Source organism: Pedobacter caeni (genome assembly GCF_900129215.1).
Taxonomy (GTDB): Bacteria; Bacteroidota; Bacteroidia; order Sphingobacteriales; family Sphingobacteriaceae; genus Pedobacter; species Pedobacter caeni.
This window is the reverse complement of the sequence record NZ_FQUQ01000003.1, coordinates 885,716-1,001,058: the sequence shown is the minus strand read 5'-3', so window position 1 is coordinate 1,001,058 and position 115,343 is coordinate 885,716. Positions and strand designations below refer to the sequence as shown.

Annotated in this window: 104 protein-coding genes and 5 tRNA genes (2 of these 109 running past the window's edge); 45 read left to right on the top strand and 64 right to left on the bottom strand. The window is 40.6% G+C overall.

All coding sequences use genetic code 11. The features are described 5' to 3' along the window. The 3 genes in view from BUC20_RS18895 to BUC20_RS18885 are tightly spaced (at most 52 nt apart) and all read left to right on the top strand, a layout consistent with a single transcriptional unit that may run on beyond the window. Window positions 1-134, top strand: partial view of a hypothetical protein gene (locus tag BUC20_RS18895; protein ID WP_073232582.1) — the 3' portion only. It extends 499 nt beyond the left edge of the window; 134 of the gene's 633 nt are visible here — the last part of the coding sequence; its start codon lies off the left edge, out of view; it ends in the stop codon at window positions 132-134. Window positions 135-186: 52 nt separating this feature from the next. Beyond that, entirely contained in the window at window positions 187-822 is a 636-nt protein-coding gene (locus BUC20_RS18890) for an ABC transporter ATP-binding protein (protein ID WP_073232581.1), read from the top strand. Next, entirely contained in the window at window positions 822-1,934 is a 1,113-nt protein-coding gene (locus BUC20_RS18885; RefSeq protein ID WP_073232580.1) for a hypothetical protein, read from the top strand. Before BUC20_RS18890 ends, BUC20_RS18885 begins: the two co-directional genes overlap by 1 nt. Window positions 1,935-1,955: 21 nt before the next feature. Here the strand turns inward: BUC20_RS18885 and BUC20_RS18880 are convergent, their stop codons facing one another. Then, the gene (locus tag BUC20_RS18880; RefSeq protein ID WP_073232579.1) at window positions 1,956-2,465 is read right to left on the bottom strand and encodes a DUF3828 domain-containing protein; all 510 of its coding nucleotides are present in this window, start codon (window positions 2,463-2,465) and stop codon (window positions 1,956-1,958) included. A gap of 150 nt (window positions 2,466-2,615) precedes the next feature. Between BUC20_RS18880 and BUC20_RS18875 the strand changes: the two genes are divergently transcribed. Beyond that, on the top strand, window positions 2,616-3,236 hold the full coding sequence (locus BUC20_RS18875; protein ID WP_073232578.1) for a hypothetical protein: 621 nt from the start codon (window positions 2,616-2,618) through the stop codon (window positions 3,234-3,236). Here the strand turns inward: BUC20_RS18875 and BUC20_RS18870 are convergent. From BUC20_RS18870 to BUC20_RS18860, 3 genes are read right to left on the bottom strand one after another with little or no spacing between them, the layout of a single operon-like run. Continuing rightward, window positions 3,184-3,657 (bottom strand): hypothetical protein, encoded by a 474-nt coding sequence (locus BUC20_RS18870; protein WP_073232577.1) that lies wholly within the window; start codon window positions 3,655-3,657, stop codon window positions 3,184-3,186. The genes BUC20_RS18875 and BUC20_RS18870 overlap by 53 nt on opposite strands. Before the next feature lie 51 nt (window positions 3,658-3,708). Then, window positions 3,709-5,022 carry a gluconate:H+ symporter gene (locus BUC20_RS18865; protein ID WP_073232576.1) on the bottom strand — a complete coding sequence of 438 codons (1,314 nt, stop codon included), beginning with the start codon at window positions 5,020-5,022 and terminating at the stop codon, window positions 3,709-3,711. Window positions 5,023-5,028: 6 nt separating this feature from the next. Next, the gene (locus tag BUC20_RS18860) at window positions 5,029-7,311 is read right to left on the bottom strand and encodes a glycoside hydrolase family 20 protein (protein ID WP_234994551.1); all 2,283 of its coding nucleotides are present in this window, start codon (window positions 7,309-7,311) and stop codon (window positions 5,029-5,031) included. Between the two features lie 181 nt (window positions 7,312-7,492). On the opposite strand from BUC20_RS18860, the gene BUC20_RS18855 reads away from it, so the two are divergent. Both BUC20_RS18855 and BUC20_RS18850 read left to right on the top strand, forming a co-directional pair. After that, the gene (locus BUC20_RS18855; RefSeq protein WP_073232575.1) at window positions 7,493-10,090 is read left to right on the top strand and encodes a family 20 glycosylhydrolase; all 2,598 of its coding nucleotides are present in this window, start codon (window positions 7,493-7,495) and stop codon (window positions 10,088-10,090) included. A gap of 59 nt (window positions 10,091-10,149) precedes the next feature. Next, window positions 10,150-10,926, top strand: coding sequence for a DeoR/GlpR family DNA-binding transcription regulator (locus BUC20_RS18850; protein WP_073232574.1), 777 nt, complete (start codon window positions 10,150-10,152; stop codon window positions 10,924-10,926). Window positions 10,927-10,931: 5 nt separating this feature from the next. Here BUC20_RS18850 and BUC20_RS18845 read toward each other — a convergent pair whose 3' ends face one another. The 3 genes from BUC20_RS18845 to BUC20_RS18835 all read right to left on the bottom strand — a co-directional run bounded on the left by BUC20_RS18845 (window position 10,932) and on the right by BUC20_RS18835 (window position 14,105). Continuing rightward, window positions 10,932-12,044 (bottom strand): D-TA family PLP-dependent enzyme, encoded by a 1,113-nt coding sequence (locus BUC20_RS18845; protein ID WP_073232573.1) that lies wholly within the window; start codon window positions 12,042-12,044, stop codon window positions 10,932-10,934. A 32-nt stretch (window positions 12,045-12,076) separates the two neighbouring features. Continuing rightward, entirely contained in the window at window positions 12,077-13,099 is a 1,023-nt protein-coding gene (locus BUC20_RS18840) for a sugar kinase (protein ID WP_073232572.1), read from the bottom strand. Window positions 13,100-13,283: 184 nt separating this feature from the next. Further along, the gene (locus tag BUC20_RS18835) at window positions 13,284-14,105 is read right to left on the bottom strand and encodes a universal stress protein (protein ID WP_073232745.1); all 822 of its coding nucleotides are present in this window, start codon (window positions 14,103-14,105) and stop codon (window positions 13,284-13,286) included. A 182-nt stretch (window positions 14,106-14,287) separates the two neighbouring features. On the opposite strand from BUC20_RS18835, the gene BUC20_RS18830 reads away from it, so the two are divergent. From BUC20_RS18830 to BUC20_RS18820, 3 genes are read left to right on the top strand one after another with little or no spacing between them, the layout of a single operon-like run. After that, window positions 14,288-14,914, top strand: a complete 627-nt coding sequence (locus BUC20_RS18830; protein ID WP_073232571.1) for a chloramphenicol acetyltransferase — start codon at window positions 14,288-14,290, stop codon at window positions 14,912-14,914. Window positions 14,915-14,918: 4 nt separating this feature from the next. Then, a complete protein-coding gene (locus tag BUC20_RS18825; protein WP_073232570.1) occupies window positions 14,919-15,488 on the top strand; it encodes a Crp/Fnr family transcriptional regulator in 570 nt (189 codons plus the stop codon). Window positions 15,489-15,544: 56 nt separating this feature from the next. Then, complete coding sequence (locus BUC20_RS18820) at window positions 15,545-16,444, top strand: DMT family transporter (protein WP_073232569.1); 900 nt, start codon at window positions 15,545-15,547, stop codon at window positions 16,442-16,444. Window positions 16,445-16,452: 8 nt separating this feature from the next. On the opposite strand, the gene BUC20_RS18815 is transcribed toward BUC20_RS18820, so the two are convergent. Then, window positions 16,453-17,217 (bottom strand): DUF1269 domain-containing protein, encoded by a 765-nt coding sequence (locus BUC20_RS18815; protein WP_073232568.1) that lies wholly within the window; start codon window positions 17,215-17,217, stop codon window positions 16,453-16,455. A 164-nt stretch (window positions 17,218-17,381) separates the two neighbouring features. On the opposite strand from BUC20_RS18815, the gene BUC20_RS33935 reads away from it, so the two are divergent. The 3 genes from BUC20_RS33935 to BUC20_RS18805 all read left to right on the top strand — a co-directional run bounded on the left by BUC20_RS33935 (window position 17,382) and on the right by BUC20_RS18805 (window position 18,329). Then, window positions 17,382-17,522 carry a hypothetical protein gene (locus tag BUC20_RS33935; RefSeq protein ID WP_159441128.1) on the top strand — a complete coding sequence of 47 codons (141 nt, stop codon included), beginning with the start codon at window positions 17,382-17,384 and terminating at the stop codon, window positions 17,520-17,522. A gap of 134 nt (window positions 17,523-17,656) precedes the next feature. Further along, window positions 17,657-17,854: a DUF5808 domain-containing protein gene (locus BUC20_RS18810; protein WP_073232567.1), complete on the top strand. Its 198-nt coding sequence runs from the start codon at window positions 17,657-17,659 to the stop codon at window positions 17,852-17,854. A gap of 4 nt (window positions 17,855-17,858) precedes the next feature. Then, complete coding sequence (locus tag BUC20_RS18805; RefSeq protein WP_073232566.1) at window positions 17,859-18,329, top strand: GNAT family N-acetyltransferase; 471 nt, start codon at window positions 17,859-17,861, stop codon at window positions 18,327-18,329. A 1-nt stretch (window position 18,330) separates the two neighbouring features. Here BUC20_RS18805 and BUC20_RS18800 read toward each other — a convergent pair whose 3' ends face one another. Together BUC20_RS18800 and BUC20_RS18795 are read right to left on the bottom strand one after the other, a co-directional pair. Next, a complete protein-coding gene (locus BUC20_RS18800) occupies window positions 18,331-18,912 on the bottom strand; it encodes a helix-turn-helix domain-containing protein (protein ID WP_073232565.1) in 582 nt (193 codons plus the stop codon). Between the two features lie 58 nt (window positions 18,913-18,970). Next, a complete protein-coding gene (locus tag BUC20_RS18795) occupies window positions 18,971-20,434 on the bottom strand; it encodes an APC family permease (protein ID WP_073232564.1) in 1,464 nt (487 codons plus the stop codon). A gap of 401 nt (window positions 20,435-20,835) precedes the next feature. On the opposite strand from BUC20_RS18795, the gene BUC20_RS18790 reads away from it, so the two are divergent. The 3 genes from BUC20_RS18790 (at window position 20,836) to BUC20_RS18780 (ending at window position 25,730) form a co-directional block, all read left to right on the top strand. Further along, a complete protein-coding gene (locus BUC20_RS18790) occupies window positions 20,836-23,130 on the top strand; it encodes a sodium-translocating pyrophosphatase (RefSeq protein WP_073232563.1) in 2,295 nt (764 codons plus the stop codon). Window positions 23,131-23,260: 130 nt separating this feature from the next. After that, on the top strand, window positions 23,261-24,964 hold the full coding sequence (locus BUC20_RS18785) for an amino acid permease (RefSeq protein ID WP_073232562.1): 1,704 nt from the start codon (window positions 23,261-23,263) through the stop codon (window positions 24,962-24,964). A gap of 199 nt (window positions 24,965-25,163) precedes the next feature. Then, on the top strand, window positions 25,164-25,730 hold the full coding sequence (locus BUC20_RS18780) for a MarC family protein (protein ID WP_073232561.1): 567 nt from the start codon (window positions 25,164-25,166) through the stop codon (window positions 25,728-25,730). 157 nt (window positions 25,731-25,887) lie between these two features. On the opposite strand, the gene BUC20_RS18775 is transcribed toward BUC20_RS18780, so the two are convergent. The 5 genes from BUC20_RS18775 to BUC20_RS18755 all read right to left on the bottom strand — a co-directional run bounded on the left by BUC20_RS18775 (window position 25,888) and on the right by BUC20_RS18755 (window position 31,768). Next, window positions 25,888-27,051, bottom strand: coding sequence for an RsmB/NOP family class I SAM-dependent RNA methyltransferase (locus BUC20_RS18775; protein WP_073232560.1), 1,164 nt, complete (start codon window positions 27,049-27,051; stop codon window positions 25,888-25,890). Next, window positions 27,048-28,277, bottom strand: coding sequence for an ABC transporter substrate-binding protein (locus BUC20_RS18770; RefSeq protein WP_073232559.1), 1,230 nt, complete (start codon window positions 28,275-28,277; stop codon window positions 27,048-27,050). The genes BUC20_RS18775 and BUC20_RS18770 overlap by 4 nt, the downstream gene beginning before the upstream one ends. Next, window positions 28,234-29,763 (bottom strand): glutamine-hydrolyzing GMP synthase, encoded by a 1,530-nt coding sequence (gene guaA / locus BUC20_RS18765; protein WP_073232558.1) that lies wholly within the window; start codon window positions 29,761-29,763, stop codon window positions 28,234-28,236. Before guaA ends, BUC20_RS18770 begins: the two co-directional genes overlap by 44 nt. Before the next feature lie 43 nt (window positions 29,764-29,806). Then, entirely contained in the window at window positions 29,807-30,271 is a 465-nt protein-coding gene (locus BUC20_RS18760; RefSeq protein WP_073232557.1) for a deoxycytidylate deaminase, read from the bottom strand. Between the two features lie 66 nt (window positions 30,272-30,337). Next, window positions 30,338-31,768, bottom strand: a complete 1,431-nt coding sequence (locus BUC20_RS18755; protein ID WP_073232556.1) for an MFS transporter — start codon at window positions 31,766-31,768, stop codon at window positions 30,338-30,340. A 250-nt stretch (window positions 31,769-32,018) separates the two neighbouring features. Here BUC20_RS18755 and BUC20_RS18750 point away from each other — a divergent pair, with 250 nt between their 5' ends. Then, window positions 32,019-32,645, top strand: a complete 627-nt coding sequence (locus BUC20_RS18750; protein ID WP_073232555.1) for a LysE family translocator — start codon at window positions 32,019-32,021, stop codon at window positions 32,643-32,645. 88 nt (window positions 32,646-32,733) lie between these two features. Here the strand turns inward: BUC20_RS18750 and BUC20_RS18745 are convergent, their stop codons facing one another. The 15 genes from BUC20_RS18745 to ubiE form a co-directional block, all read right to left on the bottom strand. Continuing rightward, window positions 32,734-34,635, bottom strand: coding sequence for an amidophosphoribosyltransferase (locus tag BUC20_RS18745; RefSeq protein ID WP_073232554.1), 1,902 nt, complete (start codon window positions 34,633-34,635; stop codon window positions 32,734-32,736). Between the two features lie 212 nt (window positions 34,636-34,847). Continuing rightward, window positions 34,848-35,390, bottom strand: coding sequence for a GIN domain-containing protein (locus BUC20_RS18740; RefSeq protein ID WP_073232553.1), 543 nt, complete (start codon window positions 35,388-35,390; stop codon window positions 34,848-34,850). A 192-nt stretch (window positions 35,391-35,582) separates the two neighbouring features. Continuing rightward, window positions 35,583-36,416: a glutamate racemase gene (gene murI / locus BUC20_RS18735; protein ID WP_073232552.1), complete on the bottom strand. Its 834-nt coding sequence runs from the start codon at window positions 36,414-36,416 to the stop codon at window positions 35,583-35,585. Window positions 36,417-36,475: 59 nt separating this feature from the next. Next, window positions 36,476-37,030, bottom strand: coding sequence for an OmpH/Skp family outer membrane protein (locus BUC20_RS18730; RefSeq protein WP_073232551.1), 555 nt, complete (start codon window positions 37,028-37,030; stop codon window positions 36,476-36,478). Between the two features lie 43 nt (window positions 37,031-37,073). Beyond that, window positions 37,074-37,604: an OmpH/Skp family outer membrane protein gene (locus tag BUC20_RS18725; protein WP_073232550.1), complete on the bottom strand. Its 531-nt coding sequence runs from the start codon at window positions 37,602-37,604 to the stop codon at window positions 37,074-37,076. A 12-nt stretch (window positions 37,605-37,616) separates the two neighbouring features. Further along, a complete protein-coding gene (bamA, locus tag BUC20_RS18720; protein ID WP_073232549.1) occupies window positions 37,617-40,166 on the bottom strand; it encodes an outer membrane protein assembly factor BamA in 2,550 nt (849 codons plus the stop codon). A 61-nt stretch (window positions 40,167-40,227) separates the two neighbouring features. Continuing rightward, window positions 40,228-40,968: an isoprenyl transferase gene (locus BUC20_RS18715; protein WP_073232548.1), complete on the bottom strand. Its 741-nt coding sequence runs from the start codon at window positions 40,966-40,968 to the stop codon at window positions 40,228-40,230. Window positions 40,969-40,986: 18 nt separating this feature from the next. Then, entirely contained in the window at window positions 40,987-41,820 is an 834-nt protein-coding gene (gene porG / locus BUC20_RS18710; RefSeq protein WP_073232547.1) for a type IX secretion system protein PorG, read from the bottom strand. A 1-nt stretch (window position 41,821) separates the two neighbouring features. After that, window positions 41,822-42,703, bottom strand: coding sequence for an NAD kinase (locus tag BUC20_RS18705; protein ID WP_073232546.1), 882 nt, complete (start codon window positions 42,701-42,703; stop codon window positions 41,822-41,824). Window positions 42,704-42,712: 9 nt separating this feature from the next. Next, the gene (locus BUC20_RS18700; RefSeq protein WP_073232545.1) at window positions 42,713-43,375 is read right to left on the bottom strand and encodes a CBS domain-containing protein; all 663 of its coding nucleotides are present in this window, start codon (window positions 43,373-43,375) and stop codon (window positions 42,713-42,715) included. Between the two features lie 3 nt (window positions 43,376-43,378). Beyond that, window positions 43,379-44,143, bottom strand: coding sequence for an alpha/beta fold hydrolase (locus BUC20_RS18695; protein WP_073232544.1), 765 nt, complete (start codon window positions 44,141-44,143; stop codon window positions 43,379-43,381). Window positions 44,144-44,258: 115 nt separating this feature from the next. After that, on the bottom strand, window positions 44,259-44,705 hold the full coding sequence (locus BUC20_RS18690; RefSeq protein WP_073232543.1) for a GatB/YqeY domain-containing protein: 447 nt from the start codon (window positions 44,703-44,705) through the stop codon (window positions 44,259-44,261). Between the two features lie 19 nt (window positions 44,706-44,724). Then, window positions 44,725-45,480, bottom strand: a complete 756-nt coding sequence (locus BUC20_RS18685; protein ID WP_073232542.1) for an SDR family NAD(P)-dependent oxidoreductase — start codon at window positions 45,478-45,480, stop codon at window positions 44,725-44,727. 102 nt (window positions 45,481-45,582) lie between these two features. Further along, window positions 45,583-46,338, bottom strand: a complete 756-nt coding sequence (gene porT / locus BUC20_RS18680; protein ID WP_073232541.1) for a type IX secretion/gliding motility protein PorT/SprT — start codon at window positions 46,336-46,338, stop codon at window positions 45,583-45,585. A gap of 25 nt (window positions 46,339-46,363) precedes the next feature. Beyond that, a complete protein-coding gene (gene ubiE / locus BUC20_RS18675; RefSeq protein WP_073232540.1) occupies window positions 46,364-47,095 on the bottom strand; it encodes a bifunctional demethylmenaquinone methyltransferase/2-methoxy-6-polyprenyl-1,4-benzoquinol methylase UbiE in 732 nt (243 codons plus the stop codon). A 52-nt stretch (window positions 47,096-47,147) separates the two neighbouring features. On the opposite strand from ubiE, the gene yihA reads away from it, so the two are divergent. The 4 genes from yihA to BUC20_RS18655 all read left to right on the top strand — a co-directional run bounded on the left by yihA (window position 47,148) and on the right by BUC20_RS18655 (window position 52,528). Then, on the top strand, window positions 47,148-47,777 hold the full coding sequence (yihA, locus tag BUC20_RS18670; RefSeq protein ID WP_073232539.1) for a ribosome biogenesis GTP-binding protein YihA/YsxC: 630 nt from the start codon (window positions 47,148-47,150) through the stop codon (window positions 47,775-47,777). 11 nt (window positions 47,778-47,788) lie between these two features. Further along, entirely contained in the window at window positions 47,789-48,658 is an 870-nt protein-coding gene (locus tag BUC20_RS18665) for a UbiA-like polyprenyltransferase (protein ID WP_073232538.1), read from the top strand. Window positions 48,659-48,799: 141 nt separating this feature from the next. Continuing rightward, window positions 48,800-50,515, top strand: a complete 1,716-nt coding sequence (locus tag BUC20_RS18660) for a M3 family oligoendopeptidase (protein WP_073232537.1) — start codon at window positions 48,800-48,802, stop codon at window positions 50,513-50,515. 57 nt (window positions 50,516-50,572) lie between these two features. Next, a complete protein-coding gene (locus BUC20_RS18655) occupies window positions 50,573-52,528 on the top strand; it encodes an amino acid permease (RefSeq protein ID WP_073232536.1) in 1,956 nt (651 codons plus the stop codon). Between the two features lie 652 nt (window positions 52,529-53,180). Here the strand turns inward: BUC20_RS18655 and BUC20_RS18650 are convergent. Then, entirely contained in the window at window positions 53,181-53,927 is a 747-nt protein-coding gene (locus BUC20_RS18650) for a DUF1223 domain-containing protein (protein ID WP_073232535.1), read from the bottom strand. Between the two features lie 10 nt (window positions 53,928-53,937). Then, window positions 53,938-54,444 carry a hypothetical protein gene (locus BUC20_RS18645; protein ID WP_084529029.1) on the bottom strand — a complete coding sequence of 169 codons (507 nt, stop codon included), beginning with the start codon at window positions 54,442-54,444 and terminating at the stop codon, window positions 53,938-53,940. A 242-nt stretch (window positions 54,445-54,686) separates the two neighbouring features. Here BUC20_RS18645 and BUC20_RS18640 point away from each other — a divergent pair, with 242 nt between their 5' ends. After that, window positions 54,687-55,754 carry a sensor histidine kinase gene (locus tag BUC20_RS18640; protein WP_143166843.1) on the top strand — a complete coding sequence of 356 codons (1,068 nt, stop codon included), beginning with the start codon at window positions 54,687-54,689 and terminating at the stop codon, window positions 55,752-55,754. Beyond that, window positions 55,741-56,451 carry a LytR/AlgR family response regulator transcription factor gene (locus tag BUC20_RS18635; RefSeq protein WP_073232533.1) on the top strand — a complete coding sequence of 237 codons (711 nt, stop codon included), beginning with the start codon at window positions 55,741-55,743 and terminating at the stop codon, window positions 56,449-56,451. The genes BUC20_RS18640 and BUC20_RS18635 overlap by 14 nt, the downstream gene beginning before the upstream one ends. Window positions 56,452-56,486: 35 nt before the next feature. Here BUC20_RS18635 and BUC20_RS18630 read toward each other — a convergent pair whose 3' ends face one another. The 3 genes from BUC20_RS18630 to BUC20_RS18620 form a co-directional block, all read right to left on the bottom strand. Further along, on the bottom strand, window positions 56,487-57,662 hold the full coding sequence (locus tag BUC20_RS18630) for a hypothetical protein (protein WP_073232532.1): 1,176 nt from the start codon (window positions 57,660-57,662) through the stop codon (window positions 56,487-56,489). A 30-nt stretch (window positions 57,663-57,692) separates the two neighbouring features. Further along, a complete protein-coding gene (gene bamA, locus BUC20_RS18625; RefSeq protein ID WP_073232531.1) occupies window positions 57,693-60,242 on the bottom strand; it encodes an outer membrane protein assembly factor BamA in 2,550 nt (849 codons plus the stop codon). A 266-nt stretch (window positions 60,243-60,508) separates the two neighbouring features. Continuing rightward, entirely contained in the window at window positions 60,509-62,461 is a 1,953-nt protein-coding gene (locus tag BUC20_RS18620; protein ID WP_073232530.1) for a KUP/HAK/KT family potassium transporter, read from the bottom strand. A gap of 198 nt (window positions 62,462-62,659) precedes the next feature. Between BUC20_RS18620 and BUC20_RS18615 the strand changes: the two genes are divergently transcribed. The 4 genes from BUC20_RS18615 (at window position 62,660) to bcp (ending at window position 66,065) form a co-directional block, all read left to right on the top strand. After that, window positions 62,660-63,172 carry a T9SS type A sorting domain-containing protein gene (locus tag BUC20_RS18615; RefSeq protein WP_234994550.1) on the top strand — a complete coding sequence of 171 codons (513 nt, stop codon included), beginning with the start codon at window positions 62,660-62,662 and terminating at the stop codon, window positions 63,170-63,172. Between the two features lie 88 nt (window positions 63,173-63,260). Next, window positions 63,261-63,872, top strand: a complete 612-nt coding sequence (locus BUC20_RS18610; protein ID WP_073232528.1) for a fumarylacetoacetate hydrolase family protein — start codon at window positions 63,261-63,263, stop codon at window positions 63,870-63,872. A 5-nt stretch (window positions 63,873-63,877) separates the two neighbouring features. Further along, entirely contained in the window at window positions 63,878-65,599 is a 1,722-nt protein-coding gene (locus BUC20_RS18605) for a M23 family metallopeptidase (RefSeq protein WP_084529027.1), read from the top strand. A 4-nt stretch (window positions 65,600-65,603) separates the two neighbouring features. Beyond that, the gene (bcp, locus tag BUC20_RS18600) at window positions 65,604-66,065 is read left to right on the top strand and encodes a thioredoxin-dependent thiol peroxidase (protein ID WP_073232527.1); all 462 of its coding nucleotides are present in this window, start codon (window positions 65,604-65,606) and stop codon (window positions 66,063-66,065) included. A gap of 64 nt (window positions 66,066-66,129) precedes the next feature. Here the strand turns inward: bcp and BUC20_RS18595 are convergent, their stop codons facing one another. After that, window positions 66,130-67,620, bottom strand: coding sequence for a response regulator (locus BUC20_RS18595; protein WP_073232526.1), 1,491 nt, complete (start codon window positions 67,618-67,620; stop codon window positions 66,130-66,132). Between the two features lie 192 nt (window positions 67,621-67,812). Beyond that, complete coding sequence (locus BUC20_RS18590; RefSeq protein WP_073232525.1) at window positions 67,813-69,096, bottom strand: sugar MFS transporter; 1,284 nt, start codon at window positions 69,094-69,096, stop codon at window positions 67,813-67,815. Window positions 69,097-69,338: 242 nt separating this feature from the next. Here BUC20_RS18590 and BUC20_RS18585 point away from each other — a divergent pair, with 242 nt between their 5' ends. Genes BUC20_RS18585 through BUC20_RS18560 form a run of 6 tightly spaced genes read left to right on the top strand, consistent with a single transcriptional unit; the run spans window position 69,339 to window position 74,114 of the window. Further along, complete coding sequence (locus BUC20_RS18585) at window positions 69,339-70,184, top strand: transketolase (protein WP_073232524.1); 846 nt, start codon at window positions 69,339-69,341, stop codon at window positions 70,182-70,184. Between the two features lie 4 nt (window positions 70,185-70,188). Continuing rightward, complete coding sequence (locus BUC20_RS18580) at window positions 70,189-71,148, top strand: transketolase family protein (RefSeq protein ID WP_073232523.1); 960 nt, start codon at window positions 70,189-70,191, stop codon at window positions 71,146-71,148. Between the two features lie 56 nt (window positions 71,149-71,204). Further along, window positions 71,205-71,765, top strand: a complete 561-nt coding sequence (locus BUC20_RS18575) for an RNA polymerase sigma factor (RefSeq protein WP_073232522.1) — start codon at window positions 71,205-71,207, stop codon at window positions 71,763-71,765. A 34-nt stretch (window positions 71,766-71,799) separates the two neighbouring features. Next, entirely contained in the window at window positions 71,800-72,441 is a 642-nt protein-coding gene (locus tag BUC20_RS18570) for a hypothetical protein (RefSeq protein ID WP_143166842.1), read from the top strand. An 11-nt stretch (window positions 72,442-72,452) separates the two neighbouring features. Continuing rightward, the gene (locus BUC20_RS18565; protein ID WP_073232520.1) at window positions 72,453-72,905 is read left to right on the top strand and encodes a hypothetical protein; all 453 of its coding nucleotides are present in this window, start codon (window positions 72,453-72,455) and stop codon (window positions 72,903-72,905) included. Window positions 72,906-72,920: 15 nt separating this feature from the next. Further along, complete coding sequence (locus tag BUC20_RS18560; protein ID WP_073232519.1) at window positions 72,921-74,114, top strand: aspartate aminotransferase family protein; 1,194 nt, start codon at window positions 72,921-72,923, stop codon at window positions 74,112-74,114. A gap of 1 nt (window position 74,115) precedes the next feature. Here the strand turns inward: BUC20_RS18560 and BUC20_RS18555 are convergent, their stop codons facing one another. The 4 genes from BUC20_RS18555 to BUC20_RS18540 form a co-directional block, all read right to left on the bottom strand. Continuing rightward, complete coding sequence (locus BUC20_RS18555) at window positions 74,116-75,036, bottom strand: DUF58 domain-containing protein (protein ID WP_073232518.1); 921 nt, start codon at window positions 75,034-75,036, stop codon at window positions 74,116-74,118. Window positions 75,037-75,102: 66 nt separating this feature from the next. After that, complete coding sequence (gene trxA, locus BUC20_RS18550) at window positions 75,103-75,423, bottom strand: thioredoxin (protein ID WP_073232517.1); 321 nt, start codon at window positions 75,421-75,423, stop codon at window positions 75,103-75,105. Window positions 75,424-75,557: 134 nt separating this feature from the next. Continuing rightward, window positions 75,558-79,988 (bottom strand): DNA polymerase III subunit alpha, encoded by a 4,431-nt coding sequence (gene dnaE / locus BUC20_RS18545; protein ID WP_073232516.1) that lies wholly within the window; start codon window positions 79,986-79,988, stop codon window positions 75,558-75,560. A gap of 102 nt (window positions 79,989-80,090) precedes the next feature. Next, on the bottom strand, window positions 80,091-80,585 hold the full coding sequence (locus BUC20_RS18540) for a lipocalin family protein (RefSeq protein WP_234994549.1): 495 nt from the start codon (window positions 80,583-80,585) through the stop codon (window positions 80,091-80,093). Window positions 80,586-80,818: 233 nt separating this feature from the next. Between BUC20_RS18540 and mdh the strand changes: the two genes are divergently transcribed. After that, window positions 80,819-81,757 carry a malate dehydrogenase gene (mdh, locus tag BUC20_RS18535; protein WP_073232515.1) on the top strand — a complete coding sequence of 313 codons (939 nt, stop codon included), beginning with the start codon at window positions 80,819-80,821 and terminating at the stop codon, window positions 81,755-81,757. 32 nt (window positions 81,758-81,789) lie between these two features. Next, complete coding sequence (locus tag BUC20_RS18530) at window positions 81,790-82,188, top strand: aspartyl protease family protein (RefSeq protein ID WP_234994548.1); 399 nt, start codon at window positions 81,790-81,792, stop codon at window positions 82,186-82,188. A 105-nt stretch (window positions 82,189-82,293) separates the two neighbouring features. Here the strand turns inward: BUC20_RS18530 and BUC20_RS18525 are convergent, their stop codons facing one another. The 3 genes from BUC20_RS18525 to gyrB all read right to left on the bottom strand — a co-directional run bounded on the left by BUC20_RS18525 (window position 82,294) and on the right by gyrB (window position 89,411). Continuing rightward, on the bottom strand, window positions 82,294-83,628 hold the full coding sequence (locus tag BUC20_RS18525) for a SusD/RagB family nutrient-binding outer membrane lipoprotein (protein WP_159441126.1): 1,335 nt from the start codon (window positions 83,626-83,628) through the stop codon (window positions 82,294-82,296). A gap of 58 nt (window positions 83,629-83,686) precedes the next feature. Continuing rightward, window positions 83,687-86,956, bottom strand: coding sequence for a SusC/RagA family TonB-linked outer membrane protein (locus tag BUC20_RS18520; RefSeq protein WP_073232512.1), 3,270 nt, complete (start codon window positions 86,954-86,956; stop codon window positions 83,687-83,689). A 496-nt stretch (window positions 86,957-87,452) separates the two neighbouring features. Beyond that, window positions 87,453-89,411 (bottom strand): DNA topoisomerase (ATP-hydrolyzing) subunit B, encoded by a 1,959-nt coding sequence (gene gyrB / locus BUC20_RS18515; protein WP_073232511.1) that lies wholly within the window; start codon window positions 89,409-89,411, stop codon window positions 87,453-87,455. Between the two features lie 257 nt (window positions 89,412-89,668). On the opposite strand from gyrB, the gene BUC20_RS18510 reads away from it, so the two are divergent. From BUC20_RS18510 to BUC20_RS18500, 3 genes are all read left to right on the top strand, one after another. Beyond that, a complete protein-coding gene (locus BUC20_RS18510; protein ID WP_073232510.1) occupies window positions 89,669-90,268 on the top strand; it encodes an OmpH/Skp family outer membrane protein in 600 nt (199 codons plus the stop codon). Window positions 90,269-90,398: 130 nt separating this feature from the next. Beyond that, window positions 90,399-90,887 (top strand): nucleoside deaminase, encoded by a 489-nt coding sequence (locus BUC20_RS18505; RefSeq protein WP_073232509.1) that lies wholly within the window; start codon window positions 90,399-90,401, stop codon window positions 90,885-90,887. Window positions 90,888-90,889: 2 nt separating this feature from the next. Continuing rightward, on the top strand, window positions 90,890-91,615 hold the full coding sequence (locus BUC20_RS18500) for an EcsC family protein (protein ID WP_073232508.1): 726 nt from the start codon (window positions 90,890-90,892) through the stop codon (window positions 91,613-91,615). A 1-nt stretch (window position 91,616) separates the two neighbouring features. On the opposite strand, the gene BUC20_RS18495 is transcribed toward BUC20_RS18500, so the two are convergent. Beyond that, window positions 91,617-92,018 (bottom strand): RNA-binding S4 domain-containing protein, encoded by a 402-nt coding sequence (locus BUC20_RS18495; protein ID WP_073232507.1) that lies wholly within the window; start codon window positions 92,016-92,018, stop codon window positions 91,617-91,619. Between the two features lie 78 nt (window positions 92,019-92,096). On the opposite strand from BUC20_RS18495, the gene BUC20_RS18490 reads away from it, so the two are divergent. From BUC20_RS18490 to miaA, 6 genes are all read left to right on the top strand, one after another. Then, complete coding sequence (locus tag BUC20_RS18490; protein ID WP_073232506.1) at window positions 92,097-92,915, top strand: 2,3,4,5-tetrahydropyridine-2,6-dicarboxylate N-succinyltransferase; 819 nt, start codon at window positions 92,097-92,099, stop codon at window positions 92,913-92,915. 4 nt (window positions 92,916-92,919) lie between these two features. After that, entirely contained in the window at window positions 92,920-94,047 is a 1,128-nt protein-coding gene (locus BUC20_RS18485) for a glycosyltransferase family 4 protein (protein WP_073232505.1), read from the top strand. Window positions 94,048-94,054: 7 nt separating this feature from the next. After that, a complete protein-coding gene (locus BUC20_RS18480; protein WP_073232504.1) occupies window positions 94,055-94,621 on the top strand; it encodes an L-threonylcarbamoyladenylate synthase in 567 nt (188 codons plus the stop codon). Between the two features lie 25 nt (window positions 94,622-94,646). Continuing rightward, window positions 94,647-96,053: a CCA tRNA nucleotidyltransferase gene (locus BUC20_RS18475; protein WP_073232503.1), complete on the top strand. Its 1,407-nt coding sequence runs from the start codon at window positions 94,647-94,649 to the stop codon at window positions 96,051-96,053. Window positions 96,054-96,123: 70 nt separating this feature from the next. Beyond that, window positions 96,124-96,780: an IS1096 element passenger TnpR family protein gene (locus BUC20_RS18470; protein ID WP_073232502.1), complete on the top strand. Its 657-nt coding sequence runs from the start codon at window positions 96,124-96,126 to the stop codon at window positions 96,778-96,780. Between the two features lie 9 nt (window positions 96,781-96,789). After that, a complete protein-coding gene (gene miaA, locus BUC20_RS18465) occupies window positions 96,790-97,701 on the top strand; it encodes a tRNA (adenosine(37)-N6)-dimethylallyltransferase MiaA (RefSeq protein ID WP_073232501.1) in 912 nt (303 codons plus the stop codon). Here miaA and BUC20_RS18460 read toward each other — a convergent pair. The 18 genes from BUC20_RS18460 to rpsU form a co-directional block, all read right to left on the bottom strand. Next, window positions 97,698-98,012 (bottom strand): DUF3467 domain-containing protein, encoded by a 315-nt coding sequence (locus BUC20_RS18460; RefSeq protein WP_073232500.1) that lies wholly within the window; start codon window positions 98,010-98,012, stop codon window positions 97,698-97,700. The genes miaA and BUC20_RS18460 overlap by 4 nt on opposite strands. Window positions 98,013-98,114: 102 nt before the next feature. After that, window positions 98,115-102,401, bottom strand: coding sequence for a DNA-directed RNA polymerase subunit beta' (rpoC, locus tag BUC20_RS18455; RefSeq protein WP_073232499.1), 4,287 nt, complete (start codon window positions 102,399-102,401; stop codon window positions 98,115-98,117). Between the two features lie 91 nt (window positions 102,402-102,492). Next, window positions 102,493-106,296 carry a DNA-directed RNA polymerase subunit beta gene (gene rpoB / locus BUC20_RS18450; protein WP_069379806.1) on the bottom strand — a complete coding sequence of 1,268 codons (3,804 nt, stop codon included), beginning with the start codon at window positions 106,294-106,296 and terminating at the stop codon, window positions 102,493-102,495. 154 nt (window positions 106,297-106,450) lie between these two features. Then, window positions 106,451-106,825, bottom strand: coding sequence for a 50S ribosomal protein L7/L12 (rplL, locus tag BUC20_RS18445; protein ID WP_073232498.1), 375 nt, complete (start codon window positions 106,823-106,825; stop codon window positions 106,451-106,453). A 63-nt stretch (window positions 106,826-106,888) separates the two neighbouring features. Next, the gene (gene rplJ, locus BUC20_RS18440; protein ID WP_073232497.1) at window positions 106,889-107,410 is read right to left on the bottom strand and encodes a 50S ribosomal protein L10; all 522 of its coding nucleotides are present in this window, start codon (window positions 107,408-107,410) and stop codon (window positions 106,889-106,891) included. Window positions 107,411-107,412: 2 nt separating this feature from the next. Then, on the bottom strand, window positions 107,413-108,111 hold the full coding sequence (gene rplA / locus BUC20_RS18435; protein ID WP_069382436.1) for a 50S ribosomal protein L1: 699 nt from the start codon (window positions 108,109-108,111) through the stop codon (window positions 107,413-107,415). 23 nt (window positions 108,112-108,134) lie between these two features. Then, window positions 108,135-108,578, bottom strand: a complete 444-nt coding sequence (gene rplK / locus BUC20_RS18430; RefSeq protein ID WP_073232496.1) for a 50S ribosomal protein L11 — start codon at window positions 108,576-108,578, stop codon at window positions 108,135-108,137. A gap of 79 nt (window positions 108,579-108,657) precedes the next feature. Beyond that, the gene (gene nusG / locus BUC20_RS18425) at window positions 108,658-109,200 is read right to left on the bottom strand and encodes a transcription termination/antitermination protein NusG (protein WP_073232495.1); all 543 of its coding nucleotides are present in this window, start codon (window positions 109,198-109,200) and stop codon (window positions 108,658-108,660) included. Window positions 109,201-109,209: 9 nt separating this feature from the next. Further along, window positions 109,210-109,407, bottom strand: a complete 198-nt coding sequence (gene secE, locus BUC20_RS18420) for a preprotein translocase subunit SecE (protein WP_062550292.1) — start codon at window positions 109,405-109,407, stop codon at window positions 109,210-109,212. A gap of 13 nt (window positions 109,408-109,420) precedes the next feature. Continuing rightward, window positions 109,421-109,491: transfer RNA gene (locus BUC20_RS18415), tRNA-Trp, on the bottom strand. Window positions 109,492-109,607: 116 nt separating this feature from the next. After that, window positions 109,608-110,795 carry an elongation factor Tu gene (tuf, locus tag BUC20_RS18410; RefSeq protein ID WP_073232494.1) on the bottom strand — a complete coding sequence of 396 codons (1,188 nt, stop codon included), beginning with the start codon at window positions 110,793-110,795 and terminating at the stop codon, window positions 109,608-109,610. A 122-nt stretch (window positions 110,796-110,917) separates the two neighbouring features. Continuing rightward, window positions 110,918-110,989, bottom strand: a tRNA-Thr gene (locus BUC20_RS18405). Window positions 110,990-111,086: 97 nt separating this feature from the next. Beyond that, a tRNA-Gly gene (locus tag BUC20_RS18400) sits at window positions 111,087-111,159 on the bottom strand. 10 nt (window positions 111,160-111,169) lie between these two features. Continuing rightward, window positions 111,170-111,252, bottom strand: a tRNA-Tyr gene (locus BUC20_RS18395). 41 nt (window positions 111,253-111,293) lie between these two features. Then, window positions 111,294-111,366, bottom strand: a tRNA-Thr gene (locus BUC20_RS18390). 207 nt (window positions 111,367-111,573) lie between these two features. Next, window positions 111,574-111,921 carry a ribosome hibernation-promoting factor, HPF/YfiA family gene (gene hpf, locus BUC20_RS18385; RefSeq protein ID WP_073232493.1) on the bottom strand — a complete coding sequence of 116 codons (348 nt, stop codon included), beginning with the start codon at window positions 111,919-111,921 and terminating at the stop codon, window positions 111,574-111,576. 14 nt (window positions 111,922-111,935) lie between these two features. Next, window positions 111,936-112,820, bottom strand: a complete 885-nt coding sequence (locus BUC20_RS18380; protein WP_073232492.1) for a tyrosine-type recombinase/integrase — start codon at window positions 112,818-112,820, stop codon at window positions 111,936-111,938. A 138-nt stretch (window positions 112,821-112,958) separates the two neighbouring features. Beyond that, window positions 112,959-113,153 (bottom strand): 30S ribosomal protein S21, encoded by a 195-nt coding sequence (gene rpsU / locus BUC20_RS18375; protein WP_062551169.1) that lies wholly within the window; start codon window positions 113,151-113,153, stop codon window positions 112,959-112,961. A gap of 139 nt (window positions 113,154-113,292) precedes the next feature. Here rpsU and BUC20_RS18370 point away from each other — a divergent pair, with 139 nt between their 5' ends. Next, window positions 113,293-113,664 (top strand): hypothetical protein, encoded by a 372-nt coding sequence (locus tag BUC20_RS18370; RefSeq protein ID WP_073232491.1) that lies wholly within the window; start codon window positions 113,293-113,295, stop codon window positions 113,662-113,664. A gap of 94 nt (window positions 113,665-113,758) precedes the next feature. Here BUC20_RS18370 and BUC20_RS18365 read toward each other — a convergent pair whose 3' ends face one another. After that, complete coding sequence (locus BUC20_RS18365; RefSeq protein WP_084529025.1) at window positions 113,759-114,931, bottom strand: acyl-CoA dehydrogenase; 1,173 nt, start codon at window positions 114,929-114,931, stop codon at window positions 113,759-113,761. A gap of 199 nt (window positions 114,932-115,130) precedes the next feature. Between BUC20_RS18365 and BUC20_RS18360 the strand changes: the two genes are divergently transcribed. Next, a protein-coding gene (locus tag BUC20_RS18360; protein ID WP_073232490.1) for an ATP-binding protein crosses the window boundary here: on the top strand, window positions 115,131-115,343 show its start. Its footprint extends 834 nt past the window's final position; 213 of the gene's 1,047 nt are visible here — the first part of the coding sequence; its start codon is at window positions 115,131-115,133; the stop codon falls past the right edge of the window.

Below are 115,343 nucleotides of genomic sequence, written 5' to 3'. Positions count from 1 at the left end.
TAGGGATGCTGACATTAACGGTGTTCTGGGGCTATCTGAATGCGATCATCTTTGTGATTGTAGCGATCGTGGTAGTAAAGTATATTTTGAAGAAAAGAAAGGCTCAACAGCTCAGTAATCAGCCTGCCGTGTAACAAGATGACCTAAATTTCATCCAAACAAAGTATTACCACAACCAAAGCCTTCATGTTAGCATTCCATCAGTTCCAAAAGCGATACGGAGGCCACCTGGCCCTTGAAATTCCTGAGATGACCATTGACTCAGGCATTTATTGGTTGAAAGGCGCAAACGGATCAGGAAAAAGCACACTCCTGAAAGCCATAGCCGGCCTCCTTTCTTTTGAAGGACAAATCAGGCTCAGTCCTGATATTTACCTAAAGAAACAACCTGTAGCCTATCGGAAAATCGTAAATTTTGCAGAGGCGGAACCTCTTTTTCCTGAATTTCTGACGGGGCAGGAAATGATCCGAATGTTCGTAACCGCCAAGTCGGCAAGCCCCGGGCAGGAGCAATACTATCTGGAAAGCATGCAAATGCAGCATTACATCAACCAGCCTGTGAGTACCTATTCCAGCGGAATGTTAAAAAAACTCTCCCTGGTTCTTGCATTTATTGGTCAGCCTAAATTGATCTTACTTGATGAACCCTTAATTACCATAGACAGTGATTCTCTTCAGGTTCTTTACCGCTGGATTGTAGAAAAGCACCAAAAGGATGGAACAGGCTTTCTATTGGCTTCCCACCAGGCACTGGAACATGACACGCTTAGCAAAGCACAGGTATTACTGGTGGAGAACCTGACATTAAACACGAGTTGCTGATGACAGCCCCCTTAACACATCTGCTGATTAAAACATTTTCCAGAGGATTCTTCCGGCTGCATTCAGGGATGTTGCTGTTCTTATTTGTTGCCGTTTTCAGTTACTGTTTCTTTATCCTGACCGCAGGCACAATTACACCAGAAAACGCATTGGTGTTCAATATCATTTTCCTGCTCAGCTTTGCGAGTGCTCCTGTAATGATGATTCTGGTCTTTATCGTCTGGCTGATCTATACCATAAAAAGCTGGCAATATGTTGCGGCACAATTACAGATGGATCAATACCAGTTTCTGTATTACAGCAGTACGGCTCTGAGTAAAGCGAAGCAATTTAAAAGCTGGTTTGTTGCCCAGTTATTTATTTCGATTCCGCTGATCGTTTACGGGTTATTTAGTGTAATTGCCGGAGCCATTTATGGACACTACGTCATCCCTGTTCTGATCGTCATTTACCTGCTGCTATTAAATGGCATCAGTGCATTCCTCTACCTCCACCTGATGAACCGCATCATGCGCAACGAGGAATCCACCTTGCTCAACAAACTCACAAACAGCTGGAAAAAGCCTTACCAGATCTTATTCCTTTACCACATCATTCATCGGAAAAAGCTGGCTTACCTGATCACCAAGACCCTTTGCTGGGGAATTCTATCCGGAGTCTTATTACTCTTTTCGGATGTAAAAAACGACCTCCGGATTGCCGGAATGGCCATATTAGGGGTCGCGATCGCACACACATTCCTGATCTATCAGGGACAGCGTTTTGAAGTTCAGTATTTAAGTTTTTCTAAAAACTTCCCTTATTCCAGAAACCAACTGTATGGACAACTCCTCCTGTTTTATGTGCTGCTTTTATTGCCTGAAGGGTTCTGGTTATTGATCCGTTTTGATCCGGGAACAGCATCAGGTTTATTCCTGTTGATGCTAAGCGTTACTTTATTGTTTCGCAGCTTACTGTATCGGATAGGGCTTCATATGAACAGCTACCTGCCCTGGGTCTTTGGACTATTTTTCCTGTTCTTCTGGATGATCATGTTCCAATGGATCTGGTTCCTTATCCCGATCAACCTTCTTTTATCATATTTGTTATTTTACAGGAATTATTACCGGTAGAATAGCATTCAGGCTAAATGCTTAATGATCACTTATAAATTTCTGCAATACTTTTTTAGCATCAGTTCCGACCGGATTCTTTCCTTTATAATGAACATTATCAATTTTCCAGGTCCCTTCCTCTTTCACTAAATTCACCTCGTCATTCCAGGTCATTTGATCATAGCTATGTGTTAATCTGATCATCACATTCGCTTTGTTATCCTTTACGGTGATCTTTCCTATCTTAAAAGAGGTTGCTCCTCCATCAAAATTACTGGTAAAGATATCACCGTCAATACTTTCCGGCTTATCGGTCGAATTCTTAGCTTTGAGCTCTGCTGCAGACACTTTCTCCAGAGAATCCCTGCTTTTCAATAGCGAGCGTAACTCATTTGACAAAAGCTCATCGTTCAGGTGGTGTCCATTCTCGTCCACCTGACTTTTGTAAAAGGATTTCAGCACTTTAGTGATCTGGTTTGTATCAGGCGGTATAAAGCTAAAAAGGATGGTCGCTATAATTAACGCGGGTAATAAAATCTTAAATTTCATAGGTAATATTTAATAGATACCCTCCCCTTACAATAACTTTGCCATATCGAAAACCTACCTCATAAAAACCATGCAACTTATTGATTTGGATTACGTTGCAATTAATGTAATTTTGCAGAAGCTTAAGGGGAACTAAAAAACAACACATCCATGGGGAGTAGGAAAGAGAAAATGCCTGTATTCATACAGGCGATGTATGGTACTGTGATTGGTTTAAGCTTTTTTCAACTGGTGATTAAAACTCCTGCACATCCGGACCTGATCAACTCCGGCAATACCTTAACCGGCTTTTTAACGGGCGCTTCTTTCTTCCGTTTGTTGTTTTTAATACTGACATTGCTCATGATTGCACAGGAATGGGTGAGTCAGGAGCAAACAAAAAAACTAAAACGCCCAATTTACTGGCATTACCTTCCACAGTTTCTCGCCTTGTTTTGCCTCACGCAAATGTTTGCTTCCCTGGAAACACTTGATCTGAAATACTGGTATGCGAATGCCCTTGGCTATACCTTATGCAATGTCTTTGGCTTCTTTCTCAGCAACAAAGAGCCACATAAAACAACCAACCTGCTTCAATACCTAAGGTACCTTATACAGGTGTTCCTCCTGGAAATTTTCTTTTTTATTATCCCAACCAGCTTCATCTGGCCTTTTTACCTCATTGCCTTATTGCTAACGGGCTATGTGCTGATTTTCATCTGGTGGTTATGCAAAATCCTTACTTTGCATTTTCGGCTAAAGGATAGCCCTTATCAATCCAATCCGTCTTAACATTTACCGGTAGGTCAAGTAGTTTTGCATTTTTAAATTTCAGGTCATTCAGGAGCTGAAAAGCAGGTCTGATATTCGGACATTTATCCATTGGGCAACAACCGCAATAAACCACCAATGCAGTATTTGCAGGGATTCCCTTTAATGCTTTTGCAAACCTCTTCAGGTTTTCCTTTTCGCTGGCAGCCCCCATATTAACGGCTCCTTTGATGTCCTGAACTACTCCTATGTTATATATTTTTACTTTCTGACCAGCACGGATCATCTTAGCCAGGGCTTCTGGTTTCATCAGCTGACTGGCCGTCCAGGTATTTTTCTGTAAAGTAGCCCCACTGGAAGGAAGTACCTGAGCTTGAGAAAAACCAAATAGGATAACCATTAGGAAGGTCATTATCGTTGCGCGAAAGGTGGTATTGTTCATATTTGCAATATAATTATAAGCGGGAATATTTCAGAAAAACCGACATATTCTTTACACAAACTGGTTTAAGATCAGTACCCCTATCAGCCCGACAACTGCCACCAGCGTTTCCATGATGGACCAGGACCTGATCGTGTCTTTGATCCCCAGGTTAAAATATTCTTTAAACATCCAGAAACCAGGATCATTGACATGGGAAAACATCAGGCTACCCGCTCCTATAGAAAGAACCATTAGTTCCGGGTTTACATTAGAATTGATCATCAGCGGTGCAATAATCCCTGCAGCAGTTAAGCCTGCAACAGTAGCAGACCCCAGACACACACGGATCACCGCAGCAATCAGCCATCCCAGGAACAAAGGTTCAATGGACAAACCTGCCAGCACATCCCCGATCTCCTTACTTACCCCGCTATCAGAAAGCACCTGCTTTAAAGCGCCGGATCCGCCAATAATCAACAGGATCATCGCAATGTCTTTCACCGCATCGCCATAAATTGACATCACTTCTTTCATACTCTTTCCCATTTTTATTCCCAGGGTGAAAGTCGTTAAGCATAAAGTCAGAAACATCACGATAGAAGGCTCAGCCAGAAACCCGGCAAAGCCGGTTACGGAAGGATTGTCCTTAAACAACAATACACAGATGGTGGTCAATGCCATCACAATCACAGGCAATAGCGCAGAGACGAAACTGTTTAGGGTACCAGGGAGTTGTTCCTCAGGAAGGTCGTCCGATTGAAAAGTTTTAAGCGGCACTGCAACAATGCCTTTTAAAGTTTTAGAATAAACAGGCCCGGCAATAATGATTGCAGGAATGGCCAGCATGATGCCATAAAACATGGTTAATCCCATATTCGCATGGAACTGCAATACCAAAGCGGCAGGAGAAGGGTGTGGCGGCAAAAAGCCATGAGTAACAGATAAAGCGGCAAGCATCGGAAGCCCGAGATATACAGCCGGCAATTTATACTTATAAACCACAGAAAAGATGAGGGGCACCATCAATACAAACCCGACATTATAAAATAAAGGAATCCCAATGATAAAGCCTGTCGTCATTAAGCCCCACTGTATGTATTTACGTCCAAAAATCTTCATCATTACCGAGGCAATTTTCTGCGCCGCTCCACTGGCAGCAACGAGCTTACCCAGCATCGCTCCAAATACGATGACAATGATCAAAGAACCCAGAATATCCCCCACCCCTTTTTGTACGGATTTGGTGATGCCCGTTAAAGGAACTCCTAGCAATAAACCCGCAAGGATAGAAACAAAAAGAAATGCAATAAAGGCATTGATCTTGCCCCAGGTGGTCAGCAAGACAAGCAGTAAAATACAGCCAACAACGATAAGTAAAGTCATGGATTTTTAGTTTATAATGATTTCATCTGCCATCAGCCAGGCCTTTTCTCCTTCTCCATATCCTCCGACAGGAACTCTGCCGATGTTTTCTCCAAGTATTTTGATATAACGGACTTTTTCTACAGGAAACTTTGCACGCACTTTATTGATGCCATTAATATGGAAATTTCTTCCGGTATACACTTGTTTAAAGTCCTTCCCATCTGTCGAAACCATAAAACTGAGTTTCTTTGGAGTCCACATTCTTTGCCATGGGTAGTTCAGCACATTTATGCCAATCCTGGAAACAGGTTTCAATGTACCCAGGTCTATCACAGCGTCCAGGTTGTCCCCGCTAAAACCCAACCATTGCGAGTCGTTGAAACGATGATGCCCTTCAATGCCATTCAAGAGCAGGCCAGCTTCAAGATTGTATTTACCCGCAGGCGCATAAGCCAGTGTGATCTTTTTCCCTAATCCGGTGTGATGCTGAAAACTCTGGGTAAAAATGCGCCCTGAAAGCTGATGCCCCACAAAGAGTCCCGCCTTTAGTACCGATGAACGACTCATTAAAACAGGTTCCTGATACTGCCTGCTCTTCGCATTTGGGAGAGAACCATCCAGGGTATACCTGATCTGGGCTTCCGGCAATGTCGTTTTCAAGGTCAAAGAAAGATTTCCATTGGCCTGTGATTTCATTTCAGCAGTAATTTCATCAAAATAAGGATAATAGTTCAGCTTCATCTGGTTCATGAAATAACGGTGATGCCTCAACTTCTCCAAAAACCAGGTGTAGTCTTTCTTTCCTTTCTCAGACCAGGCAATTTCTGATAATGCTAAAGCACGGGGAAAAACCATATATTCCAGGTGTTTTTCGTTTTTCATATACTCGGTCCAGATACCACCCTGAACGCCTTTGATATAACCAACCTGCTCCGGGGTTAAAGAATCCGGGATAGGTTCGTAACTATAGACCTTAGATAAAGGGGTATAACTTGCCGCAGCTATTGGTTCATTTTTGTCCAGCGACTGATAATAGTCGAAATAAAGCATATTCTCTGGCATCATGATAACCTCATACTTTTCTTTGGCTGCCGCAATGCCACTCTGTTCTCCTCTCCAGTTCATGATGGTTGTATTTTTAGAAACCCCGCCCTCCAATACTTCATCCCAGCCTACGGCTTTTCTGTTTTTAGTAATCAGGTATTTTTCAATACGTTTCATAAAATAGCCCTGAAGTTCATGCTCATCTTTAAGCCCGTTTTCCCTGATCTTTTGCTGGCATTTCGGACATTTCTTCCATTTCAGTTTAGGACATTCATCTCCGCCAATATGGACGTATCCATAAGGGAACAGGCTAACCACTTCATCCAGAACATCCTCCATAAATTGATAAACCTCTTCGTTGCCGGCACAGAAGACATCATCAAATACGCCCCAGAACTGAGCGGTCTGGTATGGTCCTCCGGTACATCCCAATTGTGGATAAGCGGCAAGGGCAGCCAATGCATGACCAGGCATTTCGATTTCAGGAAGAATGTTGACATATTTTGAAGCAGCATAACGCACTACTTCCCTGATCTCATCCTGGGTATAATATCCGCCATATTTTATCCCGTCAAAAGTATGTGGTGCTTCCTTTTTATGACCGATGATGGTCCCCTCTCTCCATGCCGATACAGATTGCAATTTAGGATATTTCTTGATTTCAATCCGCCAGCCCTGATCTTCAGTAAGGTGCCAGTGAAAGATGTTAAACTTGTAAGCAGCCAGCAAATCGATAAACTTTTTAAGGAAAGCAACGGAATACATATGCCTGCCTACATCCAGGTGCATGCCCCGATAGTTAAAACGTGGATAATCCCTGATTTCGCCCTTTTCCACACTTAAGGACTCCTTGGAGTAGGGACTCCACAACTGCATCAATGATTGTACGCCGTGAAATACGCCTGCCTGATCCTGTCCGGTGATCAGGATCTGATCCTCTTCAATCAACAGATGATAACCTTCCTTTTCTTTAACTGCAACTGAATCCAGTTTCAATACAATTTCATTCGCTTTAGATTTCGTATTTACATCAAGCAGAACCCTGGTATAAGAGCGGATGGCTTCATTGAGCAGTTCTCCCGTTGCTTTCAGTTCTTCAGGATAGCGAATGGTGGTAACCCGATCTATCGATACTACCCCAGGACTTCCCTTTTTAACATAAACAGGTTCCGGAATTACAGAGAAGGATGCCTTTTGTGCCCGGGCGATATTCCCCCCAAACAGGAAGCAAATCAACAAAAGTAATCGGACAGTCTTATTCATCAGGTTCCGGGAAATCATACAGTTTGGTTTTGGTTGCATATTTTTTGCAATAAATTGCATATTTCAAACATAAGGATTAAAATATTAATTTTCATTGCATGATTTAAATTATTAACAAGAAGTTATTCCAGTTGCAAATTAATTATAATAAAACTACCTTGGGCTACTTTAATATGTAAACATGAGACGATTACTCTTACAATTACCAATGCTCTTATTGGGATTAATTTCGACTGCGCAAGTAAATAAAGAAGCAGGAAATGCAAAAAACATTGCAATTAATTGGCAAATAATAGAAAATAGTCATGCCGGAGGTGGACAATTTCTGTCCAGCCTGAATATTCAAAACAACGCCCCAGTCCCGCTTCAGAACAAAAACTGGAAGTTATATTTCAATTTTGCCAGAAGAATTGCTTTAGAAACAGTTACAGGGGACGTAAACATTGTACACGTTAACGGAGATTTATTTTACATCCGTCCCACAGAAAAATTCAGGCCCATCAGCAATGGAACATCTGTTACGATTGAATTTGCTTCCAAAGACTGGGCGGTCAATTTTACGGATGCACCTGAAGGCTTTTATCTGATTTACGATGATGCCCCTAACCGGCCAATCCCGATTAATAATGTGAAGGCCATCCCTTCCACACGTCCGGCACAGTTTGCCCGGAACCAGCAAGACCGGGTTCCTTCCATTACACCACAAATCATCTACGAACAGAATAAAAACAGCATAGACCTTCCTGAAAAGGATTTACAAAAAATCTTTCCAACTCCGGTAAAGTACGAATCTAAAGCCGGAGAATTTATTCTTGATCAGGGCGTCAAAATTGCTGCAAATACTGCTTTTGGAGTAGAAAGCAAACTTTTGCAGGATAAGCTGAACCATTTCCTTAGCCCGGCAAAAGGAGCTAAGAACGGTAAATCTATTCGTCTGGACCTGGATAAAACAATGGAAAAAGATGCTTATCAACTGGAAATCAACAGCAAAGGGATCAGCATTACCGCTGGCACACATGCCGGGATTTTCTACGGTATCCAATCTTTACTGAGTACTTTTCCTTTGCAAAAAAAAGGGCTGAAGGTGCCTTCCATTAAATTACAGAATGCCCTGGTATATGACAAGCCGCGCTTTGATTTCAGAGGATTAATGATTGATGTTGCAAGGAATTTTCAGACCAAAGAAGAGATCCTAAAAGTACTTGACCTGATGTCTATGTACAAACTAAATGTCCTGCATTTTCATTTGAATGACGATGAGGGCTGGAGACTGGAAATCCAGGACCTTCCGGAATTAACTACTGTAGGTTCTAAAAGAGGACATTTTTCTGATAGCAGCCTTACTCACCTGCCTCCATCTTTCGGTTCAGGTCCTTTCTTAAACGATCATCATGGAACGGGCCATTACAGCAAGGCTGATTTCATTGAAATCTTAAAGTATGCTAACGCAAGGCATATCAGGGTGATTCCGGAGATAGAGGCACCAGGACATGCAAGAGCTGCAATCCGCTCTATGCATGCCCGTTACAACAGGCTGATGAAGGAAGGCAGGAAAGAAGAAGCGGAGCGCTACCTCCTACACGACCTGAATGACCGTTCCAGCTACCGTTCCGTACAAAACTGGAACGATAACGTGATGGATGTGTCCCGTCCTTCTACTTATGCTTTTATCGAAAAGATCAGTGATGAAATTATTGCCATGTACAAAGCTGCAGGTGCACCTTTACAAACGATCCATTATGGTGGAGACGAAGTACCGGATGGCGCATGGGAAGGTTCTCCAAACAGCTTAAAATTTGTAAAAGAGCATCCGGAACTCAAAGACATCAATGGGCTTTGGGCATACTTTTACACCAATATCGACCGCATTTTAAAAAGCAGGAACTTATACCTTTCCGGTTGGGAAGAGGTAGGTATGCAACCGGTTCTCGCTGACGGAAAAAAATCTTATGTGATCAATCCTGCACTGGGAGACAAGAATATCCACCTCAATGTCTGGAACAATATTATCGGCTGGGGGGCAGAAGATCTGGCCTACAAACTGGCCAATACAGGCTACAAAGTGATCCTGGGGGGCGTAAGTAATTTCTACTTCGACATGGCTTACCAGAAGTCATTCGATGAACCTGGTTATTACTGGGGTGAATATGCCGATATCGACAAAGCTTTTAACTTCATCCCTTTCAACTCCTTCCTCAACTCCAATACAGACAAATTTGGAAACACCTTAAAACCTGGGTTTTACGACAGCAAGGAGCGTCTGACAGAAAAGGGAAAGGCCAATATTGTAGGACTACAAGGCTTACTGTGGAGCGAAACAATTAAAGGAGGTAAAAACCTGGAATATATGATCATGCCTAAGCTGCTCGGCCTTGCAGAAAGGGCTTGGGCAGCAGATCCGGAATGGGCCAATGAACCAGACTCCCTTAAACGGAAAGTGATGTACAATCAGGCATGGGCAAGGTTTGCCAATACGCTTGGAAAGAAAGAACTCCCGAGAATTGATGCCGCATTCGGAGAACTGAATTACAGGCTTCCTCCTTCCGGAGCAATCGTAAAAGATGGACAGGTACATTTAAACAATCAGTTCCCTGGCATCACAGTCCGCTATACAACCGATCAGTCTGAACCTACGGCCAAAAGTCCGTTATACACTAAACCGATCCCTAACAAGGGGCTCATCAGGTTCCGGACCTTCGACAGCCAGGGCCGCGGCGGGAAGTCCAGTTCTATTGTTAACGAAGTGGCATGGAACGTGACTCCTAAGGAGTTACCATAAATACAAAATTGTATAGAGTTTTATAATTAAGCCGTATTATTGTAATTATATACTAATTAATGACTACCGATCAACAACCAGCTACCCTAACAAAAGCGCAACGCAAGCAGCTCATTGTTAAAGAGATTAACATCCATACCCGTGCTACATTTGAGCACTTAGCATTGATTGTCAACGTTTCCGAAGACACAATCAGGAGGGACATCAATGAACTGGAAAAGGAAAACCTGGTGATCAAGGTCAAAGGAGGTGCGATGGCGAGTGCTTACCATCACACCTCTGAACAAAAAGCATATTCACAGGACGACAAGATCACCATCGCGCAAAAACTGCTTCCTTTATTGAGGAAAGACATGTTGCTTTTGCTGGGTGGAGGTACCACCATCAGGGAGTTCATCAAACTCATTCCCGGCAACTTAAGGATCACTATCGTGACCGCAAGTGTGTTATCAGCGGTGGAGTTATTGGATAAGCCCCATATCAGGACCATTATGCTTGGAGGCCAGATTTCTACGTACAGTCAGATGAGCTTTAGTGGTGATGTTTTCAATCAGCTATCACACCTCAAAACTGACCTTTGTATCCTGGGCACCAATGCATTGGACATAGAAGGTGGTTTCTCTGATTCAGACTGGGATACGGTACAGGTAAAAAAAGCGATGCTGGCTGCCTCAGAGAAGGTGGCTATTGTTTCTATCTCTGAGAAGTTAAACTCAACGATGAAAATCAAGATTGCCAACTTATCCGAAGTAGATTATATCGTAACAGAGCTTCCTCCGGATGCTGCGCTACTGAGCCCGTACAAAGCAGCCAACCCAAAGCTTACCTTCCTTTAAATAATTTAGATAGAGATTTTTTTATCCCTGGCTTTGATCTTCCAGCTCGTTTCAATCTGCCGTCCCCTCACCACCTGAGCTTCTTCATAAAGTGCACAGGTTGGACAAACATGGTAAGGCAGTCCATAAATACGATCCCCGATTTTGTATTTTCCTGATGTAGTATGTTTTAAGGTGAGGTGTTCTTCGGAATGACCATAAGGTGTTAAATCCTCATTCCAGGGAAACAACACTCTTTTTTCCAGGGGATTTTCTGAAGACACAGACTTATAGCCCAGGTCTACACAAATCAGGTCGGGAGCAGGAAGAGAAATTACGGTACAAATCAATAATGCAGCAGGCTGAAATTCCAATTCAGGCAGATGTCTGGTATAGTTATCATCCCAGAAAACGAAAGTTCCCGGACTGCATTCTACGCCTTCCCGGCTGGCATAAAAAGAGAAAGTATTCGACCCTCCGGCAACGATTTTCAGATCAGAAATCCCCAGCTTAGCCAGTTCACCGGCATCTGCAAGTATTTTTTCCAGCGCAGGTCTTGCTTTTTCCGCACGGACAGCAGGATCCTGATCATGGAGATGGCCATCATAAGCATGCAGTCCTTTTAATTTCAGGCCTTTGATACCGCTTAAAGCCAGACAAAACCCAATCACATTCCCATCTACCGGAAAACCTGTCCGGTTCATTCCGGTATTCAGATCTACATATACCGCTACTTCCAGCTGATGTTCCAAAGCGACCATTGCAATCTGATCTGCAGTATCCGGATTATCGACCAGACAGGAGAACTGACATTCCGGAAAAGCCAGCATCAGTTCCATCAACCTGTTGATTTTAAATCCCACCGGCTGATAAGCAATCAGGATATCGTTCATTCCATTTGCAGCAGCCAGTTCCGCTTCCGCAATTGTGGCGCATTTAATTTTGCGGATCTGATATTCGGAAAACAACTGAATGACCTCCCCTATCTTATGGGTTTTAATATGTGGCCTGAACCGGTCCACGTTTCCTGAAAGCATAACCAGAGCCATTTCAATATTAGATTTAAGACGTGCTTCATATACCACAAATAAGGGGGTATCAAATGCATTCAGGTTTGAAATTTCCTGCCAGTTTTTCATGCTTAATATAGTTGTCAAAGGTTTTTTCCTTGTTATCTGTTTATTTTTGTAGAGATGCCGCTTTGCATAAAGGCTTCGATCTCCTCTTTATTGGTCAGAGCCCAGTCGCCATGAATACTTTGTTTCAGCACTCCACAAGCAGTCGCCCAGTTGATCATCTTTTGAGGATCAAAATCAGAGGAAATGCCATAAAGTAATCCAGCGGTAAAGGCATCACCTGTTCCAATCTGATCTGTAACCATTGGAAGGTTGTGTACTGTGGAATAATAAAACTTCCCTTCATGCGCCAATCCGGCAAAATATTCATGATTTAGTCCTTCGACCATCCTGAAACTCATGGCAAAAGTTTTAAGAAGGGGCATTTTTGTTTTCAGAAAAGAGAAACAGTATTCAAACCGATCCCGGAGAGACATCCCTTCCCTGGTTTTAATGCCAAAATAGACGGCAGCACTATCCAAATCGGCCACAGCTACCTGACAATAGCGCAATAAGCCAGGCATGATTTCCTGTGCTTCTTTCCCATACTTCCATAGTTTCTTACGGTAGTTAAAATCAGCAGAAATCATGATCCCTTTTTGGTGGGCAATTTCAATCGCTTCTTTGCACACTTCCGCTGCGCTCTCTGAAAGTGCCGCTGCTACGCCAGACCAATGGAATAAAGAAGATGATTTCAGCAACTGCTGCCAGTCGGCCATCCCGGGTTTAAGCTGGGAAAAAGAAGAACCTGAACGGTCATAAATGACTTGTGTAGGACGGATATGGTTTCCGTTTTCTACATAGTAAGTTCCCAGCCGATCTCCTCCTTTAAAAATTCCTGTGGTATCTACTCCATATTTTCTGAGTGCTGAAATGGCCATCTCTGCCAGGTCATTGTCCGGAACTCTTGTTACCATTCTGCTGTTTAACCCCAACCGGGCTAACAGTACTGCCACATTTGCTTCCGCACCTGCAACATGAACATTAAAAGCATCAGACTGCATAAGGCGCAGGCCTGACTGCGTATTAAAACGCAACAAGAGTTCACCAAAACAGGTGATATTAGGAGTAGGATTCATAGGCAATAACCTGTGATATTTGGTTTGATAGGCTAATTTATCAAATATATAACTGTTAAGCTAATATGCATAAAATTTGCACAAATAGAATGCAAAATATTTGCAAACAGGGGAATCAATTACTCCTGGGCTGGAGTAATTGATTCCCCTGTTTTTTACTGGTCTGCAATCGCAGTTGAGCGAATTAAATAGGAATAGAGAACAAAGGAATATCTAATCCCGAAGCCATTACCCGTGTTTTACTACGGTGCACCAAAGAGGCCCAGAACCCGTATTTATTAGGAATCATGATCAAAAGATCAGCTTTGAATTCCTTGATCTCTTTCTCTATCTCTTTGATGACCTGGTTGGATTTTACATTTTTGTAATAATAGCTTACGCCAGACAGGCCGCTGCCAATCCCATCTTTTGATGACATTGCCGGATGATCAGCTTTCATTTCTTCGATCGCATTGTTGACATGAAATACCTCCACCTCTGCATTCAGACTGGTGGCAAGTTCCTTAATTCGTTTCAGGATCTTTTTAGGCACTCCCCTCAATACATCACATGCAAAAAGGATTTTTTTAATTTCCCCGAATTTCGCTCCAATAGGCACTGCAAGTACAGGGAATTTTAGTTTTTTTATAGCAGCAGTCGTGGTATTTCCCATTAAATCCTGCTCCAGCGTTCTGGCTTTCATCCCCAACACCAACAATTCTGCTTTATGTCTTTCGATCAGGTCGGTCAACTCATCTTCTACAAACGAAAAACGGGCTTCAAAACCTACTTTGATCCCATAAGTTTTAGATAGGAAAAGTGCACGTTCCTGCAATCGGTTTTCATTTTCGTCCATTAGTTTTTGAATACTCGAAGCGGGTAAGATCGTGTTGGCAGCATGAATAGGAAGGACATACGAGTTGAATAAAACAAGCCTTGCATTACCATGTTTGGCAGCGGCTGCGGCGTATTCTACTGCATTTTCAGCTACATCGGAAAAATCTGTTGCGACAATTATAGTTACCATAAGAATTGTATATTGGTTATGCGTAAATTTAACCAATAGTTTCCCCAAACTTCCGTTTTCAATCGTCTCAGAAAATAATTTTACACTAAACAAACTGAAAAGTCAATCTATTATGACAAACCAGATGGCCGAAAAAAAAGCGATCTTTGGGCCAGACATAAGGATGAACACAATTACGATCAATGAAACAAATTTTAGACTTAAACACCTGGGCAAGAAAGGAGCACTTTCAATTTTTCAATCAATTTGACGAACCTTTTTTCGGACTGACCATAAATATAGATTGTACCATCGCTTATACAGCAGCAAAAACAAGCGGAACCTCCTTTTTCTTATATTATCTGCACAAATCATTGACCGCAGCAAACCGCATTCCTGCGTTCCGTTACCGGATTTCAGAGGATCAGGTTTGGGTTTATGATCAGGTCAGTGCTTCTCCTACAGTGGATCGTCCTGATGGAACTTTTGGATTCTCTTATATTCCCTTTCAGGAAAATTACGCCGAATTTAAAGCAGGAGCAGACCAGGAAATAGCACAGGTCCGGAGTAGTAAAAGTCTTTTTCCGGAAATTCTGGGAGAATGCGTGATTCACTATTCTGCACTTCCATGGATCAATTTCAGTTCCATGTCGCATGCAAGAAGTTTTTCATTTCCAGATAGCAGTCCGAAAATATCTTTTGGAAAGATGACAGAACTGGACGGAAAGAAAACCATGCCGGTCTCCATTCACGTACACCATGCCCTGATGGATGGTTATCATGTGGGGCAATTTATAGATTCTTTTCAATCCCTCATGAACGAAGCATAAAGATATGGAGGCATTCTGGCAATACATCAAAACCTATACTGCCATTTCCGATGCAGCACAAAGGGCATGGCAGCAGTTATTGCAGGAAAAAACGATCGCTAAAAATGAATACTTCCTGATGGAGGGGAGTATTCCTAAAAGGATTGCTTATGTAAAAAAGGGCCTTTTTTCCTATTACTACACGGACAAAGATGGTGCAACCGTGATTAAAAAATTCTTTCCTGAACAGACTTTAGTTGCCTCAACCAGCGCAATGCTGCTTCAGCAAGCCAGCCTGTTTACCATACAGGCATTAGAGGAAACAGAAATCATCAGCTACAGCTTTGAGGGGTTCAGGGAATTAACACTTCAATACCCCGATATTGCCAGGTTTTATATCCATTATATGGAACAGCACTGGATCATAGAGAAGGAAATTGGTGAAATCACCTTAAAATACCAAACTGCCAAACAACGTTATCTGGATTTCAGGGAAAATAACCTGAAATTGTTTAACCGGCTAAAGCAACACCATATGGCTTCCTATCTGGGCGTTACCCCCACACAATTGAGCCGCATCAGAGCGGAGTTATAAATATATCAACATAGGTAAAGAGGAAGCTCATAAATATGACCTTTCTTTGCAGGCGAATGAAAAACAATATTATAAAAGGAAGCATTCTGGTTGCTTTAGGATCTTCCAGTTACGGAATGCTGGCCACCTTTGTAAAAATGGCGTATAAAGAGCATTACACCACCGCTGAGGTCACTATTTCTCAATTCACATTAGGTGTAATCGGGCTGCTGCTTTTAAGTCTGTTTACCAGAAATAAGCCGCAGGCAGCTGATACCAGCCCTAAATGGAAGAGCATCACCAAATTACTCGTTGCAGGAACCTCCATGGGCTTAACGAGTGTTTGCTATTATTTGTCTGTACAATACATCCCTGTAAGTGTTGGGATTGTTTTGTTGATGCAAACGGTTTGGATGGGCGTGATCCTGGAGATGATCATGCATAAAAAACTTCCGGGAAGCCGGAAGATCGTTGCCGTACTGATCATCCTTGCCGGAACAGTCCTGGCCACCAATCTCTGGGCAGCAGAAATCATTATAGACTGGCGTGGAATTGGTTGGGGAATGCTGGCAGCAATGGCTTATACCGTTGCGGTATATGCGTCCAATGGGATTGCCCTGCACCTACCTTCCATAAAGAGAAGCCTATACCTGGTACTGGGAGGATTGATCATCATTTTATGCATTTTTCATGCTTCCTTAAATGCAGATTTCGGGTTCAGCATCTTTTGGAGATGGGCCATTGTGCTTTCTTTGTTTGGAACGATCTTGCCGCCCTTACTGTTTACCATGGGGATGCCGCTTACCGGAGTTGGCCTCGGGGCGATCATCGCTGCAGTGGAGATCCCGGTCTCGGTTATGATGGCACACCTCCTGCTGAAAGAACCTGTTAACGGATTCCAATGGCTGGGAATTACACTGATCCTTGCTGCAGTGGTCCTGATGAATATCGAAAAACCAAAGCCGGAATTAAAATAGCGATTGATTTATCTGTTTTTCTTTAACTGGTCCAGACGGGCTTTTTGCTCCTTAATTCTATTTTCAAGGTACTCACGTCTTTCCGTATCATGGGCTTCATGATCGGAAGGATGTTCATCTACCCAAACCTGATATTGCTGTTCCTGATGTTCTGTATGGATTTTCAGTTTACCTTCTAATGTTTCTCTTCTTGCCTTCAGGTCTTTGACCGTAGCCTCCCATTCTGGTTTTAACTGTTCATCGACCTCCGCCAATCTGATTTCGGCTGCTTTCAGATCAGCATTTAATTTGTCGAGTTCAGTTTGTGCAGGAGCAAAGACCTGTTCATCTAAACTAAACCGCTTAAGGTCTGTACTAAGTGGCAACAGCGCGGTATCAACAGGTATCTCCCAATTTTCCCAAACATGAGCAATGAGCACGGACTTTCCATTTGGAATATTAGCGGAAACCCGATCCAGGTAATCTGATACACCTTCGGCCTTTAAAGTTTCACCCGCAGAACCGGCAATCATACCTCCGGCCAAACCAACGATAAAACCAAGAGGACCGGCTAAAAGTCCGACGAGACCACCAATCAATCCTCCGCTGATTACCCCTGATCCTTCTGATTCACTTTTGGCCGAACGAATGTTTACATGACCATCAAGATCTCTTGTCAGCACATAAGTTTCACCTACAGAGACGTCTTTATTTAAGTTGAGTTGTTGCAAGGCCTGTAAGCCTTTGAATGCCTCTACTTCAGAATTAAACAAGGCCTGAATCATTTTTTCCATGGTTATATTTTTTTGGTATGGTCCATATACTACAATTCAGTCCATGTTTTGTTTGCGAGACGCCACAACGTGACTCCTGGTAAACAGAATTGATAAACCTATTTGTTTTTTAGTTGTTATACTACTCCAATCGTTATGTTAATCATTACAATAATTCTAAAGCCATGAAAAGTCCAAGAAACAAAACAGAGCAGAAAGAGGTCTCGGGAGCAACGGGAAAAGCGAAAGGTGCTGAGCCGGAAAATGCAACCTCCGCCAAGGATGCAAAGAAAGTTGCGGTCAGTAAAAAGAAAAACGCAAAGTAATTGGGATTAAATGGAAGATATCTTCAAGAAAGATCCATTAAATTGAAATATTTGGCATTGTTTTCAACTTTTCTTTCTTTATATAGCTGAAAATCATATATTCATATCAGTGATAGGAAATTAATTCTTAAAAGATGGATATGGACCCTGTAGACAATATTGTCAATTACAAAATTGGAATCATTTACTGGAATTCTGAGGATTCTAGATTGTTTGTCCCTAAGAGAGAAAGATCAATGGGGTATACTATAAACTTTGCACATAAGCTGAACATTCTGATACTGATCAGCATTACCGCGCTTGTTGTTTACACAGCGGTCTACCTTCAATAAGGTGATGAAAATCATTCAGTCAGTTACTATTGATCCGGTTCAGAAAAAGGCCATACATGACCTATGGAATAAGGAGTATCCTGCTAAACTCAAACATGGGGAGGTAAAGGACCTGGACAATTATCTGAGTAATCTTGCTGATCTTGAATACCATCTGTTAACTGATCCTTCTGAGGAGGTGGTGGGATGGGCATTGCGTTTCACCAGAAATAACCAGCCCTGGTTTGCGGTTGTTATCGATAGCAACTTACATGGTCAGGGGCATGGCCGCCGTTTGCTGGAGGAAATGAAAAAGACCACAGATGAACTGAACGGATGGGTGATAGACCATAACAAAGACCTGAAAGAAAACGGGGAATATTACCATTCTCCTCTGGGTTTTTACCTGAAAAATGAGTTCATTATTCTACCGGACACCAGGCTTGAACTGGAACAAATGTCGGCGGTAGCCATCCGCTGGATCAACAAAAAATAGCTTAAGTTCTCGCCTCTTCGAAGAAATAAATGATCAGCATTATTGCCTTATCTTTCCCTGTGTTTCTTGGGGTATGGGATAAGCGTCCGTCAAACAAAAGGGAATCTCCGGCAGATAGTTCGATCTCCTGATCTTCGAAAATATACTTGACATTTCCCGCCAGGATATACTTATACTCAAAAGCTTCAGTAGTGACCATCGGACGTGTTGCATCAGGCTCCAGTTCCAATAATACAATATCAACCGTAGAATTCTTTATCGATTTGGTCAGGATACGCTGGTATAGAAATCCCAGGGCCTGCTCTTTTTCAAAAGATTCATATTCTGTCTTTCTTTTTACCACTACCGGTGCTTTATTCGAGCTGGCAGAGATGTCTTTAAAAAACTGGTTTAAATCTACATCCAACGACTTAATGATGTCAATCAAAACCATTAAAGAAGGTACGGTACGGTTGTTTTCAATCTGGGAAATCAATCCCTTACTTACCCCCGCCCGATCCGCTAATTCCTGAATGGTGATGCCTCTTTCTTTTCTGATTTCTTTTATCCGGTAACTGATTTTCAGGATTACATCCTCTTCCATAGTTTTTTTTCTTGTCCAAAATTAATCAATTTATAGCCGCATCACCATTCTATTTATACTAATTTCCTTTATCGGGTTCCAGTTCTTTTTGTTTTGTCAGATAATAAACAGGGATTCCGGCCAGCATGATCACCACGCCCCATCCGCAGGTACTGATCCTGGTAATCAACAGAGACACACAGAAGACCGTAGCGAAAATGATATACAACATTGGCAATACCGGGTATCCGAAAGCTTTATAAGGACGTTCCGCATTTGGCATTTTTCTTCTCAGAATGAAAATCCCAAAAATGGTCAGGATATAAAATATCATTACAATGATCATCACAAAATCCAGTAAAGCGCCATATTTACCGGTCAGACATAAAGCTGAAGCCCAGAAACACTGAATCCATAGCGCCCAGGCAGGTACACTGGCTTTGTTTAAGCTGGCTGCTTTTTTGAAGAAAAGACCATCTTTAGCCATCGTGTAATAGACCCTTGCCCCTGCCATAATCAATCCGTTGTTACAGGCGAAGGTAGAGATCATGATCATTACCGCAATGATGATCGTCCCTGCGTTTCCGAAGATATGCTGGGCAGCAACCACCGCAACCCGATCCGACTTTGCTGTAGCAATATCATTCAAAGGGATTACCGCAACGTACATTAAGTTGGCCAGGATATAGATGACACTCACAATAAAAGTTCCGAGGAAAAGGCTTAGTCCAACATTCCGCTCCGGTTTTTTGATCTCTCCGGCGATAAAAGTTACCCCGTTCCAGGCATCACTTGAGAATAAGGAGCCAACAAGAGAAGCGGAAATGGCTGCAAAAAGCACAGAACCACCGATAGTCATCCAGGAACCACTTTCTACATTAAAAGATCTCGTGCTCCAGGCATCGGTCCAGTTGGCATTCCAGATCTCTGCTTTGGCACCCAGGGTAAAACCAAATACAATCAGTCCGAAAAGCGATAATATTTTGATGATCGTAAGGAAAGTTTGCAAAGTTTTGCTGTCTTTCACCCCACGACTATTGATATAAGTTAAAAGAATAATGGTCAGAATAGATACAATTTGTGCCGCACTTAAGGAAAAGAACTCTGGTGCCCCTGCCGCATCTGTTCCGATTTTTATCTGCCAGAGAATGTTAGTTTCACTCAATGGTTCATAAAGGTAAGCGGCAAACTTAGAGAAAGCCACTCCTACGGCAGCAATTGTCCCGGTCTGGATGACCGCAAAAAAGCTCCATCCATATAAAAAGGCAATCAGTTTGTTATAAGATTCTTTCAGGTATACATATTGTCCGCCTGCCTTAGGAAACATGGCACTCAGCTCACCATAACTTACTGCAGCAATCACAGTTACCAGTCCGGTGATGACCCAGATTAAGATCAGCCATCCTGCCGAGCCCACCTGCCGGGCAATATCAGCACTGACAATAAAGATCCCGGAACCGATCATAGAACCTACGACCAGCATTGTACCATCTAATAATCCAAGTTCTCTCTTGAAAGAGCCATCTTGACTTTCTTTTTCCATTTAGTTTGTTTTTGGTTTTAATCATGAGTACTTCAACTGCATTTGTGGTTCCTGCGATGATGAAATATTCATGAGGTTGGTTTTTCAAAATGAAACAATCCCCACTGATGTGCACAATTAATTGTGGTTCAATTTGATGGTTTCATTTTGTTTGGTTAGTTTGTGCTAATATATTTAAAAAAATTAAAATCAGATTGTCCGGAGAGGCATTCGGAATATTAAATTATTATTTCTCAAAAAAAGCTTAACAATCAGTTCATTAAAAATTTGCTTTTTAAAAGAACACACTTATTTTTACGTTGCTCTACCTTAAGAATCAGCTCTCTAACCGCTCATGATTATGAAGGGGCCGCAATTAACTGCGTAAACCAAATAAAGAACCAAATAAACAGAAATTAAGTATGGAGTTTTTACAAAACAATCTTATCTATTTTATTCCCCTACTGGGTCTAATCGGCATTATCGTAATGGCCATCAAAAGCGCATGGGTAAACAAGCAGGATCCTGGTGATGCAAACATGCAGGAACTGGCTGGTTATATTGCCGACGGAGCGATGGCTTTTTTGAAAGCAGAGTGGAAAGTATTGAGCATTTTCGTGGTATTTACCGCAGCTTTACTTGCTTATTCAGGAACCGTTCACGAAGTAAATGGAGTCGCTTTGCATTCCAGCTGGATCATTGCCGTAGCTTTTGTGATTGGTGCTGTATTTTCGGCTACCGCAGGATATATCGGAATGAAAGCCGCAACAAAAGCCAATGTCCGTACCACTCAGGCCGCAAGAACCAGTTTATCCAAAGCATTAAAGGTTTCCTTTACCGGAGGAACAGTAATGGGATTAGGCGTTGCCGGACTGGCCATATTGGGATTAGGAGGATTGTTTATCGTATTCTTACAGATTTTTAACGTCGTAAGTACCAACAGCACCGAGATGAAAACAGCGATAGAGGTATTAACCGGTTTCTCTTTAGGAGCAGAATCCATTGCTTTATTTGCACGTGTTGGTGGCGGTATTTATACCAAAGCAGCAGACGTTGGTGCCGATCTGGTAGGTAAAGTAGAAGCGGGAATTCCTGAAGATGATGTAAGAAATCCGGCAACAATTGCCGACAACGTAGGTGATAATGTTGGAGATGTGGCCGGAATGGGTGCCGATTTATTCGGTTCTTATGTAGCCACCATCCTGGCCACCATGGTTTTGGGACAGGAAATTGTAGTCGATAAATTAAATGGAGTTGCTGTAGATCACCTGAATGGTTTCTCTCCTGTATTGTTACCAATGGTGATCTGTGGATTAGGCATCTTATTTTCTATTGTAGGCACCTGGTTTGTCCGCATTAAAGGAGAAGATTCTAATGTGCAGACTGCCCTGAACTTAGGGAACTGGAGCTCCATCCTGCTGACTGCCGTTGCTTGTTATTTCATTGTAATGTTCATGCTTCCTCCTCACCTGCATTTACGTGGGGTTAGCTTTACCAGTCTGGATGTCTATTTTGCCATCATCGTGGGCTTGGTAGTGGGTACGTTAATGAGTATCATTACTGAATACTATACTGCCATGGGTAAAGGCCCTGTGAATTCGATCATTCAGCAATCAGGCACAGGCCATGCGACAAATATTATTGGTGGTTTATCTGTAGGAATGAAATCTACAGTTGCCCCTATCCTTGTACTGGCAGGAGGAATTATCTTCTCTTATTCCTTTGCCGGTTTATATGGGGTGGCCATCGCTGCTGCCGGAATGATGGCAACGACAGCTATGCAGCTCGCCATTGATGCTTTTGGTCCTATTGCAGACAATGCAGGTGGAATTGCAGAAATGAGCCAGCTTCCACCGGAAGTCCGTGAGCGTACAGACAATTTAGATGCGGTAGGGAACACTACCGCCGCAACAGGTAAGGGATTTGCCATTGCTTCTGCTGCTTTAACCTCACTGGCTTTATTTGCCGCTTTTGTGGGAGTTGCCGGAATTGATGCCATCGACATCTATAAAGCCCCTGTTCTGGCAGGTTTATTTGTGGGTGCCATGATTCCATTTATCTTCTCGGCCCTTTGTATTGCAGCGGTCGGTAAGGCAGCAATGGATATGGTTCAGGAAGTTCGCCGTCAGTTCCGTGAAATCCCGGGAATTATGGAGTATAAGGCTAAACCTGAATATGAAAAATGTGTGGCCATCTCCACCAAGGCATCTATCCGCGAGATGATGTTACCCGGAGCGATTGCTTTACTGGTACCGATTATAGTTGGTTTTGGACTTAAAGGGGTATTCCCTTCCGTAAGTTCAGCAGAGATATTAGGCGGTCTGCTTGCCGGGGTTACTGTTTCCGGCGTATTGATGGGTATTTTCCAAAGCAATGCCGGTGGTGCATGGGACAATGCGAAAAAATCATTTGAAAAGGGAGTAGAAATTAACGGGGAAATGTTCTATAAAAAATCTGAGCCACATAAAGCCTCAGTTACCGGTGATACTGTGGGTGATCCGTTCAAAGATACCTCTGGCCCTTCTATGAATATCCTGATTAAACTGATGTCTATCGTTTCTCTGGTGATCGCTCCTTACATTGCTGTAGGGGTGATGACAGAAACAAAACAGGAGATCAGGAAGGAGATCCGGGTGCTTAAATCGGTCGATTCTCTGGGCAAAGAGACGATGGATACGGTAAAAAATACCATTGACACCTTGACCATCAAGCCTTAATATTACAATTGTTACCGCTAAAAGGGATTTTGAATAAGAATCCCTTTTATTTTTAAACATATTTTATTTAGGTTTGACAATCAGATTACAAACCAAAAGACTATAGAAAACTATTACTAAACCTTGAACTATGAATTTTAGAAAGTCAATCGACTTACTTACAAAAGAAGCAGCTGAGAGCGGAGAGGGCACCCTGAAGAGGACCCTTGGCCCCGTTAACCTGGTCGCTTTGGGTATTGGAGCCATCATTGGTGCTGGACTATTTTCCATCACCGGTTCGGCGGCAGCCAATAATGCCGGCCCGGCAATTACCATTTCCTTTATTATTGCAGCAATCGGTTGCGGATTTGCAGGCTTGTGTTATGCAGAGTTTGCCTCCATGATTCCTGTTGCAGGAAGTGCATACACCTATTCTTATGCCACCATGGGCGAATTAGTTGCCTGGATCATCGGTTGGGATTTAGTTTTGGAATATGCATTAGGTGCAGCCACCGTTTCCATTAGCTGGAGCCGGTACCTGGTCAAGTTCCTTGCTTACTATGACCTCCATCTCCCTGCCGAGATGACCATGTCGCCATTTGAAACGGCACAATTACTTGATGGAACTACTGTTCACGGACTGTTTAACCTTCCTGCGGTATTCATCATCTGTCTGATGTCTTTGGTACTGATGAGAGGTACACAGGAATCTGCGTTTATCAACGGCTTAATTGTAGCCATTAAAGTAGTGATCGTATTCATATTTATTTTCTTAGGTTGGAAATACATCAACGCAGACAATTATTCACCATATTTTATCCCTGCGGATAAACCAGGTCATGAAAGTTTCTTCACTAATGGATGGGGAGGTGTCATCAGGGCCGCTGGTATTGTATTCTTTGCTTACATTGGTTTTGATGCGGTTTCTACTGCAGCTCAGGAAGCTAAAAATCCAAAGAAAGATATGCCTATCGGTATCCTTGTTTCCCTGTTTATATGTACTGTTCTTTATATTTTATTTGCCCATGTAATGACAGGTGTTGCCAATTACGACTTATTTAAAGGTCAGGATGGTATTGCTCCGGTTGCGGTAGCGATTGACAATATGGGTGTTAAAAATGCGGCTGGTGTAGTTACGCCTGCATTCCCATGGTTAAACAAATTGATCATCCTAGCGATTTTAGGTGGTTATGCTTCTGTAATCCTGGTGATGTTACTGGGACAATCAAGGGTATTCTTCTCGATGAGTAAAGATGGTTTATTGCCTAAAGTATTCTCCAGTGTTCACCCTAAATTCAGTACTCCTGTGAAAAGCAATTTACTTTTCATGGTGTTTGTGAGTTTGTTTGCAGCATTTGTTCCTGCCGGAGTAGTTGGTGAGATGACCAGTATTGGTACCTTACTTGCATTTATCCTGGTATGTATCGGAATCGTGATTCTCAGAAAACGTATGCCGGATCTTCCAAGAGCATTCAAAGTACCATTGGTGCCGCTTATTCCGATCTTAGGAGTAGTGGTATGTCTGGGAATGATGGTGTTTCTTCCTTTAGATACCTGGGTTCGTTTATTGGTATGGATGATCCTTGGTATGGACGTTTACCTGTTCTATGGTATTAAAAACAGTTTATTATCTGACAACAATCAGGTAACACTGGCAAGAAGTAATAAGGTGGTTTCCTTAATCGGATTGGCTTTAGCAGCATTACTGGTAGCTGTAGCCTTTATTCACCACAGCATTACAGATGGAAAAGATACAGGCTTGTATTATTTCTCTCTTGTTTATGCTGCACTACATTTAATCTTATACGCTTATCGCCTTTCAACGTCTAAAAACGTGACAGCCAAGATCAAATAATTGCTGACATAGGATTTTGATCCTCTGTGAGCTTGCAAGGCCTGATGCTAATCTATAGCATCAGGCCTTGCTGTTTAAGGTGATTTGTACACATTTCTGCCTGTAAAAGAGTATTCTTACACCTTTAATCAGTATTCAGTGGCAAATTGTCTCATTTTTATTACAATTTAATTTACCTTTGCAGCATAAATTAACTGCTATGGAATTCAATTTCAGTCAAATCCTGTCCTGCTCGATGGTCATCTTTGCCATCATTGATATCCTGGGTTCCATTCCTGTAGTGATCGAACTGAGAAAAAAGGCTGGCCATATTCAATCTGAGAAAGCGACCATAGTAGCCACCGTACTGATGATTATTTTCCTTTTTGCCGGAGAAACCTTACTAAAGGTGATTGGTCTGGATGTAGAATCGTTTGCCATTGCAGGTTCCTTTGTGATCTTCTTTATTGCCATGGAAATGGTACTTGGCTTAACCATCTTTAAAGAAGACGTTCCTGAAACCGTATCCATCGTTCCTTTGGCCTTCCCTTTAATTGCCGGTGCGGGAACAATGACCACCCTTCTATCCTTAAAAACAGAATATGCAACACAAAACATCATTGTGGGCATACTCATCAATATGAGCTTTGTTTACTTTGTATTGAAGAATACTGACCGCCTGGAAAGGCTTTTTGGAAAGTCAGGACTGAATGTATTGAGAAAAGCATTTGGAATTATCCTGCTTGCGATCGCGATCAAGTTATTCAGAAACAATACCGGATTGTAACATAACCGGCTTGCCGGCGTCTTATATTAAGAAACCAATATAAGAAGATGAACAGCTTCGAACAATTTACCCTCATCATTGGCGCTTTGGCCATTTTCTTTGAAGCCCTAAGGCATGCGAAGGAGAAGTTCAGACATTGGTTTAGTACGCATAAGCACTAAACCTTCATCAAACGGGCCACAAACATAGTATCCGCTTTGTCTTTATACCCTTTGATCACTTCCATCTTTTCCAACTTTAAGGAAAGGTTTTCTTCCAGGTAGCTAACTACTTCTTCATTCTCCTGTTTAAAGACAGAGCAGGTAATGTAGATCAATGGTTTCCCCGGTTTAAGGTATTTCACCACATTCGATGCAATTGCTTTTTGTAACTTAGTATAGTTGCTGATTTTATGTTCATCAAAGAAATACAGCATCTCTGGTGTACGCCCCCAGGTTCCCGAACCTGAACAAGGTGCGTCCAGGATGATGCCGTCAAATTCATAATGATGGAGCTCCTGCTCATTATTTTGCAGCAGATCCAGTACTTTCTTTTGATATTTCTTAATTCCCGCTTCGTGAAAACGGTCATCGAGGTTGTTTAAGCTGTTTTCTCTTACATCGCTAACCAGAAGCTGAACGCTTGGCTCAAGATCGTGCAGCAGCAGGGATTTGCCACCTGAGGCCGCACAGCAATCCCACCAGTAGTCCCAGGTTTTGGGTTCGAAGAACATTCCTGTCTTTTGAGAAGAAAGGTCCTGAACCTGATAGAACTTTTGGTTAGGAAATACATTTTCCAGCTTTGTACCATTCGGTAAGGCCAGTGTAGTTTCGGACAATTCCTGAACCGGGACTTCATGAGCTTTCAACGCTTCCAGCAATTGCTTCAGGTGTCCGGTAGTAATCCTTAAAAACAGATCAGGTTGCCTAAAGAAAGACTCAAAGAAGTCTTCCTTTTCCACAGCTGCGGACAGGTTTTGATGAAAAGAAAAAACATCAGCAAGTTTAAAATCAGCAAATGTCTGCTGAATCAAAGCCAGTTTTTCCTTTACCGGAAGCTCCATCTGTGCCATTAAAGCAGGCAGGTGTGTTTCCACCACCAGGCTTGGTGTGCTGTTACACAGAAAATCGGCTACCGCCAGACGAACCACCTGTTCTTCTTTAATCAGGGCTTTTCCCAGCCTAAAAAAGCTATAAATATAGCGACTGGACCATCTTCTGTCTGAAGAGCCCATTTTTTTATTCTGCTTGAAATAGATAAATAAAAACCGGTGTAAAGGCAACAAGCCATCATAGTTTTTAAAGATCTGTTCAAATGCCCTGATTTGGTGTTCTATTCTCATTCTATAATGTTTAGCTCATAATTCCTGTAACGCAAAAGCATTAAACTGGTATTGATATATCCCAGTTTCTCATTGTGATAAAACTTGAACGAATTGTGTAGCCCTCTGTAATTTTCTTTAGTCAGGTACTTCAGGTAATTAGCCCCATGTTCTGCAAACAATTTACCGAAATAGAAACCAATATCAAAGCCCTTGAAGGAATATTCTCCGGGTTCAAAATTGAATTTTGACCTGTATTTTTTAATGAAGGTAATCGTTTCTGCACTGTGGTAATCCACTTTGTAGGAAGAGGTAATGCTCGTATTTAAAGCCTGAAGCCTATCGATATTGTAATTCTGTTTTACCCAGTCCGGATGACCAAACAGGTTCACATTAAATCCTTTATTCTTGATCTTCACCAGTCTATCCAGTGTAGGTACGACAAACTTACGGTCGGAAGAAGTGACAATCACTACGTATTGTTTGTTCTTCGCCATTTTCGTTTCGAAACTGAATACCGAAGGATACTCCTGCATCAGATACACCTTCTTGTTATAATGGAAATACTGACGCAAAGGCGCAGCCATGATTTCATCACTGGCAGTCTTTGGATTGATCAGCACGATCACGGTATTTTCCGGGTTATAATTCTTAGTGATATAATTACCTATCTTTTCTGCATGAAGATCAATATTATTGACAATCGAGATCAGATTAGGGTTAGCAAATTCTTCAGGATGAGAGGCAGCCAATGGTGATACCACAGGAATATTTTTAGCAATAGAATATTCAGTGATATACTTTACACCCTGTGGAAATACCGGACCAACAATCAGGTTACTGGAGAGCAAACCACCATTATTAATCAGTCCTTCCAATTGTGAATTGTTATCACGGGTATCGTAAACATTTACCTTAAAGTTCAGACCTAAAGATGCAGCAGAGTCTATCCCAAGCTTAAAGCCCTGATAAAAATCTATCGCCATAGCAGATCTCTCTACTTCGGCTTTTGTTGCTGTCTTTAATTTGATTTCGTTTAAACGAAAAGGGATAAGTAAGGAAATGCTGGCTTCGCTAAAGCGTTCTGCCGGTTTTTCTACTTCTTTTTCTTTCTGGGGAGTATCAGTTTTTTTGTTCGTATTGGGCCGTGTTTTCGGCGAACACGCCGAAAACAACAAGCCAATACAAAGGATCAGCCAATATTTATTCCCACTCAATTGTAGCTGGGGGTTTTGAGCTGATATCATATACAACGCGGTTTATTCCTTTTACTTTGTTAATAATTTCATTAGAAATTTTGGCGAGTACAGGATATGGTAAATGACACCAATCTGCCGTCATTCCATCTACGGACTCTACTGCACGAAGGCAAATCGCATTCTCGTAAGTACGCTCATCACCCATTACACCTACAGATTGTACCGGAAGGAAGATTGCTCCGGCCTGCCATACTTTATCGTATAAACCTGCTTCTTTTAAATTGTTGATATAAATGGCATCTGCTTCCTGTAAAATAGCTACTTTCTCAGGAGTCACTTCACCAAGGATTCTGATCGCTAAACCTGGTCCAGGGAAAGGGTGACGGCCAATGATGAAATGCTCCAATCCCAATGAGGTACCTACTCTTCTTACTTCATCTTTAAATAAAGTATTTAGTGGCTCTACCACCTGTAACTTCATGAAGTCAGGCAATCCGCCTACATTATGGTGTGATTTAATCGTTGCCGATGGTCCGTTTACAGAGATGGATTCGATTACATCAGGGTAAATTGTTCCCTGTGCAAGCCATTTCACATCTTGTACCTGGTGCGCTTCATCATCAAACACTTCGATAAATACACGACCAATCGCTTTACGCTTCAATTCAGGATCGGTAACTCCGGCAAGCTGACTTAAGAAACGTTCCTTAGCATCTACTCCTTTGATGTTTAAACCCAGGTGTTTGTATTGCTCCAATACACCTTCATATTCGTCTTTACGAAGTAAACCGTTGTCTACAAATATACAATGAAGATTTTTACCGATAGCTTTGTGTAAAAGAATAGCAGCAACGCTGGAATCTACTCCTCCGGAAAGGGCAAGAACAACTTTATCATCACCTAATTTGGCTTGTAAGTCTGCAATTGTCGTTTCTACAAAAGCTTCAGAAGTCCATTCCTGATTACATCCGCAAATGTCTACCAGGAAGTTTTCCAAAAGCTGTTTTCCATCAGTACTGTGTGTAACTTCAGGATGGAACTGGATCGCATAGGTCTCCGTATCTTTAATCTGATAAGCTGCAACTTTTACGCTGTCAGTACTTGCAATCAGTTCAAAGTTCTCCGGGATTTTAGTGATGGTATCTCCATGAGACATCCATACCTGAGAATCCAGGTTAATGTTTTTAAATAATTTATTTCCGCTAGCAACGAAATTCAGGTTAGCTCTACCGTACTCACGTGTGGAAGAAGCCTGAACTTCACCTCCTAATTGTTGAGCCATGTATTGCGCACCATAGCAAACACCCAGAACAGGGTATTTCAGGTGGAATTTGGTCAGGTCTATCTGAGGAGCATCTTCCTGACGAACAGAATATGGACTTCCTGAAAAGATGATACCTTTAACATCAGATGAGATCTCAGGAATGTTGTTGAATGGATGAATTTCGCAATACACATTTAATTCGCGTACCCTGCGGGCAATTAGCTGTGTGTATTGGGAACCAAAATCGAGAATAATGATTTTTTCTAGCATGGCCAAAGTTAAGAAAACTTACCTGCTGCTACAAGACAGATTATCAATTAACCTCGATTTGATACTTATTCACTTCCACACCGAATCTGCGCAGAAAATCAACCCCTTCATCACTTGGCAATCCTTTGTATTCTGCATAGGAATCCATATACAATACTTTCTTTATTCCGGACGACAAGATCAGCCTTGCACAGGCAATACAAGGGGAAAGTGTGGTATATAAAGTAGATCCCTCGATCTTAGATCCGTTTTTTGAAGCATACAGGATCGCATTTTCTTCGGCATGAAGGGCAAGGGAACAGCTTCCCCTGGAATCTCTGTCGCAACCTGTTTCAGGCCATTCTTCATCACAATTGTGTGTTCCCGGCGGCGGCCCGTTATAGCCTATGGAAATAATCCTGGTGTCTTTTGTCAGAACCGCACCTACCTGTGCCCTGACACAATGTGAACGCGCAGCCAGATCAGCGGCCAGGTGCATATAAATATGATCGAAACTTTTCTTACTCATGATGGATATAAATTAAAAAGCTTCTCATTAAATAAATGAGAAGCTTTTTCTGTTTTTTTAAAAGGATTAATGACCTCCGGAAATCTTCTTATCAAAAGAGATGCCCTGTGCCCTAAGGATTCCACTCACTTTCCAGGCATAAAATACCAGGTAGGCAAAACAAAGAATTCCTATAATATAACTATTCTGAATGCCGATAAATTCTGATACATATCCCTGAACCCAGCTCATGATACCACCACCCATAATCATCATGATTAAGAAGCTGCTACCCTGACTGGTATTTTTACCCAGTCCGCTCACGGCAAGGGTAAAGATACAAGGCCATAATGTACTGCAGAATAAACCTACACTGGTGATGGCATATACACTCACCATACCTGTTGTAAACATACCGATCAGTAATGCAACAATACCAATAGTAGCAAAGATCAGCAACATGCGTGCAGGATTCCCTTTACTCAGCATATCAGCAACAATTAACACAAGAATGATCCAGCCATATACATAAAAAGGCGCTAAATCATGTTTTGCAATTGCATTCACACCTAAGAAAATACCAAAAGCCAAATAAGGAGCAACAAATCTCAGGACCTTCTGAACCTGTACATTATCAGTAAATGCTTCTACTGCACCTGTCCACCGACCAATCATCATACTGGCCCAGTACAGAGAAATATATGGGGCTACATCTTTCAATGCAAAGCCCAGTTCTTTTTCCATATAAGCAGGCAGGTTACTTGCAGTAGATACTTCAACACCTACATAAACAAAGATGGCAATCATCCCTAAAACAAGCTGAGGGTATTTAAGTGCGGAACTTCTGGAAGCTCCGGCTTCGTCTTTAGATTCTTCTACTAAGGCAGGTCTGTCCGGAAGCGGAGATAACTTTAAGAATATCGCAACCGCCAGGAAGGCCCCTCCCAGGATCAGGTAAGGAATTTTAACACTTTCAATACTGATGTCACTGCTGCCCGCAGATCCGAAAATGGCAAAACTTACAATAAGAGGTCCAATAGTTGTTCCGAAGTTATTGATCCCTCCGGCCAGTGTTAAACGCTGAGAACCTGTTGAAATCGGCCCTAATGCAATGGCCAATGGATTCGCTACGGTTTGTTGTAAGGAGAATCCCAATGCCACAATAAATAAACCTGACAACATTAAAGGAAATGAACCATAATTTGCTGCCGGATAAAATAACAAAGTTCCAACTGCAGAAATACATAAGCCCAGAGCAAGACCATTTTTATATCCGATTTTATTGACAAGGTCTTTTTTAATTAAAATAGAGACCCCCATATAGATCAGTGAACCCACGGTATAAGCGATATAAAAAGCTAAGGATACCCACTGACTCTGACTTTGTGTTAAATGGAAAGCTTTTTGAAATACTGGAATGAGGATATCATTACTCGCCGCTACAAAGCCCCAAAAAAAGAACACGGTAACTAAAGGAATGAACTGTCCCCACTTGGTTTGAGAATTTTCTGCAGTCATATTTATAATTGGTTTATACTGGGGTTAAACATAAATAAAAAAAACTGTTTTGTAAAGTGTATAATTTACACAATGATGTTCCGGGATTTTCAAATTGGCATGGCCAAAGAAGACACAAATTTGAGAATCAGCGATAAACAAAATTAAAGCTGGCCTTGTAATTGAAGTAACCTGTAAAATAAACTAATTATAATAGGGTCAATTTTATTCATAAAATTGCATATTAGCGTAATTTTATATGTTTAGGTGAATGTTTGAAGCAATATTACAAGGAATAGGTGCAGGTATTTTATTCTCCTTTTTAACGGGACCTGTTTTCTTTTCCATGATAAAAACCAGCATTGAGAAAGGTTTTAAGGCGGGGTTTTCGCTTGCAGTGGGGGTGATTTTTAGTGACATTATATTTATTACGCTGACCATCTTCAGTGCGCAGTTTGTAGACTATAAATCCGAGTATTTTCAATATATAGGCATCGTTGGAGGCCTCTTTTTATTTGGAATAGGTGTATACTACCTTTTCAATAAGGTAAAAGTGAGTTACGACATCTCTGAGATCGCGAAAGTCAGAAAGCGCGGTTATATCCTGAAAGGTTTTTTAATGTGTCTCCTATCTCCTACCACCCTTATGTTTTGGGTAATGGTTGGAGGGATCATATCCGTCCAACTTCATTATACAATGGCAGAAAAGATTGTATTCTTTATTATTGCCATGGCGACTCAGCTTTCAGTGGATGGGATCAAGACCTATTATGCGGCGAAACTGAGGTATAGAATCAAAGAAAAGACCATTCAGAACCTGAACCGGATTGCCGGGGCAGTCATCATTATCTTTGCGATCAGGTTGTTTGTAGAGGTGATATTGAAACATTATAAGTAACCCGTACATCTTCCGGTTAAAAAATCCATAAAAAAATCCCCGCTACAGACAAGCTATAGCGGGGATCATATTTTAGGACCAGCCTGTTTTAGTAAGCTCTCTGGTTGTTTCCTTCTTTCCAGTTCACAAAAGCCTTGATGACTACTTTGTTTCCTCCTGGGGTTGGATAGTTACCTGAGAAGTACCAATCTCCGGTATGGTTTGGACAAGCCACATGTAAATTATCCAAGGTCTGGTAGATCACCTCTACTTCCGCGTTGATGTTTGCAGGGGTAATGATTTTAGTAATCTGAGCAGAGATCTCTTCCTGTGTAAATGGTCTGTAGATGTCTTTCACATGATTTACAATCTGTTCTTTTGGCAGCAACAGGGAAGCTTTACATTTCTGATAAACTTCTTCGATGATGTGTTCCATCCCACGCTCCTTTAACAATTGAATTGCAGCTTCAAAAGCAACAAATTGTCCCATTTTAGACATGTCTATACCATAACAATCCGGGTAACGGATCTGAGGCGCAGAAGAAACAATAATGATCTTCTTAGGATGTAACCTGTCAATGATCTTAATGATGCTTTGTTTCAGGGTTGTTCCCCTTACAATAGAATCATCGATGGCCACTAAAGTATCTGTATTGTTTTTGATGATGCCATAAGTAGTGTCGTAAACATGCGCTACCATATCCTGCCTGTCGGCATCCTGGGTAATGAATGTTCTCAGTTTCACATCCTTAATGGCCAGCTTCTCTACCCTTGGATTCATGGACAACAATTCATCCAGTTCCTGATCGTTCAGCTGTTCTTTACGGTTTAATAAAGTGTCTTTTTGTACTCCTCTGATATAGCTGTGCAATCCTTCTACCATTCCGTAAAAAGATACTTCAGCAGTATTCGGGATAAAAGAGAATACAGTATTTTTAAGGTCTGCACTTACTGCTTTCAGTATCTGATCGCACAACAATGCACCCAGTTGTTTTCTTTCTTTATAGATATCCGCATCACTTCCTCTGGAGAAATAAATGCGTTCAAATGAGCAAGCTCTTTTTTCCTGAGGATCTCTGAATACTTCCTGAGTAACCTTACCGCTTTTTTTCACAATTAAAGCATGTCCGGGTTCAATTTCCTTTACATCTTTGAATGGGATATTGAAAGCAGTCTGAATTGCTGGTCTTTCAGAAGCAGCAACTACGATTTCATCATCAGCATAGTAAAATGCCGGACGGATTCCTGAAGGATCACGAAGTACAAAAGCATCTCCATTACCAACAATTCCTGAAATCGCATATCCGCCATCCCAGTTTTTTGCAGAGCGACGCAGGATTTTAGCGATGTCTAAACCTTCAGAGATTTTATGGGTAATTTCTACGTTATCCAATCCTTCTTTCTTGTAAGCATCAAAAAGTTCCTGATTTTCATCGTCAAGGAAGTGACCAATTTTTTCAAGGACGGTAACCGTATCTGCTTTTTCTTTTGGATGTTGTCCAAGCTCATACAATTGTTCCAGTAACTCTTCTACATTCGTCATGTTGAAGTTACCTGCAATCACAAGGTTACGGGTCATCCAGTTGTTCTGACGCAAGAATGGATGGCAGTTTTCAATGCTGTTCTGACCATGGGTACCATATCTGAGGTGACCAAGTAAAACTTCCCCGATAAAGCTGACATTTTGTTTTAACCATTCGGCATCCTGCATCAATTCAGGCGTTTCATTCTGGATGTCTACAAATTTACTTTGTACATATCCAAAAATATCTGCTACTGCATTTTGTGCCATAGACCGGTACCTGCTGATGTAGCGGTGTCCTGGTTTAACATCAAGTTTAATGGTGGCAATACCGGCTCCATCCTGTCCGCGGTTGTGTTGCTTTTCCATCAAAAGATAAAGCTTATTCAGTCCCCAGAGTGCTGTACCGTATTTTTCCTGGTAGTATGAGAGAGGTTTTAAAAGGCGGATAAAGGCAATTCCGCATTCATGCTTGATCGAGTCGCTCATTCGTGTGTGGTTTGAGCCGCAAATTTACCGTTAATAATAATTAGAACCTAGAAAGAAATAGAATCTTTCATTAAGATTATATTCAAATGTTCAAACATCATTTAAACCGTTTAGCAGCATAAAAATCACCAGTTAGCACACAAAAAAACCGCACATAGGGATGAGCGGTTTCTTGCAGAAATGATTTCATTTCTCTCTTCTGGATCGGTCTTTTATAGTTTGGCAATCACAAAATCATTCAGGTTCAATTTAGATACGTCATTTCTTACCAGGTTGTGTTCTGCTGAGGAACCACTTAATTTCAAGTCCGACTGGTCTTTCATGTCAGTGTAAAGGCTACCTACTTTTGCATTTACATTTGCTTTTGCACCATCTTTCAGGAAGATCTGAAGCACAGCCAGGTCAAAGTTACCGCGGGTTTTTACCTCAGCAGTATTGGAGGCATCAATTCTTTGCAGGTCTTTTACCGATACATAAATAGTTGCAGGGCTTTGCTCAGTAGAGTTGATATACAGGGTATATCCTTTTTGTTGAACAGTGGTATTAGCGGTCAGCTCGTCATTGGTCGTAATGTTTTCTGAATTTGATTGTACCAATACGACTTTGGCATTTCCTGTTACCACTACTTTGTTGAATTTTACGTTAGCTGCTGCACTTACAGGTGTGGTGTCTTTAGCGAAAGTGGTGAAGGCTGAAGAAGTTAAAACGATAGCAGTTAAAGCTGAGGCGAATAAGGTTTTGATCGAGGTTTTCATATCTTTTATATTTTATTTTTTTTAATTATTTAATTGTTGTTTTGTAGATAAGACGCCATCTGCTGAGAAACGTTTCAGCGTTTTTTGGCGCATTAGACCATGCCCCGGTAACAGTCGACCAACTGCCCTAACTATTCGACCAACAGACAAAAAAATATAGAAAAAAATAGCCCCGGATTGGAGCTATATGTATCAGATTTGAAGATGCATCTGTTCAGATGCAGTTTCCTCACCAAAGAAGATGGTAGCATGTTTATCAAACACCTCCCGATCACCCGAGGTATAGAAATGCTTTTCTCCACCTTGGGCAAGCTTGATCGCGATCTCCGGATGTCTTCTCAAATAGGTATCCAGACTGTCGGCAACAATATCGGCCTGTCCCAGCAACTGAATACCCCCGGGAAGAATCTCCATCAACTTAGGGATCAGCAAAGGATAATGTGTACAGGCTAATAGGATGCAATCAATATCAGGATCCCTTTCCAACAATTCTTTCAGGTACTTATCTACAAAATAATCTGCTCCCGGATTCAGGTGTTCATTATTTTCTATCAAAGGCACCCACATCGGGCAGCTTTGTTGCAAGACTCTTAGTTCAGGAAAAAATTTGGCGATCTCCATCGGGTAAGACAAAGAGTTCACGGTTCCTCTTGTGCCCATTACGCCAATTGTTTTGCTCCTGCTAAAATCTCCGACCACTTCTGCAGTAGGTCTGATGACCCCCAATACCCGATGGTCCGGATACTTTAGCGGAAGCACTTTTTGCTGGATACTCCGCAGTGCTTTTGCCGAAGCGGTATTGCAGGCAAGAATGACCAGAGGACAACCCTGGGCAAAGAGCCATTCCACACATTCCAGTGTATACTGATAAATGGTTTCGTAGGAATGATCTCCATAAGGAGAACGGGCATTGTCGCCCAGGTAGATATAGTTGTATTGAGGTAACTTTTCAGCAATAGATTTAAATACGGTTAAGCCACCATACCCGGAATCAAAAACCCCTATAGATTGTCCAATTTTGATCATAAAAAAAGCGGGATTGAGTTTTATCACTCAATCCCGCAATTTAAATATTTTAATTCTAATTATTTCTTAGGAGCTGCAGTTGCTGCGATACCCAATTTAGCTTTAACAGCTGCAGTGATATCATCACCACCATCCCAATAAACTAAAGCCTGGTTTGCAGTATCAAATACATAAGCAAAACCTTTTTCTTTAGAAACAGCTTTGATTGCTGCGTCAGCTTTCACCTGAATAGGATTAAACAATTCCGCATTTTTAGCTTCCATTTCCTGTTGTGCTTTAGCCCTTGCATCTTCGATACGTTTTTGAAGATCCTGCAAATCTGCACCCATAGCTTGTAATTCTTTACCTACAGTTTCTTTGTTGGCTTCGCTCAATGATTTTTGTTTGTCTTCTGCTGCTTTCAGTTTAACCTGATACTCAGAAATCATTTTCTCAACATCAGCTTGTTTGGTTTTTCCAAATGCTTCTAATGTTGTTCTTGCTGCTTTAACTTCCGGCATCGCTTCAATGATGATTGCGGAATTTAAGTGTGCGAATTTTTGTTGTGCATTTGCAATGTTGGCAGTAAACAATAACCCCGCTGCTACAAAAAATGCGTTAATTGACTTTCTCATTTCTATTTATCTTAATAATTGTTTTTACTTGTTTATCTGTGTGTTATTTTAAGATCGATCCTGGCTTAAATCCAAGCAACCTGATGACATCATTGCTGACATCGTAATTGCTGCTGGCATAAATCATCATCGTCGATTCACTGCTTTTATCAAAGATGAAATCGAAAAGTTTAGCTTTAGCTACCTCACCGATGGTCTTTGTTACTTTATCCTGAATCGGGTTCAGAAGCTTAGTACGAGACTGGAAAAGTTCTCCGTCAGGACCAAAGATTTTGCGTTGAAAATCTTTCGCTTCTTTTTCTTTTTCGATGATGTCGTTTTCTCTTCTTTTACGCATATCTGCAGTTAACAAAACCTGATCAGCCTGATACGCTTTGTACATCTTATCGATCTCCACAAAGTTCTGATCTACCTGTCCCTGCCATTGCTGAGATAAGACATTCAACTGGCTTAAAGCCGACTTATATTCCGGAAGATGTTTTAAGATATATTCTGTGTCTACATACGCGAACTTCTGAGCAAAAGCGCCCATGCACGTAAAAGTTAAGAAGCATATTAAAAGGTATTTTTTCATGTTCTGTTTTTGTTAGTTAAATCCACCCAGTTGTTGTGCAATACTGAAAGTAAAGTTTTGCTTTCCACCATTTTCAATTCCTGGAATCTTATCAAATGGAATTGCATAATCAATTCCCAATAATCCAAATATCGGTAAAAATATCTTCGCACCAAAACCTGCGGAGCGTCTTACGTTAAAAGGATTGTATTCTGAGAAGTTGTTCCAGGTATTTCCACCCTCTGCAAAAGCAACAAGGAAGGCTGTAGCGGATTGACTCGCAATTACAGGGTATCTTAACTCCAGCATGTACTTGGTGAAGATCGGACTTCCTGACTGTTGTGCGATCCTTACATTTGATCCATTAGGAATAACGGCACTGTTAGAGTAACCACGCATAGCGATCAGCTCTGAGCCCTGAAGGAAATCAAATCCCTGCATACCATCACCACCCAGTTTGAAACGCTCGAAGGCCGGATCTCCAACTGCTTTGTTATACGATCCAAGGAAACCAAACTGTGCCTGTGCTTTCACTACAAACTTACCAGCTAGTCTATGGAACCATTGTGATTCAAATTTCCATTTGTGGTATTCTGTGAATTTATAGAATTCTTTATCCGAAGCAGTCGCATAGTTCAGCTTGTTAATCAAGGAATATGGAGGTGTTGCCTGAATGGTAAATTTAAAGTAAGAACCACCGGTAGGGAAGATTGGGGAATCTCTTGAATCCCTGCTCAACTCTTGTGCTAAACTGATGTTATAAGAAGTACCGGTGCTGAATTTATATCCGGAATAGTTATTCAGAACATATTGCTGGAAACTCAAGGCATGGCTCAACTGGAAATAGTTGTCCGGGAAGTTTAACTTTCTACCCAAACTTACCGTTACCCCATTTAACCGGATTCTTTGTTGTTGTCCACGGGCATCATTTTCTTTCAATCCGTTTGATTGTAATGAAGTAAATGCGCTCACCCCAAAACTAACTGGTTTTTTACCACCTAACCATGGCTCAGAGAAAGAGAAACTATAAGACTGGTAGTATTTACCGTTGGTCTGTCCACGTAAGCTCAGCTTTTGTCCGTCACCTTTTGGCAATGGTTTATAAGCGCTTCCGTTAAACAGGTTCTTCAAAGAGAAGTTATTGAAAGTAAGACCTAAGGTACCGATGATGTTACCACCACCAAAACCACCCGACAATTCAATCTGATCTGAAGGTTTCTCTTCTACAGCATACTCGATATCGACCGTTCCATCTGCCGGATTCGGCTTAGGCGTAGGTACCGTTTTAGATTCATCAAAGTTACCCATCTGTCCGATCTCACGAACCGTACGGATCAACTGGTCCTTAGAGAATTTATCGCCTGGTTTGGTACGTACATCACGCAGCACCACCCTGTCGTTGGTAATCGTATTTCCTTTTACCGTAATCCTGTTATTGGTATACTGAGGACCTTCATAGATGCGGATCTCCACATCAACTGTATCGCCATAGATCTTCGTCTGAACAGGATCCACATTGAAAGTTAAATAACCATCATTCAGGTACAAACTCGATACGTCATCGCTATTTGGGCTACCTCTTAATTTTTTCTCCAGTTTCTCTTCGCTGAAAACCTCTCCTTTTTCAAGGCCAAGAATGCGCAACAGGTCTTTACCTGCATATTTGGCATTACCTGCAAAGGTTAGATTTCCGAAATAATATTTAGGACCTTCAAATAAGTCGATCTTGATCCCTACTGCTTTATCGCTGTATTGATATACGCTGTCTTTCAAAATTACCGCATCACGGTAACCTTTATCCTGCATTTTTGCAATCAGCGTTTTCTTATCTTCTTCGTATTTCTCTTTGTTGAATTTACCCGAACCAAAGATTTTATAGAAAGCCTGTTGTTTGGTCTTCTTTAAAAACTTACGCAGTTTAGCTGAGCTAAAATCCTTGTTGCCGGTAAAGTTAATTTCATGAACCTTCACCTTGCGGCCTTTCTCCACATTAACCTCCAGGATCACATGGTTTTCCTGGTTGGGATCAACTTTGGTTTTGTAGGTTACGGCTGTAAAGAAATACCCTTTTTCCAGCAAATACTTTTTAATCGTACTGGTGGTGGTATTGTACAGGTTATCATTGATGATCGTCTTGGTAGACTTCGCATTCAGTTTTTCAAGAATATCCGTTTTCTGGGATTTACTTACCCCCTGGATATCAAAAGTACTCAATCGCGGACGTTCTACAACTTCAATATCGAAGTACACAGAATCCCCCTCAATTTTAACAATATCCAATTGAACATCATCAAACAGGCCTTGTTCCCAAAGGATTTTAATGGCATTGGCTGTCGCCTCTCCGGGAAGCACAATACGCTCTCCTTTGATCAGTTTGGAAAGTGTGATGATCACATCTTTATCCAGAAACTTTGCTCCGGTAAGTGTGACATCAGCGATGGTATACTCTTTGGGATTAAAATAATCCAGATCCAGGCCATTAACTTTTAAGGTTGGAGTTGCAGGATTGGACTGGGGACGGATCTGTGCTATTGATGGTAAACCAATCAATAACAACAATATAAGTTGATATATTCTTTTCATTTAAATCTAAAATCGTTGCTAAGTTAATTTAAACACATGTTAAAAAGTGTTAAAACTCAAATTAGTTCAACTGTTCACTAATTTTACCGAAGCGGCGTTCGCGCTTTTGGTAGTCTACTATTGCTTCAAAAAGGTCTTCTCTTCTAAAGTCAGGCCACAAGGTGTCGGTAAAATAGAGTTCGGTATAAGCCATCTGCCACAATAAAAAATTGCTGACCCTATGTTCACCACTTGTCCTGATCATCAGTTCCGGATCAGGAATATTGGTGGTCGTTAGCTGAGCAGAAAAAGTATCTTCATTAATTTCTTCAATACTCATCTTTTCGTCTTTAACTTTCTGAGCCAGTTTCTTAGCAGCCTCCATGATTTCCCATTTCGCGCTATAACTCAAAGCAAGTGTCAGGGTACAACGCGTATTCTTTGCGGTATTATCCATGGCACTTTTCAAGTCGTCAATACATTTTTGTGGAAGAGAGGAAATATCTCCAATAGCATTAAGTCTGATGTTATTCTTATTAAGCGTTGCAGTTTCCTGATTAATGGTAGAAATCAACAGCTCCATTAAAGCATTTACTTCTTCAATAGGCCTGTTCCAGTTTTCGGTAGAAAAAGCATATACAGTCAGGTATTTGATACCTATATCAGCACAGCCTTCTACAATATCTTTTACGGATAACACCCCGCTTTCATGGCCAAAATGCCTGAATTTGCCTTGATTTTTTGCCCATCTCCCATTTCCATCCATGATGATTGCGATGTGCTCAGGCAGGCGTGTAACGTCAATTTGTTCTTTAAATCCCATTTATAATTGCAAATATGCTTAAAATGTATAACATTTTTGGGACACAAAGGTATAAGATATGCCAATACCTACAAACATATAAGTATCTCTTTTTCTAAAATCGCCTCTTTGGGTCCCTGGAGCCCCAACCGGAATCGCAGCACCTGATAATGAGCGGAATCTGCTGGGATCTGAAAGATTTAATCCGGTATTTCCATCAGCAGGAGGATTATCCATACCAGGATAATTTCCGCTTACATCATCCAGATAATCTGTAAACGCTGTTCGATATCCAATCTGAGAAAATAAACCCCAGTTTTCTTTCAGTCTGACTTTGAATCCTACTCCATAAGGAACAGTAAGTGCATAATTTCTGTAAGGTTCTTTTTGTCCTTCAGTCCTGTAAAACCTGAGTTTATATTCCTGAGCATCCGCGCCTGGACTAAATGCATATTTCCCGATCGGGCTAAAAAACACCCCTCCTATTCCTGTAAATATATAAGGCGTGAACCTTTTGGTTCCCCCACCTGCAAAATACTCAAAGAAATTAAAGTCTACCTGCAGGCTGATTTCATTCAGCGAAGTTTTAAAATTAAGCCCCCGGTCTCTGAACTGCTCATTCTCAGAATGCAGGTCATTTGCTTTGATCATGCCAAACTGATAGTGTGCGCCAAGGCTCCAGTAAGGATCAAAATTCATTTTCACATAGGCTCCGGCAGAAATACCGCTGATTTTCAAAGGTTTTGTTTGGTTCAGGTCTCCCATATACCCTGCACCTCCAGCGACAACACCAAGCTCCATCGTCTGGGCATTGGCATTAAATCCGATGAAAGAGATCGCAAGAAAACAGAAAAGCCGTGTTCCGTATTGCATCTTAATAGTTGCGGGTATCAATACCCCAAAGTAGTTTATTTCTTAACGTGGTCAGGTAACTTTCATTGTTCAGCCTGATCAGATTTACATGAAAGGCTGCTTTATTCAGGGTAAGCTTCACAGAACGGTCTACTGTTTCCGTTCTCGAATCACAGGAAACCAAAAACTTGGCACTTCTGGCTTCTACCTCAAAAGTAAGGGAAACATCATCAGGGATAATGACCGGTCTTACATTCAGGTTATGTGGAGCAATTGGGGTGATCACAAAATTTTGTGAACTCGGATAAATGATCGGGCCACCGCAGCTTAAAGAATAAGCGGTAGAACCTGTTGGTGTAGCGATAATTAAACCATCTGCCCAATATGAATTCACAAATTCATTATTCATATAAGCATGAATGATCATCATCGCTGACTTATCCCTTCTATGAATGGTGATGTCGTTTAAAGCGAAATTTTCCTCACCAAAAAGGTCAAATTTGGACTCCAGACTCAGTAAAGTTCTTTTATCCAGAGAATATTCTTTATTGCGAAGTGCCTCAATAGCTATTCTGATCTCATCTTTATTGATGCTCGCCAGGAATCCAAGGCGACCGAAGTTGATCCCTATTACCGGGATTCCGGAGTCACGGATCAGCGACAAAGTATCCAGTAAAGTACCATCTCCACCTAAGCTGATCAGGACATCTGCCTGGCCAACCAGTTCGGTATGGTTACTAAAAACAACAATGCCCTCAGGCAGTTTTATTTTATCTTTTATAAAATCAAGGTAATCTTTGGAAACAAGAATGGGCGCTTTTGATTCGCCCAGAACATTGAATACTTCCTGTACATATGGTAAAACGCTATTATTGAACTCTCTACCGTAAATTGCAGTTCTCATTTATGGGTTTTATACGTTTAAATAATTCATAAATGAATTATATCTGTCTTCGGTACCATTATCTGAAATGGTGCTGTTAAACACAGCTTTTACCTGGTAATTGTATCGCTCAAAAGAGGCGATAATTCCCGACAACTCAGTTTTATTAATTTTTAGGGTAACTTCCAATTTTGTGGAATCGGGAAAAGACTGCACATAAGAAGAAAGGATCTGCGCATTATCGGCTTCCACAATCTGTGCCATGTGAGAAAGAGAATTATTCCGGTTGCTGATTTCCAGCACAATAATCCCTCCGGGTTCTTTTACCGCATAAATATCAGCAGTATAATCTAAAAGGTTATTTATAGAAATTAATCCTAAATAGTTTTTTTTATAATCCAGGACCGGAACTACCGATAAATGCAGTTGATGAAAGAGCCTGATGATGTCATAGATGTGTGCATCTTCGTAAACAAAAGGGTTTAAAATAGACAAAGGCAAACTACCGATTGCCTGTTCTGTATCCCTTACCTCAATCAGCTCTTCTTCTGCCAGCAGCCCCAAAAACTGGGTTTCATTTACGATGGGTAAATGGTATAGCTTGAACTCAGTCATCCTCTCCAAAGCCTTCTGAACAGAGTCGGAAGTCTTTAGCGGGGGAATTGAATTTGATATGAGTTCAGATGCAAACATTATTTATTTTAGTAAAATTCTATTTAAAAATTTCTCCAGGTACACATTAAAGTCTTCCGGACGTTCCATCATCGGAGCATGCCCGCATTTATCTACCCAATTCAACTCTGAATTAGGCAGCAATTCGTGAAACTCTTCCGCAACTTCCGGTGGAGTTACCTTATCCTGTTTTCCCCAAATTAAAGAAACAGGGATGGTAATCCTGGACAGATCTTTCGACATGTTATGGCGGATAGCCGATTTGGCCAAGGCCAGAATCCGGATTACACGGGAACGGTCATTCACACTTTTATATACGTCATCCACTAACTCCTTAGTGGCTACTGCCGGGTCGTAAAAGGTAAATTCTACCTTTTCCCTAATATAATCATAACTTTCTCTTCTTGGAAATGAGCCACCAAATGCATTTTCATATAAGCCGGAACTTCCTGTCAATACAAGGGCTTTAACATTTTCCTGGTGGGAAGTGGTAAATACAAGACCTACATGTCCTCCCAATGAATTTCCAATTAAAACTACCTGATTGAGTTTCTTAAACTTTAAAAATCTGTTTATATATTTTGATAAACTCTTTACACCTAAAGTAAGTATAGGGAGTTCATAAATTGGCAAAATAGGGACCATAACATGATAATTGGCTTTAAAGTGATCAATCACTCTTTCCCAATTGCTCAACTCTCCCATTAAACCATGAAGTAATACCAGGGGTTCTCCTTTTCCAGCCTCAATATATTTAAACCCGTCTTCTTCTATTACTTCGTATTTCATATTTTGTGTTAAGTAAGGTAATGCTACTAAGTTAGTGGAGTAAATTAAATTTAATGTAATTTAAAACATTAATTTTTCGAAAAAAGGTTTAAACACATAAATTTTCAAGCATATTTTATGCCAATTGCGCTTTTACGATTTCGGCAATCAGTTTTCCATCTGCTTTACCTGCAAGTTCTTTGTTTGCAAGGCCCATTACTTTCCCCATTTCTTTCACTGAAGCAGCACCTGAATCCCTGATGATCTGAGCGATGATGCTTTCAACTTCTGCCTGCTCCAATTGCTTTGGCATAAAGCTGCTGATCACTTCGATTTCTTCTTCTTCAATAATGCTCAAGTCTTCGCGTCCTTGTTGTTTATAGATATCAGCTGATTCACGACGTTGTTTCACCAGCTTTTGTAAAATCTTGGATTCTGTTTCTTCTGTAATCTCTTCGCTTGATCCTTTCTCTGTTTTCGCTAATAATAAAGCAGCTTTAATTGCTCTTAAACCTCTTAATTGCGCCTGATCTTTAGCCAGCATCGCTTTTTTAATCTCCTGGTCTATTGTAGTTGATATCATATCTGTTTCGATTAATATTTTAGTTTCTTTTGATGATGGCACCTGTAGCCTGGGCCGTAGGCATGATGAGCATATCGTTAATGTTCACATGTGCAGGTCGGCTCACGACAAACCAAATTGCTTCGGCAATATCATTCGCAACCAGGGGTTCCAATCCATCATATACTTTCTTTGCACGTCCTTCATCTCCTTTAAAACGGACCTTAGAAAACTCTGTTTCTACCATTCCGGGATTAATGGCCGTCACCTTTATGCCATGAGGCAATAAATCTATGCGCATACCTTTATTCAGGGCATCTACTGCATGTTTTGTAGCACAATATACGTTTCCATTGGGATAAACTTCCTGTCCTGCAATCGATCCGATATTAATGATATGACCGGATTTCCGGCTGATCATCCAGTTCGAAACAATCTTTGTGACATACAGCAATCCTTTAACGTTGGTATCAATCATGGTATCCCAATCCGTAACATTACCCTTATCTATAGGATCTAAGCCCTGACTTAAGCCCGCATTATTGATCAATACGTCCACCTGTTTCCATTGGGCAGGTAAAGTTTCCAATCCATAAGAAAGATCATCATGAATTCTCACATCTGCAACAACGGTCTTTGTTTCTATCGCATATTTCTCTTCCAGACGTTTGGCAACATCCTTTAATAAATGTTCTCTTCTTGCAACTAAAATTAAGTGATAACCTTGTGCAGCAAACAGATCTGCGCAGGCTTCTCCAATTCCTGAAGTTGCTCCTGTAATTAATGCAGTTTTCATTCGTATATTAATTATTCTTTAACGGTCTGTTTAAAAAAATATCCCCGACCTATCTTATGATGGCAATGTCTTAACAAAACTAAAACTTTTTTCCGAGTGATGTCATTCGAAAAATAAGCTGAATGTCACATGTCTTAACATTAATCTATCAATCGGATTAGAAAAGACATGTGACACTTCATTTTTCTTCACACTATCGAAGGAATAAGACAATTTAATCTCTGGTGACATTTTGAAATATTCGAAATATAGATCCATCCCCAAGCCTGCCTCATAAGAAAGAAAATTACGACGATTGTTTACAAACTTTTCCATAGGATCGGTCACCTCATTATTATTCGATTTTTTCTTGGATGAAATATCCATGGTATACTTAACTCCCCCAATCATATATGCCCTGAAGTTATTTCTTCTATTGGACTTGATCTTCAACCCTAATGGAAAATCGACTACAGTAGTTGCCAGTTTTTTCTGCACACCTACTTCCTCAGGAGACCCATTTACTCCCTTTACAAAACCATAAGTTAAAGTTCTGTCACTAAAAACCAGTGTTGGAGTTAATCGAAGATCGACATTATCTTGGACTTTTTGATTGACCACGAAGCCAATTCCAAATCCCGAAGATGGCTTAGAAGAGATGTAATTTAGCTTACCGAGAAAATCTGTATTAAGCTGCCAACCATTAACGTCGACTTCTCTCCAATCCGCTTTCTTCAAAATCTTATATTCCGCAGAAACATATTGAAAAGTAAACCCAAAGTGCAAATTGTTATCATCGATCCCGCCACCCCAATTCTGAGCTTTTACTGTCGTAACAGCAAACAAGCACACAAAAGAAATGAGCAGTTTCATATTCATATCATCAGGATAAACCTACGTAATTTTACTTTGTTCCGGTATAAATTGCACAAATACCAAACGTTAACCTAATATCTTTTGCATTTTTAAATCCAACCTTCGTCAGCATGGCATTAAAGGCATCACCATCAGGAAATGCAGCTACCGATTCCGGTAAATAAGTATAAGCAGTCGCATCTTTCGAAAATGCTTTTCCAAAAAACGGAGTTACATGGTTAAAATAAAAGTTATATCCCTGTTTAACGGGGAATTTTCTTGGTTTTGAAAATTCAAGGATGACAATTTTACCGCCTGGTTTGAGCACCCGGTACATATCTCTTATTCCTTTTTCAAGGTTTTCATAGTTCCTTACCCCAAAGGCAACGGTTACGGCATCAAAATGATTGTCTTCGAAATGTAAACCTTCTGAATCGCCCATCTGAACTGAAAAAATGGGGTGTAAATTCCGGTCATTGATCTTTTTTCGAGCCACTTCCAGCATTCCTTCAGAAATATCTACACCGATTACTTTCTCCGGTTTAAGAATTTTGATGGCCTCAAAAGCAAAGTCTCCCGTACCTGTTGCTACATCCAGCATCAAGCGGGGCTTGATAGACTTTAGTTCGCCAATTGCCCTTTTACGCCACAAAATGTCAATTCCGAGCGACATAAAGTGGTTTAAAAAATCATAAGTTCCTGATATCTTATCAAACATTGAGGCTACTTCTTCCTTTTTAGGAGCCGTTGCAGAGTGGGAGGTGGAGATCTTTTCGTTCATAGTAAGGCGCAAAGATAAGTATTGTTGAAAACTAATTTTCTACCTTTGTCAAATGATTATAAAATCAGCAACATTTATTTGTAGTAATACAAAGGTTTCAGCTTTGCCTGTAGCCAATATGCCCGAATATGCATTTATCGGACGTTCCAACGTTGGAAAGTCCTCTTTAATTAACATGCTGGTGAACCAGCATGGTTTAGCAAAAACATCTCAAAGGCCGGGGAAAACCCAGTTAATCAACCATTTCCTCATCAATGAAAAATGGTATATTGTAGATTTACCAGGATATGGGTATGCGAAGGTTTCTAAAAACAGCAGAGAAAGCTGGGAGAAGTTTATCCGCAATTACATCACAAAAAGAGAAAGCTTACAATGCGTTTTCGTATTGATAGACAGTCGTTTAGAACCTCAAAAGATCGACCTTGAATTTTGCTGCTGGATGGGAGAAATTCAGATCCCTTTCGTATTGGCTTTCACAAAAGCAGATAAGCAGTCTATCACAAAAACAAATCAAAACGTTGCTGCCTTCAAAAAAGCGTTAGGCGGATGGTTTGAAGAGATCCCCCCTTACTTTATTACTTCTGCTGAAAAAAGTGTAGGAAGAGATGAGATCCTGAAATTCGTGGATCAAACAAACCTTGATTTTGCCATGCCTGTTTTAACACCGGATACAGATTTTTAATTGTCCTTTTCATGAAGAAGTATTTTTCACTGGTACTGTTCGCCCATTCCATCTTTGCACTTCCCTTTGCAATGATTGGATTCTTTTTGGGAGTAACGACAACTGCCAATCCTTTTAACTGGATGTTATTGGTTGCGGTCTTATTGTGCATGGTTTTCGCGCGCAACGCTGCGATGGCATTTAACAGATATCTGGACAGAAACATTGATGCAAAGAATCCACGTACCCAGATGCGTGATATTCCGGCAGGAAAAGTGTCCGCAAATGAAGCCCTGATCTTTGTCATCATTAACTGCATCTTATTCATTGCAACAACTGCATTTATCAACAAACTTTGTTTTTATTTATCTCCTGTTGCCTTATTTGTGGTCTTATTCTATAGCTATACCAAAAGATTTACCGCATTGTGTCACCTGGTACTGGGCCTTGGACTTTCCCTGGCTCCTATCGGCGCTTACATTGCGGTAACAGGAGCATTTAGTGTTGTTCCTGTGCTTTACTCTTTTGCCGTCTTGTTTTGGGTAAGCGGTTTTGACATCATTTACGCCCTGCAGGACGAAGATTTCGACAGAGAAGAGAAACTACATTCTATCCCAGCAGCACTGGGCATTAAAAATGCATTGAGGCTTTCAGTGGTATTGCATATTTTTTCTGCATTATGTGTCATCCTTCCGATCTTCTTTACACCGCATAATTTTAGCTGGTTCTATTATGTTGGCGTTGCATTTTTCTGCTTCATGCTCATCTATCAGCATTTGCTGGTTAAACCAAACGACATCAGTAAAGTAAATAAAGCTTTTGCAACAACCAATGGCTTTGCTTCCGTAGTTTTTGCAGTCTGCTTTCTCGCAGATGCATTATTCAGAACGATATTACACTAATATAAGGATTCGATATCATCAGGACCTTTTTTACCTTATCTAAAAAAGGTCCTTTCCCTGTCCCCTTTTACAAATATATTTTCCGATTGCTGAGGACCTCCCCGTTCCTTATATTTGCCTATCTTAATTATTTAAAAACCTATGATCAATCTCAATATACCTGCTAAACAAAGAGCTTATATTCCCCAGAACCTGGAAATGAAATGGGACAATCTGGAGCCGATTCTGAATGAATTACTCGCACGCCCGATAGAAAACGTTTCTGAGCTGGAGAAATGGCTGAAAGACAAAAGTGAACTTGAAGCTGCACTTGAAGAAGACTTTGCCTGGAGGTATATCAGAATGAGCTGCGATACGGCAAATGAAGCGCTGGTACAGTCCTTCCAGTATTTTGCCACAGAGATCGAACCAAAGATCTCTCCTATTGCCAACCAGCTGAACCAAAAATTCAATGACAGCCCATTTATTGATGAGCTGGATCAGGAAAAATATTTTGTATACATCAGGGCCATCAGAAAGGCGATAGAAATCTATCGCGAAGAAAATGTGGAACTGCTGACCAAGTTACAAGTAACCCAACAAAAATATCAGGGCATCACCGGAGCCATGAGCGTAGAAATCGGCGGACAGGAGTATACGCTGGAACAAGCAGCAAACTTTATCAAAGACACCGATAGAACAGTCAGACAACAAGCCTGGGAGACCATACAGCAACGTCGCCTGGTGGATAAAGACGATTTAAATATCTTGTTTGATGAGCTTGTTGCCATGCGTCATCAGGTGGCTTTAAATGCAGGTTTTGAAAATTACAGAGATTATATGTTTCAGGCACTGGGCAGGTTTGACTATACCCCACAGGACTGTTACCATTTCCATGAGGCGATTGAAAAACAAGTCGTTCCTATTTTAAAAGATCAGGCGCAAAAACGTGCCGATGCATTGGGAATTGAAATCCTTAAACCCTGGGATATGGAAGTGAGTACCACAGGTAAAGCAGCTTTAAAACCATTCAAAAACGGAGCAGAACTGATCGATAAAAGTATTGAATGCTTTAACGCAATTGATCCCAAACTCGGGCAAATGCTGGCGACCATGAAAGCCAATAACCTGTTTGATGTGGAAAGCAGAAAAGGAAAAGCACCTGGTGGATACAACTATCCACTTGCCGAAACCGGAGCACCCTTTATTTTCATGAACTCTGCCAATTCCCTGAGAGATTTAACCACGATGGTCCATGAGGGTGGACATGCGATTCATACTTTTCTGACAGCTCATCTCGAACTCAATGATTTCAAACATTGTCCATCAGAGGTAGCCGAACTGGCCTCTATGAGTATGGAATTGATCTCTATGGACAACTGGAACATCTATTTTGACAATGAAGAAGATTTACTTCGCGCAAAAAGAGAACAATTACAGGATGTCCTGAAAACACTTCCATGGGTGGCGGTAATTGATCAGTTTCAACACTGGATCTACACCAACCCAAGTCATAATGCAGCAGACAGAGAAGAGGCATTCAAACAAATATATACCCGCTTTGGTGCTGGTTTTGCCAATTGGGAAGGACAGGAAGCTGAATTTGGTAACCTTTGGCAAAAACAACTTCATCTTTTCGAAGTCCCTTTTTATTATATAGAGTATGCAATTGCCCAATTGGGTGCTATTGCCATTTGGAAAAACTACAAGGAGAACCCACAAAAGGCTTTAGAGCAATACCTGGAAGCACTTTCTTTAGGTTATACAAAGCCTATTAATGAAATTTACGAAACTGCCGGGATTAAATTTGACTTCAGTATAGGTTACATTCAGGAGCTTGCTTCTTTTGTAAAAGACGAATTACTGAAATTAGGTTAATAGTTTAGAAGTAAATTTATAAGTTTGAATAATACAAACTAAACTAACCAATATTCTATGTTTGAAAAACTTTTCAGAAAGAAATCTATTACCAAAATATTAGAAGATGCAGAAAAAGGCTATGGAGAACATGGAACATCTTTACATAAAACCCTTGGGGTAAGAGACCTTACCGCCTTCGGGATTGCAGCCATTATAGGTGCGGGAATTTTTAGCACCATTGGAAAGGCCAGTGCTGATGGCGGTCCGGCCGTGATCTTTTTATTTATTTTTACTGCCGTAGCCTGTAGCTTCGCGGCCTTTGCTTATGCAGAATTTGCATCAATGGTACCGGTATCCGGAAGTGCTTATACTTATTCTTATGTAGCTTTTGGCGAATTGGTGGCCTGGATCATCGGATGGTCACTCATCATGGAATATTCCATTGGAAATATTACCGTGGCCATTTCCTGGTCGGATTATTTTACCGGACTCCTCTCCTCCATACAGATACCCGCATTGGGTATTAAAGGCATTCATGTTCCCGATTGGGCAACAATGGATTACCTTTCGGCTTACAATGGTCATAAGCATGCAGAAGCACTGGTCAATGCAGGAAAGAGCTTTGCCAACCTTGACGATGCCACCAGAATTGCAAACAACGCCTGGATCACGGCTCCAAAAATCGGTGGTTTCCACCTGGTTGCAGACCTTCCGGCCTTAGGAATTATTATCTTTATTACCTGGCTGATCTACAGAGGGATGAAAGAATCCAGGAATGCCAGCAACGCAATGGTGGTGGTTAAACTTGCAGTGATCCTGCTCGTACTGGCGGTTGGCATTTTCTATGTAGATACCGCTAACTGGAATCCTTTTGCACCAAATGGAGTGTCGGGGGTATTAAAAGGAGTTTCAGCAGTATTCTTTGCCTATATCGGTTTTGATGCGATCTCTACTACCGCCGAAGAGTGTAAAAACCCGCAGCGAGACCTTCCGAGAGGAATGATGTGGGCAATTATCATCTGTACCATCCTTTATGTTGCCATTGCACTGGTCCTTACCGGGATTGTAAATTATAGTCTGTTGGCTGTAGGTGATCCACTGGCCTTTGTATTCGACCAGATCAATCTTAAACTGATGAGTGGAATTATTGCGGTTAGTGCGGTGTTTGCGATGGCCAGTGTGCTATTGGTCTTCCAAATGGGCCAGCCCAGGATCTGGATGAGCATGAGCCGTGATGGTTTATTGCCGAAATCTTTTTCCAAAATTCATCCTAAATATCAAACCCCTTCATTTGCGACCATAGTAGTTGGTTTTGTAGTGGCGATTCCTTCTCTGTTTATGAACCTGACCATTGTAACAGACCTTTGTTCTATCGGAACGTTGTTTGCTTTCGTATTGGTTTGTGCCGGAGTACTTGTGCTACAAAACAAACCGAATATTCAAAGAGGCAAGTTCAAAACTCCTTATGTGAATTCTAAATACATTATTCCTCTTGTGTTTATAGGGATGCTGATTGTAGGGTTCACGAATTATAAAAAAGAAACAAACGCGTTTATATTCAATACACCCAGAGTATATGAACCGGTACATTTTATCACTTCACTCAATCCTACTGAATTAAATCTGGTAAAAGAAGAAATCAAAACCGGACCGGTAAAGATCAATCCAGCAGAAAACCTGGATGCAACGGCTTACCTGAACAGCCTGAGCGGAGATCAGTACCAGAGTTTCATGGATCAGTCGACAGTAAGTGCGGAGAAAAAATACGAATCAGGATGGGGCTTGTTTAAGCATAAAATCCCAATGTGGATCTTCCTGATCATCTGCCTGGTGATCATCTATTTTTGTATTACCAAAAACTTATCCCTGATTCCGGTACTTGGACTGATCAGCTGTTTATACATGATGTGTGAGCTTGGTATCTCCAATTGGATCGGTTTCGGCATCTGGCTGCTGATAGGTCTTGTGGTTTATTTCCTATATGGCTACAGACACAGTAAACTAGGGCAGCAGCATACTCCATCTGTTTAGCACAAAAAAGACATTTCTGTTAAAAGCCCCTGATTGAAACTCAGGGGCTTTTATTTGATCAATTGCGCGCTATTTCCAGTGCTTCTCCCCTACAGATGCGACCTTCTTTGTATACAAGCGGATAATTAGAACATCCAGGAGATACCCTGGAAATGTACCAGGGATGTCTTTAGGCACCCAAAGACGTCTCAGGTACGTTCCCGACACGTCCGGGGGACGTTCCAGTTAACTGTGACAATCGAATGACGACCGAAGGAGGATCGAACAAAATACGGTTGGAAAACAAACGCTATACCCCTACAGGCTTTCCTTCTAAAGAAAATCCGAGAATATTTATCAATATATTATTTTTTTAGAAAATATATTGATACATTAGACTTATTGTAAATAATAACATTAAAAAACGATGTTCTATAAAGAATTGGACATCCCTGAATTGCCCTCCTATAATTATCCCTATAATTGCGTGGTTAGATGACCAGCAATAAAGGCTCCTCCCCGGAGCCTTTTTTATGCGATAGAAAGTCAAAAACGTAGTTCTCAAAGCTTACATATTAATTTACCTCCTGTTTTTCAAACCATTTTAAGGAGAACCTCCGGATGGTTAAGGTCAGCAAAAGCCTCAAAGGAATCTTCAGGAGCTGAAAGCTCGTTAAAGTGTAAGTTTCGAAACTGAGATTACCCGGAGGGTTATTCTGTTTTGCAGGTAAACCAATACATGCAGTCCCTTAGGCTCCAGACCTTCGGGTATATTGAGGCTTAAACTTCCGGAAGGTTCAGTTGCCCGTTCTGAAGAAAAGGCACGGACAACATTTACATGTTCCAATAGTTTACCCTTATTCTCACCTGCTTTTATCTCGTTGGATTCCTGATTTTGTATTAAGGCTACCGACATCAGGTTCCCTTTAAGTGAAGGATCCAGGGTATAGTCAAGCTGCAACTTTCCCTCTTTTATTTCAACATGATACTTTGTATCCCTTACCTTGGCTTTCTTTTTCAGTGCCTCTTCAATAGCCTGATGCATTTTTTCATTTTCTGACCCGATAAGGACTTGCTTGCCATTGACAATCGCCTGGGGGGTGTAAACCTGTTCCTTAAGAGTTTCACTGTATTTATATTGACGTTCTGTAAATTTAGGACTGCTAAACTTGTCCTTCCAACCCAACTTATTCCAGTAATCCACATGAAAAGCCAATACATAAACCGCTCTTCCCTGATATTCCTGACTGATCTCTTTTAAAACCTTTTCTGCCGCAGGACAACTGGAACATCCTTCAGAAGTAAACAATTCAATAACAGCAAAACCAGGATCGTCAGTAACGTCTTTTTGTATCACTTTCAGACTTCCGCTGATCAGCATCCCGGGGATCAGCAGATTTAATAACCATAAATGTTTCATATCAGCAGATTTAGATTAAGTCTGTTTTTTTACTCAGATAGATTTCCCTGATTCCTATTGCTACTGGTAAGGCTACAAATACAACAAGAATAAGCCAGCTTTTTACAATTCCATTGAGGGAGTAAGGTCCACTGCTGATCCTGCTCATCGGCACTACACAAAGGTTCATTACGCACCAGATAAATGATCCGTACAACAAACTGCTCATGGCGATATGTTTACGAAGTAGCGGGATCCTGGGATATATAAAAAAGTAAAAAAAAGTAAATGCCATGGCATTAAAATAGTGAAAACCTATGCCCAGAGCAACCACACCAGCTCCCTCTTTAAAAGCTTCTGCTCCCAGCACAGCGCTGGAAATATATTTAAAAACCAATGTAGCATTACCATTGGCTGATAAAAAAACAGCTGCAAGTCCATCTAATGTCCCTGCGATGAGGCCTGTTAAAAAAATCTTCAGGAAAACACCTGAAGAAGTGTTTTTTGAATCATCTTGTGATGTAGTGTACATTTCCATAATCTGATTTAGTTAAAGTATAGTATTGCTTTACGAACCTTAATATCTCAACTCCCTTGGCACAAGTCCAAATCCGGTCAACAGACAACAACTTCGGATCTACATACGATCAAAACGAAGACCTGATTGCAATTTAAGGAAAAGAAGCGACCCTGATACCCCAAAACTAACCGTTCGTACCCCGGGAAATACCGTTGATATTATTTTTAACTATTTGGCTTAAAAATCCCGAACTTCCATTGGTGAAACACAAGATTTACCGGCACCTCCTATTCTGGCTGACCTATAGCATACAAGGTACTTTATTAGAGTATGCCTGGATACATGATTTCTTTCCACCAGAAAGGGAAGCCTATGTAGTGATCCTCGCGATTCTTTTCAACCTGCTCCTGGTTTCAGTTAAAATGTCGTTTTCCTATTATCTGATGCAGTTTCCGGTGAACAACCTCCTGATCCGGAAAAATGCAATGGTCAAAGTCATCCTTCAAATCGTATTGGCTTTACTGCTGGCTATCTTTTTCTATCGGTTGGCCAATGTTTATGTGATTTCCCCCTTGCTCAAACCTGAAAAGGTGGTAGGAATATCAGATATCGTCAATCCTTCAGGTCTGTTTATCGCCTTGCTTGATATAGGCTATATCAGTGGCATTGCGGTTGCTTTGAAACTTTTTCGCATGCAGGTGTTAAATCTCAAAACTGAACAATTTTTGATTAAGGACAAGTTGGAAACGGAGCTGAAATTTTTAAAGAACCAGATCAATCCTCATTTTTTGTTTAATACGCTAAACAATATTTACGGCCTTGCAAGAAAAAAATCAGATCAGGCTCCGGAGGTCGTACTCAGACTATCGAAACTGCTCCGCTTTATGCTTTATGAATCCCACAGGGAAACGATCAGCATAGCCGAAGAAATCAGAATTCTGGAAGACTACCTTGAACTCGAAAAAATCCGATACGACAACCGTCTGAAAATTTCTTTCAGGAAAGAAATCGATGATCATCATCAAATGATCACTCCATTGATTCTGTTGCCATTTATAGAAAATGCATTCAAACACGGACTAAATGAAACCACCGGGGAGAGTCAGATTGAAATCCACATTACCTTAAAAAAAGGCCAGCTGAATTTCCAGACAAGCAACACCCAGGATTACAGTGGTGAAAATATAATTAACGAAAAAATAGGGTTAAGTAACATCCGCAGACAACTTGAACTGATGTATAAAGAATTTTCTCTTGAACTGGAAAACTTCCCAAAAACCTTTAATGTCTCTCTTAAAATCAACCTGAATAGTCATGGAACCTTATAATTGTATCATCATAGAAGATGAACCTCTGGCCGCAGAAATTCTGCAGGATTATATCTCAGATGTCCCTTTTCTCCGGTTAAAGAAAACCTATACCGATGCCATCTCTGCATTGGATGATCTCTCTGCCAATGATGTTGATGTTATTTTTCTGGACATTAACCTTCCCAAACTTAAAGGATTGGATTTTATACAAACCTTAAAAAACCCTCCTCATATCATCATCACTACAGCTTATCATGAATATGCTTTACAGGGATATGAGCTCAACATTATAGATTACCTGTTGAAGCCAATTGAATTCAGCAGGTTTCTGAAAGCAATTAACAAATTAAAACAACTGAATCCTGGCCCATCCATAACAGCAGCAGTATCTACCCCATTGGGCAAGGACTATATGTTTATTAATGCATCAAAAAAAAGAATAAAAATCTATTTCAGGGACATCCTTTACATTGAAAGCATGAAAGAATATGTCCGGATTTTCACTCCCGATAAAGTAATTACCACCAAATTTCAGCTTGGACAAATTGAAGAACAACTCCCAAAATCCGATTTTTTAAGAATTCATCGATCATTTATGGTAGCCAGAGAGAAGATCGATGCTTATACCAGCACAGAAATCGAAATACAGGGAAAGCAACTCCCCATAGGACGAAGTTATAAAGAACAGGTGACTGAATTCCTAAATCTCATTTAATCATTGCAACTCAACTTATTTCAATGGAATTCAACTTATTTTCCTGTGACCTGAAGGGTAAATAATTTGGCATAGTTAACAGTTAAAGACTTAAATTTTATTAGTTCTGTATTTGCCACCTCATTCCCATCCAAATCAATGAGTACGACATAGCCCTCATTATTTATAACAGTGAGACAGGTTTTGCCAAATATTTTTTTATCCTTAATGATGGAATTTGAGGAAAAGGCAATCATCCAGGGGTATTCATATCCTGTCCTGATCTGTTGATGACGCTCATCTATGATCACCAGATCAGGATACCCTCTTCCACTATCTGGTAATGCAAGACATAAGAGTTTTTTATCGAGGTATTTAGGATACCTTGTTGAAGATTTTCCAATGGTAGCAGGTTTCTGTCCGCCAATATGATAGAACTCTCCATAACAATGGCCTTCACGGTCTATTAATACATTGCATACGCCATAGTGACTATGATAAAAAGAGGAGGAGAAGCTGACAGGCTGATCTAATATTTTATAGGTAATGCCCAACCCTCTTTTTCCTGGTTCAAACCAGGTTCTTTCTCCATTTGGTCCGATGGTAGTATCAAAACTGACCAGGCGTTCCCCATCAGAATTGAATAGCCAGAAGAGTTCATGATCATAATCCAGTGTTTTGTCCGCTACTTTTTCTATAAACACGGAAAACAAATATTTTAATCCAAAAACTTTATGAACTGAAAAAGGTTCCTCTTGATAATTTGTGCTCAGGATTTCTTTGCATTCGTTCTTTTCTGTATCATAAATGCAGATCTGAGACAAGGAAAAGGGTGCCTTTTTATCAATTGCGATTTGTAGCAGCAGCTTTTCGGCACTTAAAGGCGCAGCATTTAAGATCAGTTCCTGTTCCAGTAATTGAACGGTCTTCCCATTTTTGTAACCGTAAATCATGGAGGTAACCGGCAAATGACGTTCCGAATATTTAATCTGGACCCAGTAATTTATTTTCCTGTTAAGCTCCAGGTCAGTTTTATCCCAGGATCTCCTGGAAAAATTGGTCCAATAGTAATCAGAAGAGCTTCTATCAGGTAGTTCATAGATGACATCGCCCTCCGTATTGACCATATACTCCTTTCCCTCGCCTTGAAGGGCGTGATATAAGTCTAAATTTTCGAGGTAAAACAAATCAAAATCAGGATATTTTTCTTTTACTCCCTTATTAAGTGCCATATTAAATTACATTTAACGCTTACAATTCCACTAATTGAATCCTCCAAGTTGCTGGGCAATGCTGAAAGTAAAGTTTTGTCTTCCTCCATTTTCAATTCCTGGAATCTTATCAAAAGGAATTGCATAATCAATTCCCAATAACCCAAATATTGGTAAAAATATCTTCGCACCAAAACCTGCGGAGCGTCTTACGTTAAAAGGATTATATTCTGAGAAGTTGTTCCAGGTATTTCCACCCTCTGCAAAAGCAACAAGGAAGGCCGTAGCAGATTGGCTCGCAATTACAGGGTATCTTAACTCCAGCATGTACTTGGTGAAGATCGGACTTCCTGACTTTTGTGCATTACTCACATTTGAACCATTAGGAATCACAGCACTGTTAGAATAACCACGCATAGCGATCAGCTCTGAGCCCTGAAGGAAATCAAATCCCTGCATACCATCACCACCCAGTTTGAAACGCTCGAAGGCCGGATCTCCAACTGCTTTGTTATACGATCCAAGGAAACCAAACTGTGCCTGTGCTTTCACTACAAACTTACCAGCTAATCTGTGGAACCATTGTGATTCAAATTTCCATTTGTGGTATTCTGTGAATTTATAAAACTGTTTATCTGAAGCAGTCGCATAGTTTAATTTATTCAGCAAAGAATATGGAGGTGTTGCCTGAATGGTAAATTTAAAGTAAGAACCGCTGGTTGGAAACACGGAATGATCTCTCGAATCCCTGCTCAATTCTTGTGCTAAACTGATATTATATGCAGTACCTGTTTTGAATTTATAACCTTCATAATTGTTCAGGATGTATTGCTGGAAACTCAAGGCATGGCTCAACTGGAAATAGTTGTCCGGGAAGTTTAACTTTCTACCCAAACTCACCGTTACCCCATTTAACCGGATTCTTTGTTGTAATCCCAGAGGATCATTTTCTTTCAATCCGTTTGATTGTAATGAAGTAAATGCACTCACCCCAAAACTGATTGGTTTTTTACCACCTAACCATGGCTCAGAGAAAGAGAAACTATAAGACTGGTAGTATTTACCGTTGGTCTGTCCACGTAAGCTCAGCTTTTGTCCGTCACCTTTTGGCAATGGTTTATAAGCATTTCCGTTAAACAGGTTCTTTAAAGAGAAGTTATTGAAAGTAAGACCTAAGGTACCGATGATGTTACCACCACCAAAACCTCCCGACAATTCAATCTGATCTGAAGGTCTTTCTTCTACAGCATACTCGATATCTACCGTTCCATCTGCCGGATTCGGCTTAGGCGTAGGTACCGTTTTAGACTCATCAAAGTTACCCGACATTCCGATCTCACGAACCGTACGGATCAACTGGTCCTTAGAGAATTTATCGCCTGGTTTTGTGCGTACATCTCGCAGCACCACCTTATCGTTGGTAATTGTATTCCCTTTTACCGTAATCTTGTTATTGGTATACTGAGGACCTTCATAGATGCGGATTTCCACATCAACTGTATCGCCATAGATTTTGGTCTGAACAGGATCCACATTGAAAGTTAAATAACCATCATTCAGGTACAAACTCGATACGTCATCGCTATTTGGGCTACCTCTTAATTTTCTCTCCAGCTTTTCTTCGCTGAAGACCTCTCCTTTTTCAAGGCCAAGAATACGCAACAAGTCTTTACCCCCATATTTGGCATTACCTGCAAAGGTTAGATTTCCGAAATAATATTTAGGACCTTCAAATAAGTCGATCTTGATCCCTACTGCTTTATCACTGTATTGATATACACTGTCTTTCAAAATTACCGCATCACGGTAACCTTTATCCTGCATTTTCGCAATCAGCGTTTTTTTATCTTCTTCGTATTTCTCTTTGTAGAATTTACCCGAACCAAAGATTTTATAGAAAGCCTGTTGTTTGGTCTTCTTTAAAAACTTACGCAGTTTAGCTGAGCTAAAATCCTTGTTGCCGGTAAAGTTAATTTCATGAACCTTCACCTTGCGGCCTTTCTCCACATTAACTTCCAAAATCACATGATTTTCCTGGTTGGGATCAACTTTGGTTTTGTAGGTTACCGCTGTAAAGAAATACCCTTTTTCCAGCAAATACTTTTTAATCGTACTGGTGGTGGTATTGTACAGGTTATCATTGATGATCGTCTTGGTAGACTTCGCATTCAGTTTTTCAAGAATATCCGTTTTCTGGGATTTACTCAGCCCCTGGAGATCAAAAGTACTCAATCGCGGACGTTCTGCAACTTCAATATCGAAGTACACAGAATCCCCCTCAATTTTAACAATATCCAATTGAACATCATCAAACAGGCCTTGTTCCCAAAGGATTTTAATGGCATTGGCTGTCGCCTCTCCGGGAAGCACAATACGCTCTCCTTTGATCAGTTTGGAAAGTGTGATGATCACATCTTTATCCAGAAACTTTGCTCCGGTAAGTGTGACATCAGCGATGGTATACTCTTTGGGATTAAAATAATCCAGATCCAGGCCATTAACTTTTAAGGTTGGAGTTGCAGGATTGGACTGGGGACGGATCTGTGCTATTGCCGGTGAACAAATCAATAGCAAGGCTAGAAGCTGATATATATTTTTCATTTACGTTCTTAAAATCGACCGCAAACTACATACAGCATATGTTAAATTATTTTAAATAATGTTAAAAAACACTAAAAAACGTTAAAGGATGTTAAGAATGAAAATCAGCTGATTTTATATCGTATATACAGAAAATCATTAGTTTTTGTTCAGAAAACACGCAGGATTATTTTCGCTAAAGTAAACAAAACGATCTGGCACAGTACCCTAAAATGTAAAAGGCTCCTTAAGGAGCCTTTTACATTTTATCGAGAATGGTTAAAGAATTATACCGGTAGTCTGGTTAACTCGATATCATCAGGAGTTACAAAGATCAGAGGCACCTTTTCTACATCCACATAACTGGAATCCAGACCAAAACTTCTTTCTTCAGATAAACTGAAACGTTTCAGAATAAAATAGTAATCCATTACACTACGTTCATAAAAGCTCAGTTTCGAGAATTTAGACAAGTGTTTTTCTAAAAGTACAAACCTGAAATCGCCTGCAATCTTATGTTTATTGAGTGAGGTATATTGACTGGTAATGTCTACTTCTCCATTTTTCACCAGGTCTTCAATTACTTTTCTATACAATAAGTTCACACTCTGCTCTACGCGGAATCCCAGCTTAAAGTCAATCCGGATCAGCTTTCCAGGAATCAGGAATTCCACCTTATATTCTCTTGTATAAGGTTCGTCTACTACATCTACGTGAACCAACCAGTACACATCCGCCCGCTTAGGTTCTTTTTGAATAATAGAGTAAATGATTTTGGACTCTATCTCTGTTTTAAAGTTCGCACTGGTCAGATAAACCAGTTGAGATGAGTATTTAGGAACAGATTCGTCCACACTTAGCTCAGAAATAATCTGGTAGTAATCCTCAATCTCCACATATTTAACAAATCTGTTTTTGATTTTTCTGGCCACATACCAGCTCCACATCACTGTAAACAACGCGGAACCGATCAGTACCGTCATCCATCCACCATGGAAGAATTTGGCAAGGTTACCAATAAGGAAGGTAGACTCAATGACTCCGTAAATGGCCACAAAGATCACAATCACATATAATGGCACTTTTTTACGCTTCATATAAGCTGCAACCAATATGGTGGTGGACAGGAAGGTCAGGTTGATGGCCAGTCCATAAGCCCCCTCCATCGCTCCGGATTTTTTAAAGATCAATACAATGGCCACACAACCGATCCAAAGCAACCAGTTGATCGAAGGCACATAAATTTGTCCTTTTTGATTACTTGGATAATTGATCCTCACCTTAGGCCAGAGGTTTAACCTCACCGCCTCAGAGATCAAAGTAAATGAACCGGTAATCATCGCCTGACTGGCAATAACGGCCGCCAATGTAGCCAGCGCAACCATAAACAGCAAATAAGCCGGAGGCACGATTTCAAAGAATGGGTTTAACTCCACCTCATAATGAGGCCTGTGCAATACCCAAACTCCCTGACCAAGGTAATTTAAGATCAACATGGCCTTTACAAAGACCCAGCTCACCCTGATGTTATTTTTTCCGCAATGCCCCATGTCCGAATACAAAGCTTCGGCCCCGGTAGTACATAAAAAAACACCACCCAAAATGAGTAATGCTGCAGGGTTGTTCACCAATAAGACCACGGCGTAATAAGGATTTAATGCTTTTAAAATGCTGAAATCCTGAACTACAAATAGAATTCCCAAGAGCCCTAGCGCACTAAACCATAAAAACATCACCGGCCCGAAGAGCTTCCCGACCAGGTTAGTTCCAAATTGCTGGATAATAAATAAAATAGAAATAATGATGATGACAATAGGAATGACGGGTACATCTGGGAATTTTAACTGTAATCCCTCAATGGCCGTCGTTACTGTAATACTGGGAGTAATGATCCCATCGGCGAGCATTGCACATCCTCCTATGACAGCAGGAATGACGAGCCACTTGGCATTCTTTCGCACGAGAGAATACAGAGAGAAAATTCCTCCCTCCCCCTTATTGTCAGCTTTAAGTGTAACAACTACGTATTTAATGGTAGTTTGTAAAGTCAGTGTCCAGATGATACAGGAAATTGCTCCGAGTACCAATTCCGGAGTAACGGCCTGTCCGGCACCCTTTACAGCTGTAAAAATCGCTTTTAAAGTATAGAGTGGTGAAGTTCCGATATCACCATAAACAATCCCTAAACTAATGAGTAACCCTCCGGCACTGAGCGCATTTAAATTTTTTTGATTTGACACTTTCTTCTGATTATGCGGTAAAATTACAGTAAATAAACAAATTTACAATCCCATAAAATTCCAGGGGCTATCCTTTTTTCTATAAAATGCCAAATGTAAGGAACGACGTAAGTTGTTAAATATTGTTAAATATTGAAATAGTAAACAAAATCATTGATTTTTTTGTTTTATTATTTATATTTTTGGCATTATCCAAACATGAATAGAAAACTACGAATAGCGCTGCTCTTAAACATTTTATGCATCATATGCATGAGTGTCTTCTGTAGCCTTAGTGTTTTCGCTCAGAAATCGGATAGTACCATCTCCAATGTAAGGGCAAAAAAGATTTACAAAACCCCACAGATTAAAGCCAACGTTCCTACTTATAAGCCAAGATCTACTTTTGGATACATTCCTTACAATGATGTAACCAGCACCAAGACTGCTTCAAATATCAAACAGGACAAAATACTTACGGTATCAAAAGTATATCCGAACCCGGTAAGTGATCAGATCAACCTTATTCTGAGATTAGATCGCGAATCAAACCTTTCTGTTAAAATAATGGACCTTCTGGGCAACGAAGTAGTCACCCTCTCCAATGAGCGCATCCCCTCCGGCGAACAGACAAAAAGTTATACCATTCCTAACCGCTTAAACAGTGGTATTTATTTCTTAAAGATCTCTTCCGGATCAGAAACTATTGTAAAACGGATATCCGTTCTATAATTCCACCTATTCTTTAGTATTTTTGGCCCTAAGTAAAATCTATGATTTTATCTTGTTAGCTATATAATTAATAAACACATACCTGAAGATGAAGATAATTGCCATTGGCCGCAACTATGTCGCACATGCCAAAGAATTAAACAATCCCGTTCCGGGAACTCCTGTTATATTTCTTAAACCGGATACCGCAGCACTAAAAGACAATAAACCTTTTTATATCCCTGATTTTTCATCAGACATCCATTATGAACTGGAAGTGGTCCTGAAAATCTGTAAAGAAGGAAAACACATCTCAGAGAAATTTGCGCCAAATTATTATGAAGAACTTGGCCTTGGTATAGATTTTACAGCCAGAGACATTCAGGCCATCCATAAAGAAAAAGGATTGCCATGGGAATTGGCCAAAGCATTCGACCATAGTGCTGCCTTCAGCAGCTTTATTCCAAAAACAGAAATCGAAGACCTCTATAACCTTCCTTTTGAGCTTAAGATCAATGGCGAATCCAGACAAAATGGAAATACAAAAAATATGATCTTCTCTTTTGAACACATCATCTCTTTTGTTTCCAAATACATCACGCTAAAAAAAGGAGATCTTATTTTCACCGGCACTCCTGAAGGCGTGGGTCAGGTTCATCAGGGGGATAAACTGGAAGCCTGGATGGAAGGAAGGCAATTACTTAATTTCGACATAAAATAATTTCAATGATTAAAGCAAAACTCCTACTTCTTTCGTTGGTATTTTTGACCGGCATTACTCAGGCACAACAAATTTTCAGCAATAATAAATATCCATTGGTTGATTTCAGATCTCCGTTGGACATCGTTCCCCCGGCATTGGCGGGTTCTTTTGGTGAGCTCCGGCCAAACCATTTCCACTCCGGAATGGATTACCGTACCAATCAACGCGAAGGGTATCCGGTATATGCGATAGCAGATGGCTACATCTCGCGCCTAAGGGTGCAGAACAGCGGCTTTGGTCTTGCACTATACATCAATCATCCGAATGGTTACACTTCAGTATATGGCCACTTGCAACGCTTTAACCCTAAAATTGCACAGCAGGTAAAAAGCATACAATACCAGAAAAAATCTTATGAGATAGATGAGTTTCCAAATTCCATACAGATTCCTGTAAGAAAAGGAGATGTGATTGCCTATACCGGAAACACGGGCAGTTCCGGAGGACCACATCTACACTTCGAAGTAAGAGATACCAAGACAGAGGCGACCATTAACCCTCAACTGTTTGGCTTCGATATTCCCGACAATATCCCTCCGGTAATCTATTCCATGTATGTGTACCGCCTGAATAAAAAAACCTTTAACGAATTTACACCTAAGCAATATTTTCAGGTGACCGGTGGGGCTGGTAATCACAAATTAAATAAAGTAAATACCATCAACCTAAGTGGAGAAGTGGGCTTTGGGATTGTTGCTACAGACAAACACAATGGTGCTTCAGGAACAAACGGCGTTTATTCCATAGAATTAGAACTGGACGGAAAAACAGTATTCACTTCCTCTTTGGAGAAGTTTAAATTTGAAAATAGCAAGGCCATTAACTCCCATATCGACTATCCAACTTTTATCAATACGAGAAAAAGCATCCAGAAAAGCTTTGTTGATCCGGGAAATCCTTTAACGATTTACAGCAATCTGGTCAATAATGGAAGAATTGATTTTTCTGATGGAAAACTCCACCAGCTGAAATATATCATTACCGATTCAAAAGGCAACAAGAGTATCCTTCCTTTTAACGTCCAGGCAGATGATAAATCTACGATCAGTACACCTGAACTCACACCAGGAACACTTTATTCCTATGCCAACCAGAATGAGTTTAACAATGGAGAGGTAAAAGTGATTTTCCCTAAAGGAACACTATATAACGACCTCAACTTCCATTATAAAACCTTACCAAAACCTGCTGGCAACGCCTACTCTGCTATTCATCAGATTCAGAATAGCCTCACTCCACTTCATACAGGTTTTGAAATATGGATTAAAGCAGACAGCAGCCTGAGTAAATACAAAGAGAAGGCCGTGATTGTAAATACAGGAAGGTCTTCTCAGGGTGGATATTTTGAAAATGGTTATGTGAAAGCAAAACCACGGAATTTCGGGGCCTTCTTCATCGCGATAGATACCCTTCCTCCTACACTTACCCCAATCAATATCAGTGAGGGTAAGAATATGGCTGGCATCACCAAAATGTCCTTCAAATTAAGAGATAACTTATCCGGTATAAAAAGCTTTAACGGTTTTATCGACGGCAAGTGGATCCTGATGGAGTTTGACACCAAATCTGCCAGTCTATGGCATACTTTTGATGACAGAACAGCTCCGGGAAAACATACGCTGGAGGTAATTGTTACTGATATGAAAGACAACAACAGGAACTATTCAATCACATTTTATAAATAGTATTATGAGTGAATTAAAAGAAGGTCAGGCAGCTCCTGACTTTACCGCAGCAGATCAGGATGGAAATACAGTTTCCTTAAACCAGTTTAAAGGAAAAAAGGTAGTTCTTTATTTCTACCCGAAAGATGATACCCCGGGATGTACTGCAGAGGCATGCGACTTCAGAGATAACTACCAGGGATTAATTGCACAGGGAATTGTGGTCCTGGGTGTGAGTGTCGATGATGAAAAGTCCCATCAGAAATTCGCAACCAAACACAGTCTTCCATTTACCCTCATTGCAGATACCGATAAAAAAATTGTGGAAGCGTATGGCGTATGGGGAGAAAAAAACATGTATGGCAAAAAATACATGGGAACAAACAGAAAAACATTCCTGATTGATGAAGAAGGAAAGATCTCACATATCATCAATAAAGTGGATACCAAAAATTCAACGGCACAGGTCCTTGAGTTACTGAAATAAGACAGGACGGCATACGACAAAAACAGAACGACGGAAGTTTATTCAGCCGTCGTTCTGTTTTTTATCAGCCTCCGGCAGTACTCCCGACCAGCATTTCTATCTTTTGATACAATTCTGCCGAATCAAAAGGTTTGGAAATGTAGTCGTTCATACCAATGTCGGCGCATTTTTCAAGCTCTCCTTTTATGGTATGTGCAGTCATCGCTACGATAGGAATATCTCCCTTGTCCCCAGCCATCTTTCTGATGATCCGCGTAGTCTCATAGCCGTCCAGCTCCGGCATTTGAAGATCCATTAAGATAATGTCAAAATCTCCATTTTTATATTCTTCCAGAGCAATCCGCCCATTTTCAGCAACAGTAGTATCATAACCTCTCTTTTCCAGCAACTTGATAACTAGAAGCTGGTTAATGGGGTTATCTTCCACAACGAGGATCCGGACACCTTTACCCGTTTCGGTAACAGTGTCTGGCAATTTTGACCGTAAGTCCATGGTTTCAAAACTGATCTGATCATTTACTGTTCTAAAGGGTAACCTGAAATAGAATTCAGAACCGACTCCAACAACACTATCCAGGAAAACTTCCCCATTTTGGAGTTCTACCAATCGTTTCACAATACTTAGTCCGAGTCCCGTACCTGCATACCTCCTTGAGGTATCATTTGTAACCTGTTCAAAAAAATCAAATACTTTTTGATGCTTATCTGCAGGAATCCCTATTCCAGTATCCTTTACACGAAATTCGATCGTTACCCTATCTTCCAGTGCTTCAACCAGTGCTAAAGAAATCTTAATGTCTCCTTTTTCAGTAAACTTGATCGCATTAGAAGTAAGGTTTAAAAGAACCTGGCCTAAACGGACAGCATCCCCGGAAAGAACCAATGGAATAGATTCAGGAATAACATAGTCAAAATTAAGTCCTTTGAGCTTTGCTGCAGGCTCCATAAGCCGGTAGATGGAACGCACGGTATCTTCAAGAGCAAATGGCTGGTCAACAAAGTTGATATCTCCCGATTCTAACCTGGAAAAGTCAAGAATATCATTCAGAATGGCCATGAGCTGATCGGCCGATTTAATGATCATTTGAAGGGATTCTCTATGCTCTTCATCAATCAGAGATTCTTCCATGAACTTTGCGAATCCCAGAATGCCATTCATAGGCGTTCGGATCTCATGACTGATGTTCACCAAAAATATCTGTTTTGCCTTTTCTGAAGCTTCTCTTTTTGCCCGCTCCCTGATGATCTTCTCCTCTGCAAGCTGTAAAGAAAGGCTTTGTTGCTCCAGCAGCCCGGCGATTTCTTCTTCAGCAACAGTTTGTCTCAAAGGAGAACTGTCAAAAGCACTTTTAATACATTTTAATAAGGCAAAGCCCAATATTAAAATTAAAACGCAGCTAAATAATGCTACACCAATCCTGAAACTGCTCTTATCAAAAAAGAACAGGGCACCATAACCAATGATCACAACAAGACCCATAAGTGATATCAAAAGATATAACCTTCCTGAAATGGAAATATTATTCAGCCGCTTTCTTAAGGTGGAAATGAGCATATAAAAACATTAAAGCGTGAGAGCTCCCTATCTGGTGATTATAAAAATACTGTTTTACACCCGACTTTGTTTTGATAATGCCCGTTCATTTTGTTCAGTATTAAAGAGATACCGTAGCTTTAGCAATAATGAACAAAAACAAAAAAAGGGGGAAGCTGACTGGCTTCCCCCTTTATAAATATGATTTAAATATTAAGCTTTAGACCGGATCTTATGCCCGTAAGCGGCAAAGAACCAGATGTATAAATAACAAGGCAATACACTGACAAAAAATGCCAGTTGGAAATGCATGTGTGCATAATCTTTCAGGTAACCATAGATCAATGGCCAGATCGCCCCACCAGCGATACCCATAATCATAATTGCAGAACCCGTTTTTGTAAATCTCCCAAGGTCTTTAATGCCCAAAGGAAAAATAGCTGGCCACATTAATGAATTTGCCAGCCCCAATAAACCCACAAATACCACGGAAGTATAACCTGTGGTTAAATAAGCTGCAGTGATAAAAGCCACACCCAAAATAGCACAGATCTTTAGGGCAGCCTGTTGAGTGATGTATTTGGGAATCACAATGATACCAACCACATAACCCACCAACATACTGGCCAGGGTAAGGGTGGTGAAATATTTACTGATATCAGCACTAATTCCCAACGACTTTCCATAAACACCAATGATATCACCAGCCATTACCTCAGCTGCTACATAAACAAAGATACAGAAGGCACCAAGGAACAAATGTGGAAACTGGAAAATTGAAGTTTTAGTTACACGAACCTCATTGTCTGCCAATACTTCCTCCTTATCCACATCTACTTCCGGAAGGTTCGAATATTTTATGAATAGGGCAAAAGCAGAAAAAACAACCGCCAATACGATATAAGGAGTATGTACACGCCCCAATACTTCCTGTAACAAAGCTTCACGTTCCATCACACTTGTAGCGACATCGTTGATTTTTGTTTCAATGGCAGAAGCATTTTTAAGGAAAATTGTTCCCATGATGATCGGTACAATCAGACCGGCAAACTTATTACAAAGTCCCATGATACTGATTCGCTTTGCAGCACTTTCTATCGGGCCAATGATACTGATGTATGGGTTAGAGGCGGTCTGCAATAAAGATAAAGCCGCACCTTGGATGAAAATACCGGTTAGAAACAAACCAAAACTCCTGCTGTTCGCTGCCGGAATAAAGATCAGGGAACCAAACGCCAGAATAAGCAGGCCGATAATGATCCCGTTCTTAAAACCAAGCTTCCTTAAAATCCAGGAAGAAGGAAGCGCAAGAAAGAAATAAGCAATATAAGACGCAAATGTTACCAGAAAAGCCTCGAAATCGGTCTTAAGACCACAAGCTAATTTAAGAAAGGGTATTAAGGTACTATTGGCCCAGGTTACAAAGCCAAAAATGAAGAACAAAGCCCCAATGGTTACAATGGGAGAGATTACTGATTTTTGTGTTTGGTTTGTCATGATTTGGTTTAAGTATTTTTAGTTTTCAATTGTGCGGTGTTTGGTTAGGTTTTTTATGAAAATGGAAGATAAAAGTTCCTAAAAATATAGAATTCTACGGAATATCATAGTTATATTACAAAAAGCGCAGCAAAATAATCAAATATCACCCGCGTTTTAGCATTATACCAAACTTTACCTTAACATGTTATGCCCAAAGTATTTTTAATTACATTTGTCATATTAATCAATAACCCCAATTAATGAAACATACAATCAATGAATTAGAAGATATCGCCTCTCAAGTAAGAAGAGATATTGTTAGAATGGTGCACGGTTGCCAGTCAGGCCACCCGGGAGGATCATTAGGATGTGCAGATTTCATGACTGCATTGTATTTTGATGTCATGAACTACTCTACTGATTTTAAAATGGACGGAATAGGAGAAGATTTATTTTTCCTTTCTAACGGACACATTTCACCGGTTTTCTATAGTGTACTTGCCAGAGCGGGTTACTTTGAAGTGAGCGAATTGGCTACCTTCAGAAAATTGAATTCAAGATTACAGGGCCACCCAACTACTCATGAACATCTTCCGGGAATCAGAATTGCTTCAGGATCTTTGGGTCAGGGCATGTCGGTAGCAATTGGGGCTGCACAAGCGAAAAAACTAAATAAAGATAAATCCATTATATATTCTTTACATGGAGATGGTGAGTTACAGGAAGGTCAGAATTGGGAAGCCATCATGTACGCACCATTTAATAAAGTAGACAACCTGATTTCTACCATTGATTATAATGGTCAGCAGATTGATGGTCCTACAGAAAAAGTACTTTCACTGGAAAGTCTGCAAGCTAAATTTGAAGCTTTCGGATGGCATGTAATTACCTCTAATGGTAATGATATGGACGATATCGTTAAAGCTTTGCATTATGCTAAATCTTTAACAGGTAAAGGCAAACCAATTTTAAACTTAATGAGTACAATCATGGGTAATGGTGTTGATTTCATGATGGGATCTCACAAATGGCATGGGGTTGCTCCAAATGACGAGCAGCTTGCAACAGCCTTAGCACAATTAAACTCTACCCTAAAAGACTACTAAGACCATGAAAAAGTACACATATACTGAAAAAAAAGATACCCGTTCCGGTTTTGGAGCAGGATTACTTGAAGCCGGAAAAAAGAACCCCGAAGTGGTAGCACTTTGTGCCGACTTAGTGGGATCTTTGAAAATGGATGCCTTTATTAAAGAATTTCCAGAACGCTTTTTCCAGATCGGCATCGCCGAAGCAAATATGATCGGCATCGCTGCAGGTCTGACCATCGGAGGAAAAATTCCTTTCACAGGAACTTTCGCCAACTTCTCTACAGGAAGGGTTTATGACCAGATCAGACAATCTGTTGCCTATTCTAATAAAAACGTAAAGATCTGTGCATCTCATGCCGGATTAACACTGGGCGAAGATGGGGCAACTCACCAGATCCTGGAAGATATAGGTTTGATGAAAATGCTTCCGGGCATGACGGTAATCAATACTTGTGATTATAACCAGACTAAAGCAGCAACAATTGCCATCGCAGAATTTGAAGGCCCGGTATACTTACGTTTCGGACGCCCGGTAATTCCTGTATTTACTGATCCTGATCAGAAGTTTGAAATTGGTAAAGCATGGATGGTGAACGAAGGTACTGATGTAACGATCGTTGCAACCGGACACATGGTATGGAAAGCAATTGAAGCCGGAGAGAAATTAGCGGAAATGGGCATTGATGCAGAAATCATCAATATTCACACGATTAAACCTCTTGACGAAGAAGCGATCCTGAAATCAATCAAAAAAACCGGATGTGTTGTCACTGCTGAAGAACACAATAAATTTGGTGGTCTTGGAGAAAGTGTAGCAAGGTTACTTTCTACTGAACTTCCTTCACCACAGGAATTTGTTGCGGTAAATGACAGTTTCGGCGAAAGTGGAACACCTGATCAGTTGATGACCAAATATGGTTTAGATACCATCAATATCATCGAAGCGGTTCAGAAAGTAATGAAAAGAGCAAACAAATAAGAACCTCCAAAGGTTCAGCTATCTGTCCGTAATGCCTCACAGATAAAAGACAATAAATGAAGCAGGTTGAAGATTCAGAAATCTTAGAGAAATTTTCTAACGAAAATACCCGGCATGAAGCCTTTAACCTGCTTCTTCATAAATACCAGCAAAAGATCTATTGGCATATCCGCCGCTTAGTCATTGATCATGATGACAGTGATGATCTGGTTCAGGAAACCTTTGTTAAAGTCTGGAAAAACCTGGATAAGTTCCGCAGCGACTCCAAACTGTACACCTGGGTCTACCGCATTGCCACCAATGAATCCATTACTTTTCTGAATAAAAAGAAACAGCGGAACAATACCCCGCTTGATGAAGTTTCAGATGAACTCGCGGAGACGCTGGTTGCCTCCTCGTATTTTAACGGAGACAAAATCCAGATGAAACTACAGCAAGCCTTACTGACCTTACCTGAAAAACAACGTCTGATCTTTAACATGAAATATTTTGACGATCTTAAATATGAAGAAATTTCGGAGATCACCGGAACGAGCGTAGGTGCGCTTAAAGCCTCTTTTCATATCGCAGTAAAGAAAGTTGAGGTTTTTATGCTAAATGATGACATTACCTTTTAAACCTTTTGCCCCGAAATACATCAATACATTAGTAATGGAAAAAGATTTAGAAAATAGCGATTGGATGAACGAAGCCCCCTACCTGGCCGGGCTTGGTGCAAAATCACCTTTTGCTCTTCCTGAAGGGTATTTCGAACAACTTCCTGAGCAGATTCACCAGGCGATATACCTGGATAAACTGAAGGCAGGTCTTCCCGAAAGTGGCTTTAACACTCCGGAAGGTTATTTCGAAGGGTTGGCTACTGGAATTCAGGCTAAACTTGCCATAGAAAAACTAAAAGAACAGGTTCCAAATGAAGGATATACTGTTCCGGCAGACTACTTTAATCAGCTCCAATCTAAAATTTCTGACAGAATAACTCAGGAAAACACCGGAAGGAGAGAAACTAAAATTGTCCGTCTATGGCATTCTAAATTATTAAAATATGCTTCTGCGGCTTGTTTTATTTTAATTACAGCTGCCGGTATTTATTTTTATCCTGGTACTCCTGCACAACAAGCTTTATCTGCCGATATGGCAAATGAACAGCTGCTTTATGATATCGACGAAAGTACCATTATTGAACACATTGAATCCAACAGTCTGAAAAGGGAAAACCCGGCTGTAGCAGATGCCGATTTAGAAAATTACATTCTCAGCAATTATAGCCAGAATGATATAGCCTCAGATTTATAATTATTACTAAAATGAAACACAGAGTCATTGTCGCATTTCTTTTCCTTTTACCTTTCTTTGCATCTGCACAGAGAGGTGGACAAAGATCTCCGGAAATCGAAGCGTTTAAGATCAGTTATCTAACCGAAAAAATGGACCTTTCTGAAGATGAAGCCAAAATATTCTGGCCGATTTATAATGAATTCCAGAAAGAACAAATGGCTTTAAATAAAGAAAGAAGTCAAAACATGATCAGTTTCAGAAAAATCCCTGAAATAGACAACCTTTCCGACACAGAAGTACAAACTCTGATTGTCAATGAGCTGAATTTTAAGCAAAGAAACCTGGCTATCGAAAAGAAATATTATTACAAACTGAAATCCAATCTACCCATCAAAGTAATCGGTAAATACTACCGTGCACAGGAAACTTTCAAAAGAGAACTACTTTCCAGATACAAAAAAGGAGGACCTGAGCGAAATTAATTTGTATTTTTGTGCATGCTTACACAACGACAATTATTTCTTCAACATAACGCCCAAACCACACTAGAGCCCCTTCTTTTAGAATTCACCAAAGCCAGCGGCATGTATCTATATGATACTACTGGAAAAAAGCATCTTGATTTAATTGCCGGTATTGGCGTAAGCAATATTGGTCACTGTCACCCGGCCGTAGTCAATGCAGTTAAAGAACAGGTGGAAACCTATATGCACATTATGGTATATGGGGAATTTGTTCAAAGTCCACAGGTCAACTTTGCCAAAGCACTGGCTGATGTCCTCCCGGATCACCTCAACTGTACTTATTTTGTAAATTCCGGAGCCGAAGCCGTAGAAGGTGCAATGAAGCTTGCCAAAAGATATACCGGCAGATCAGAAATCATTGCCTGCCATCGCTCCTACCATGGAAGTACGCAGGGCGCCCTCAGCTTAATGGGGAATGAAGAATTCAAACAAGCCTACAGGCCACTCCTTCCTGACATCAGTTTCATCAATTACGATCATTTACCTGACCTTGATAAAATCACCGACAAGACCGCAGCAGTATTCTTAGAAACGGTTCAGGGTGAAGCCGGAATCAGAATTGCGGATAAAGCCTATTTTGAAGCCCTTAGAAGCAAGTGTACCGCAACAGGCACCTTATTGGTCCTTGACGAGATTCAATGCGGTTTTGGACGTACAGGAAAGCTTTTCGGTTTTGAACATTACGGAATTACTCCTGATATTCTGCTATTGGCCAAAGGAATTGGTGGCGGAATGCCGATCGGTGCATTTATCAGCTCCACAGCAATCATGAGGAGCCTGGCAACAAACCCGATCCTGGGTCACCTGACCACTTTTGGTGGCCATCCGGTAAGCTGTGCTGCAGGACTGGCAACACTCCAAACCATACTGAATGAAAACATCGTTGACGGAGTAGAAGAAAAAGGAGAACTATTCAAAAAATTACTGGTTCACCCAGCCATTAAGGAAGTACGTGGAAAAGGCCTGATGATGGCCATAGAATTTGAAAACTTTGAGATCAATAAGAAAATCATTGATGCCTGCATTGCAGATGGTGTAATCAGCGACTGGTTTCTTCATTGCAGCAATTCCATGCGTGTCGCGCCACCATTGATCATTACAGAAGAAGAGATTCATGATGCCTGTGAGGTGATTCTGAGAAATGTGGAAGCCATCGCAGGGAAATAAATTAACTCATTTTCTGCCTCTTAATCAGATAAGCTTGTAAAACAGGATGAAAGCCGGCAGCAATGTCGGCATCAATCATATCAATTTTATACTGACTGCATTTCAGTTCAATGGCCTTTCTGTAACTGCTCATCCGGGATAAATATTCCTCCTTGACATTTGAGGCATGCGCCTTGATTACTGCCCCGGTTTCCATATCCACGAACTCATACGGGCGGTTTTCAAATTGAAAATCTACTTCCCGGGATTTGTCCGTGACATTGAAAATGATCACCTCATGTTTATTAAATTTCAGATGCTGCAGAGCAGAAAATAAGGCTTCTACATGATCTTCACCATGGAAGGTATTCAACATGTCGCTAAAGATCACCACCAGAGAACGTTTATGGATGAGCTCCGCAATCTGATGTAAGGCCTGTGCAACATTGGTTTTCACATTCATCTGCGCTGAAGCCAGCAATTCTTCCAAATGGTTAAACAGGTATTTCTGATGTGTCGTGGTGGACTTAGCTGGTGTATTCAGCAACAAATGATCTGTAAACAAACTCAATCCGAAAGCATCCCTTTGTCTTTTGAGCAGGTAAATCAAAGCAGCAACTGCCTGCACAGAAAAATTCAGTTTATTATATTCCCCGGAAGGGAAATACATAGATGAAGAAACATCAACAATAAACTGGCACCTTAGATTGGTTTCTTCTTCATATCGCTTGCTAAACAATTTGTCTGTCCGCGCAAAAAGCTTCCAATCGATGTTCTTCACACTATCCCCTACATTGTATAAGCGATGCTCCGCAAACTCCACTGAAAAGCCATGAAAAGGACTTTTATGAAGACCGGTAATAAAACCTTCTACAACCTGTCTGGCCAGTAATTCCAGATTGCCATTGAAATGGAGTGCTTGTTCATCGATCGGTGACTGCATAGCGTAAATATAAAAAAAGCGTTCATAAACTATGAACGCTTTTTGAATCCGTATATGTGGAGTTGATTATAATAATTGCTTATCTAATTTCTGTGCCAATACTGATTTTGGTACTGCACCAACTTGTTTGTCTACTACTTCTCCGTTTTTGAAGAATAATAAAGCCGGAATGTTGCGGATACCGAATTGAGTCGAAATCTGAGGGTTGTTGTCCACATTCACTTTACCTACGATCGCTTTTCCATCGTATTCTTTTGAAATCTCGTCTACTACTGGTCCCACCATGCGACATGGACCACACCATTCTGCCCAAAAATCAACCAAAACGGGTTTATCTGATTTTAATACAACTTCCTCGAAGTTTGCATCTGTAATTTCCAAAGCCATAATTCTTTATTTTTATATAATTTGTTTTTCTATTCTTACTTGCCTGAATACTTAGCCATTGCCTTCATACACAAACGAGTGTACAAAGATATAATCAATTGTAATGCCATCACCCTGACAATGCCAAAATGACATTAGTTCAACTTAGGATTAACGTTTAAGGCAGTTAATTGTTCTAAGAAGTTATTGTTGGGATTAATCTTCAATGATTTCGAGGGCAATTTAACATTTACATTTTGTTCCCGGTCATAAACATCAAATAATAACTGACAATTCTGGTGGTCTGTATTTGCTTTGTTCTCTTCCAGGATCGCATGGATCTTACTCATGAAATCATCTGTAATCTTTTCAATAGGCACCTGAATGGTCACACTCTTCGCCAGTTTATCCCTCAGTTCAGACAGCAGATTGATTGAAGTGATCTTAAACTCCCAATCGCCCTCTTTTCTGAAACGCTCGCCTACCCTGCCCCTGATCTGAAGAAAATATCCATCAGTAAGGAACTGCTTAAACTTGATGAAATCATCACCAAACAAGGCAAGCTCACAGGTATCGTCATAATCTTCGAAAACAATCGTTCCAAAAGGCTTTCCGGTTTTAGTCATCCTTTGTGCCGCAATAACCACCAGTCCACCCACTACGAGTTCCCTGTTCTTGATGGTTTCAAATTCAGCGAGGACCTCTTCATTCGAATCTCCGGTTCTGATCTTATTTACCAGCGACAAGTGTTTCACCTTGTGCTGACAGAATTCTTTCAGTTCCAGCTTATAATTATCCAGTGGGTGACCACTCAAAAAGATTCCAATCGCGTCCTTCTCATATTTCAGACGGTCAATCAAGCTCCATTCCGGCGCAACCGGCAAGCTTGGCTCATAAATCATATCCGCTACAGAACCACCAAACAAGGAGGACTGTGCTGAGGATTCATTGTTTTGGAAATCATTTGCAAACTTGATCATCTTCTCGATGCCATTCATCTTATCGTTAATTCCGACAAAGAAATATTGCGCCCTATGGTAACCGAACCCATCAAAAGCCCCGCTATAGACAAAACTTTCGTATGCTTTCTTATTTACGGTACGTGTATTTGAGCGTTTGGCAAAGTCATACACGCTCTTATACTGCCCGTTTTCATTTCGCTCTATAATGATACTTTCAACCGCTTTATCTCCCACTCCTTTGATCCCGGACAGACCAAAACGTACCTGTCCGCTAATGTTTACGGAGAACTTTGTACCCGACTCATTCACGTCCGGACCAAGTACTGAAACCCCCATTTGCTTACATTCTTCCATAAAGAAGGCCACCTGTTTGATGTCACTCATGTTGTTGGAAAGTACCGCTGCCATATATTCCGCAGGGTAATGCGCTTTTAAATAGGCCGTCTGATAGGCAATCCAGGCATAACAGGTAGAGTGGGACTTGTTAAAGGCATAGGATGCAAATGCTTCCCAATCCTTCCAGATTTTCTCCAGAACAGTAGCATCATGTCCTTTCTCTGCAGCCTGAGCCACAAATTTAGGTTTCATCTTATCCAGTACATCCTTTTGCTTTTTTCCCATCGCCTTACGCAATACGTCGGCCTCACCTTTTGTAAATCCGGCAAGTTTCTGGGACAAAAGCATCACCTGCTCCTGATATACGGTAATTCCGTAGGTTTCTTTTAAATATTCTTCACAGGCATCAAGGTCATACTTGATCTCTTCCTCTCCATTCTTTCTACGCACAAAGCTGGGAATATATTCCAATGGCCCCGGACGGTACAAAGCGTTCATGGCAATCAAATCCCCGAATACGGTAGGTTTTAATTCCTTCATGTACTTCTGCATCCCGTTCGACTCGTACTGGAAAATCCCGATCGTTTCCCCACGTTGAAAGAGCTCATAAGTCTTTGCATCATCAATGGGGAAATTGTCCGGATCAAGGTCTATGTTGTGCCTGAACTTCACCAGTTTCACGGTATCCTTAATCAGGGTTAATGTTTTTAACCCCAAAAAGTCCATTTTCAATAAACCGGCACTCTCTACCACGGAGTTGTCAAACTGCGTTACATAAAGATCAGAATCTTTAGCGGTAGCAACCGGTACGAAATTGGTAATGTCACTTGGTGTAATGATTACCCCACAGGCATGGATACCTGTATTTCTCAGGGAACCTTCCAGAATCTGAGCCTGCTCCAGCGTTTTGGCTCCAAGGTCATTGGCCCCCGCCAAAGCTTTTAATTCCAGTACCTTTTCATATTCATCCGCACGAAGCGCCCCTTTCAGGCTCTTCTCATCCAGACTGAAGATCTTGGCCAGCTTCATATTCGGAATCAGCTTGGCAATCTTCTCCGCCTCATATAAAGGCAAATCAAGTACCCTTGCTGTATCTTTTACAGACGACTTTGCCGCCATCGTACCATAGGTGATGATCTGTGCCACCTGATTGGCTCCGTATTTATTAATTACGTAGTCCATTACCCTTCCACGACCCTCATCATCAAAATCGATGTCGATATCGGGCATGGAAACCCTATCCGGATTCAGGAAACGCTCAAATAGCAAATCATATTTGATCGGATCGATATTGGTAATTCCAAGACAGTAAGCTACCGCAGATCCTGCAGCAGAGCCCCTTCCCGGTCCTACGGAAACATCCAGATTTCTGGCCTCCGCTATAAAATCCTGAACGATCAAAAAGTATCCGGGATATCCGGTCTTTTCAATGGTCTGTAACTCAAAATCTAAACGTTCTGTGATCGCTTCAGTGATTTCACCATAACGCTTTTTCGCCCCTACATAAGTCAGGTGGCGTAAATATTTGTTCTCCCCTCTTTTACCACCATCCTCTTCATCTTCCTTCACCAGGAATTCTTCAGAAATGTCGAATTTAGGTAAGAGTACCTCGCGGGCGAGTTTATAGATCTCAATCTTGTCTACAATCTCCTGAATGTTGAAGATCGCTTCCGGGACATCTGCAAACAGGTCTTTCATCTCCTCAGGAGTTTTGAAATAATACTCCTGATTTGGCAAACCAAAGCGATACCCACGACCTCTTCCAATCGGTGTAGCTTGTTTCTCTCCTTCTTTTACACACAATAAAATATCATGTGCATTTGCATCTTTCTTATTGATGTAATAGGTGTTATTCGTTGCAATAACCTTCACATCATGCTTTTTCGCCAGCGCAATCAGGGAAATGTTAACGATATCCTCATCCTCCTGGCTATGGCGCATCAGCTCAATATAAAAATCATCACCGAATAGCGATTTCCACCATAACAATGCTTCCTCAGCCTGTTTCTCACCCAGGTTTAACAATTTACTGGAGATCTCTCCATATAAATTTCCCGAAAGGACAATGATATCGTCCTTATATTGCTCTATAACCGCCTTATCAATCCTGGGGATATAGTAAAATCCCTTGGTATAGGCAATCGAAGACATCTTTGCCAGGTTGTGATACCCTGTCTTATTCTTAGCCAATAAAACAACCTGATAACCATCATCTTTTCTTTTCTTATCCTCGTGGTTCTCACAAACAAAGAATTCGCAGCCTACAATAGGCTTGATGATCTGCTCATCCGGTGTCTCTCCTTTTTCTACCGCTGCCTGATTCCTGGCTTCGACTCCTTTATTGTGATTCAGTACCTGAGCCACAAAATGAAAAGCCCCCATCATGTTGGCATGATCCGTCATAGCTACCGCAGGCATTTTATAGGCAGCCGTCGCTTTAATCAGGGATGGAATATTGATGGTGGATTGCAGAACAGAGAACTGTGTATGGTTGTGTAAGTGAACATAGTTAGCAGAAGCCAGCTCCTGCTTGTTCTCTTCCAGTGTTTTTTTGGAAACTTTAGGCCCTTCCGCTTTCTGCAGACGTTTTCTGATCTCATCAGAAGCCGCTTTTAAGTTCAGGTGGTTTAATCCAACACGCTCGATAACTCCCGGATTGCGCTCTTTATAGGTACGCAGGTATTCCACATCAGCTTGTAACTGATCTAAGGTAAATACATCCAGTTTGATCAACTGAAGGAAACAGCGGGTAGTAGCTTCCACATCGGCAGTCGCATTGTGAGCTTCTGCAAATGGAACTCCGAAAAGATATTGGTGTAATTCTGTTAACGTAGGCAATTTGAATTTACCACCACGTCCGCCAGGTAAACGTAAAAGCTCAGCCGTGACTTCTGTACAGGTATCCAGAACAGGCATCTGGCTCATCGGGCTTTCTACACCCAAACGATGAAACTCACAGCCCATAATATTCACATCGAAACCGATATTCTGGCCGACAATAAATTTAGATCTTGCTAAAGCCGCATTAAATTTCTCTAAAACTTCAGATAAAGGGATTCCCTGCTCCTGGGCAAGTTCCGTAGAAATCCCATGGATACGCTCCGCATCATAAGGGATATTGAAACCATCAGGACTGACTAAATAATCCTGATGCTCGACCAGATTTCCAAACTCATCATGTAACTGCCATGCAATCTGAATACATCTCGGCCAATTATCCGTGTCGGTAATAGGCGCATTCCAATTGCGTGGCAACCCCGTCGTTTCGGTATCAAAAATCAAATACATAGCTAGGTAATTAGAAAATCGTCTTTTTTAGAAATCAATATGATTGATCAAAAATACGGAATTTTTCAGTTCTCCCTCTAATCCCAACACATAATTTTACACCTAACGGACCACAGGAACAGGGGCCGGGGATTTGTGTTCCTGAGAAACTAATTTGGAAGTATCGTAACCCTTTTTACGACAGCGTTCTATGATTTCCGCCAGCAATTCTTCTGCCAGGTTCGGTTTTCTTGCCATAATAAAAAGGTATTTAAATTTCGGATGGCCAACGACAACATAAGAATAGTCATCGGCAAGCTCAATCACCCAGTAATCGGATTTTAATGGCCAGATGAACTGTGCTTTGAACCTCGCATTGCGGCTCCCTCTGATCACAAAAAGCTTGGAACGGAAGTACTTCTGCTTGTCCTGTCCCAACACCTTATATCCTGTAAAAACAGCATAGTAACCATCCGGATGGATCACATAAGTTTCCACCGTTTGACGCCAGTGCTTGTCCATGAAAGTAGGTATGGAATATAAAGAATACCACTTTCCGGCATACGACATGATATCAACTTTTTCTACCGGTACATTATCCATAACAGGGTCCATCATTTTACGACTATTAAGCAAATGTAAATTCTTTATCATAAAACCAGCAAGGTTGAAGAAAGTTTTAAAAAGCGTTTTTTAAACTGACCTAAATTTCTAACTTCGGCATGAGGCATTCCCTGTTAAGGTTTGCTTCGTATATTAATTGTTTCCTAAATTTATAGTCGTATATCGCCATTTCAAAACAATAAATTTAAACCAGGAGAAAAACCTTTAAAAATAAAATTAGATTCATTATGAAAATAACGGTTGTAGGTGCCGGCGCAGTAGGCGCCACTTGTGCAGATAATATTGCCAGAAAAGAATTAGCAGAAGAGCTCGTTTTATTAGACATCAAAGAAGGTTTTGCAGAAGGCAAAGCAATTGACATGATGCAAACCGCCACTTTGTTGGGCTTTGATACAAAAATTACCGGTGTAACCAATGATTACAGCAAAACCGCAGGTTCTGCTGTAGCAGTCATCACTTCGGGACTTCCACGTAAACCGGGGATGACCCGTGAAGAACTGATCGGGATCAATGCAGGAATCGTAAAAGGTGTGGCAGAAAATATTTTGAAATTTTCTCCTGATGCCATCATCATCGTGATCAGTAACCCAATGGATACCATGACTTACCTGGCTTTAAAATCCCTGGGATTACCTAAAAACAGAATCATAGGAATGGGTGGAACATTAGACAGTGCCCGTTTCAAATATTATTTAAGTGTTGCATTAAACTGCAATTCCAATGATTTACAAGGCTTTGTAATCGGTGGCCATGGTGATACCACCATGATCCCTTTAACGCGCTACGCAACTTACCAGAGCTTACCAGTAAGCAATCTGCTGGATAAAGCAACCCTTGATAAAGTAGCCGCTGATACAATGGTGGGTGGAGCCACCTTAACAGGTCTTTTAGGTACCTCCGCATGGTACGCACCAGGTGCTGCAGGAGCCGCTTTAGTAGAAAGTATTGTCCGCGATGAGAAAAAATTATTCACCTGCTGTGTAGCCCTTGATGGAGAATACGGACAAAAAGACATTTGTCTGGGTGTTCCTGTAATCGTTGGACGTAACGGATGGGAAAAAGTAATCGATTACAAATTAAATGATGAAGAACAAGCTTCATTTAATAAAAGTGCTGATGCAGTACGTGCCATGAACAGCGTATTGCATGATATGAAACTAGTTTAGATTGAATGAGAACCATTTCTGTTCCTTTAACCTTGATAAATTTACAAGATGATGGTTTCCACCTTTTGGTGGAAATTGTCATTTTTGGAAAGAAATCTTTTGTAGTGCTGGATACAGGAGCATCCAGGTCTGTGTTTGACATGGCATTGATCAAAGCAAATATTAAGGAGCTGGAACACAGTGAAGAAACACATGCAACAACACTCTTCGCCACCTCCAGCACACTGCAGGCGACCATTCCTAAATTAAAAATCGGAAGATTGGTGATCAGTGACTATGATACTGTTGCTCTTGATTTGGATACCGTTAACCAGGCATACGAACAAATGGGTCACCCAAAAGTAATTGGGATCATTGGAAGCGATATTCTACTGAAATACAACGCCATTATCAATTACAAGAAACTAAGGGTGTTCCTTTATGCCGACTAACCACTTAACCAGAACAAGACCTGGCAAAAAAATATGGTTCAACAAAGAAAGCCTGTTTCAATAAGATTTGAAACAGGCTTTCTTTATGTCAGATAAAACGTTGTTTTATTGAACGTCCCACCATACCCGTTTTAACATACTGGTATTTCTTGGTGCATTAGAATTATAACGCTGTTCACCAGAAGGATAAGGAAGTGTTCTTGGAAGCTGTCCACCTAAAGCACTTCCGGGAGGCGCAACCAAAGCTGGTAAACCGGTTCTCCTCCAATCTGTCCAAACCTCAGGACTGAGGAAGAGCGATATGTATTTTTGAGTCATGATATCTGCCAATGTGATATTTCCTGCTGTCTTTTCAATAGTAGCAGCATAAGCATCATTATTAATTGTTCTGATCAGATTTCCTCTATTTGCTGCATTATAAGCAGTAGCAGCTGCAGCTTTATCTTGTGCATTTCTCTGAAACTGACACTCTGCTTCGATAAACTTCAATTCGTCATAACTCATCAGGTAAATGCGAACGCCTTTCTCAGATCCATACAATGAACCCAAACCTTCCTCACCGTCACTATAAACAGCTAATCTCGGATCATTTGCAGCAGCCATAATGTCATAAATATGGCCCGTAAAACCAATATCTCCGGGCCGTTGATTATTGAATTGAAACCATGGACCTTGCGAAGTTACACTCGCTCCGGCAAAAAGCACTCTTGCGTTCTCACCTTGTCTAAATCCCAACGCGACCTCCGCCAGGGCTTTATCATAATAAGACTTATCTTTCTTTGCAAGATGTAAGTAAAACCTTGCTTTTAATGAATGAGCAAATCTCGCCCATTTTTCCAAATCAGACTTTTTCGCATCCTCATCATAAAACAGCAGGTCTTCTGACCCAGGCTGGAACGGACTTCCATCAGACTGACTGAGGCTGGTAATAGCATTATTCAGCAACAACTCCAAAGCAGTGTAAATCTGCTCTTGAGTATCATATTTGGGTTGCAGATTAGGAGCGCCTTTAAAGGCCTCTGAGTAAGGAACATCACCCCACAAATCTGTGGTAAGTCCAAGATTAAAGGCCATTAAAATCTGCCCCAGCGCTGCATAATGTCCCTGTTTCATTTCTGTTGCAATGTTGATTAATGAATTGGCATTATTCATAATACCCCCTCCATACAATCCTGCAGTCCACATATTATCCACGTCATCTGCAGCAACAGCATACCTGCTTGCAGAAAAAGACTGATTAGCAGCACCAGTTACCTGTTGCATAAAATTCGCAGCATAACGCGAGGCGTCCCCTCCATAGGCATAACCGGTAGTTTGGATAATAGAAGGTAATAAGTTGGATGGAATTGGCTTCTTTAGCTGTGAGGGGTCATCGTTAATTCCTTCGTAGAAATATCCTTTCTTGCAGGAAGCGATTAGCGCCACTCCCAGTAATAGCATAAGGATCTTGTTTATGCTTGTTATATATATACTTTTCATGTCAAATCAATTAGATGGGTTAAAACTTAAATTTTAGGTTAAGGCCATAGCTTGTAGTACCCGGATTATTGAAATAATCAATCCCCTGGGCACTGGTTGCGCCAGTCAAACTTGTTTCCGGGTCAACACCTTTATAAGGAGTCCAGATAATGATATTTCTTGCAAATGCACCTGCGGACAAGCCTTTTACAAAGGGCATATTCCCCCCCTTACGAAGCAGTTTAGCGAAGTCATAGGACAATGAAACTTCTCTCAATTTAATATAAGAACCATCTTCAATATAGGCCTCATTTAAATAACCAAAACCACCACCGTCACCTTCGTACCAAGTTTCATCTAAAAGAACACTTTGAGAATTTCTGGGTCCGGGCCCTGCAACTTCTGTTCTATTTGGCCCTGTTCCAACGTAATGAACAAGCTCCCCAGCAGTATTAAAATGGCCGGAAACTCCTGGAAAAACCGTACTTGTATTTCTATTATTGGTAATATCGGAAGTACCTATAGAAGCGAGTGAACCTCTTGTTCCGTTCCATATGTCTCCTTTAAATTTCCAATCCAATAAAGTATACAACGACACCCCTTTATAAGTAAAGGTATTTCCAAGTCCCATTAAAAATTTAGGATTAGGATTTCCCAGATTTTTTTGGACGTTGGGATTACTCACTGGATAACCTACGTTGTCCCGATCGTCAATCACCATATTTCCCTCCCCATCTCTGGTATAGCCATTACCATAAATAACTCCTGCAGGCATATTTGGCAAGTGGGCAATTACAGTTCCGGTAAACCCGTTTAAAGTAATCTGATTAGTACCAGGAGCTAAAGATAAAACTTTGCTTCTTGTTAGCCCGAAATTGAAAAATGCATTCCATTGAAAATCTGTGTTTTTTATAGGGGTACCGGTTAGTTGCAACTCAATACCTCTGTTTCGGATCGATCCTGAGTTCAAAGTAATTGCCTGATAACCCGAAGAACCTGCAATCGGCGCCTGAACAATCAAATCTTTTCCAGTACTGGTATAGACAGTCAGATCAATCCCCAATCTGTTTTTGAAGAACTGTACCTGAGCGCCAAGTTCATAAGCCGTCGTTTTTTCTGGGGTCAATTTTTCATTTCCAAGAACATTGCTCAGACCATAACCAGCTAGCCCTTGGTTAGGAAAGGAGATTCCACTGGTATAACCATCAGCAAAAGTTGTAGGCACATAATAAGATCTGGTCAAAAATGCCCCTGGATCCTTACCTACCTGGGCTACAGATCCTCTGATTTTAGCAAAACTGATGACCTCGCTTTCTTTCAATCCTTTCAACTCTGAAACCACAAAACTCAGACTTGCAGAAGGGTAAAAGAAAGAGTTCTTACCTTTTGGCAAGGTAGACGTCCAGTCATTTCTTCCCGTAGTTTCCAGAAATAGCATGTTATCATACTCCAAATTCAAAGCATAGTAAAATCCTATCTTTCTGTAAGGAGTAACAAAATTTGCAGATTTTATCGCACTGGCATTATATATATTATCAAAGCCCGGTGCAACTAAGCCATCTCCCTGAGTGTAAAGCTCATCCATCTTCCTGCCGTAAAGGTTATTACCAATTTTACCATCGAAACGAAATTTCTCAGAGATTTGCTTGGTATAGCCCAATATTAAATCAGAATTCAAACTTCTATAGGTATAACGATCGTCAAAAATCCTTCCGCCAGTGTAAGCACTTGATTGCAGTTCATAATATTGGTGACGATTGTCATTATAAGTATCAAGACCAATTCGATACATAGCATTGAATCCATTTTTCAAAGCATAGTCAAACTGTAAGTTCCCCAAAAGTCTATTCAGATAGGTTTTATACGGGTTTTTATTAATAGTCCAGTAAGGATTGTCATAGTTTGCCTTTTTACCATCATAACGATAGGCCCTCTGCAAACCATTTGAAAGCAAAAAGGCAGATGGATCATCAGCCTTTGAAGCACCATTGGAATTATCAAATGAGATTGGGGTTCTGCTTAGGCCCAACATGATTCCGGAAGTATTGCTCCCTTGTTGAGGCATATTTCCATCACTTGTTACATAAGTAATATTACTTGAGACTTTCAACTTCTCGGATAATTTCAATGTCCCGGCGAATGAAACAGAAGTTCTTTGGAAGTTTTGTAACTGAACAATCGAATTTGAATAGGAGTTACTAACAGAAGCCCGGTAAGTCGACACCTCATTCCCTCCGGAAAGTGCTAATGAGTTACTAAAAGTAGAGCCAGTTCTCCAAAAATCCTTTAGATTATTATAAGGTACAAAAGGAATTTTTGCTTTCGGATCATTAGCCATAACCAAATCCCCATGACGATCAAATTCATTTGGCACACCCGTCCAGGCGACATCATTTACATGAGGTCCCCAGGAAAATCTGGATTGATGTTCATAAGGAAGAAGTTCGCCCCCTTCTCCTTTCACCCATTGGTTCTGAAGCTTTGGCAATCTGTTCACCCGGTCAAATGAAGCTCCTGTATTAAATTCTACCTGAGTTTTCCCTACAGCTCCCTTCTTTGTAGTGATGAGAATTGCACCATTCGCGGCATCAATACCATATATCGCCGCTGCGGCAGGTCCTTTTAACACTGTAATACTCTCGATATCATTAGGATCCACATCAGCACCACGGTTTGAATTTGTAGCTCCCTGTAACAGGTTATTTTTCCCATCTGAGGGATCTCCTGAAAAATTTTGCGAATTATCTATTGGATTTCCATCAATTACAAAGAGTGGCTGATTGTTTCCAGTCAAACTGTTCTGACCTCTCAACTGAATATAACTCGCGGCTCCGGGAGTACCAGAAGAAGAGGTCACCTGTACGCCGGCAATCTTTCCTGAGAGTGATTTTAAAACGTCTCCCTGATCAGCCTTTGTAAGGTCATCCCCTTTTACGCTCTGCGCCGAATAACCCAAAGCTTTTGTCTCTCTTTTAATACCCAACGCAGTTACAACCACCTCTGTTAAGGTCTTTGTATCCTGAGCAAGAACTGCGTTGACGGTATTTGAGCTTCCTATCTGAATAATCTGAGTGACATACCCCAGATAAGAAAACTCTAAAGAGGTTGCGGAGCTCGGCACCACAAGGGTATACTTGCCATCTGAGGATGTTTGCGTGCCTTTTTGTGTTCCCTGGACTTTAACGGAGGCTCCAGGAATTGACATCCCATCCTCCTTTCCGGTTACTGCACCGGAAATTGTTCTGTCTTGTGCATTTGCAGTACCTGCATAAAGTGCAAAAAGAAGAAAAATCAGTATAATTTTTTTCATAAAAAATAGGTTGTTATGATGATTAACGATATACTGAAGTTACCTATTTTTAAAGGCTGTCCTATCTAAAATATGACATTCAAAATACTAAATGACATTTTAATGACACAAAAACATACGTTAATTATGATTTCAACCAATATTTCATAATAAAATTTCATCAAAAATATTATATCAAAATAATATTCCGAATTAAAAAAAGAGAGAATGGACCTACAAAGGAAACCGTAAAATTCACATTTCGCCAAAATATAGCCTCCTATGATAAAATAAAAGCACAACACTACAAAAAGATGTTAAAAAAGACCAAGAGCACTCCGCTGCCTTTCCAGATAAAGAATAAGGAGATTCCGCTCGGTTTAAGCTGAGATGTGGATGTCAACAATATTTTTTATTGGATTCTAGAAGAAATTATAGTGATAAAAAATAACCTAATAATTTTCCATAAAAAAAGGAGTGATCTTTCGACCACTCCTTTCCATCAGGATCGTTTCAATTAAGCGTCGATCTTAGCATATTTTGCATTTCTTTCAATGAAGTCTCTTCTTGGACCAACCTCATCACCCATTAACATGGAGAAAGTATGGTCACATTCTGCTGCATTTTCAATTGTTGCCTGTAATAAAGTACGTGTCGAAGGATTAAGGGTAGTATCCCATAACTGCTCCGCGTTCATCTCTCCAAGACCTTTATAGCGCTGGATATGCACACTTTCTTCTTTACCTGCACCTTTTAAACGTTGCACGGCTGCATCACGTTGCTGATCATTCCAGCAATATTCGAAATCTTTACCTTTTTTAACCTGATACAAAGGCGGCGCTGCAATATAAACATAACCCGCTTCGATCAGTGATTTCATATACCTGAAGAAGAAAGTCAGGATCAAGGTCGTGATGTGGGATCCATCGATATCCGCATCCGTCATGATCACCACCTTGTGGTAACGCAGCTTCGTTAAATTTAAAGCTTTATCATCTTCCGGTGTTCCTATACTTACACCAAGCGCTGTAAACATATTCTTAATCTCGTCGTTCTCATAGATCTTATGTTCCATTGCTTTTTCCACGTTCAGAATCTTACCTTTCAAAGGAAGGATAGCCTGGAAATTACGGTCCCTGCCTTGTTTGGCAGTTCCACCCGCGGAGTCTCCCTCCACCAGGTATATCTCACATTTTTCCGGATCGCTATCAGAACAATCGGCAAGTTTTCCCGGAAGGCCTGAACCACCCATTACACTCTTACGTTGAACCATCTCACGAGCCTTACGAGCAGCAGCGCGGGCCGTAGCAGCAAGAATCACCTTATTTACAATCAGCTTTGCTTCTCTTGGATATTCTTCCAGATAGTTACTTAACGCTTCACCAACGGCTACATCAACTGCACCCATTACCTCAGAGTTACCCAACTTTGTTTTCGTCTGGCCTTCAAACTGTGGTTCTTGCACTTTTACAGAAATAACCGCAGTTAAACCTTCTCTAAAGTCATCACCAGTGATCTCAAATTTCACGTTTTTAAGCAATCCTGATTTATCAGCATAAGCTTTCAATGTTCTGGTTAAACCTCTTCTGAAACCCGCAATATGTGTACCTCCCTCATGTGTATTGATGTTATTCACATAAGAGTGTACATTTTCTGCATAACTATCGTTGTATTGTAAAGCAAGCTCTACAGGAATTCCATTTTTAATTCCTTCTACATAAATCGGCTCTGCAATCAGTGAAGGACGACCTCCATCTAAAAACTGAACAAATTCTTTCAACCCACCTTCTGAATGAAAAAGTTCCGAAATCGGATTTCCTTCGTCATCAAGCTCGCGCTCATCAGTAAGGGTTAGCTTAATTCCTTTATTCAGGAAAGACAATTCCCTTAACCTGCCGGCTAAAGTATCGTAACGGTACTCTGTAGTCTGAGTAAAGATTTCCGGATCAGGAGTAAACGTAATTACCGTTCCTCTCTTATCAGTCTCTCCAACCACTTTAACATCATACTGAGGTTTCCCTTTTTCGTATTCCTGTTCCCACAATTTCCCTTCACGATGAACTTCTGCTTTTAAATGTGTTGATAATGCGTTCACGCAACTTACCCCCACACCATGCAGACCACCGGAAACTTTATAAGTGTCCTTATCAAATTTACCACCGGCGTGTAATACCGTCATTACAATTTCCAGAGCTGATTTTTGCTCTTTCTGCATAATTCCGGTTGGAATACCACGCCCGTTATCTTCAACCCTGATCGAGTTGTCTTTAAGAATATTTACATATATCGTGTCAGCATGACCTGCCAACGCCTCATCTATAGAGTTATCTACTACTTCGTAAACTAAATGATGTAATCCTTTTACTCCGGTGTCTCCTATATACATCGAAGGGCGCTTACGCACCGCTTCTAAACCTTCTAATACCTGTATATTATCTGCCGAATAATTTGACTTTGGATCCTTTTCTTCGCTCATATTTTTAATAAAACAATTAGACTCAAAGATAACCATTTTAGGGCAATTAACCGCAAATGTGGATAACTATCTACCCATAAAAGCCCTAAAAACAAGGCTAAAAATCACAGTTCTTTAGGATACTAATTTTGAAATTTTATATTTGTTGAAATTTATCCGCCAAAAATGGAGTGGACATCCTAAAAAACAAGGCTTAAACTGCCTGTAAGGATGCTGGGAACCAAAAATTAAAATAAAATATCAATTATAATCATTAGATGAAAAGATCAACATTAAAACTTGGCAGCATTGCTACTGCAGTTGCATTAGTTTCCGTAATGGCTTCTTGCCAAAACAAAGAAAACACCAGTACACCTGCTACCAAATCTGAGTCGGCCACGGTGACAAGCGCAGAGAAAATCGTCTATGTAAATTCTGATTCCCTTTTAACAAAATATCAGTATTTCAAAGACTTAAAAACTAAACTTGATGCAAAGTCAAAAACAGCTCAAACGGATCTTGCTTCTAAACAACAGGCTTTCCAGCGTGAAGTAGCCCAGTATCAGCAACAACAAAGTACTTTACCTGCAGATCAACGCGCATCTACTGAAGAAAGATTAGCACGTAAACAACAGGAATTACAAGCTTATTCTCAAAATGCAGGTGCTGCACTTCAAAATGAGCAGGCTTCTGAGAATGAAAAACTATATGACAAAGTTGCGGAATACCTGAAAACTTATGCAAAAGGAAAAGGTTTCAAAATGGTATTGACTTACTCTAAAGGTAACAGTGCAATCCTTTTCGCAGATGAGTCTTTAGATGTAACCAGCGAAGTGATCGTAGGATTAAACGAAGCTTATACAAAAGATAAAAAATAATTCCTTCTTTTAAGAAGAGAAATGCCCTGGTTATTCGGGGCATTTTTTTTGCGCTATAAAATTGGCTAAAGCAATGCCCTGTCCGTAAAGCAGGCAGATAAAACAACAGAAATCAATAAAAAGTACAGTTATGCCGGTAAAAGAAAGCAACCCACACAATAAATTCATGAAACTTGCCATCAGTCTTTCAGAGAAAAATGTAACTGAAGGACTTGGAGGCCCCTTTGGTGCTGTAATTGTAAAAGATGGCAAAATCATCGCCAAAAGCGGCAATAAAGTAACAACCACCAACGACCCGACGGCTCATGCAGAAGTAGCTGCAATCCGTTTAGCCTGCAAAAAACTAAAAACGTTCGATCTGAGCGGATGCCTGGTTTACACCAGTTGTGAACCTTGTCCGATGTGCCTCAGTGCCATTTATTGGGCAAGAATTGACACCATCTATTATGCCAACACCAAAGTAGATGCTGCCAATATCGGCTTCGACGACAAGTTCATTTACGATGAAATTGAAAAGCCAATGTCGAAACGTAGCTTACCCATCCATCAGATGATGAGAAATGAAGCACAACAGGCCTTCCGGCTCTGGGAAAAATCCCCATTGAAAACAGACTATTAACCATGGACAAACATCAGGAAAATATCAGGATAGAACTTCATTTCTGGAAAAAGGAAATGATGGAGAAGCCATCTCTTTTGAATAAACTCACCAACAACATTCAAAAGAAAATCAACAGTTATATTCCTGAAAAGGTACATACTGCAATTACCGTGACGATCAAGAAAATGGTCCAGGCTGTGCTCTATGGCTCCACGTATACCACCTCTACTGTCCCTCCTTTGGAAACGAGTCTGATCCACAGAGAGGCGCTGGTGAAACAAAAAATCGATAGTTATTGTAAAACCGGAGCCGCAGAAGGAGGAATTACCGGTGCTGGTGGTTTCCTCATGAGCATGGCTGATTTCCCGGTATTGATTGGCATAAAGATGAAAATGCTTTTTGAAATTGCAGCCCTTTATGGCTTTGATGTTAAAGATTACCGGGAACGCCTGTACATTCTCTACATCTTTCAGTTAGCTTTTTCCAGTCAGCATGGCCGCACTAAAATTTTCATGCATATGGAAAACTGGGACCAGAAACTCCATATCCTTCCGGAAAATTCCGAAAGCTTTGACTGGAAGACCTTTCAGCAGGAATACCGGGATTATATTGACCTCGCCAAAATGGCGCAACTCCTACCCGTTGTTGGGGCAGCTGTGGGAGCCGTAGCCAATTATCAATTGATAAAAAAACTCGGCAAAACAGCCATGCAGGCTTATAGAATGAGACTGGTTGATCAATCCTGATTTATTCCTCCTCCTTAAAAAGATCATCCGTAAGGGCATCGGTCTCCCTGCGATCTTTCTTTGTCGGTCTTCCTGTTCCACGGTCCCTTTTCAGCGTAGGAGCATGAAACATGCTTTTAAAGCCATAAGTTTCTTCTTCCGGAGTGATGTCTTTATACTTCGTCACCGCAATTTTTGCCTCTACCCTATTGTATAAAAGCTCTACCACTTCAATCACTTTCTTCTCTATTCCCTTGGATACCTGGTACACATCCCCAGGTTTAACGACTGCTGATGCTTTCAGATTCTGACCATTAAACTTAATCCGACCGGCCTTGCAAGCCTCTGTCGCCAAGCTCCTGGTTTTAAATAATCTGATCGCCCATAAGTACTTATCTATCCGTAATTTTTCCTGCTCTGCCATAAAAAATCAAAAATACATTATAGAAAACAATGGTCTATACATAAAATTGATTTATTTTGTCAAAAAATAACTTACAACATGATAGCACAATTAAAAAAGTTAGTAGAGGCCGCTTGGGAAGACAGAACTTTATTAGAATATAGTGAATATTGCGAAGCAATAGAAACGGTGATTATGCAGTTAGATAAAGGTGAAATGCGCGTTGCTGAGCCGGTACTTAACTCATGGGGAGTGAATGAGTGGATCAAAAAGGCAGTAATCCTTTATTTTCCAATCAGAGAGATGAAAGAAATTGAAGTTGGTCCTTTTGTGTTTCATGATAAAATGAAATTGAAAACCAATTATAAAGAATTAGGTGTGAGGGTTGTTCCTCATGGTATCGCACGTTATGGCGCTTATTTAGCTAAAGGTGTGATCATGATGCCTTCTTATGTAAATATTGGTGCTTATGTAGACGAAGGTACAATGGTCGATACCTGGGCTACTGTAGGTTCATGTGCACAAATCGGAAAACATGTTCACTTAAGTGGTGGTGTAGGTATTGGTGGTGTTTTAGAACCGATTCAGGCTGCTCCGGTAATCATCGAAGACAATTGTTTCCTTGGTTCCAGAGCAATCGTTGTGGAAGGTGTACGTGTAGAGAGAGAAGCAGTTCTTGGTGCAAACGTAGTATTGACTGCCTCTACAAAAATCATCGATGTAACAGGAAGCACTCCGGTAGAATACAAAGGGATTGTTCCTGCACGTTCAGTGGTAATTCCTGGTAGCTATGCGAAGAAATTCCCTGCAGGAGAATTCCAGGTTCCATGTGCATTGATTATTGGTCAACGTAAAGAATCTACAGATAAAAAGACTTCCCTTAATGATGCATTAAGAGAAAACAATGTAGCGGTATAATATAATGAAGATTGGTTTTGACGGAAAAAGAGCAACAAACAACTTAACAGGACTGGGAAATTACAGCAGATCATTAATTGCTCAGCTCGCTGAATTTTTCCCTCAAAACCAATACTTTGTATACAGCCCCAAAATAAAAGAACATCCACAAATCAGGCATTTCTTAAATCTAAGGGGCATCCAGGCTGAGCTTCCTGATCAACCCGGACTACTCTGGAGAACCTCAGGAATAAAAAAGCAGTTATCAAAAGACAATATTGAACTTTTTCATGGCTTAAGTCATGAAATCCCCTTAGGCATCCAAAATTCGGGTATCCGCAGTATGGTGACCATCCATGACCTGATCTTTTTGAGGTTCCCAAAGTATTTTGGACGGATCGATAGGTTCATATATAAACTAAAAGCCCGCTACTCCTGCAAACATGCAGACAAAATAGTGGCCATCAGTGAATGTACAAAAAGAGACATCATTGAGTTTTTCCATACTGATCCTGATAAGATTGAAGTCATCTACCAGAGCTGCGATGATAGCTTTAAGTCTCCATCATCAGAAAAAGTAAAACAGGATACAAGAACCAGAAATAATCTACCTCCCAAATACATTCTGAATGTCGGAACGATAGAAACCCGGAAAAACCTGCTGACTTTAGTTAAAGCATTGCCGGAGATTGATCCGGATTACCAACTTGTGGTGGTTGGAAAAAGAACCGCTTATACCGAACTGGTGTATAAAGAAATCGATCGCCTTGGCTTAAAAGACAGGGTACATTTCCTTCAAAATGTGCCATTTGATGAGCTTCCTTCTATCTACCAGATGGCAAGTGCATTTATATACCCATCCATATATGAAGGTTTTGGGATCCCGATTATAGAAGCATTATACTCCGGCGTTCCAGTGATCGCGGCAACGGGTTCCTGTCTGGAAGAGGCAGGTGGTGAAAACAGCCTGTATGTAGCGCCATTTGACCATGCCACTTTAGCTACCGCCATTAATGGCGTACTGAACGATCCCACCCTTGCTGAACAAATGAAAATAAAGGGACTGGAATACGTTCAAAAATTCGATACCCGGGTCATCGCCGAAGACCTGATGAAAGTGTACACCCAGGTGCTTTCCAGTCACCAGAAATAACAGTTTTATGCTTAGAACAGAAATTGAAAAAGCCCTTAATATTTTAAAAGATGGGGGGGTTATCCTTTATCCAACCGATACCGTTTGGGGATTAGGATGCGATGCGACCAATGAGGCCGCTGTAGAGAAGATTAATGCGATTAAAAACCGTTCTGCTGATAAAAGCTTTATCATCCTGTTGGATAACGATTCCAAATTGCAAAGTTATGTAACGGAAATCCCGGATGTGGCTTACGACCTGATCGAGTACGCAGAAAATCCATTGACAATTATCTTTTCAGGTGCAAAGAATCTGGCAAAGAATGTCATCAATGAAGATGGAAGTGTAGGCATCAGGATTGTAAAACACGACTTTTGTCAACAGCTTATTCAAAGGTTCAGAAAGCCCATTACTTCTACCTCTGCCAATAAATCAGGATCTCCTTCTCCCCTTATATTTGACGAAATTGAAGAAGAAATCAAAGCCGCTGTAGATTACATAGTAGATTGGGAACAAGAGCTTCAAAGCCCTAAAAAACCTTCCACCATAATGAAATTAGCGCCCGGAGGGCAATTTTCCTTTATTAGAAAGTAAGTTTTATTACTTTTGTAACTCATTAATGGAAAAACATTTACAACAGTCAGTATTTAAAGTCCTTGCCGATATTGCTCAAACACATCAGATTGAAGCATACGTGATAGGTGGGTATGTGCGCGATATTTTTTTAAAAAGACCTTCTAAAGACATTGATATTGTGGTATTGGGAAATGGCATTGACTTCGCTGAGTTAGCAGGTAAAGCGCTAAAAACCAAGGTTGCAGTATTCAAAAACTTTGGTACTGCCATGTTAAAAACCAAAGATCTGGAGATCGAATTTGTAGGAGCAAGAAAAGAATCTTACCGCTCAGATTCCCGTAAACCAATTGTAGAAAACGGAACCATTCAGGATGACCAGCTGAGAAGGGATTTTACCATCAATGCCCTCGCTATCTCCCTGAATAAAGAAAATTACGGACAACTGGTAGACCCTTTCGGCGGCACCACGGACATGGAAAATAAACTCATTAAAACTCCCCTTGATCCTGAAATCACTTTTTCAGATGATCCATTGAGGATGATGAGGGCGATTCGCTTTGCAACCCAACTGGATTTCAGCATCGACGAAAATGCCATCAATGCCATTAAGAAGCAAAAAGAAAGAATTTCGATTGTCTCTAAAGAGCGCATCACTGATGAGCTCAATAAGATCATTCTTTCCAAAGTGCCATCCATAGGTTTTAAATATTTGTTTGACACGGGGCTTTTACAGCTTATCTTTCCGCAGATGGCCAACCTTTATGGCGTGGATTTCATCAATGGGAAAGGACATAAAGACAATTTTTACCATACTTTACAAGTATTGGACAATATTTGTCTGGCAACAGACGATCTTTGGCTCCGTTGGGCAGCCATTCTTCATGACATCGCCAAACCGGCAACAAAACGTTTTGAAGAAGGTCATGGCTGGACTTTCCATGGACACGAAGATAAAGGCGCAAGGATGGTGCCCCAGATCTTTAACCAGCTGAAACTTCCCCTGAACGAGAAAATGAAATTGGTGCAAAAGCTGGTTCAACTCCACCTTCGCCCGATTGTCCTGGCTCAGGAAGTGGTCACGGACTCTGCAGTTAGAAGGCTGTTATTCGATGCAGGAGAAGATATTGAAAGTCTGATGATGCTCTGCAATGCGGATGTCACAACCAAAAACGAGTACAAAGTAAAAAAGTACCGCAATAACTTTGAACTGGTAAAACAGAAACTCAAAGATGTTGAAGAACGTGATAAGATCAGAAACTGGCAACCTCCGATTACCGGTAATGACATCATGGAGATCTTCGGTCTGGGGGCAGGCAAAGAAGTAGGACTGATCAAAAATGCCATCCGGGAAGCAATCCTGGAAGGCGAAATAACAAATACCTACGAAGAAGCGTTACAGTTCATGCTAAAGAAAGCCAAAGAATTTGGTCTTCTGCCTGTAAAGCACTGATACACCCCAAAGGCACGAACACAAATTATAGATAATATTTTTTAATTTTATAGCTAGAAAAAAAGCTCAGATGGCAATTTATAGATTTAGAATAAGTTTTGAAGATTTCGATGAAGTAGTAAGGGAAATCGATATAAAATCAAACCAGACATTTGAAGATTTACATCGTGCAGTACATCGCTCAACAGGATATTCTGCTGAAAAATCTTCTTCCTTTTATGTGAGTACTGATCACTGGATCAAAGGGGATGAAATTGCTTACCTGCCTACCCAACGTAAAACCGACAGAGGGGTTACCTTAATGGAAAAGGCTAAACTGAGCAGTTTTATTGAAGATCCACATCAGAAATTTTATTATATCTACAACTTTGATCGTCCCTTCGACTTTCACGTAGAACTCATCAAGATCATTCTGGAAACCGATCCTAATCTCGAATACCCTGTATTGGTTAAAAGTACCGGAGAAGCGCCTAAAATCATCGACAAGGATAATTTTGGTGCCGTTGCTGTATCCTCTACCCCTGAATCAACAGAATTTGATTTTCTGAATGAGATGGACTTTGTTCCTGAAGATACAGAAGAGATTGAAGCAATGGGCGGAAGAGGCATCAATACAGAAGAAAAAACGATTGATGATGATGCCGAAGAAGATTCAGATGATTCGGATGAATTTGGAAGTGACGATAGCTACGAAGACGAAGAGTACGACAGCAAAGAAGATTATTAGTGCCCGGACATGGCATTGGATAAAACTTTAATTGTAATTGTCGGCCCTACCGGAATAGGAAAGACTGCACTGGCCATTGACCTGGCCAGACACTTTTCTACAGAAATTATTTCGGCAGATTCCCGTCAGTTCTTTAAAGAGATGGAAATAGGAACCGCAAAACCTTCCCCGGAAGAATTAGCAGCGGCAACACATCATTTTATCGATTCCCATAGTATTGAAACACTCTTCAGTACAGGCGACTTTGAAATACAAGCCCTCCAATTGATGGAGGAGCTATTTAAAAAACAGGATCTGCTGATTATGGTCGGCGGATCCGGTTTATATATCGATGCCGTATGCAACGGCCTGGATCACCTTCCGGATACTGACCTGAACATCCGTGAAAAATTAAAACAAGAACTGGAAACAAATGGGATCGAATCTATCAGGCAACAGCTGAAAACCCACGATCCGGAGTATTATGAAAAGGTAGACCAATCCAATCCTCAACGGATGGTCAGGGGTCTGGAATTTTTCCTTTCTATAGGCGAGAAGCTCTCTTCTTATCAAACGAACAGCAAGAAACAACGTCCATTCAACATCATCAAAATAGGCTTGAACATGGACCGTACGGCCTTATATCAGCGGATTAATCTCAGGGTCGATAAAATGATGGAAGCCGGGCTTCTGGAAGAAGTAAAAGGACTTCAGGCATATCGGAAATACAATGCATTAAATACAGTTGGCTATTCAGAGTTATTCGATTACCTGGATGGTAACATTACACTGGACACTGCTGTAGATCAGATCAAACAAAATACAAGACGTTTTGCAAAACGCCAGCTCACCTGGTTTAGAAGGGATGACAGCACTGCCTGGTTTGAACCGACTGAAAGCAAAGCGGTCATCCTTCATATTGATAAAATTTTAAATTCTTAGGCCTGAGCCGTTGGTCCGCCAAAGTTCATCGGAAATCCCGGAGGCTCTTCCTGTGTCTTAATCCTTCCATGCGCAGCTTCATATTTTTCCAGGTTGTCCTGCATCGCTACCATCAATCTTTTGGCATGCTCAGGTGTCAGGATAATCCTTGACTTTACTCTTGCTTTAGGTACCCCAGGCATTACCCTGATGAAATCCAGTACAAATTCAGTATTAGAATGTGTAATAATAGCAAGGTTTGAAAAGATCCCTTCTGCTACTTCTTCAGAAAGTTCAATGTTTAGCTGGTGATCGTTGTGCTGTTCTTCCATAATACAAAACTACTTCTTTAATCATTACCGAGGTAATTCGATCCAAAAAAAAAATCCCCCGACTTTATCAGAAGGGGGAATTTTCAAAAGATATTTTAAATATTAAGCATCTACTTCTTCTTGTTTCGAAGCTAATAATTTATCGTATTCTTCCTGAGAACCTACAATGATACGCTCATATCCACGTACACCTGTACCTGAAGGAATTAAGTGTCCAACAATTACGTTTTCTTTTAATCCAAGCATGTTATCACGTTTACCAGCAATTGCTGCTTCGTTTAACACTTTTGTAGTTTCCTGGAATGATGCTGCAGAGATGAACGATTTCGTTCCTAATGAAGCACGTGTAATACCTTGTAACATTGAACTCGCAGTTGCAGGTCTTGCATCACGAACTTCAATTTGTTTCAGATCTTTACGTTTCAATTGAGAATTTTCATCTCTTAGTTTACGTAGAGAAAGAATCTGTCCAGGTTTCACAGCGTTAGAATCACCGGCATCAACAACAACTTTTTTGTCATAGATCTCGTCATTCTCGATCATGAAGTCCCAACGATCTGCAGAGTTGTTCTCTAAGAAAGTGGTATCTCCCGGATCTTCAATGTGAACTTTCTGCATCATCTGGTGTACAATCACCTCAAAGTGTTTATCATTGATTTTCACACCTTGTAAACGATAAACCTCCTGGATACCATTTACTAAGTATTCCTGTACAGCCGCAGGGCCTTTAATCGCTAAGATATCTGCAGGAGAGATAGAACCATCAGATAGAGGCATACCAGCTTTCACAAAGTCATTATCCTGAACCAGGATGTGTTTAGACAATGGAACAAGGTATTTTTTAACTTCTCCGTCTTTAGATTCGATAGTCATCTCACGGTTACCACGTTTAACACCACCTAAAGTTACCACACCATCAATCTCTGTTACTACAGCAGGATTTGAAGGGTTACGTGCTTCGAAAAGCTCCGTTACACGTGGTAAACCACCCGTGATATCTCTTGTTTTACCAGTTGCACGAGGAATCTTAACAAGGATCTGACCAGTTTTAACTGCATCACCTTCATCAATTGCGATGTGGGCACCTACAGGGATGTTGTATCCTCTGATCAATTCACCTTTTTTATCCACAACCCGTACAGAAGGGTTTTTAGTTTTATCACGTGTATCGATAATTACTTTCTCACGGTGACCAGTTTGCTCATCCGACTCTTCACGGAAGGTTACACCTTCAACGATAGCGTCAAATTCGATTTTACCAGCGAACTCAGAGATAATTACCGCATTATATGGATCCCATGAACAAATCCTGTCACCTTTAGTGATTTTAGCTCCATCCTCAACATATAAGAATGAACCATAAGGAATGTTATTGGTCATAATCACTTTATTTGTACCAGGCTCAACAATTTTGAACTCTCCTGAACGACCTAAAACAATTTGTTTTACACCTTCTTCAGTATCGTTCTCAACCGTACGAACATTTTCAAATTCTATGATACCATCAAATTTAGCTGTCAATTGAGACTCTGCAGCGATGTTCGATGCAGTACCCCCAACGTGGAACGTACGTAGCGTTAACTGTGTACCCGGCTCACCGATTGACTGTGCAGCAATTACACCGACAGCTTCACCTTTCTGAACACGTTTACCAGTAGCTAAGTTACGTCCGTAGCAAAGTGCACAAACACCACGTTTGTTTTCGCAGGTTAATACCGAACGAATTTCAACGCCTTCTAACGGAGACTCTTCAATTGCTTTAGCAATATCTTCGTCGATATCCTGACCAGCACCTACTAATAATGCACCATCCAATGGATTGAATACATCATGCAGAGAGATACGGCCTAATAACCTGTCGTATAACGGCTCAACGATGTCTTCATTATCTTTCAATGCAGTTGTGTACATACCTCTTAAAGTACCACAATCTTCTGCATTAACGATCATATCCTGGGCCACATCATGTAAACGACGTGTTAAGTAACCCGCATCAGCTGTTTTTAACGCCGTATCCGCCAAACCTTTACGCGCACCGTGGGTAGAAATAAAGTACTCTAATACCGATAATCCTTCTTTAAAGTTCGAAAGAATCGGGTTTTCGATAATCTCACCACCTGAACCTGATTTCTGAGGCTTAGCCATCAAACCACGCATACCGCATAACTGGCGAATCTGCTCTTTCGAACCACGGGCTCCAGAGTCCAACATCATGTAAACAGAGTTGAAACCTTGGTTATCGCTTGATAACTGAGTCATCACGAATGATGTTAAACGGTTATTGATACGAGTCCAGATATCGATAATTTGGTTGTAACGCTCGTTGTTGGTAATGAATCCCATGTTATAGTTATTCCTTACCTCATCAACCTCGGCAGAAGCCTGCTCTAATAAAGCATGTTTCTCCACAGGAATGTTCACATCTTGTAAATTAAATGATAAACCTCCTCTGAATGCCATTTGGAAACCTAGCTCTTTAATATCATCAAGGAATCTTGATGCACGGGCCATTCCGGTAATTTTCACCACATGACCAATGATATCTCTAAGAGATTTTTTAGTCAGCAGTTCATTGATATATCCTACTTCTGCCGGAACCATTTGATTAAATAGTACACGACCTACAGTAGTTTCCAACAATTTATTAACGATTGTTCCATCTTCTAATTTCACATTTACCTTAACCTTGATAAATGCATGAAGATCGATTTGTTTTTCATTGTAAGCAATGATCACTTCTTCCGGAGAGTAGAAAGAGAAATCTTGTCCCTTAACTACACGCTGAGCGTCAGTTCTACGGCCTTTAGTAATATAATAAAGACCCAAAACCATATCCTGTGAAGGTACAGTGATCGGAGTTCCGTTTGCCGGGTTCAGAATGTTGTGTGCAGCAAGCATTAATACCTGTGCTTCTAAGATTGCGGCGTGCCCTAATGGTAAATGTACTGCCATCTGGTCACCGTCAAAATCCGCGTTAAATGCGGTACATACTAACGGGTGTAACTGGATTGCTTTACCTTCTACCAATTTAGGTTGGAACGACTGGATACCCAGTCTGTGCAACGTAGGCGCACGATTCAGTAATACAGGGTGTCCTTTTAAAACATTCTCCAGAATATCCCACACTAAAGGGTCTTTTCTGTCTACAATTTTCTTTGCAGATTTCACTGTCTTAACGATACCCCTTTCAATCATCTTGCGAATGATAAACGGTTTGAAAAGCTCAGCAGCCATATCCTTAGGTAAACCGCATTCATGTAATTTAAGGTTTGGACCTACAACAATTACCGAACGGGCAGAATAATCCACACGTTTACCTAATAAATTCTGACGGAAACGACCTTGTTTACCTTTCAGGATGTCTGAAAGAGATTTCAAAGCACGGTTACCTTCAGTTTTAACCGCATTTACTTTACGTGAGTTATCGAACAACGAATCTACCGCTTCCTGTAACATACGTTTTTCGTTACGTAAGATTACTTCCGGCGCTTTGATCTCGATCAAACGTTTCAAACGGTTGTTACGGATAATCACACGACGATACAAATCGTTTAGATCTGAAGTCGCAAAACGACCACCTTCCAATGGAACCAACGGACGCAATTCCGGTGGAATAACAGGAACAATCTTAATGATCATCCACTCTGGGTTATTCTCAATACGGGTTCTTGCACCACGGAAAGCCTCCACTACCTGTAAACGTTTCAAAGCTTCGTTTTTACGTTGCTGAGAAGTTTCGTTTGCAGCTTGGTGACGCAGATTATATGATAAAGTATCTAAATCAATACGTTTCAATAAATCCTCTAATGCTTCAGCACCCATTTTGGCGATGAATTTATTAGGGTCTTTATCGTCTAAATATTGGTTTTCTTTAGGCAACTTATCCAGAATATCAAGATATTCCTCTTCAGTTAAGAAATCCATGTATTGAATACCTTCTTCTGCCATGAAACCAGGCTGAATTACTACATAACGCTCGTAGTAAATGATCAGGTCTAATCTCTTTGTAGGCAATCCTAACAGGTATCCAATTTTATTTGGCAGGGAGCGGAAATACCAGATATGCGCAACAGGAACCACCAAATTGATGTGTCCCATACGCTCTCTACGTACTTTCTTTTCCGTTACCTCAACACCACAACGGTCACAAACGATCCCCTTATAACGGATACGTTTATATTTACCGCAATGACATTCGTAATCTTTTACCGGACCAAAAATACGCTCGCAGAACAAACCATCACGCTCAGGTTTGTAAGTACGGTAATTGATAGTCTCAGGTTTTAACACCTCACCACTGGAGCGCTCTAAAATAGCCTCCGGCGATGCCAAACTAATGGTGATCGAGGTGAAATTGCTTTTTAATTTATTATCCTTTTTGTAAGACATAGCTCTTTTGTTTGAAAGTTGAAAAATTTAAAAAGCCGGGATGCTTTTCAGACGAAGCCTTAACGGCATCCCGGCAAAATAACTTTCAACATTAGTCTAACGTAATATCTAGACCTAATCCACGTAACTCATGTACCAATACGTTAAACGATTCTGGTACACCTGGCGTAGGAAGGTTTTCGCCTTTTACAATCGCCTCATAAGTTTTGGCCCTACCGATCACATCATCTGACTTAACAGTTAAGATCTCCTGCAGGATATTAGCAGCACCAAATGCCTCTAATGCCCAAACCTCCATCTCACCAAAACGCTGACCCCCGAATTGAGCTTTACCACCCAATGGTTGTTGTGTAATCAATGAGTATGGTCCGATTGAACGGGCGTGCATCTTATCATCAACCATGTGCCCTAATTTCAACATGTAGATAATACCTACTGTTGTTGGCTGGTCAAATTTCTCACCCGTCAAACCATTATGTAAATAAGTTCTACCAGAAGCTGGTACACCGGCTTTAGCAATCCACTCTTCTACCTCGTCATGTTTAGCACCATCAAAGATCGGAGTTGCGAATTTCACACCCAGTTCTTTACCGGCCCATGCCAATACAGTTTCGTAGATCTGACCCAAGTTCATACGTGAAGGTACACCCAGTGGGTTCAACACGATATCAACAGGTGTTCCATCTTCTAAGAATGGCATATCTTCATCACGAACGATACGGGCTACAATACCCTTATTACCGTGACGACCAGCCATCTTATCACCTACTTTTAATTTACGTTTTTTAGCTACATAAACCTTTGCCATCTGCACAATACCTGAAGGCAATTCATCACCAACACTGATGGCGAATTTATCACGTTTGTACGCACCTAATTCTTCGTTCACACGAATACCGTAGTTGTGCAACAGCAATTTAATCTGGTCATTTTTGTCATCATCAGTAGTCCATTTGTATGGATTGATGTGCGCATATTCCAGATCAGCTAAACTTTTCTGAGTGAACTTAGCTCCTTTAGGGAATAAAAGTTCCTTGTAAACGTTGAATACACCCTGAGATGTTTTACCATTCACAATCTGGAACAATTTATCTACCAGTTCATTTTTCAGGTTAGTAGTAGCAAGGTCATATCTCTTATCTAATTTCTCTATCGCTGCTTTTTCTTCAGCTTTAGTAGTTTTCTTAGCTCTTGAGAATAACTTGGTATCAATTACCACACCTTTGATAGATGGAGGTGTTTTCAATGATGCATCTTTCACATCACCTGCTTTATCTCCAAAGATCGCACGTAGTAATTTCTCTTCCGGCGAAGGATCAGATTCTCCTTTAGGAGTGATCTTACCAATAAGGATGTCTCCTTCTTTAACTTCAGCACCTACACGGATGATACCGTTTTCATCTAAATCTTTAGTAGCTTCTTCAGAAACGTTAGGGATATCCGGTGTTAATTCCTCTTCTCCACGTTTTGTATCACGTACTTCCAATTCAAACTCTTCAATGTGTAGTGAAGTAAAGATATCTTCACGAACAATACGTTCGTTAATTACGATCGCATCCTCAAAGTTATACCCTTGCCAAGGCATGAAAGCGACTTTTAAGTTTCTTCCTAATGCCAGCTCACCATTTTCAGTTGCATAACCTTCACATAGTACCTGTCCTTTCACCACTTTCTGACCTCTCTTAACGATTGGTTTTAAGTTGATACAAGTATTCTGGTTGGTTTTCTTGAATTTGATTAATTTATAAGTTTTGCTATCACCTTCGAATGAAACCAAACGATCTGAATCGTTACGTACATATTTAATGGTGATCTCATTTGCATCTACATATTCTACTACACCGTCACCTTCAGCATTGATCAGTGTTCTTGAATCGCGGGCTACGCGACCTTCCAAACCTGTACCAACGATTGGTGCCTCAGGACGTAACAATGGTACGGCCTGACGTTGCATGTTGGATCCCATCAGGGCCCTGTTCGCATCATCATGCTCAAGGAAAGGAATCAACGAAGCAGCGATTGAAGTAATCTGATTAGGTGCCACGTCCATTAAGTCTAATTTCTCAGGCTCAATAACCGGGAAGTCACCCTCATAACGTGCTTTAACACGGGTAGTGGTGAAATTACCTTGATCATCATAAGCAGCATTCGCTTGTGCAATAGTTTTACCGTCTTCATCTTCTGCAGACAGGTAAATCACTTCCTCATCAACCTGAACGATACCGTCTTTAACTTTTTTGTAAGGGGTTTCAATGAAACCTAAGTTATTGATCTTCGCGTGAACGCAAAGAGACGAGATCAAACCAATGTTTGGTCCCTCAGGAGTTTCAATCGTACAAAGACGACCGTAGTGAGTGTAGTGAACGTCACGCACCTCGAAACCGGCACGCTCACGTGAAAGACCACCTGGACCTAAGGCTGAAAGACGACGCTTGTGCGTAATCTCTGCCAGAGGGTTTGTCTGGTCCATGAACTGCGACAACTGGTTTGTTCCGAAGAAAGAGTTAATTACCGACGATAAAGTACGGGCATTAATCAAATCTGTTGGAGTAAATACCTCGTTATCACGAATGTTCATACGCTCGCGAATGGTACGGGCCATACGTGCTAAACCAACACCAAATTGAGCGTACAATTGCTCACCTACTGTACGAACACGACGGTTCGACAAGTGATCAATATCATCCACTTCTTCTTTAGAGTTGATCAGTTTGATCAGATACTTAACAATCGCAATGATATCTGCTTTTGTCAATACCTTTACATGATCAGGAGTATCCATTTTCAACTTACGGTTGATGCGGTATCTACCTACATCTCCTAAGTCATAACGTTTATCCGAGAAGAACAAACGCTCAATGATACCTCTTGCAGTTTCCTCATCAGGTGGTTCCGCGTTACGCAAAGCACGATAGATGTTTTCAACAGCCTCTTTTTCAGAGTTTGAAGTATCTTTTTGTAAAGTATTATAGATAATGGTATAATCAGCCTGACTGGCACCATCATCTTTAGATAAGATGATCGTTTTAACGCCTGCGTCAATGATCATATCAATATGGTCATCTTCTAAAACAGTATCCCTGTCTAAGATCACTTCGTTACGATCTATGGAAACTACCTCACCGGTATCTTCATCCACAAAATCTTCAACCCATTTTCTTAATACCCTTGCAGCAAGTTTACGTCCGATGAATTTCTTTAAACCTGATTTGCTAACTTTTACTTCATCAGCAAGATCAAACAATTCAAGGATGTCTTTATCAGAATCATAACCGATCGCACGCAATAAAGTGGTTACCGGGAATTTTTTCTTACGGTCGATGTACGCATACATGACGTTATTCACGTCAGTAGCAAACTCGATCCATGAACCTTTGAAAGGAATCACACGGGCAGAATAAAGCTTAGTTCCATTTGTGTGACGGCTTTGGCCGAAGAACACACCTGGCGACCTGTGTAATTGAGAAACAATTACGCGCTCTGCACCGTTGATCACGAAGGTACCTTTTGGAGTCATATATGGTATGGTTCCCAGGTACACATCTTGAATGATGGTTTCAAAATCTTCGTGTTCTGCATCATTACAAGAAAGTTTCAGCTTCGCTTTTAATGGAACACTATACGTTAACCCACGGTCAATACACTCAGGTATATCATAACGAGGTGGATCAATAAAATAATCTAGGAATTCTAAAACAAAGATGTTTCTAGAATCTGTGATTGGGAAGTTTTCAGCAAACACCTTAAATAGACCCTCTGTGTGACGGTTATCTGAAGTTGTTTCGATCTGAAAAAATTCTCTGAATGATTGCAACTGTACATCTAGAAAATCCGGGTAATCTATGATGTGCTTACTACGTGCAAAATTTACTCTTTGGTCGACTTTATTTGCCAATGGACTAAAGTTAATTTAGTTTAAGAATAAACTATTTGTTTGGTTTGCCGTTAAACGTATTCACCAACCAAACAAGATGAAATGTTTATAAACAGGTATAGACTCCGACTATACAGTCGGAGTCTATGGTTAAAGTTATATTAAAATTAAGTTATTACTTAATTTCAACTACAGCTCCAGCTTCTTCTAATTGTTTTTTCAAAGCTTCAGCTTCGTCTTTAGCAACACCTGATTTTAATTCTTTTGGTGCACCGTCAACTAAATCTTTAGCTTCTTTCAAACCTAGACCAGTTAAGTCTTTTACCAGTTTTACAACTGCTAATTTCTGACCACCAGCTTCTTTTAAGATAACATCAAAAGTTGATTTTTCTTCAGCTGCAGGAGCAGCATCACCAGCAGGACCTGCAATCGCAACTGCAGCAGCAGCTGGTTCGATACCATACTCGTCTTTTAAGATTTGAGCTAATTCGTTAACTTCTTTAACTGTTAAGTTTACCAATTGCTCAGCAAACGCTTTTAAATCTGCCATTTTTATAGATTTTAAAAATTTACGTAAAATAATTTATTATAATTTGAACTTATAAGGTGTTCCTTAACCTTCTCTTTCTTGAAGAGTTTTAACAATTCCTGCAATTGTGTTGCCACCTGACTGTAAAGCCGAAATAACATTTTTCGCTGGTGATTGTAATAGACCAATGATGTCTCCGATAAGCTCTTCTCTTGATTTCAAGCTTACTAAAGTATCTAATTGGTTATCACCTACAAATACTGTTGAATCGATATATGCCGCTTTAAGTACTGGTTTATCAGATCCTTTTCTCAAGGCTTTGATCAGCTTAGCTGGACCGTTACCTACTGTTGAGAATAATAATGCTGACTGACCTTTAAGTGCAACAAAGATCTCTGATGCATCGCCTTCTAATCCTTCAATCGCTTTTCTGATTAAAGTGTTTTTAGCAACTTGCATTTCGATCCCGCTTTCGAAACATTTACGACGGATACCGTTAATTTTCTCAACAGATAAGCTTGATGTATCGGTAATGTAAAAGTTACCGAATTCCTGCATCTTCACTTGAAGAGCCGAAACGACTTCGTGTTTTTCTTCTCTGTTCATAATTAGATCCCCGCTACTGATTTAGTTTCGATTGCAATTCCAGGACTCATAGTTGAAGAAACATGAATGCTCTTAAAATAAGTTCCTTTTGCAGCAGATGGTTTTAGCTTAGAAATTACCTGAAGTACTTCTAATGCATTTTCATATATTTTTTCTGCTGGGAATGATACTTTTCCTACTGAAGCGTGAATGATACCACTTTTGTCAACTTTAAAATCAATCTTACCGCCTTTTACATCAGTAACTGCTTTACCAACTTCGTTAGTAACAGTTCCTGACTTAGGGTTTGGCATAAGGTTACGTGGACCTAAAACGCGGCCCAGTTTACCTACTTTTGCCATACAAGCAGGAGTAGTGATAATAATGTCAACATCAGTCCATCCACCTTCAATCTTGGCTACATATTCGTCTAAACCTACAAAATCTGCACCTGCCGCTTTAGCCTCTTCTTCCTTATCAGGAGTACAAAGAACTAATACACGTACAGTTTTACCTGTACCGTGTGGTAAAGTAGCAATACCACGTACCATTTGATTGGCTTTACGTGGATCTACACCTAAAGCTACATCGATATCAACCGATGCATCAAATTTAGTTGTAGTAATCTCTTTTACCAAAGCAGCCGCATCCTGTAAAGAATACGTTTTACCAGATTCTAGTTTAGCATGTGCCTTTTTTTGATTTTTTGTTAATTTAGCCACTGTTGTAAACTGTTTTTTGTTAATTAATTTGTCCAAGGTGCATCACCGCTAACGGTGATTCCCATACTGCGTGCTGTACCTGCAACCATACTCATTGCAGATTCGATAGTGAAAGCATTTAAATCAGTCATTTTATCTTCAGCAATTGACTTAACCTGATCCCAAGTCACCGAACCAACTTTCTTACGGTTGGGCTCAGCAGAACCACTCGTTAATTTAGTAGCATCCTTTAACTGGATAGCAACCGGAGGGGTTTTGATGATAAATTCGAAAGACTTGTCAGCATAAACAGTAATTACAACTGGTAATACTTTACCGGGCTTATCTTGGGTACGAGCATTGAATTGTTTGCAAAACTCCATGATGTTCACCCCTTTAGCACCTAACGCAGGTCCTACCGGTGGCGATGGATTTGCAGCTCCACCCTTGATCTGTAACTTAACAAGTGCACTGACTTCTTTTGCCATTTTCTGTTTTGTTAATTTTAATACTCAATGTTATAATGTTGGAAGCAAGTAACATTTAAGATCTTATATGAATTGAATTCTATTCTTTTTCTACCTGCATATAGTTAAGCTCCAATGGAGTTTTTCTTCCGAAAATCTTAACCATAACTTTTAGTTTTTTCTTCTCTTCGTTCACCTCTTCGATCACACCGGTGAAACCATTAAATGGTCCATCCATTACTTTGATGTTCTCTCCGACATAGTAAGCTACGTTCATGGTTTCACCTTGCTGGCTCATCTCATCAACTTTACCTAAAATACGGTTAACCTCTGCCTGACGCATAGGTACCGGGTTTCCGCCTTTATCCCCTAAAAAACCAATCACACTATTAACGTTCTTAATAATGTGTTCCAGTTCTCCGTCCAAATTTGCTTCAATTAAAACATATCCGGGGTAGAAGTTACGCTCTTTTGCAATCTTTTTTCCCTCCTTCATCTGATAGTATTTCTCCATTGGGATTAATACCTGAGGTACAAGGTGAGAAAAACCTAAACGGCTAATTTCAGAATCGATATACTGTTTTACCTTCTTCTCTTTTCCGCTAACAGCCCTAACTACATACCATTTTAACTGATCGTCCATTTAGCTATATTAATTAGAAAGTGATTTATAAAAAGTATCTAAAACAAAAGTAGATCCCTTATCCATTGCAAAAACAACTAATGCAATGATAAACGAAGCTACCAGAACCAGCACTGCAGAATTTTGCAATTCTCCCCATGTAGGCCAAGTAACCTTCTGGGTCATTTCTTCATACGATTCTTTAATAAATTGAACTACTTTAGCCATAATTAATTTTTTGCACGGGAACAAGGATTCGAACCCTGATCAAAGGTTTTGGAGACCTCTATTCTACCGTTGAACTATTCCCGTGTATAAGCTATTTTCTTTCCAGAATTTAGCAGCTTCTTTAGAAACAAAGTACTCAGGCGGTTTAAAAGCCTAAGTACTTTGCTTTATTGTTTCTCTTATCCCTGAGGGATAAAATACTATTTTAAAATTTCAGTTACCTGACCAGCACCTACTGTTCTACCACCCTCACGGATTGCGAAACGTAGACCTTTTTCCATTGCGATTGCGTTGATCAATTTAACTGTGATCGTAACGTTATCACCTGGCATAACCATTTCAGTTCCTTCAGCTAGTGAGATCTCACCAGTAACGTCTGTGGTACGGAAATAGAATTGTGGACGGTATTTGTTAAAGAATGGAGTGTGACGTCCACCTTCAGCTTTTGATAATACATAGATCTCAGCTTTGAAATCTGTGTGAGGAGTTACTGAACCTGGTTTGCAGATAACCATACCACGACGGATATCAGTTTTCTCAATACCACGTAACAATAGACCTACGTTATCACCTGCTTCACCATAATCAAGGATCTTACGGAACATCTCAACACCTGTTACAGTTGATTTAAGATTTTCAGCACCCATACCCAAGATTTCAACTGGATCACCAGAGTTGATTACACCACGCTCAATACGTCCAGTTGCAACAGTACCACGACCAGTGATCGAGAATACATCTTCAACAGGCATTAAGAATGGAAGATCAGTCAAACGTGGAGGAATTGGAATGTAGCTATCTACAGCATCCATTAATTCCATGATTTTTCCAACCCATTTAGCATCACCGTTCAAGCCACCAAGAGCTGAACCTTGAATTACAGGGATATCATCACCAGGGAATTCATAGAAAGATAACAATTCACGAACTTCCATCTCTACTAGTTCTAGTAATTCAGGATCGTCAACCATATCCACTTTATTCATGAATACTACCAATGAAGGAACACCAACCTGACGAGCCAATAGAATGTGCTCACGAGTTTGTGGCATCGGACCATCTGTAGCAGCTACAACGATGATAGCTCCATCCATTTGCGCAGCACCAGTAACCATGTTCTTTACATAATCCGCGTGACCTGGACAGTCAACGTGTGCATAGTGACGGTTAGCTGTTGAATACTCAACGTGTGCTGTATTGATAGTGATACCTCTTTCTTTTTCCTCTGGAGCAGAGTCAATAGAATCAAATGAACGCGCCTCAGATAAACCAGCATCAGATAACACTTTAGTGATAGCTGCTGTTAAGGTTGTTTTACCGTGGTCAACGTGACCGATTGTGCCGATGTTTAAGTGCGGCTTGCTGCGGTCAAACTTTTCTTTTGCCATGTTTTTATACTTATTAGTAGTTTATAACTTTTTATTAATTAATTGTTTTGATACAAATTCAACACAAAAAACCTTGTTCAACTGCTATAATTACAGATTCAACAAAGCTTGTTTTTATCTTGAGCCAAAGATGGGACTTGAACCCACGACCTCTTCCTTACCAAGGAAGTGCTCTACCGCTGAGCTACTTCGGCTTTTTAATCTCAGCTTGCAATCTAATTTAATGGAGTAATTTAAATATAGTATTCAAACTACTCCATTCTATGCCGATTTCCCAGCTTTTCCAATTTGAGCGAAAGACGAGGTTCGAACTCGCGACCTATAGCTTGGAAGGCTATCGCTCTACCAACTGAGCTACTTTCGCTTTTTTATTGTGGGGGGAGAAGGATTCGAACCTTCGAAGTCTTGCGACAACAGAGTTACAGTCTGTCCCATTTGGCCACTCTGGTATCCCCCCGCTTTTATCTTGCCAATACTTTACAGTACCGAAGTTAAAAGAGCCTCCTATCGGGATCGAACCAATGACCTACTGATTACAAGTCAGTTGCTCTACCAGCTGAGCTAAGGAGGCTTATATCATTCATTGCTGATGGTTGAGCAATGATTTTTATAATGTTTAATCTTTCACAGAACTTTCCGAATCTTTTAAGAGAAACGCCCTCTCTGATTGGGATTGCAAATGTACACGAATTTTAATACGATCCAAAATTATTTTCAAAAAAAATTGGCGGGTTTTAGTCCCGCCAACCTTTTTCTTAAAAACGCTTAAAATATCCTCCTAATAATCAGATACTTCGTCTGCATTTAAAATTGCTTTATGTTCACTTAATTTTTCTCTTGTCTTGTCTTTATGTTTGGTGATTTGTTTTCTCAGGGACTCAATTGCCAAATCTGTCGCTTCCTCAAAAGTCTTACATTGTTCTTTTGCGAACATCGTAACACCCGGAACGATCAATTTGATCTCACTTATTTTATTAGCCTCATCATCTACGTTCTCTAATTTCAAATAGACCTCCCCACTAATGATCTGGTCAAAGAACTGATCTAACTTATCAACTTTCTTCTGAATAAACTCTAACAACTTCTGGTCTGCATTGAAATGGATCGATTGAACTGTAATTTTCATTGTTTCCTCCTTTTTTATGCCTTTGGATGGGCTTGTTTATATATTGATTTTAATCTTTCTACAGAGTTATGGGTGTATACCTGGGTTGCCGCCAGGCTGGCATGGCCCAATAACTCTTTTATTGCATTCAGATCTGCACCCCTGTTCAACAGGCTTGTTGCGTATGAATGACGCAATACATGCGGACTTTTTTTATCCTGTGTGGATATGTTTGTCAAATAACTGGTCACTATTCTATAGATGAGCTTAGCATAAGCAGGAGCTCCTTTATCTGTAACGATTAAGCCCCCCGTTTTGTTATTAAAATTCTGTAACGTTTTCAACTCAATGTAAGCTTTTATCTGATCTCCAACGACTTTAGTAACAGGAATAATTCGTTCTTTATTTCTTTTTCCCAAAACCCGCAGCGTATCTCCATAAAAATCAACATCAGATTCTTTCAGCGACAGCAATTCTGCCAGACGCATGCCGGTCCCAAATAAAACTTCAATCACAAGTTTATCACGTACTGAAGGGAAAGTATCATCAAAGAAATCTCCTGAGTCGAGCAGAACATCCAGCTTCTGATCGTCCACAAATACAGGAAGCCGTTTTGGTACTTTTGGTGCCTTTACAAGCGACATCGGATTGGAAGAGATCAAACCTTCACGGGAAAGGTATTTATAGAAGCTGCGAAGCGTAGAGAGCTTCCTTCCTACAGAATTCTCAGAAACATGATCCTCCAGAAGCGATACCATAAAGTTTCTTACATGCACATGCCCTACTTCAGTTAAGGACAATTCAAAAGTGCGCAACATGTATTCACTAAACTGCAACAAGTCCGTTTTGTAAGACTGAATGGTATGTGGAGAATAACGCTTCTCGTGCTGGAGATATATCAGGAATTGAGCAACAATCATAAAAAACTATTTGTATGACACGATTAAGTGAATATACAAAACATAGCTCAGCAAATTGTTTTTATTTTAACATAAAAAATAAAAAAGCGCTACCCGGTTTACCGACAGCGCTTTAATATCATTTAAACTTTTCAGAAACTATACAGTTCCTTCAAGTTGCATGTTTTGCTTGTAAATAGCATGTTTAACTAGTGTACGACGAGCTACAGATTTTTTCTCATAAGCTTGGCGGCTACGTAATTCTCTTAACACACCTGTTTTCTCGAATTTCTTCTTGAAACGTTTTAAGGCTTTATCTAGTGATTCGCCGTCTTTAATATTAATGATAATCATAACGTAATATACCCCCTTTCGTTGTTTTTAGGACCGCAAAGATAGGGCTTTGTTTTGAGAATCAAAACAATAAGTGTAAATTTATTAAAAACAATCACATATATATATTGTCTATGTTTAGGACTTATTTAAATAACCTATGAAATCAAAGAAAACGCTTTTTATTATCCTTGGAGTGCTGATCCTTATCCTGGCCGGATTCTTCTACTTCCGTTACAACTTTGTCCTGGGAGAAGGCGTTAAAGCCGGAGAACTCAACTATGTAGTAAAGAAAGGATATGTATTTAAAACCTATGAAGGAAAGCTGATCCAATCCGGAATCCGTTCCAAACAAACAGGAAACATTCAATCCAATGAATTTGAGTTCTCAGTAGAGGATAAAGCAATCGCAGAAAAAATGATGCTGAACAGCGGAAAGGTTTTTGAACTGCGCTATAAAGAATATATAGGAGCGCTTCCATGGAGAGGATATAGTCCTTTCGTAGTTTATGAAATCATATCCATCAAGTAATCCCATAAAAAATCCGGTGATCATCTCTGGTCACCGGATTCCGTTTTTGGTTATATTTGGTTAGAATATTCTTTTTAGAATAGTAAGGTACGAATTAATCTTTTAAAACTTCCCTTGCAATTACAATTTTTTGTATTTCTGACGTTCCTTCTCCAATAGTACACAATTTACTGTCCCTGTAAAACTTCTCTACCGGAAAATCTTTAGTGTATCCATAGCCACCGAAGATCTGTACCGCCTCTGTTGAACACCTCACAGAAACTTCAGAAGCAAAATATTTAGCCATCGCAGATTCCTTGGTCATAGGTAATCCACGGTTTTTCAAATCTGCTGCCTGACGGATCAATAATTCTGCGGCCTCAATTTCTGTAGCCATATCTGCCAGTTTAAAACTGATCCCCTGGAAGTTTGCAATCGGCTGTCCAAACTGATGACGTTCTTTTGCATACTGAAGTGCGGCTTCATAAGCTCCTTTAGCGATCCCTAAAGACAATGCAGCAATAGAGATCCTTCCACCATCCAACACTTTCATTGCTTGTTTAAAACCTTCTCCAACATTCCCAAGCAGGTTTTCTTTCGGCACCCTGCAATTGTCGAAAATCATCTCTGTGGTTTCCGAAGCACGCATACCCAGTTTATTTTCTTTTTTACCAGCTGAGAATCCAGGAGTACCACGTTCTACTACAATCGCTGAGATTCCCTTCGAACTACCTTTCTCTCCTGTACGAACCATTACTACTGCAATATCACCCGTTTTACCATGTGTAATCCAGTTTTTCGCCCCATTAATCACATATTCATCACCATCAAGTACCGCTGTAGTCATCATACGTAAAGCATCAGAACCCGTATTTGCTTCTGTTAAACCCCATGCACCGATCCACTCCGCAGTAGCCAGCTTAGGCAACCATCTATGTTTTTGTTCTTCATTCGCAAAAGCTAAAATATGACCAGTACATAAGGAATTGTGCGCCGCTACAGATAAACCGATAGAACCACAAACCTTCGCAACCTCTACGATCACATCTACATATTCCTGGTATCCAAAACCAGAACCACCATAAATCTCAGGGACCAATACACCCATCAATCCAAGCTCACCTAATTTCTTAAAAACCTCAACCGGAAAATACTGAGCTTCATCCCATTCCATTACATTTGCACGAATATTTTTCTCAGCAAAATCTTTCACCATCTTCCTGATCATCTCCTGATTTTCTGAAATACTAAAATTGTATCCTACAGAACTATCCATCGTTTCTAACATATCTTATTGTTTGAATTTGGGCAATATTAATGATTTAAAACCAGAGCATCTGCAGTTAAAAATTCGCCTCATGATAGAACGAAACGGTATTTAGTTCATTAACCGTACCACTTCATTTTTAAGGAAAACAAATGGCAGTAAAAGTTTTTTTTTATTTTTTTATTTTATTTTTGAAAATTACTTGAAAACATGCGCACTCATGAGATTTATCACCAGAAAAGATGTATTGTTACAACTTAAAAGAGACCTGATTGGAAAGGATGCTTACCGTGGGGTAACGCTTACCTATTCCTGGATGGCCAATCAGTTCGGACATTTTTCATTAGGTTTTATTCCTACGTTTATCTTATATACGATACTCAGCTCCAAAACCGAGATGAAACACGTAGAAATCTGGTCACCTTTGATCATC

Coding starts and splice junctions, on each gene's coding strand:
- BUC20_RS18505 (WP_073232509.1), top strand. CDS start 90,399: ATGCCGGTAAAAGAAAGCAACCCACACAATAAATTCATGAAACTTGCC.
- BUC20_RS18880 (WP_073232579.1), bottom strand. CDS start 2,465: ATGAAATTTAAGATTTTATTACCCGCGTTAATTATAGCGACCATCCTT.
- BUC20_RS18860 (WP_234994551.1), bottom strand. CDS start 7,311: ATGAATAAGACTGTCCGATTACTTTTGTTGATTTGCTTCCTGTTTGGG.
- BUC20_RS18825 (WP_073232570.1), top strand. CDS start 14,919: ATGGAGGCATTCTGGCAATACATCAAAACCTATACTGCCATTTCCGAT.
- BUC20_RS18780 (WP_073232561.1), top strand. CDS start 25,164: ATGGAATTCAATTTCAGTCAAATCCTGTCCTGCTCGATGGTCATCTTT.
- BUC20_RS18705 (WP_073232546.1), bottom strand. CDS start 42,703: ATGAGAACTGCAATTTACGGTAGAGAGTTCAATAATAGCGTTTTACCA.
- BUC20_RS18740 (WP_073232553.1), bottom strand. CDS start 35,390: ATGAAAACCTCGATCAAAACCTTATTCGCCTCAGCTTTAACTGCTATC.
- BUC20_RS18655 (WP_073232536.1), top strand. CDS start 50,573: ATGTTTGAAAAACTTTTCAGAAAGAAATCTATTACCAAAATATTAGAA.
- BUC20_RS18365 (WP_084529025.1), bottom strand. CDS start 114,931: ATGTTAGAAACGATGGATAGTTCTGTAGGATACAATTTTAGTATTTCA.
- rpsU (WP_062551169.1), bottom strand. CDS start 113,153: ATGATTATCATTAATATTAAAGACGGCGAATCACTAGATAAAGCCTTA.
- BUC20_RS18610 (WP_073232528.1), top strand. CDS start 63,261: ATGAAGATAATTGCCATTGGCCGCAACTATGTCGCACATGCCAAAGAA.
- BUC20_RS18635 (WP_073232533.1), top strand. CDS start 55,741: ATGGAACCTTATAATTGTATCATCATAGAAGATGAACCTCTGGCCGCA.
- BUC20_RS18485 (WP_073232505.1), top strand. CDS start 92,920: ATGAAGATTGGTTTTGACGGAAAAAGAGCAACAAACAACTTAACAGGA.
- trxA (WP_073232517.1), bottom strand. CDS start 75,423: ATGGCTTTGGAAATTACAGATGCAAACTTCGAGGAAGTTGTATTAAAA.
- BUC20_RS18810 (WP_073232567.1), top strand. CDS start 17,657: ATGGATATGGACCCTGTAGACAATATTGTCAATTACAAAATTGGAATC.
- BUC20_RS18510 (WP_073232510.1), top strand. CDS start 89,669: ATGAAAAGATCAACATTAAAACTTGGCAGCATTGCTACTGCAGTTGCA.
- BUC20_RS18570 (WP_143166842.1), top strand. CDS start 71,800: ATGGAAAAAGATTTAGAAAATAGCGATTGGATGAACGAAGCCCCCTAC.
- tuf (WP_073232494.1), bottom strand. CDS start 110,795: ATGGCAAAAGAAAAGTTTGACCGCAGCAAGCCGCACTTAAACATCGGC.
- BUC20_RS18795 (WP_073232564.1), bottom strand. CDS start 20,434: ATGGAAAAAGAAAGTCAAGATGGCTCTTTCAAGAGAGAACTTGGATTA.
- BUC20_RS18770 (WP_073232559.1), bottom strand. CDS start 28,277: ATGATATCAGCTCAAAACCCCCAGCTACAATTGAGTGGGAATAAATAT.
- BUC20_RS18480 (WP_073232504.1), top strand. CDS start 94,055: ATGCTTAGAACAGAAATTGAAAAAGCCCTTAATATTTTAAAAGATGGG.
- BUC20_RS18725 (WP_073232550.1), bottom strand. CDS start 37,604: ATGAAAAAATACCTTTTAATATGCTTCTTAACTTTTACGTGCATGGGC.
- BUC20_RS18690 (WP_073232543.1), bottom strand. CDS start 44,705: ATGATATCAACTACAATAGACCAGGAGATTAAAAAAGCGATGCTGGCT.
- BUC20_RS18520 (WP_073232512.1), bottom strand. CDS start 86,956: ATGAAAAAAATTATACTGATTTTTCTTCTTTTTGCACTTTATGCAGGT.
- BUC20_RS18380 (WP_073232492.1), bottom strand. CDS start 112,820: ATGATTGTTGCTCAATTCCTGATATATCTCCAGCACGAGAAGCGTTAT.
- BUC20_RS18565 (WP_073232520.1), top strand. CDS start 72,453: ATGAAACACAGAGTCATTGTCGCATTTCTTTTCCTTTTACCTTTCTTT.
- guaA (WP_073232558.1), bottom strand. CDS start 29,763: ATGCTAGAAAAAATCATTATTCTCGATTTTGGTTCCCAATACACACAG.
- miaA (WP_073232501.1), top strand. CDS start 96,790: ATGGCATTGGATAAAACTTTAATTGTAATTGTCGGCCCTACCGGAATA.
- BUC20_RS18890 (WP_073232581.1), top strand. CDS start 187: ATGTTAGCATTCCATCAGTTCCAAAAGCGATACGGAGGCCACCTGGCC.
- bcp (WP_073232527.1), top strand. CDS start 65,604: ATGAGTGAATTAAAAGAAGGTCAGGCAGCTCCTGACTTTACCGCAGCA.
- BUC20_RS18760 (WP_073232557.1), bottom strand. CDS start 30,271: ATGAGTAAGAAAAGTTTCGATCATATTTATATGCACCTGGCCGCTGAT.
- BUC20_RS18850 (WP_073232574.1), top strand. CDS start 10,150: ATGACTACCGATCAACAACCAGCTACCCTAACAAAAGCGCAACGCAAG.
- BUC20_RS18715 (WP_073232548.1), bottom strand. CDS start 40,968: ATGGGATTTAAAGAACAAATTGACGTTACACGCCTGCCTGAGCACATC.
- BUC20_RS18695 (WP_073232544.1), bottom strand. CDS start 44,143: ATGAAATACGAAGTAATAGAAGAAGACGGGTTTAAATATATTGAGGCT.
- dnaE (WP_073232516.1), bottom strand. CDS start 79,988: ATGTATTTGATTTTTGATACCGAAACGACGGGGTTGCCACGCAATTGG.
- BUC20_RS33935 (WP_159441128.1), top strand. CDS start 17,382: ATGAAAAGTCCAAGAAACAAAACAGAGCAGAAAGAGGTCTCGGGAGCA.
- rplL (WP_073232498.1), bottom strand. CDS start 106,825: ATGGCAGATTTAAAAGCGTTTGCTGAGCAATTGGTAAACTTAACAGTT.
- hpf (WP_073232493.1), bottom strand. CDS start 111,921: ATGAAAATTACAGTTCAATCGATCCATTTCAATGCAGACCAGAAGTTG.
- rpoC (WP_073232499.1), bottom strand. CDS start 102,401: ATGTCTTACAAAAAGGATAATAAATTAAAAAGCAATTTCACCTCGATC.
- BUC20_RS18845 (WP_073232573.1), bottom strand. CDS start 12,044: ATGAAAAACTGGCAGGAAATTTCAAACCTGAATGCATTTGATACCCCC.
- BUC20_RS18615 (WP_234994550.1), top strand. CDS start 62,660: ATGAATAGAAAACTACGAATAGCGCTGCTCTTAAACATTTTATGCATC.
- BUC20_RS18650 (WP_073232535.1), bottom strand. CDS start 53,927: ATGAAACATTTATGGTTATTAAATCTGCTGATCCCCGGGATGCTGATC.
- BUC20_RS18755 (WP_073232556.1), bottom strand. CDS start 31,768: ATGACTGCAGAAAATTCTCAAACCAAGTGGGGACAGTTCATTCCTTTA.
- rplK (WP_073232496.1), bottom strand. CDS start 108,578: ATGGCAAAAGAAGTCAGTGCACTTGTTAAGTTACAGATCAAGGGTGGA.
- BUC20_RS18815 (WP_073232568.1), bottom strand. CDS start 17,217: ATGGAAAAAATGATTCAGGCCTTGTTTAATTCTGAAGTAGAGGCATTC.
- BUC20_RS18585 (WP_073232524.1), top strand. CDS start 69,339: ATGAAACATACAATCAATGAATTAGAAGATATCGCCTCTCAAGTAAGA.
- BUC20_RS18560 (WP_073232519.1), top strand. CDS start 72,921: ATGCTTACACAACGACAATTATTTCTTCAACATAACGCCCAAACCACA.
- yihA (WP_073232539.1), top strand. CDS start 47,148: ATGATTATAAAATCAGCAACATTTATTTGTAGTAATACAAAGGTTTCA.
- BUC20_RS18490 (WP_073232506.1), top strand. CDS start 92,097: ATGATAGCACAATTAAAAAAGTTAGTAGAGGCCGCTTGGGAAGACAGA.
- BUC20_RS18700 (WP_073232545.1), bottom strand. CDS start 43,375: ATGTTTGCATCTGAACTCATATCAAATTCAATTCCCCCGCTAAAGACT.
- porG (WP_073232547.1), bottom strand. CDS start 41,820: ATGCAATACGGAACACGGCTTTTCTGTTTTCTTGCGATCTCTTTCATC.
- BUC20_RS18730 (WP_073232551.1), bottom strand. CDS start 37,030: ATGAGAAAGTCAATTAACGCATTTTTTGTAGCAGCGGGGTTATTGTTT.
- nusG (WP_073232495.1), bottom strand. CDS start 109,200: ATGGACGATCAGTTAAAATGGTATGTAGTTAGGGCTGTTAGCGGAAAA.
- BUC20_RS18855 (WP_073232575.1), top strand. CDS start 7,493: ATGAGACGATTACTCTTACAATTACCAATGCTCTTATTGGGATTAATT.
- BUC20_RS18495 (WP_073232507.1), bottom strand. CDS start 92,018: ATGGCAGAGCAGGAAAAATTACGGATAGATAAGTACTTATGGGCGATC.
- BUC20_RS18840 (WP_073232572.1), bottom strand. CDS start 13,099: ATGAATCCTACTCCTAATATCACCTGTTTTGGTGAACTCTTGTTGCGT.
- mdh (WP_073232515.1), top strand. CDS start 80,819: ATGAAAATAACGGTTGTAGGTGCCGGCGCAGTAGGCGCCACTTGTGCA.
- BUC20_RS18820 (WP_073232569.1), top strand. CDS start 15,545: ATGAAAAACAATATTATAAAAGGAAGCATTCTGGTTGCTTTAGGATCT.
- BUC20_RS18660 (WP_073232537.1), top strand. CDS start 48,800: ATGATCAATCTCAATATACCTGCTAAACAAAGAGCTTATATTCCCCAG.
- BUC20_RS18805 (WP_073232566.1), top strand. CDS start 17,859: ATGAAAATCATTCAGTCAGTTACTATTGATCCGGTTCAGAAAAAGGCC.
- BUC20_RS18885 (WP_073232580.1), top strand. CDS start 822: ATGACAGCCCCCTTAACACATCTGCTGATTAAAACATTTTCCAGAGGA.
- BUC20_RS18800 (WP_073232565.1), bottom strand. CDS start 18,912: ATGGAAGAGGATGTAATCCTGAAAATCAGTTACCGGATAAAAGAAATC.
- BUC20_RS18370 (WP_073232491.1), top strand. CDS start 113,293: ATGAAATCAAAGAAAACGCTTTTTATTATCCTTGGAGTGCTGATCCTT.
- porT (WP_073232541.1), bottom strand. CDS start 46,338: ATGAATATGAAACTGCTCATTTCTTTTGTGTGCTTGTTTGCTGTTACG.
- BUC20_RS18590 (WP_073232525.1), bottom strand. CDS start 69,096: ATGACAAACCAAACACAAAAATCAGTAATCTCTCCCATTGTAACCATT.
- BUC20_RS18775 (WP_073232560.1), bottom strand. CDS start 27,051: ATGAGAATAGAACACCAAATCAGGGCATTTGAACAGATCTTTAAAAAC.
- BUC20_RS18745 (WP_073232554.1), bottom strand. CDS start 34,635: ATGAGCGACTCGATCAAGCATGAATGCGGAATTGCCTTTATCCGCCTT.
- BUC20_RS18580 (WP_073232523.1), top strand. CDS start 70,189: ATGAAAAAGTACACATATACTGAAAAAAAAGATACCCGTTCCGGTTTT.
- BUC20_RS18835 (WP_073232745.1), bottom strand. CDS start 14,105: ATGGTAACTATAATTGTCGCAACAGATTTTTCCGATGTAGCTGAAAAT.
- BUC20_RS18875 (WP_073232578.1), top strand. CDS start 2,616: ATGGGGAGTAGGAAAGAGAAAATGCCTGTATTCATACAGGCGATGTAT.
- BUC20_RS18555 (WP_073232518.1), bottom strand. CDS start 75,036: ATGCAGTCACCGATCGATGAACAAGCACTCCATTTCAATGGCAATCTG.
- BUC20_RS18470 (WP_073232502.1), top strand. CDS start 96,124: ATGGCAATTTATAGATTTAGAATAAGTTTTGAAGATTTCGATGAAGTA.
- BUC20_RS18595 (WP_073232526.1), bottom strand. CDS start 67,620: ATGCTCATTTCCACCTTAAGAAAGCGGCTGAATAATATTTCCATTTCA.
- BUC20_RS18750 (WP_073232555.1), top strand. CDS start 32,019: ATGTTTGAAGCAATATTACAAGGAATAGGTGCAGGTATTTTATTCTCC.
- ubiE (WP_073232540.1), bottom strand. CDS start 47,095: ATGAACGAAAAGATCTCCACCTCCCACTCTGCAACGGCTCCTAAAAAG.
- BUC20_RS18500 (WP_073232508.1), top strand. CDS start 90,890: ATGGACAAACATCAGGAAAATATCAGGATAGAACTTCATTTCTGGAAA.
- bamA (WP_073232531.1), bottom strand. CDS start 60,242: ATGAAAAATATATATCAGCTTCTAGCCTTGCTATTGATTTGTTCACCG.
- BUC20_RS18540 (WP_234994549.1), bottom strand. CDS start 80,585: ATGATGGACCCTGTTATGGATAATGTACCGGTAGAAAAAGTTGATATC.
- BUC20_RS18605 (WP_084529027.1), top strand. CDS start 63,878: ATGATTAAAGCAAAACTCCTACTTCTTTCGTTGGTATTTTTGACCGGC.
- BUC20_RS18645 (WP_084529029.1), bottom strand. CDS start 54,444: ATGGAAATGTACACTACATCACAAGATGATTCAAAAAACACTTCTTCA.
- BUC20_RS18790 (WP_073232563.1), top strand. CDS start 20,836: ATGGAGTTTTTACAAAACAATCTTATCTATTTTATTCCCCTACTGGGT.
- gyrB (WP_073232511.1), bottom strand. CDS start 89,411: ATGAGCGAAGAAAAGGATCCAAAGTCAAATTATTCGGCAGATAATATA.
- BUC20_RS18630 (WP_073232532.1), bottom strand. CDS start 57,662: ATGGCACTTAATAAGGGAGTAAAAGAAAAATATCCTGATTTTGATTTG.
- bamA (WP_073232549.1), bottom strand. CDS start 40,166: ATGAAAAGAATATATCAACTTATATTGTTGTTATTGATTGGTTTACCA.
- rplJ (WP_073232497.1), bottom strand. CDS start 107,410: ATGAACAGAGAAGAAAAACACGAAGTCGTTTCGGCTCTTCAAGTGAAG.
- BUC20_RS18685 (WP_073232542.1), bottom strand. CDS start 45,480: ATGAAAACTGCATTAATTACAGGAGCAACTTCAGGAATTGGAGAAGCC.
- secE (WP_062550292.1), bottom strand. CDS start 109,407: ATGGCTAAAGTAGTTCAATTTATTAAAGAATCGTATGAAGAAATGACC.
- BUC20_RS18665 (WP_073232538.1), top strand. CDS start 47,789: ATGAAGAAGTATTTTTCACTGGTACTGTTCGCCCATTCCATCTTTGCA.
- murI (WP_073232552.1), bottom strand. CDS start 36,416: ATGATCAAAATTGGACAATCTATAGGGGTTTTTGATTCCGGGTATGGT.
- BUC20_RS18870 (WP_073232577.1), bottom strand. CDS start 3,657: ATGAACAATACCACCTTTCGCGCAACGATAATGACCTTCCTAATGGTT.
- BUC20_RS18785 (WP_073232562.1), top strand. CDS start 23,261: ATGAATTTTAGAAAGTCAATCGACTTACTTACAAAAGAAGCAGCTGAG.
- BUC20_RS18460 (WP_073232500.1), bottom strand. CDS start 98,012: ATGGAAGAACAGCACAACGATCACCAGCTAAACATTGAACTTTCTGAA.
- BUC20_RS18525 (WP_159441126.1), bottom strand. CDS start 83,628: ATGCTATTACTGGGAGTGGCGCTAATCGCTTCCTGCAAGAAAGGATAT.
- BUC20_RS18830 (WP_073232571.1), top strand. CDS start 14,288: ATGAAACAAATTTTAGACTTAAACACCTGGGCAAGAAAGGAGCACTTT.
- BUC20_RS18865 (WP_073232576.1), bottom strand. CDS start 5,022: ATGACTTTACTTATCGTTGTTGGCTGTATTTTACTGCTTGTCTTGCTG.
- BUC20_RS18575 (WP_073232522.1), top strand. CDS start 71,205: ATGAAGCAGGTTGAAGATTCAGAAATCTTAGAGAAATTTTCTAACGAA.
- BUC20_RS18475 (WP_073232503.1), top strand. CDS start 94,647: ATGGAAAAACATTTACAACAGTCAGTATTTAAAGTCCTTGCCGATATT.